The sequence below is a fragment of the Frankia sp. RB5 genome (genome assembly GCF_059816245.1).
This window is the reverse complement of the sequence record NZ_JCBATA010000003.1, coordinates 1-115343: the sequence shown is the minus strand read 5'-3', so window position 1 is coordinate 115343 and position 115343 is coordinate 1. Positions and strand designations below refer to the sequence as shown.

101 protein-coding genes, 1 tRNA gene and 2 pseudogenes are annotated in these 115343 nt (G+C 73.4%); 67 read left to right on the top strand and 37 right to left on the bottom strand.

The window, feature by feature from the left end; all coding sequences use genetic code 11:
* Window positions 1–27: 27 nt before the first annotated feature.
* The gene (locus tag AC6EXY_RS02540; protein WP_101835090.1) at window positions 28–468 is read right to left on the bottom strand and encodes a MerR family transcriptional regulator; all 441 of its coding nucleotides are present in this window, start codon (window positions 466–468) and stop codon (window positions 28–30) included.
* 425 nt (window positions 469–893) lie between these two features.
* On the opposite strand from AC6EXY_RS02540, the gene mfd reads away from it, so the two are divergent.
* The 12 genes from mfd (at window position 894) to AC6EXY_RS02480 (ending at window position 16604) form a co-directional block, all read left to right on the top strand.
* Window positions 894–4454, top strand: coding sequence for a transcription-repair coupling factor (gene mfd, locus AC6EXY_RS02535; protein WP_101835092.1), 3561 nt, complete (start codon window positions 894–896; stop codon window positions 4452–4454).
* A 64-nt stretch (window positions 4455–4518) separates the two neighbouring features.
* Window positions 4519–5286, top strand: coding sequence for a SurA N-terminal domain-containing protein (locus AC6EXY_RS02530; protein WP_101835094.1), 768 nt, complete (start codon window positions 4519–4521; stop codon window positions 5284–5286).
* A 55-nt stretch (window positions 5287–5341) separates the two neighbouring features.
* A complete protein-coding gene (locus AC6EXY_RS02525) occupies window positions 5342–6805 on the top strand; it encodes a MazG family protein (protein WP_499817042.1) in 1464 nt (487 codons plus the stop codon).
* Window positions 6806–6879: 74 nt separating this feature from the next.
* Window positions 6880–9078: a signal peptide peptidase SppA gene (gene sppA, locus AC6EXY_RS02520; protein WP_499817043.1), complete on the top strand. Its 2199-nt coding sequence runs from the start codon at window positions 6880–6882 to the stop codon at window positions 9076–9078.
* Window positions 9079–9460: 382 nt separating this feature from the next.
* Window positions 9461–10747 (top strand): phosphopyruvate hydratase, encoded by a 1287-nt coding sequence (eno, locus tag AC6EXY_RS02515; RefSeq protein WP_101835113.1) that lies wholly within the window; start codon window positions 9461–9463, stop codon window positions 10745–10747.
* Window positions 10748–10752: 5 nt separating this feature from the next.
* Entirely contained in the window at window positions 10753–11127 is a 375-nt protein-coding gene (locus AC6EXY_RS02510; protein ID WP_101835100.1) for an FtsB family cell division protein, read from the top strand.
* Window positions 11128–11224: 97 nt separating this feature from the next.
* The gene (locus AC6EXY_RS02505; RefSeq protein ID WP_101835101.1) at window positions 11225–11764 is read left to right on the top strand and encodes a DUF501 domain-containing protein; all 540 of its coding nucleotides are present in this window, start codon (window positions 11225–11227) and stop codon (window positions 11762–11764) included.
* Complete coding sequence (locus tag AC6EXY_RS02500) at window positions 11761–12735, top strand: Ppx/GppA phosphatase family protein (protein ID WP_101835103.1); 975 nt, start codon at window positions 11761–11763, stop codon at window positions 12733–12735. The genes AC6EXY_RS02505 and AC6EXY_RS02500 overlap by 4 nt, the downstream gene beginning before the upstream one ends.
* Complete coding sequence (locus tag AC6EXY_RS02495; RefSeq protein WP_101835104.1) at window positions 12732–13577, top strand: uracil-DNA glycosylase; 846 nt, start codon at window positions 12732–12734, stop codon at window positions 13575–13577. Before AC6EXY_RS02500 ends, AC6EXY_RS02495 begins: the two co-directional genes overlap by 4 nt.
* A gap of 165 nt (window positions 13578–13742) precedes the next feature.
* Window positions 13743–15239, top strand: a complete 1497-nt coding sequence (locus AC6EXY_RS02490; protein WP_101835106.1) for an NAD(P)/FAD-dependent oxidoreductase — start codon at window positions 13743–13745, stop codon at window positions 15237–15239.
* A 327-nt stretch (window positions 15240–15566) separates the two neighbouring features.
* Window positions 15567–15641 (top strand) — tRNA-Leu (locus AC6EXY_RS02485).
* Window positions 15642–15845: 204 nt separating this feature from the next.
* Window positions 15846–16604 carry a Bax inhibitor-1/YccA family protein gene (locus AC6EXY_RS02480; RefSeq protein WP_101835108.1) on the top strand — a complete coding sequence of 253 codons (759 nt, stop codon included), beginning with the start codon at window positions 15846–15848 and terminating at the stop codon, window positions 16602–16604.
* A gap of 3 nt (window positions 16605–16607) precedes the next feature.
* Here AC6EXY_RS02480 and AC6EXY_RS02475 read toward each other — a convergent pair whose 3' ends face one another.
* Together AC6EXY_RS02475 and AC6EXY_RS02470 are read right to left on the bottom strand one after the other, a co-directional pair.
* A complete protein-coding gene (locus tag AC6EXY_RS02475; RefSeq protein WP_499817044.1) occupies window positions 16608–17018 on the bottom strand; it encodes a PPOX class F420-dependent oxidoreductase in 411 nt (136 codons plus the stop codon).
* Between the two features lie 114 nt (window positions 17019–17132).
* On the bottom strand, window positions 17133–17360 hold the full coding sequence (locus AC6EXY_RS02470; RefSeq protein ID WP_101835110.1) for a DUF4287 domain-containing protein: 228 nt from the start codon (window positions 17358–17360) through the stop codon (window positions 17133–17135).
* A 109-nt stretch (window positions 17361–17469) separates the two neighbouring features.
* Here AC6EXY_RS02470 and AC6EXY_RS02465 point away from each other — a divergent pair, with 109 nt between their 5' ends.
* The gene (locus AC6EXY_RS02465) at window positions 17470–17925 is read left to right on the top strand and encodes a hypothetical protein (RefSeq protein WP_499817045.1); all 456 of its coding nucleotides are present in this window, start codon (window positions 17470–17472) and stop codon (window positions 17923–17925) included.
* A 26-nt stretch (window positions 17926–17951) separates the two neighbouring features.
* Here the strand turns inward: AC6EXY_RS02465 and AC6EXY_RS02460 are convergent, their stop codons facing one another.
* On the bottom strand, window positions 17952–18977 hold the full coding sequence (locus AC6EXY_RS02460; RefSeq protein WP_101830615.1) for a DUF459 domain-containing protein: 1026 nt from the start codon (window positions 18975–18977) through the stop codon (window positions 17952–17954).
* Window positions 18978–19023: 46 nt separating this feature from the next.
* On the bottom strand, window positions 19024–20610 hold the full coding sequence (locus AC6EXY_RS02455; RefSeq protein ID WP_499817046.1) for an MBOAT family O-acyltransferase: 1587 nt from the start codon (window positions 20608–20610) through the stop codon (window positions 19024–19026).
* 132 nt (window positions 20611–20742) lie between these two features.
* Here AC6EXY_RS02455 and AC6EXY_RS02450 point away from each other — a divergent pair, with 132 nt between their 5' ends.
* Window positions 20743–21636, top strand: a complete 894-nt coding sequence (locus AC6EXY_RS02450) for an alpha/beta fold hydrolase (RefSeq protein WP_101830617.1) — start codon at window positions 20743–20745, stop codon at window positions 21634–21636.
* Here AC6EXY_RS02450 and AC6EXY_RS02445 read toward each other — a convergent pair.
* The 3 genes from AC6EXY_RS02445 to AC6EXY_RS02435 all read right to left on the bottom strand — a co-directional run bounded on the left by AC6EXY_RS02445 (window position 21620) and on the right by AC6EXY_RS02435 (window position 23873).
* Window positions 21620–22081 (bottom strand): hypothetical protein, encoded by a 462-nt coding sequence (locus AC6EXY_RS02445; protein ID WP_101830618.1) that lies wholly within the window; start codon window positions 22079–22081, stop codon window positions 21620–21622. The genes AC6EXY_RS02450 and AC6EXY_RS02445 overlap by 17 nt on opposite strands.
* Window positions 22082–22155: 74 nt before the next feature.
* Window positions 22156–23151, bottom strand: coding sequence for a trypsin-like serine peptidase (locus AC6EXY_RS02440; protein WP_243407255.1), 996 nt, complete (start codon window positions 23149–23151; stop codon window positions 22156–22158).
* 290 nt (window positions 23152–23441) lie between these two features.
* Window positions 23442–23873, bottom strand: a complete 432-nt coding sequence (locus tag AC6EXY_RS02435) for an antibiotic biosynthesis monooxygenase family protein (protein ID WP_101830620.1) — start codon at window positions 23871–23873, stop codon at window positions 23442–23444.
* Window positions 23874–23956: 83 nt separating this feature from the next.
* Here AC6EXY_RS02435 and AC6EXY_RS02430 point away from each other — a divergent pair, with 83 nt between their 5' ends.
* Window positions 23957–24535 (top strand): helix-turn-helix transcriptional regulator, encoded by a 579-nt coding sequence (locus AC6EXY_RS02430; protein ID WP_101830621.1) that lies wholly within the window; start codon window positions 23957–23959, stop codon window positions 24533–24535.
* A 1-nt stretch (window position 24536) separates the two neighbouring features.
* Here AC6EXY_RS02430 and AC6EXY_RS02425 read toward each other — a convergent pair whose 3' ends face one another.
* From AC6EXY_RS02425 to greA, 3 genes are all read right to left on the bottom strand, one after another.
* The gene (locus AC6EXY_RS02425; RefSeq protein WP_101830622.1) at window positions 24537–26531 is read right to left on the bottom strand and encodes a vWA domain-containing protein; all 1995 of its coding nucleotides are present in this window, start codon (window positions 26529–26531) and stop codon (window positions 24537–24539) included.
* 84 nt (window positions 26532–26615) lie between these two features.
* Window positions 26616–28070 (bottom strand): magnesium chelatase ATPase subunit I, encoded by a 1455-nt coding sequence (locus AC6EXY_RS02420; protein WP_243407256.1) that lies wholly within the window; start codon window positions 28068–28070, stop codon window positions 26616–26618.
* A gap of 168 nt (window positions 28071–28238) precedes the next feature.
* On the bottom strand, window positions 28239–28721 hold the full coding sequence (gene greA / locus AC6EXY_RS02415; protein WP_499817047.1) for a transcription elongation factor GreA: 483 nt from the start codon (window positions 28719–28721) through the stop codon (window positions 28239–28241).
* A gap of 437 nt (window positions 28722–29158) precedes the next feature.
* Here greA and mca point away from each other — a divergent pair, with 437 nt between their 5' ends.
* Both mca and AC6EXY_RS02405 read left to right on the top strand, forming a co-directional pair.
* Complete coding sequence (gene mca / locus AC6EXY_RS02410) at window positions 29159–30061, top strand: mycothiol conjugate amidase Mca (RefSeq protein WP_101830623.1); 903 nt, start codon at window positions 29159–29161, stop codon at window positions 30059–30061.
* A gap of 72 nt (window positions 30062–30133) precedes the next feature.
* A complete protein-coding gene (locus tag AC6EXY_RS02405; RefSeq protein WP_499817048.1) occupies window positions 30134–30514 on the top strand; it encodes a hypothetical protein in 381 nt (126 codons plus the stop codon).
* 65 nt (window positions 30515–30579) lie between these two features.
* Here AC6EXY_RS02405 and AC6EXY_RS02400 read toward each other — a convergent pair whose 3' ends face one another.
* Window positions 30580–33654: a leucine--tRNA ligase gene (locus AC6EXY_RS02400; protein WP_499817049.1), complete on the bottom strand. Its 3075-nt coding sequence runs from the start codon at window positions 33652–33654 to the stop codon at window positions 30580–30582.
* 368 nt (window positions 33655–34022) lie between these two features.
* Between AC6EXY_RS02400 and AC6EXY_RS02395 the strand changes: the two genes are divergently transcribed.
* Both AC6EXY_RS02395 and abmR read left to right on the top strand, forming a co-directional pair.
* A complete protein-coding gene (locus tag AC6EXY_RS02395) occupies window positions 34023–36053 on the top strand; it encodes a thioredoxin domain-containing protein (RefSeq protein ID WP_101830625.1) in 2031 nt (676 codons plus the stop codon).
* 95 nt (window positions 36054–36148) lie between these two features.
* Complete coding sequence (abmR, locus tag AC6EXY_RS02390; protein WP_101830626.1) at window positions 36149–36757, top strand: ATP-binding transcription factor AbmR; 609 nt, start codon at window positions 36149–36151, stop codon at window positions 36755–36757.
* A 52-nt stretch (window positions 36758–36809) separates the two neighbouring features.
* Here abmR and trhA read toward each other — a convergent pair whose 3' ends face one another.
* A complete protein-coding gene (trhA, locus tag AC6EXY_RS02385; RefSeq protein WP_101830627.1) occupies window positions 36810–37424 on the bottom strand; it encodes a PAQR family membrane homeostasis protein TrhA in 615 nt (204 codons plus the stop codon).
* Window positions 37425–37789: 365 nt separating this feature from the next.
* On the opposite strand from trhA, the gene AC6EXY_RS02380 reads away from it, so the two are divergent.
* From AC6EXY_RS02380 to msrA, 3 genes are all read left to right on the top strand, one after another.
* The gene (locus tag AC6EXY_RS02380) at window positions 37790–39616 is read left to right on the top strand and encodes a phosphoenolpyruvate carboxykinase (GTP) (protein WP_101830628.1); all 1827 of its coding nucleotides are present in this window, start codon (window positions 37790–37792) and stop codon (window positions 39614–39616) included.
* 1574 nt (window positions 39617–41190) lie between these two features.
* Window positions 41191–42483 carry an RNA 5'-3' helicase PhoH2 gene (phoH2, locus tag AC6EXY_RS02375; protein ID WP_499817050.1) on the top strand — a complete coding sequence of 431 codons (1293 nt, stop codon included), beginning with the start codon at window positions 41191–41193 and terminating at the stop codon, window positions 42481–42483.
* A gap of 189 nt (window positions 42484–42672) precedes the next feature.
* Window positions 42673–43338 (top strand): peptide-methionine (S)-S-oxide reductase MsrA, encoded by a 666-nt coding sequence (gene msrA / locus AC6EXY_RS02370; RefSeq protein ID WP_101830630.1) that lies wholly within the window; start codon window positions 42673–42675, stop codon window positions 43336–43338.
* 121 nt (window positions 43339–43459) lie between these two features.
* Here the strand turns inward: msrA and AC6EXY_RS02365 are convergent, their stop codons facing one another.
* The gene (locus AC6EXY_RS02365; RefSeq protein ID WP_101830631.1) at window positions 43460–43768 is read right to left on the bottom strand and encodes a hypothetical protein; all 309 of its coding nucleotides are present in this window, start codon (window positions 43766–43768) and stop codon (window positions 43460–43462) included.
* A 486-nt stretch (window positions 43769–44254) separates the two neighbouring features.
* Here AC6EXY_RS02365 and AC6EXY_RS02360 point away from each other — a divergent pair, with 486 nt between their 5' ends.
* The 3 genes from AC6EXY_RS02360 to AC6EXY_RS02350 all read left to right on the top strand — a co-directional run bounded on the left by AC6EXY_RS02360 (window position 44255) and on the right by AC6EXY_RS02350 (window position 45880).
* Window positions 44255–44524 (top strand): hypothetical protein, encoded by a 270-nt coding sequence (locus AC6EXY_RS02360; protein ID WP_243407258.1) that lies wholly within the window; start codon window positions 44255–44257, stop codon window positions 44522–44524.
* The gene (locus AC6EXY_RS02355) at window positions 44521–44880 is read left to right on the top strand and encodes a type II toxin-antitoxin system PemK/MazF family toxin (RefSeq protein ID WP_101830633.1); all 360 of its coding nucleotides are present in this window, start codon (window positions 44521–44523) and stop codon (window positions 44878–44880) included. Before AC6EXY_RS02360 ends, AC6EXY_RS02355 begins: the two co-directional genes overlap by 4 nt.
* A gap of 73 nt (window positions 44881–44953) precedes the next feature.
* Entirely contained in the window at window positions 44954–45880 is a 927-nt protein-coding gene (locus tag AC6EXY_RS02350; protein WP_499817065.1) for a MerR family transcriptional regulator, read from the top strand.
* Between the two features lie 67 nt (window positions 45881–45947).
* Here the strand turns inward: AC6EXY_RS02350 and AC6EXY_RS02345 are convergent, their stop codons facing one another.
* Together AC6EXY_RS02345 and AC6EXY_RS02340 are read right to left on the bottom strand one after the other, a co-directional pair.
* A complete protein-coding gene (locus AC6EXY_RS02345; RefSeq protein WP_101830657.1) occupies window positions 45948–46793 on the bottom strand; it encodes an HAD-IIA family hydrolase in 846 nt (281 codons plus the stop codon).
* Window positions 46794–46913: 120 nt separating this feature from the next.
* Window positions 46914–47171 (bottom strand): hypothetical protein, encoded by a 258-nt coding sequence (locus tag AC6EXY_RS02340; protein WP_101830634.1) that lies wholly within the window; start codon window positions 47169–47171, stop codon window positions 46914–46916.
* Window positions 47172–47715: 544 nt separating this feature from the next.
* Between AC6EXY_RS02340 and AC6EXY_RS02335 the strand changes: the two genes are divergently transcribed.
* A complete protein-coding gene (locus AC6EXY_RS02335) occupies window positions 47716–48279 on the top strand; it encodes a hypothetical protein (RefSeq protein WP_101830635.1) in 564 nt (187 codons plus the stop codon).
* A 126-nt stretch (window positions 48280–48405) separates the two neighbouring features.
* Here the strand turns inward: AC6EXY_RS02335 and AC6EXY_RS02330 are convergent, their stop codons facing one another.
* Window positions 48406–49947 (bottom strand): hypothetical protein, encoded by a 1542-nt coding sequence (locus tag AC6EXY_RS02330; RefSeq protein WP_101830636.1) that lies wholly within the window; start codon window positions 49945–49947, stop codon window positions 48406–48408.
* Between the two features lie 208 nt (window positions 49948–50155).
* Here AC6EXY_RS02330 and ppk2 point away from each other — a divergent pair, with 208 nt between their 5' ends.
* Window positions 50156–51049, top strand: a complete 894-nt coding sequence (gene ppk2 / locus AC6EXY_RS02325) for a polyphosphate kinase 2 (protein WP_101830637.1) — start codon at window positions 50156–50158, stop codon at window positions 51047–51049.
* 240 nt (window positions 51050–51289) lie between these two features.
* Window positions 51290–51946 (top strand): adenylate kinase family protein, encoded by a 657-nt coding sequence (locus AC6EXY_RS02320; RefSeq protein WP_101830638.1) that lies wholly within the window; start codon window positions 51290–51292, stop codon window positions 51944–51946.
* 52 nt (window positions 51947–51998) lie between these two features.
* Here the strand turns inward: AC6EXY_RS02320 and AC6EXY_RS02315 are convergent, their stop codons facing one another.
* Window positions 51999–52586, bottom strand: a complete 588-nt coding sequence (locus AC6EXY_RS02315; RefSeq protein WP_101830639.1) for a hypothetical protein — start codon at window positions 52584–52586, stop codon at window positions 51999–52001.
* A 719-nt stretch (window positions 52587–53305) separates the two neighbouring features.
* Here AC6EXY_RS02315 and AC6EXY_RS02310 point away from each other — a divergent pair.
* The 3 genes from AC6EXY_RS02310 to AC6EXY_RS02300 all read left to right on the top strand — a co-directional run bounded on the left by AC6EXY_RS02310 (window position 53306) and on the right by AC6EXY_RS02300 (window position 55971).
* Window positions 53306–53863, top strand: coding sequence for an NUDIX hydrolase (locus AC6EXY_RS02310; protein WP_243407259.1), 558 nt, complete (start codon window positions 53306–53308; stop codon window positions 53861–53863).
* A gap of 71 nt (window positions 53864–53934) precedes the next feature.
* The gene (locus AC6EXY_RS02305; RefSeq protein ID WP_243407260.1) at window positions 53935–54642 is read left to right on the top strand and encodes a nucleoside/nucleotide kinase family protein; all 708 of its coding nucleotides are present in this window, start codon (window positions 53935–53937) and stop codon (window positions 54640–54642) included.
* A 240-nt stretch (window positions 54643–54882) separates the two neighbouring features.
* A complete protein-coding gene (locus AC6EXY_RS02300) occupies window positions 54883–55971 on the top strand; it encodes a serine hydrolase (protein WP_499817051.1) in 1089 nt (362 codons plus the stop codon).
* 112 nt (window positions 55972–56083) lie between these two features.
* Here the strand turns inward: AC6EXY_RS02300 and sthA are convergent, their stop codons facing one another.
* The 3 genes from sthA to AC6EXY_RS02285 form a co-directional block, all read right to left on the bottom strand.
* The gene (gene sthA, locus AC6EXY_RS02295; RefSeq protein ID WP_101830660.1) at window positions 56084–57493 is read right to left on the bottom strand and encodes a Si-specific NAD(P)(+) transhydrogenase; all 1410 of its coding nucleotides are present in this window, start codon (window positions 57491–57493) and stop codon (window positions 56084–56086) included.
* Between the two features lie 573 nt (window positions 57494–58066).
* Window positions 58067–59458 carry a class II fumarate hydratase gene (locus AC6EXY_RS02290; protein WP_101830641.1) on the bottom strand — a complete coding sequence of 464 codons (1392 nt, stop codon included), beginning with the start codon at window positions 59456–59458 and terminating at the stop codon, window positions 58067–58069.
* A 369-nt stretch (window positions 59459–59827) separates the two neighbouring features.
* Window positions 59828–60793, bottom strand: coding sequence for a 4-hydroxy-3-methylbut-2-enyl diphosphate reductase (locus AC6EXY_RS02285; protein WP_101830642.1), 966 nt, complete (start codon window positions 60791–60793; stop codon window positions 59828–59830).
* 145 nt (window positions 60794–60938) lie between these two features.
* Here AC6EXY_RS02285 and xseA point away from each other — a divergent pair, with 145 nt between their 5' ends.
* Window positions 60939–62153, top strand: coding sequence for an exodeoxyribonuclease VII large subunit (gene xseA, locus AC6EXY_RS02280; protein WP_101830661.1), 1215 nt, complete (start codon window positions 60939–60941; stop codon window positions 62151–62153).
* Between the two features lie 23 nt (window positions 62154–62176).
* Here the strand turns inward: xseA and AC6EXY_RS02275 are convergent, their stop codons facing one another.
* Window positions 62177–62476, bottom strand: a complete 300-nt coding sequence (locus AC6EXY_RS02275; RefSeq protein WP_101830662.1) for an exodeoxyribonuclease VII small subunit — start codon at window positions 62474–62476, stop codon at window positions 62177–62179.
* A 355-nt stretch (window positions 62477–62831) separates the two neighbouring features.
* On the opposite strand from AC6EXY_RS02275, the gene AC6EXY_RS02270 reads away from it, so the two are divergent.
* Window positions 62832–63134 (top strand): hypothetical protein, encoded by a 303-nt coding sequence (locus AC6EXY_RS02270; RefSeq protein ID WP_101830643.1) that lies wholly within the window; start codon window positions 62832–62834, stop codon window positions 63132–63134.
* Window positions 63135–63593: 459 nt separating this feature from the next.
* Here the strand turns inward: AC6EXY_RS02270 and AC6EXY_RS02265 are convergent, their stop codons facing one another.
* Window positions 63594–64184, bottom strand: coding sequence for a DUF4245 domain-containing protein (locus AC6EXY_RS02265; protein ID WP_101830644.1), 591 nt, complete (start codon window positions 64182–64184; stop codon window positions 63594–63596).
* A 442-nt stretch (window positions 64185–64626) separates the two neighbouring features.
* On the opposite strand from AC6EXY_RS02265, the gene glpX reads away from it, so the two are divergent.
* Together glpX and AC6EXY_RS02255 are read left to right on the top strand one after the other, a co-directional pair.
* Entirely contained in the window at window positions 64627–65613 is a 987-nt protein-coding gene (glpX, locus tag AC6EXY_RS02260) for a class II fructose-bisphosphatase (protein WP_101830663.1), read from the top strand.
* A 22-nt stretch (window positions 65614–65635) separates the two neighbouring features.
* Window positions 65636–66358 carry a sterol desaturase family protein gene (locus AC6EXY_RS02255; protein ID WP_499817052.1) on the top strand — a complete coding sequence of 241 codons (723 nt, stop codon included), beginning with the start codon at window positions 65636–65638 and terminating at the stop codon, window positions 66356–66358.
* 344 nt (window positions 66359–66702) lie between these two features.
* Here the strand turns inward: AC6EXY_RS02255 and AC6EXY_RS02250 are convergent.
* The 3 genes and pseudogenes from AC6EXY_RS02250 to AC6EXY_RS02240 form a co-directional block, all read right to left on the bottom strand.
* Window positions 66703–66957, bottom strand: a pseudogene (locus tag AC6EXY_RS02250) (polysaccharide deacetylase family protein); the annotation flags it as partial.
* Window positions 66958–67961: 1004 nt separating this feature from the next.
* Window positions 67962–68588, bottom strand: a complete 627-nt coding sequence (locus AC6EXY_RS02245; protein ID WP_207770190.1) for a DUF6542 domain-containing protein — start codon at window positions 68586–68588, stop codon at window positions 67962–67964.
* A gap of 127 nt (window positions 68589–68715) precedes the next feature.
* Window positions 68716–70158, bottom strand: a complete 1443-nt coding sequence (locus tag AC6EXY_RS02240) for a DNA recombination protein RmuC (RefSeq protein ID WP_101830646.1) — start codon at window positions 70156–70158, stop codon at window positions 68716–68718.
* Between the two features lie 81 nt (window positions 70159–70239).
* Here AC6EXY_RS02240 and ychF point away from each other — a divergent pair, with 81 nt between their 5' ends.
* The 4 genes from ychF (at window position 70240) to AC6EXY_RS02220 (ending at window position 72734) form a co-directional block, all read left to right on the top strand.
* Entirely contained in the window at window positions 70240–71316 is a 1077-nt protein-coding gene (gene ychF / locus AC6EXY_RS02235) for a redox-regulated ATPase YchF (RefSeq protein WP_101830647.1), read from the top strand.
* A 120-nt stretch (window positions 71317–71436) separates the two neighbouring features.
* Window positions 71437–71763: a DUF4258 domain-containing protein gene (locus tag AC6EXY_RS02230; RefSeq protein ID WP_165818257.1), complete on the top strand. Its 327-nt coding sequence runs from the start codon at window positions 71437–71439 to the stop codon at window positions 71761–71763.
* Window positions 71763–71999 (top strand): YgiT-type zinc finger protein, encoded by a 237-nt coding sequence (locus tag AC6EXY_RS02225; protein WP_165818258.1) that lies wholly within the window; start codon window positions 71763–71765, stop codon window positions 71997–71999. Before AC6EXY_RS02230 ends, AC6EXY_RS02225 begins: the two co-directional genes overlap by 1 nt.
* Window positions 72000–72164: 165 nt before the next feature.
* Window positions 72165–72734, top strand: coding sequence for a DUF952 domain-containing protein (locus AC6EXY_RS02220; protein WP_499817053.1), 570 nt, complete (start codon window positions 72165–72167; stop codon window positions 72732–72734).
* On the opposite strand, the gene AC6EXY_RS02215 is transcribed toward AC6EXY_RS02220, so the two are convergent.
* Window positions 72709–73746 (bottom strand): DNA-3-methyladenine glycosylase family protein, encoded by a 1038-nt coding sequence (locus tag AC6EXY_RS02215; protein WP_499817054.1) that lies wholly within the window; start codon window positions 73744–73746, stop codon window positions 72709–72711. The two genes, AC6EXY_RS02220 and AC6EXY_RS02215, sit on opposite strands and share 26 nt — an antisense overlap.
* Before the next feature lie 102 nt (window positions 73747–73848).
* A complete protein-coding gene (locus AC6EXY_RS02210; RefSeq protein WP_101830649.1) occupies window positions 73849–74148 on the bottom strand; it encodes a 4a-hydroxytetrahydrobiopterin dehydratase in 300 nt (99 codons plus the stop codon).
* Window positions 74149–74545: 397 nt separating this feature from the next.
* Between AC6EXY_RS02210 and AC6EXY_RS02205 the strand changes: the two genes are divergently transcribed.
* The 6 genes from AC6EXY_RS02205 to AC6EXY_RS02180 all read left to right on the top strand — a co-directional run bounded on the left by AC6EXY_RS02205 (window position 74546) and on the right by AC6EXY_RS02180 (window position 80537).
* A complete protein-coding gene (locus AC6EXY_RS02205) occupies window positions 74546–74953 on the top strand; it encodes a (deoxy)nucleoside triphosphate pyrophosphohydrolase (protein ID WP_243407265.1) in 408 nt (135 codons plus the stop codon).
* Between the two features lie 223 nt (window positions 74954–75176).
* Window positions 75177–77015 carry a translational GTPase TypA gene (gene typA / locus AC6EXY_RS02200; protein WP_101830668.1) on the top strand — a complete coding sequence of 613 codons (1839 nt, stop codon included), beginning with the start codon at window positions 75177–75179 and terminating at the stop codon, window positions 77013–77015.
* A 129-nt stretch (window positions 77016–77144) separates the two neighbouring features.
* On the top strand, window positions 77145–78056 hold the full coding sequence (gene mshB / locus AC6EXY_RS02195) for an N-acetyl-1-D-myo-inositol-2-amino-2-deoxy-alpha-D-glucopyranoside deacetylase (RefSeq protein WP_101830650.1): 912 nt from the start codon (window positions 77145–77147) through the stop codon (window positions 78054–78056).
* Between the two features lie 83 nt (window positions 78057–78139).
* Window positions 78140–79114, top strand: coding sequence for a S1C family serine protease (locus tag AC6EXY_RS02190; RefSeq protein WP_101830651.1), 975 nt, complete (start codon window positions 78140–78142; stop codon window positions 79112–79114).
* Window positions 79115–79284: 170 nt separating this feature from the next.
* The gene (locus AC6EXY_RS02185; RefSeq protein ID WP_499817055.1) at window positions 79285–79851 is read left to right on the top strand and encodes a DUF6113 family protein; all 567 of its coding nucleotides are present in this window, start codon (window positions 79285–79287) and stop codon (window positions 79849–79851) included.
* Between the two features lie 83 nt (window positions 79852–79934).
* Window positions 79935–80537 (top strand): flavin reductase family protein, encoded by a 603-nt coding sequence (locus tag AC6EXY_RS02180; RefSeq protein ID WP_499817056.1) that lies wholly within the window; start codon window positions 79935–79937, stop codon window positions 80535–80537.
* Here the strand turns inward: AC6EXY_RS02180 and AC6EXY_RS02175 are convergent.
* Both AC6EXY_RS02175 and AC6EXY_RS02170 read right to left on the bottom strand, forming a co-directional pair.
* Window positions 80534–81505, bottom strand: coding sequence for a transglutaminase family protein (locus AC6EXY_RS02175; RefSeq protein WP_101832466.1), 972 nt, complete (start codon window positions 81503–81505; stop codon window positions 80534–80536). The two genes, AC6EXY_RS02180 and AC6EXY_RS02175, sit on opposite strands and share 4 nt — an antisense overlap.
* A complete protein-coding gene (locus AC6EXY_RS02170; RefSeq protein ID WP_499842284.1) occupies window positions 81502–81996 on the bottom strand; it encodes a putative acetyltransferase in 495 nt (164 codons plus the stop codon). Before AC6EXY_RS02170 ends, AC6EXY_RS02175 begins: the two co-directional genes overlap by 4 nt.
* 88 nt (window positions 81997–82084) lie before the next feature.
* Here AC6EXY_RS02170 and fdxA point away from each other — a divergent pair, with 88 nt between their 5' ends.
* The 14 genes and pseudogenes from fdxA (at window position 82085) to AC6EXY_RS02100 (ending at window position 99330) form a co-directional block, all read left to right on the top strand.
* Window positions 82085–82408, top strand: coding sequence for a ferredoxin (gene fdxA / locus AC6EXY_RS02165; RefSeq protein ID WP_009742053.1), 324 nt, complete (start codon window positions 82085–82087; stop codon window positions 82406–82408).
* Between the two features lie 86 nt (window positions 82409–82494).
* A complete protein-coding gene (gene dapC / locus AC6EXY_RS02160) occupies window positions 82495–84000 on the top strand; it encodes a succinyldiaminopimelate transaminase (RefSeq protein WP_499817057.1) in 1506 nt (501 codons plus the stop codon).
* 87 nt (window positions 84001–84087) lie between these two features.
* Entirely contained in the window at window positions 84088–84930 is an 843-nt protein-coding gene (locus AC6EXY_RS02155) for a 2,3,4,5-tetrahydropyridine-2,6-dicarboxylate N-succinyltransferase (RefSeq protein WP_101832469.1), read from the top strand.
* A 32-nt stretch (window positions 84931–84962) separates the two neighbouring features.
* The gene (gene dapE / locus AC6EXY_RS02150) at window positions 84963–86039 is read left to right on the top strand and encodes a succinyl-diaminopimelate desuccinylase (protein ID WP_101832470.1); all 1077 of its coding nucleotides are present in this window, start codon (window positions 84963–84965) and stop codon (window positions 86037–86039) included.
* A gap of 800 nt (window positions 86040–86839) precedes the next feature.
* Window positions 86840–88300 carry a sugar transferase gene (locus tag AC6EXY_RS02145; protein ID WP_499817066.1) on the top strand — a complete coding sequence of 487 codons (1461 nt, stop codon included), beginning with the start codon at window positions 86840–86842 and terminating at the stop codon, window positions 88298–88300.
* A 616-nt stretch (window positions 88301–88916) separates the two neighbouring features.
* Window positions 88917–89627, top strand: a pseudogene (locus AC6EXY_RS02140) (glycosyltransferase family 2 protein); the annotation flags it as partial.
* A 99-nt stretch (window positions 89628–89726) separates the two neighbouring features.
* The gene (locus tag AC6EXY_RS02135; protein WP_101832781.1) at window positions 89727–90959 is read left to right on the top strand and encodes a glycosyltransferase; all 1233 of its coding nucleotides are present in this window, start codon (window positions 89727–89729) and stop codon (window positions 90957–90959) included.
* Window positions 90956–91990 carry a glycosyltransferase family 2 protein gene (locus tag AC6EXY_RS02130; RefSeq protein WP_115537977.1) on the top strand — a complete coding sequence of 345 codons (1035 nt, stop codon included), beginning with the start codon at window positions 90956–90958 and terminating at the stop codon, window positions 91988–91990. Before AC6EXY_RS02135 ends, AC6EXY_RS02130 begins: the two co-directional genes overlap by 4 nt.
* Window positions 91987–93354 (top strand): lipopolysaccharide biosynthesis protein, encoded by a 1368-nt coding sequence (locus tag AC6EXY_RS02125; protein WP_133150720.1) that lies wholly within the window; start codon window positions 91987–91989, stop codon window positions 93352–93354. Before AC6EXY_RS02130 ends, AC6EXY_RS02125 begins: the two co-directional genes overlap by 4 nt.
* Window positions 93351–93881 carry a hypothetical protein gene (locus AC6EXY_RS02120; protein ID WP_133150719.1) on the top strand — a complete coding sequence of 177 codons (531 nt, stop codon included), beginning with the start codon at window positions 93351–93353 and terminating at the stop codon, window positions 93879–93881. The genes AC6EXY_RS02125 and AC6EXY_RS02120 overlap by 4 nt, the downstream gene beginning before the upstream one ends.
* A complete protein-coding gene (locus tag AC6EXY_RS02115; protein ID WP_133150718.1) occupies window positions 93878–95233 on the top strand; it encodes a glycosyltransferase family 2 protein in 1356 nt (451 codons plus the stop codon). The genes AC6EXY_RS02120 and AC6EXY_RS02115 overlap by 4 nt, the downstream gene beginning before the upstream one ends.
* Window positions 95220–97142 (top strand): hypothetical protein, encoded by a 1923-nt coding sequence (locus AC6EXY_RS02110; protein WP_165818458.1) that lies wholly within the window; start codon window positions 95220–95222, stop codon window positions 97140–97142. The genes AC6EXY_RS02115 and AC6EXY_RS02110 overlap by 14 nt, the downstream gene beginning before the upstream one ends.
* Entirely contained in the window at window positions 97139–98425 is a 1287-nt protein-coding gene (locus tag AC6EXY_RS02105) for a hypothetical protein (protein WP_499817058.1), read from the top strand. Before AC6EXY_RS02110 ends, AC6EXY_RS02105 begins: the two co-directional genes overlap by 4 nt.
* The gene (locus tag AC6EXY_RS02100) at window positions 98422–99330 is read left to right on the top strand and encodes a glycoside hydrolase family 16 protein (RefSeq protein WP_115537975.1); all 909 of its coding nucleotides are present in this window, start codon (window positions 98422–98424) and stop codon (window positions 99328–99330) included. The genes AC6EXY_RS02105 and AC6EXY_RS02100 overlap by 4 nt, the downstream gene beginning before the upstream one ends.
* 30 nt (window positions 99331–99360) lie before the next feature.
* Here AC6EXY_RS02100 and AC6EXY_RS02095 read toward each other — a convergent pair whose 3' ends face one another.
* From AC6EXY_RS02095 to AC6EXY_RS02085, 3 genes are read right to left on the bottom strand one after another with little or no spacing between them, the layout of a single operon-like run.
* Entirely contained in the window at window positions 99361–101151 is a 1791-nt protein-coding gene (locus AC6EXY_RS02095; protein WP_499817059.1) for a hypothetical protein, read from the bottom strand.
* Complete coding sequence (locus AC6EXY_RS02090) at window positions 101138–102544, bottom strand: glycosyltransferase (protein WP_101832768.1); 1407 nt, start codon at window positions 102542–102544, stop codon at window positions 101138–101140. The genes AC6EXY_RS02095 and AC6EXY_RS02090 overlap by 14 nt, the downstream gene beginning before the upstream one ends.
* Window positions 102541–103809 carry a hypothetical protein gene (locus tag AC6EXY_RS02085; protein WP_499817060.1) on the bottom strand — a complete coding sequence of 423 codons (1269 nt, stop codon included), beginning with the start codon at window positions 103807–103809 and terminating at the stop codon, window positions 102541–102543. The genes AC6EXY_RS02090 and AC6EXY_RS02085 overlap by 4 nt, the downstream gene beginning before the upstream one ends.
* A 762-nt stretch (window positions 103810–104571) precedes the next feature.
* On the opposite strand from AC6EXY_RS02085, the gene AC6EXY_RS02080 reads away from it, so the two are divergent.
* From AC6EXY_RS02080 to AC6EXY_RS02070, 3 genes are read left to right on the top strand one after another with little or no spacing between them, the layout of a single operon-like run.
* Entirely contained in the window at window positions 104572–105630 is a 1059-nt protein-coding gene (locus AC6EXY_RS02080) for a cellulase family glycosylhydrolase (protein ID WP_165818457.1), read from the top strand.
* A 55-nt stretch (window positions 105631–105685) separates the two neighbouring features.
* The gene (locus AC6EXY_RS02075; RefSeq protein WP_243407706.1) at window positions 105686–106525 is read left to right on the top strand and encodes an LOG family protein; all 840 of its coding nucleotides are present in this window, start codon (window positions 105686–105688) and stop codon (window positions 106523–106525) included.
* Window positions 106522–107124, top strand: coding sequence for an LOG family protein (locus AC6EXY_RS02070; RefSeq protein ID WP_101832765.1), 603 nt, complete (start codon window positions 106522–106524; stop codon window positions 107122–107124). The genes AC6EXY_RS02075 and AC6EXY_RS02070 overlap by 4 nt, the downstream gene beginning before the upstream one ends.
* Window positions 107125–107126: 2 nt before the next feature.
* On the opposite strand, the gene folP is transcribed toward AC6EXY_RS02070, so the two are convergent.
* A complete protein-coding gene (gene folP / locus AC6EXY_RS02065) occupies window positions 107127–108200 on the bottom strand; it encodes a dihydropteroate synthase (protein ID WP_499817061.1) in 1074 nt (357 codons plus the stop codon).
* Between the two features lie 62 nt (window positions 108201–108262).
* On the opposite strand from folP, the gene AC6EXY_RS02060 reads away from it, so the two are divergent.
* The 3 genes from AC6EXY_RS02060 (at window position 108263) to AC6EXY_RS02050 (ending at window position 110987) form a co-directional block, all read left to right on the top strand.
* The gene (locus AC6EXY_RS02060; protein WP_101832764.1) at window positions 108263–108625 is read left to right on the top strand and encodes a DivIVA domain-containing protein; all 363 of its coding nucleotides are present in this window, start codon (window positions 108263–108265) and stop codon (window positions 108623–108625) included.
* Window positions 108626–108845: 220 nt separating this feature from the next.
* Window positions 108846–109013, top strand: coding sequence for a DUF3117 domain-containing protein (locus tag AC6EXY_RS02055; RefSeq protein ID WP_101832763.1), 168 nt, complete (start codon window positions 108846–108848; stop codon window positions 109011–109013).
* 189 nt (window positions 109014–109202) lie between these two features.
* Window positions 109203–110987, top strand: a complete 1785-nt coding sequence (locus AC6EXY_RS02050; protein ID WP_499817062.1) for a leucyl aminopeptidase — start codon at window positions 109203–109205, stop codon at window positions 110985–110987.
* Window positions 110988–111033: 46 nt separating this feature from the next.
* On the opposite strand, the gene AC6EXY_RS02045 is transcribed toward AC6EXY_RS02050, so the two are convergent.
* From AC6EXY_RS02045 to AC6EXY_RS02035, 3 genes are all read right to left on the bottom strand, one after another.
* Window positions 111034–111402: a hypothetical protein gene (locus AC6EXY_RS02045; RefSeq protein ID WP_101832761.1), complete on the bottom strand. Its 369-nt coding sequence runs from the start codon at window positions 111400–111402 to the stop codon at window positions 111034–111036.
* A 44-nt stretch (window positions 111403–111446) separates the two neighbouring features.
* Window positions 111447–113237, bottom strand: coding sequence for a hypothetical protein (locus tag AC6EXY_RS02040; RefSeq protein WP_499842281.1), 1791 nt, complete (start codon window positions 113235–113237; stop codon window positions 111447–111449).
* A 187-nt stretch (window positions 113238–113424) separates the two neighbouring features.
* Entirely contained in the window at window positions 113425–114087 is a 663-nt protein-coding gene (locus AC6EXY_RS02035; protein WP_101832760.1) for an O-methyltransferase, read from the bottom strand.
* Between the two features lie 177 nt (window positions 114088–114264).
* Here AC6EXY_RS02035 and sigE point away from each other — a divergent pair, with 177 nt between their 5' ends.
* Together sigE and AC6EXY_RS02025 are read left to right on the top strand one after the other, a co-directional pair.
* Window positions 114265–115065 carry an RNA polymerase sigma factor SigE gene (gene sigE, locus AC6EXY_RS02030; RefSeq protein ID WP_243407705.1) on the top strand — a complete coding sequence of 267 codons (801 nt, stop codon included), beginning with the start codon at window positions 114265–114267 and terminating at the stop codon, window positions 115063–115065.
* Window positions 115062–115343 (top strand): anti-sigma factor (locus AC6EXY_RS02025; protein WP_499842280.1); only part of this gene is annotated, 282 nt, incomplete at its 3' end. The genes sigE and AC6EXY_RS02025, both read left to right, overlap by 4 nt.

Sequence of the window (115343 nt, the reverse complement as noted above, 5' to 3'; positions counted from 1 at the left end):
CGCGGGGCGTCGCCGTCCGTCGGGGGTTCAACCCCGCGCGGTGCCGCCGTTGCGCTCGGCGTCGTCGTGCAGGCCACCGACAAACGACTCGGCGACGCTCACCTGCTCCCGCAGGGACGTCAGTTTCTCCTCGGCGAGCAGCACCCAGGTGCCAAGCCGTTCCCGCAGCAGCGCCCGGGTCTCCGCCGCGAGCCCCGGCGCCGCCAGCTCGTCGCGCAGGGTCAGCAGGGAGCGCATCTCCTCCAGGCTGAATCCCAGCGGTTTCATCTTCCGGATGAGCAGCAGTCGTTCGATCGCGTCGTCGTCGTAGAGCCGGAAGCCACCGACGGTCCTGCTCACCGGCATGAGGAGGCCCGCCTCCTCGTAGTAGCGGACTGTTCGCAGGGAGAGACCGACCCGCTCGGCAACGTCCCCGATCTGGTGTACGTCGCGGCCGGTCGCGTCCGATCCCGAAAGATTGCGGCGCATGGTGACGAACTCGACCCTAACGTCGGTGTAGCCCCGGGCGTCCGAACAGGACGTCAGGCAGTTGACTGTACGTCGATCCGTTCACCGGTGCGCCGCCTGTCGTGGGGCGGTCATGGGGCCGTTCGCGGGCCGACACCCAGCCGAACGCCGGCTCTCGCCGCGGCCCGCGGCGAGAGCGTCGCGAGCACCCTGTCGTACGCTGGAACCATCGTCTGTGCTGACGGGGTCGGGCCGAGACAGCCCGGCCGGCCCGGGTGTCCTTCCGGGCGCGGGCAGGGCGGCGAGCCGGGCTTTCGTACGCGCGGGTCCCGGCCGCGGTGGATCCCGTCGTGCCATGCCGTCGTGTTCCGCGGTGCCCCCTGCGCGCCGCGGCGTTCCGCTCCATGTCGATGCTTCGTTTTTCCGAGAGGCACAGGGACACACCCATGACCCTCGCGCCGCTGCTCGACGCGCTCATCGCCCGGCCGGGCGGCGATCCCGCCCTGGCCCGGGCGATCGGCGCGGCGGGCGAGCCGGTCCTCGACCTCGCCGGCCCGGCCGCCCTGCGGCCCTTCGCCGCCGCGGCCCTGGGCGCCGCCGGTGGTGCCGGCCGGCCGGTCCTCGCCGTCGTCGCCACCGGGCGGGAGGCGGAGGATCTCGCCGCCGCCCTCGCCGACCTGCTCAGCCCCGACGTGGTGGCCGTGTTTCCGAGCTGGGAGACGCTGCCGCACGAGCGCCTGTCGCCCCGGGCCGACACGGTCGGCCAGCGGCTCGCCGTGCTGCGCCGCCTCGCGCATCCGGCCAGCGCCGGCCTGCCGCCGCTACGGGTCGTGGTCGCGCCTGTCCGCGCTGTGCTGCAGCCGCAGGTCGCGGGGCTCGGCGAGCTCGATCCCGTGCGGCTGGCCGCCGGCGACACCGCCGACCTCGATGCCACCGTCGCCCGACTGGTGGGCATCGCCTATCACCGAGTCGAACTGGTCGAGCGGCGCGGCGAGATCGCCGTGCGCGGCGGCATCCTCGACGTCTTCCCGCCCACCGAGGAGCATCCGCTGCGGGTGGAGTTCTTCGGCGACGACGTGGAGGACGTCCGCCGCTTCGCCGTGGCCGACCAGCGCGCGCTGCCGCCCGCCGAGGGCGTCCCGGCCCCCGTGCTGTTCGCCCCGCCGTGCCGGGAGCTGCTGCTCACCGAGGACGTGCGGGCCCGCGCGGCCGAGCTCGCCACCGCGCATCCCGAGCTGCTCGACCTGCTGGACAAGATCGCTTCCGGTGTCCCCGTGGACGGCATGGAGGCGCTCGCGCCGGTGCTGGTCGACGGCATGTCGTTGCTGCTCGACGAGCTGCCCGCCGGTACGCACGTGCTGGTCTGCGACCCGGAGCGGGTCCGCACGCGGGCGAGCGAGCTGGTCCGCACCAGCCAGGAGTTCCTGGAGGCGTCCTGGAGCGTCGCGGCGCTCGGCGGCGGGGCGCCGATCGACCTCGAGGCAGCGGCCTACCGCTCGATCGCCGAGGTGCGCGAGCGTGCCACCGAGCTCGGGCTGCCCTGGTGGTCGGTCACCCCGTTCGCGCCGGCGGAGGACGACCAGCTCGCGGAGGGCGCGGACACGGTCGTCGCGAGCCTGCGCCCGGCGCCGCTCTACCACGGCGACATCGCCGCGGTGATCGCCGACGTCAAGGGCTGGCTGGCCGAGTCGTGGCAGGTGCTGCTCGTCACCGAGGGACATGGCCCGGCGCAGCGGCTGGTGGAGATGCTGCGGGAGGCCGACCTCGGCGCCCGCTACGCCGAGTCCGCCGAGCTCGTCGCCGGGGTCGCCGTCGTCACCCGCGGCCAGCTGGCCACCGGCTTCACCAGCGACACGTTGCGCCTGGCGGTGCTGACCGAGAGTGATATCGCCGGCGCCCGTGGCGTCACCACCAAGGACATGCGGCGGATGCCGAGCCGGCGCCGCAAGGGCCTCGACCCGCTGGCGCTCGCCCCCGGCGACATGGTCGTGCACGACGCGCACGGCGTCGGCCGCTACGTCGAGATGGTCACCCGGACCGTCGCCGGCGCCAAGCGCGAGTATTTGCTGCTCGAGTACGCCCGCGGCGACCGCCTCTACGTCCCCACCGACCAGCTGGAGCAGATCACCCGCTACGTCGGCGGCGACGCGCCGAGCCTGGACCGCATCGGCGGCGCCGACTGGGCCAAGCGCAAGAGCCGCGCCCGCAAGGCCGTCAAGGAGATCGCCGGCGAGCTGATCCGCCTCTACAGCGCCCGGATGGCCGCGCCCGGCCACGCGTTCGCCGCGGACAACCCGTGGCAGCGCGAGCTGGAGGACGCCTTCCCCTTCCGCGAGACGCCCGACCAGCTCGCCGCGATCGACGAGGTCAAGGCGGACATGGAGAAGCCCGTCCCGATGGACCGGGTGATCTGCGGCGACGTCGGCTACGGCAAGACCGAGATCGCCGTGCGGGCGGCGTTCAAGGCGGTGCAGGACGGCAAGCAGGTCGCCGTCCTGGTGCCGACGACGCTGCTGGTCCAGCAGCACTTCCAGACGTTCGGCGAGCGCTACGCGGCGTTCCCCGTCGTGGTCAAGGCGATGAGCCGGTTCAACTCGGCCGCCGAACAGCGCACCGTGATCGAGGGCCTCGCCGCCGGCAGCGTCGACGTCGTCATCGGCACCCACCGGCTGCTGTCCGGCGAGGCGAGGTTCAAGGACCTGGGCCTGGTGATCGTCGACGAGGAGCAGCGCTTCGGCGTCGAGCACAAGGAACAGCTCAAGAAGATGCGCACCGCGGTGGACGTGCTCACGATGAGCGCCACCCCGATCCCGCGCACCCTGGAGATGTCGATCACCGGCATCCGCGAGCTGTCCACGATCGACACCCCGCCGGAGGAGCGCCATCCGGTGCTGACCTCGGTGGCCGCCTACGACGTCCGCCAGGTCGGCGCCGCGATCCGCCGTGAGCTGCTGCGCGAGGGCCAGGTCTTCTACATCCACAACCGGGTGGACTCGATCGACCGGGCCGCAGCGAGGCTGCGCGAGCTGGTGCCCGAGGCCCGCGTCGCCACCGCGCACGGCCAGATGCACGAGGACACCCTCGAACAGGTGATGGTGTCCTTCTGGGAGAAGAAGTACGACGTCCTCGTCTGCACGACGATCGTCGAGTCCGGGCTGGACATCTCCAACGCGAACACGCTCATCGTCGAGCGGGCCGACGTGTTCGGCCTGTCCCAGCTGCACCAGCTGCGCGGACGGGTCGGCCGCGGCCGCGACCGGGCGTATGCGTACTTCCTGTTCCCGCCGGACAAGCCGCTGACCGAGACGGCCCACGACCGCCTCGCCACGATCGCCCAGCACAACGACCTCGGCGCCGGCATGGCCGTGGCCATGAAGGACCTGGAGATCCGCGGCGCCGGCAACCTGCTCGGCGGCGAGCAGTCCGGCCACATCGCCTCCGTCGGCTTCGACATGTACGTGCGGATGGTCGGTGAGGCGGTCGCCGAGTACCGCAAGGACAAGGTGGAGGAACCGCCGGAGGTCAAGGTCGAGCTGCCGGTCGACGCGAGCCTGCCGCACGACTACGTGCCCAGCGAGCGGCTGCGCCTCGACGCCTACCGCCGCCTCGCCGGAGCGGTGACCGACGCGGACATCGACGAGGTCCGCGGCGAGCTTGTCGACCGGTTCGGCCCGGTGCCCGAGCCGGTGGAGAACCTGCTCGCCGTCGCCGGCCTGCGGGTACTCGCCCGGCGCCACGGCGTCACCGAGATCACCGCCGCCGGCCGGCAGATCCGGTTCGCCCCGCTGGAGCTGCGGGAGAGCCAGACCCTGCGGCTGACCCGGCTCTACAAGGGCGCGGTGGTCAAGTCGGCGGTGCGCACCGTGCTGGTGCCCGCCCCGACCGAGACCGGGCGCATCGGCTCCCGCCCGCTGCGGGACCGGGCGCTGCTCGCCTGGGCCGGCCAGCTGCTCGACGCCGTCGCCGGAGACTCGATCGCCGCCGCCGCGGGGGCGCCCGGCCGGTGAACACGGCGGTCGAAGTAGGGGGAGGTGTGCTTCGCCACACATGGAGCGGATAGCGTCTGGAGTCGTGAAGCTCTCCCGTCTGCTCGCCGGTGTCGGGGTGGCCGTTCTCGTCGGATTCGCCGGGACGGCCTGTACCACGCACGCCGGGGCCGCCGCCCAGGTCGGATCGAGCACCATCGACACCTCGAAGCTGCGAGGCATCGTCGAGCGTGGGCTCGCCGCCGCCTCCACCGTGCCGATCTCGCAGTCCGGCCAGTCCGCGTCCAGCGCGCTCAACCCGCCGGAGCTGCAGCGCCGCGCGCTCACCACGCTCGTGCAGCTCAACCTGCTCACCGAGGAGGCGCACCGGCGCGGCATAACGCTGAGCGAGGGCGACGTGGCGGCCTACTACCAGGCCTACGCCGTGCTGCAGTTCGGCAGCGTGCGCGCGTTCGAGCAGCGGGCCGCAGCCGCGGGTTTCGACCAGCGGGACGTGTCCGTGATCGTGCGCTCGGGGGCGCTGGAGTCCGCCATCAGCGACCAGATCAGCCCGCGTCTGCTGGCCACCGACGCCGAGACCCGGGCCCAGTACGACAGCATCATCGATCAGGTCGGACGCATCCCGCTCAGCTACGCGCAGGCGAAGCCGTACCTCGCCCGGTTCATCGTCACCGACCAGCGTTCGGCGGAGCTGCGGCCCGTGCTCGCCCGGGCGGAGAAGGCCGACCCGATCTCGATCAACCCGCGCTTCGGCCGCTGGGACACCGACCAGTTCGCCATCGTCGCCGCGGACGGGACGATTGCCAGCCGCCCGGCGCCCACCCCCACGATCCAGACGACCGTCCAGTCCTGAACCGTCCAGGTCCGGGCCTGGTCCCGACGGGCCGGAGGAAGCGAGGCGCGCCGCCATGACGCCGCGGATCACCATCGTGCTCACCAGCCCGCGGGTCGCCCCGGGGGTGCTCACCGCGCCGGCGTGGGACCTGCTGCGCCGCGTTCCGGTGCTCACCGCCGCTCCCCGCCATCCGCAGCTCGACGCGCTGCGGGCCGCCGGCGCGATCGTCACCGTGCTCGACGCCGACGCCGACGCCGACGCCGACGCCGACGCCCTGGCCGCGGCCGCTCTGCCCGGGGACGCTCTACTCGGGGACGCAGTGCCCGCGGGTGGGGGAGCGTCGGGGCCGGACGCCGTCGCGCTCGCCGCACGCCTGCGGGCCGCGCTGCCGGCGGGCGCACCGGCCGACGAGCTCGCCTGGCTGCCGGATCCCGCGGCGCCCACCGCCCTCGACCGAGCCCTCGAACTTCTCGCCCGCCCGCCCGCGCAGGGCCAGGGCCGCGCCCCGGTGCACGTCGACGTCCTCGTCGGCACCGCCGAGCTGCCCGGGTCGGCACTGCTCGACGCCGTCGCCGTGATGGACCGGCTGCGCTCCCCGGGCGGCTGCCCCTGGGACGCCGAGCAGACCCACGCCTCCCTCGCCCCCTACCTGGTCGAGGAGACCTACGAGGCCTACCAGGCGATCGAGGACGGTGACCTCACCGAGCTGCGCGAGGAACTCGGCGACGTGCTCATGCAGGTGCTCTTCCACGCCCGCATCGCCGCCGAGCGGGCGGACGACGGCTGGGACGTCGACGACGTGGCGGCCGGGCTCGCCGCCAAGCTGATCCGGCGCCATCCGCACGTCTTCGGCGACGTCGTCGTCGACGGTGCCGCGAACGTGGTCGCCAACTGGGACGCGATCAAGGCCGTGGAGAAGGGCCGCTCGTCGGTCACGCAGGGCGTGCCGCTGTCCCAGCCGGCGCTCTCCCTCGCCGCCAAGCTGCTGAAGCGCTCCGCCGGCATCGGCGTCCCGGCCGACCTCGCGCTCACCCACGCACCGACTGCCACCTCCGCGTCCGCCGCGGGCGGGACGGGCGGGGTGGCCGGGGCGAGCGAGGTCGCGGCCGGCGGCGAGTCGGCAGGCGTTGACGGGCCAGCAGGCGTTGACGGGCCAGCAGGCGTTGACGGGCCAGCAGGCGTCGACGGGCCAGCGGGTATGGACGGGCCAGCGGGCGTCGACGAGGTGGCGGCGGCGGGTGCGCGGGTCGGGTCGACGGCGGCAGCGGCCGTGCGGGCGATGGCCGGGCCGGCCGCGGACGTGGACGCGGAGGAGCTGCTCGGCGATCTGCTCGTCGCCGTCGTCGCGCTCGCGCGGGCCGGTCGGGTGGATCCGGAGCAGGCGCTGCGGCGCGCGTCGCGCCGGTTCCGTGACCGGCTGGCGGCGGCCGAGGACGCGGCGCTGGTGGACGGGACGAGCGCCGGACCGCTGCCCGCCGCACGCTGGCGGGAACTGTGGGTCGCCCAGGAGCGGCCTCGGGGGGCCGCCGTCACCTGATCGGTGACCGCCAGACGACCGCGTGGTGGACACGGCCGGGCGTCCGGCCCGGTCCGGAGTACTAGCCTCGTTCCATGGCTGCCATCCCACGCAAGGCGCTGGCCGACGTCCGGCAGATCGCGGCGCGGCGGACCGCGCCGGTCGTCCTCGAGCTCGACCTGACGTCCGACCCCGTCGAGGGCATCCCCGGCGATCCGCTGACCCTCGCCCTCGCGCACCGGCGCACGACGCTGCGCGACCTCACCGAGGCGCTGCGCCATGCCAGCGAGGACCCGCGGGTCCCGGTCGTCGTCGCGCACATCGCCGCCTGTGGGATGCCCCTCGCGAGGATCCAGGAGATCCGCGCCGCGGTCGCCGGCTTCCGCGCCGCCGGTGGGACGGCCATCGCCTACGCCGACACGTTCGGCGAGTTCGGCGGCGGCACGGGGCCGTACTACCTGGCCTGCGCCTTCGATGAGATCTGGCTCGCGCCGTCGGGCGACTGCGGCCTGACCGGCCTCGGGATGGAGACGCCGTTCCTGCGCGGGGCGCTCGACCGGCTGGGCGTCACGGTCGAGATCGGGCAGCGCTACGAGTACAAGAACGCGGTGAACACCCTGGTCGAGCGGGACTTCACCCCGGCGCACCTGGAGGCGCTCAGCCGGATCATCGAGTCGTCGTCGGAGCAGGTCGTCGAGGGCATCGCCGACAGCCGGCGGATGGCGCCCGACCGGGTCCGCCGACTCATCGACCTCGGCCCGCTGGCCGGCAGCGTCGCCCTGGACACCGGGCTGATCGACCGGCTCGGCTACCGCGACGAGGTCTACGCCGCCGCGCGGGCCCGTGTGCAGCGCTCCACCGCCGCGTCCGGCGCTGGCGACGCGCCGGCTGATGACGATCGGGGCGGGGCGGCCGCGCGGACCGGCGCCGATCGGGACGGTGGGGCCGTGGAGCCGGTGCTGATGTACGCGTCCGCCTACCGGCGCCTCGCCGAGCGACGGGAGAAGTCGCCGGTGCGGCGGGTCACCACGCTCGCCGCGCGGGGGCCCGGCATGTTCTTCCTGCGGGAGACGGCGCCCTCGGAGCCGGACTCCGCCACCGGCGAGAGCGGCCGGGCCGAGGGCGTGCCCGCGGCCGGGGGACGAGTGGACGAGGGTCGGGCGGACGCGGACGCCGTCCCGCTGGCACCGTCCGTCACGCCGCCGCACCGGGATCCGCGCCGGTCGGTGGTGGCCCTCATCCACGGGACCGGGCCGGTCGTGCTCGGGTCGGGCACGCCGGGGCCGTTCTCCGGGCCGGTGCTCTCCGCCGAGTCGGTGGCCGCGGCGCTGCGGGCCGCCGCCCGCGACGACGACGTGGCGGCGGCGGTCTTCCGGGTGAACAGCCCCGGTGGCTCCTACGTCGCGTCCGACCTGGTTCGCCGGGAGGCCGAGCGGTTCCGGGCGAGCGGCCGCCCCCTCATCGTGTCGATGGGGGATGTGGCGGCCTCCGGCGGGTACTTCGTCGCGCTGGCCGCGGACGCGATCGTCGCGAACCCCGGCACGCTCACCGGGTCCATCGGCGTGTTCGCCGGCAAGCAGGTGGTGCGGGAACTGCTGGACAAGCTCGGGGTCGGGTTCGGGGCGGTCGCCGAGGGCGAGCACGCGCTGATGATGTCGCCGCGGCGCCCGTTCACCGTCGGCGAGCGGGAGAAGCTGGAGGAGTTCCTCGACCGCGTGTACGCCGACTTCGTCGACAAGGTCGCCACGTCCCGTCGGTTGACCCGCGACCAGGTCCACGAGCTGGCTCGCGGCCGGGTCTGGACCGGCGCTGACGCCCACCGGCACGGCCTGGTCGACGAGCTCGGCGGCCTCGCCGACGCGATCCGGCTGGCCTGGTCGCGCGCCAGCCTGCCGGCCGAGCGGGCGCCGCGGGTGCGCCTCGCGCCGAAGCCGTCCGTGCTGGAGCGCGTCCGCACCCCGAAGTCCAGCGAGGATCGCGGCGCGGCGGCCGCTACCGGCGCGCCCTGGCCGCCCGCCGGCCTCGGCGCCCTGGCCGTCCAGGCCCTGCCCGGGGCGCTGCGGATGGTCGGTGGCCTGCTCGGGCCGCGCGCCGGCGCCGCGGGTTCCGGGGTCCTCGGGGGCGCCGCGGGGCTCGTGGGCTCCGGCGTGCTCGGGGGCGAGGGCCTCGCCTCGGGTCTGGCGGGGGCCGGCGGGTTCGTCCCGGGCTGGGGTGCGTGGGCGCCGCTGGCAGCCCACCTCGGCCTGCACGTGGGCGGACCGCTGATGATGCCCCCGCTGGGCCGCATCGGCTGATTCCTGATCACGCTTCGCGCGCCGGCCCGCGCGTCGCCCGCATCGCCCGAGGGGGCCAGTGGGGACGGGGATCGTGGCCGGTGCGGCTGTGGGATCCGCGACACGGCGGCGACCGGGCGCCCTGGAGGTCGGCCGCCGCCGACCGGGTGAATGCCGGTCGGCGGCGCGGTGCACCTCGCGCCCGCGGCGCGCCGCGTGGGGATCGGCGCCGCGCCGGCACGGGGGCGACGGTAGTCTCGCAGCGACCGGTTCGTCCGGACGGCACCGCTCGTCCCGCGGTCTGGCTTCGCCGGGCCCGGGTGCTCCCGGGCACCGGTCCGTGACGGTCCGTTCCTACCATGGTGCCGTCGCGTACCAGCCGTCACATTCGGAGGTCGAAGCCGTGCCGTCCATCGAGGCTGTCGGAGCCCGCGAGATCCTTGACTCGCGCGGCAACCCCACCGTCGAGGTCGAAGTCGTCCTGGATGACGGCACGCTGCGCCGCGCAGCGGTGCCCAGCGGCGCCAGCACCGGGGCGTTCGAGGCCGTCGAACTGCGCGACGGGGAGGACCGCTACGGCGGCAAGGGCGTGCGCAAGGCGGTGGCCGCCGTCATCGAGCGCATCGGGCCCGCGATCGCCGAGCTCGAGGCCACCGAGCAGCGCCTGCTCGACCAGACCCTCATCGACCTCGACGGCACGCCGGACAAGTCGGCGCTCGGCGCCAACGCGCTGCTCGGCGTGAGCCTCGCGGTCGCGAAGGCGGCGGCCGCGGCCAGCGGCCTGCCGCTGTTCCGCTACCTCGGCGGTCCGAGCGCGCACATCCTGCCGGTGCCGATGATGAACATCCTCAACGGTGGCGCCCACGCGGACACCAACGTCGACATCCAGGAGTTCATGATCGCGCCGATCGGCGCGAGCACCTTCTCCGAGTCGGTGCGCTGGGGCGCCGAGGTCTACCACGCGCTCAAGAGCGTGCTCAAGGCCCGCGGCCTGGCCACCGGCGTCGGCGACGAGGGTGGCTTCGCCCCGAGCCTGCCCGCCAACCGCGAGGCCCTCGACCTCATCGCGGAGGCCGTCGACAAGGTCGGTCTGCGTCTCGGCTCGGACATCGCGCTGGCCCTCGACGTCGCGTCCACCGAGTTCTTCTCCGACGGCACCTACACGTTCGAGGGCAGCACCCGCACCGCCGAGCAGCTCAGCGACTACTACGCCGAGCTCGTCGACGCCTACCCGATCGTGTCCATCGAGGACCCGCTCGCCGAGGACGACTGGTCCGGCTGGGTGGCGTTGACCGAACGGATCGGCGGCAAGGTGCAGCTCGTCGGCGACGACCTGTTCGTCACCAACCCGGAGCGCCTGGCCCGCGGCATCGCCTCGAAGGCCGCCAACGCGCTGCTGGTCAAGGTCAACCAGATCGGCACGCTCACCGAGACGCTGGACGCCGTGAACCTCGCCCACCGCAGCGGCTACCGGGCGATGATGTCGCACCGCTCCGGCGAGACCGAGGACACCACGATCGCCGACCTCGCCGTCGCCGTCGACTGCGGTCAGATCAAGACCGGCGCCCCGGCCCGCAGCGAGCGGGTGGCGAAGTACAACCAGCTGCTGCGCATCGAGGAGGAGCTCGACGACGCGGCCCGCTACGCCGGCGCCGGCGCGTTCCCGCGGCACGGCCAGTCCGGCGGCTGAGTGCCGTGCCGGCACCGCGCGTCGCGCTGACCACGAGGGCGACTCTGCTCGCCGTCGTGATCTGCGTGCTCGTCCTGACCCTGGCGTACCCGCTGCGGCTGTACCTGCGCCAGCAGAGCAAGCTCTCGCAGCTCGCCAAGGCGAACGCGCAGACCCAGACGCAGGTCGACAGGCTGCGCTCCATGGTGCAGCGCTACGACGACCAGCCCTGGCGCGACGACGAGGCGCGCCGCCGGCTGCACTACATCAAGCCCGGTGAGCGGGCTTTCCTGATGCCCGCCCCGCCCACCCCCGCGCCGCGCGACGGCGAGGCCGGGGGTGGGGCGGCCGGCGGCTCGGTCTGGTACGGCCGGCTGTGGTCGGAGATCGCCCGGCCCTAGCGCCGGGTGCGGGGCGACAGGCGGCAGGACGGCGGCCGGCGAGCGGTCGGCCAGAGGACCAGATGGCCAGCGAGCCAGCGAGAGGGCGGGAGGCGGCGTGACGTCGACGGCGGTGACGGCGCAGGAGGCCGAGGTCGTCCACCGGCAGCTCGGGCGGGAACCCCGCGGGCTGCTGGGTGTCGCGCACCGCTGCGCCTGTGGCCTGCCGGACGTGGTGGAGACCGCCCCGCGCCTGCCGGACGGCTCGCCGTTCCCCACCCTGTACTACCTGACCTGTCCCAGGGCCGCGGCGGCGGTGTCCCGCCTGGAGGGCGCCGGGGTGATGCGCGAGATGACCGCGCGCCTCGCCGACGATCCGGAGCTCGCGGCCGCCTACGCGCGGGCGCATCAGGACTACCTGGCGCGTCGCGACGCGTACGAGCCGCTGGTCGGCCATCCGAGCGCCGGGGGCATGCCGGAGCGGGTGAAGTGCCTGCACGTGCTGGTCGCCCACAGCCTCGCCGCCGGCCCCGGGGTGAACCCGTTCGGCGACGAGGCGCTCGCCGCGCTCGAGGACTGGGGCCGGGGCGGCCCCTGCGTATCCGTGGCGCCGGTGATCCTCGCGGCGCCGGACGACAGCAGGGAGGGATCGCGATGACCCGGGTGGCGGCGATCGACTGTGGAACCAACTCGATCCGCCTGCTGGTGGCGGACGTCGACGGCACCGGACTGCGCGAGCTGACCCGCCGGATGGAGATCGTCCGGCTGGGCGCCGGCGTCGACCGGACCGGGGAGCTCGCTCCGCAGGCGCTTGCCCGCACCCTCGCGGCGCTGCGAGACTACGCAGGCGAGATCGAGCGGCTGGGCGCGGCCCGGGTGCGGATGGTCGCCACGAGCGCGACCCGCGACGCCCGCAACCGCGACGAGCTCGTCACCGGTGTCCGCGCGATCCTCGGCGTCGACCCCGAGGTGATCACCGGGGATGAGGAGGCCGCGCTGTCGTTCGGCGGGGCCATCGGCGAGCTGGACGTCGCCACCCCGGTGCTGCTCGCCGACATCGGCGGCGGCTCGACCGAGCTGGTCCTCGGGGACGCCGCCGGAGTGCGCGCCGCCCGGTCGGTCAACGTCGGCTGCGTACGGCTCGCGGAACGGCACCTGCACGACGATCCCCCCACGCCCGCCCAGGCCGCGGCGATCGTCGCCGACGCCCGGGCCGCGTTCGACCTGGCCGCCGCCACGGTGCCGCTGGGCGAGGCGGCCACCCTGGTCGGCGTCGCCGGCACCGTGACCACCGTCGCCGCGCTCGCCGCCGGCCTGCCGGAGTACGACGCCGAGCGCATCCACCTGTCGGTGACAAGCGCCGAGCAGGTCGCCGAGGTCACCGCGCGGCTGCTCGCGATGACCCACGACGAGCGGGCGGCGCTGCCGGTCATGCACCCGGGCCGGGTGGACGTCATCGCCGCCGGGGCACTGGTGCTGCGGACCCTGATGGAGTGCTCCGGCGCCGCGGCCGTCGTCGCCAGCGAGCGCGACATCCTCGACGGCATCGCACTGGCCCTCGCCGCCGCCCCGCCGCCGCCGGCCTCCCCGGCCGAGCCCGGGCCGTCCGTGGCCTTCCCGGCGGGATGACGGCGACCGGCGGGTCGGGCGTCGACCTGCCGGGCCGCGGACCGGTGCCGCCCGGCAGCGGCTGGCCAGGTGACCTCGCCGACAGGCGCACCCCGGTCGCCGGGACCGCCGACGAGGTGCGAGCACTGGCCGTGGGTTCCCCCGACACCGCCTCCCTCGACGCGCGGACGTCGGTCTGCCGGGCCTGCCCGCGGCTGGTCGCCTGGCGGGAGGAGATCGCCGTGGTCCGCCGCGCCGCCTTCGCCGACCAGCCCTACTGGGGGCGTCCGGTGTCCTCCTTCGGGCCGGCGGACGCGCGGATCCTGGTCCTCGGCCTGGCCCCGGCGGCCCACGGCGGCAACCGCACCGGTCGCATCTTCACCGGGGACCGCAGTGGGGACTGGCTGTTCGCCTCGCTGCACCGGGTCGGCCTGGCGGCGCTGCCCACGTCGGTCGACGCGGGGGACGGCCAGCGGCTGCGAGCCACCCGGATCGTCGCCGCCGTGCACTGCGCCCCGCCGGCGAACAAACCCACCACGGTGGAGCGGGACACCTGCCAGCCGTGGCTGGTGCGCGACCTGGAGCTCGCCCGGCCGACCCTGCGTGCGATCGTCGCCCTCGGCGGGTTCGCCTGGGCGGCGCTGTGGCCGGCGCTGGCGCGGGCGGGCTACCCCGTCCCGCCGCGACGGGTGCCCTTCGGCCATCAGGTGGGGGTCGACCTTCCCGGCACCGGGGTGCGGGTGGCCGGTTGCTATCACCCGAGTCAGCAGAACACCTTCACCGGACGGGTGACCGAGGTGATGCTCGACACGGTTTTCCGGTCCGCCTCGGTCCATGCCGAAGTGACGCCGGCCACCGACTAAGTCCGCCGCGTTGTGGCCGTCGACACGGCAGGTGGGCCGCGGCACTCATCCGATGGTCATGGGACGGACCGTTGGTGGTCCGTATTGGTGTCCTGCGTCACGGAAAAGCGGGGCCGATCGTCGCCTGCCGAGGTGTAAGACGGCCCTCGCGGGTACCGTTTTCGCATGGGCTATGGGCGCGCACCGCACATCCTCGTGGTCGGCGGCGGATACGTCGGCATGTACACGGCCCTGCGGCTTCAGCGGAAGCTGCGTGCGGGCGAGGCGTCCATCACAGTTGTCGAGCCCAACTCCTACATGACCTATCAGCCGTTCCTGCCGGAGGCCGCGGCCGGCAACCTGGAGCCACGGCACGTGGTGGTTCCGTTGCGAAAGGTGCTCAAGGGCTGTCGGGTGGTGAGCGGCTCCGTGCTTTCGGTGTCGCATACGGAACGCACCGCTGTGGTGGCCCCACCGCTCGGCGAGCGGTTTGAGATCAAATACGACATTTTGGTGATGTGCCCGGGTTCGGTGGCCCGGACGCTGCCGATACCCGGGCTCGCCGAGCAGGGCATCGGATTCAAGAGTGCCGCCGAGGCCATCTATCTGCGCAACCAGGTCATCAGCCGGCTGGACGCGGCGGCCTCGGCCGTCGATCCCGAGGTGCGCCGGCGCGCGCTCACCTTTCTTTTCATCGGTGGCGGATATGCCGGTATCGAGGCGCTCGCGGAACTCGAGGACATGGCCCGGGACGCCTGCGGCTTTTATCCCGACCTTCGCGCCACGGATATGCGGTGGGTCCTGGTGGAGGCGACCAGGCGAATACTTCCCGAGGTTTCACCCGCAATGGGTCTTTATACGGTGAAGCAGCTGGAACACCGCGGAATAGAGGTAAAGCTCGACACCAGGGTGGAAAGCCTCGTCGACGGCCGGGTTGTTCTGGACAGCGGTGAACAGTTCGACGCCGGAACCGTGGTGTGGACCGCCGGGGTCAAGGCGAACCCGGTGCTCACGCGTACCGACCTGCCCCTGGACGACCGCGGCCGGCTGCGGGCGACCGCCTTCCTGCAGGTCGACGGCGTCGCCGACGCCTGGACCGCCGGCGACTGCGCGGCCGTGCCCGACCTGACCAAGGGCGAGGGGGTCACCACCGGCCCGTCCGCCCAGCACGCCGTGCGCCAGGCCGGCCGGCTGGCCGACAACATCCTCGCCGAGCTGCGCCACCAGCCCATCCATCCCTACGAGCACAGCTACGCCGGCAGCGTCGCCTCCCTGGGCCTGCACAAGGGCGTCGCCGAGGTGTACGGGGTGCGGCTGCGTGGCTGGCCGGCCTGGCTGATGCACCGGACGTACCACCTGAGCAGGGTTCCCACGCTCAACCGCAAGGCCCGCGTGGTCGCGGACTGGACGCTGTCGCTGTTCTTCCGCCGTGAGATCGTCTCACTGGGCTCGTTCGCCGACCCGCGGGCGGAGTTCCGCCGGGCCGCCACCCCGACCTCCAGCGGCGCCGCCAGCGGCCCGGACGGTCACGGTGGCGACGGCCACGGTGGCGACGACGCCGCCGCCGGCCGGGCCATGCCCGCCGGGGAGCGCGACAGCGGCGACGGCGCGGGCGCGCGGCCTGGGCTGTCCGCCCCCGGCGCGGCCGGGGAGAGTGCCCGGACCACGTCGCACGGGGGATGACGATCACCCGCGCCGCCCGCCGCGGCGCGGGTCGCGGACCGGGGGATGAATCCGCGTGGCCGGGCGCGGTCATCGGCTCGGCGCGTTTAACACCACCTTGGTGGCGCCGGTATTCACCGCCGCGGCCCGGTCCCGGCTAAGCGTGTCCCGAGCCCGGACTATTGACCGTCCGGGCCGTCTCGTGATCGGAGAGGATAGCCGATTCGCGGCATCCTCGTCACGATGAGTCACGCTTTCGCCGGGACCGCGATCTCCGGACCACTTTTTCCGCGATGTGTTATTCCCAGAACCTACGTAGCATGGTAGAAACAGCTTCGATGTAGACGAGCCGGTGTATCCCAACTGGTAGAGGAGGCTGTCCTAAAAACAGCTCGAGTGTCGGTTCGACTCCGACCACCGGCACAATCCATTGTTGATCGCCCGCGTCGTTCGTGAACGGCGCGGGCGGTTGGCATGCGGCACGTTCCCGGCCCGGCGTCGTCCGGGCCCTGCGCCGCCACCGTGCCCGGGAACCCGTCGGCGGGTGGAATCGTTGCGTGAGTGTTCGTCTGCACCAGCTGTTGACCGTGGGCGCCGCCCCGGCGGCGACCGAGAGGAGCCGGCTCGATGGCCGACCTTCGTTCCTCGAACCCCGTGCTGCGCCGCGGGGGGTTCACCTCGCCGCCCACCCCCAGCCCCGAGGACCTCGCGAGCCACTACCGGCAGCCGACCTCGCTGACCGTCGACGACGTCGTCGTCCACACCCTGGGGCTGTTCGCCGTCCTCGGCGTGGGCGCCGCCGGTGGGTGGCTGGTCGGTCACCAGGCGCCGGGCATCGCGCTCGGCGCCGGGCTCGTCGCCCTGCTCCTGAGCCTCGTGATCTCGATGCGGGGGCTGCTGCGGCCGCCGCTCATCGTCGCCTTCGCCCTGATCGAGGGCGTCGCCGTCGGCGCGATCTCCCGGTTCTACGAGGACTCGTTCGCCGGCATCGTCCCGCAGGCCCTGCTCGGCACCGGGCTGATCTTCGTCGCGATGCTGCTGGCCTACCGCAGCCGCCGGCTGCGGGCCACCCCGCGGATGGCGCGCATCGTCACCGGCGTCCTGTTCGGCGTGATCCTTCTCAGCCTGACCGACCTGGTGATCCGAGCCGTCAGCGGCAGCCACCTGCCCGTGATCAACGACGCCTCCCCGCTGGGCATCCTGTTCAGCGTGGTGGTGCTCGGCGTCGCCAGCCTGCAGTTCATCCTCGACTTCGACTACATCGAGCGGGCGATCAACTCGGGGGCACCTCGCTCGGAGGCCTGGCGGGCCGCCTTCGGCCTGATCGTCGGCTTCGTCTGGGTCTACCTGGAGACGCTGCGGCTGCTGTCCAAACTCCGCCAGTAGCGCTCAGCCGGAGCGGTCCGGCCCGGCGGCGGTGGGCGTGATCCGCACGATGCAGCGATGGTCGCGCACCATCGCCGCCCGGTAGTCGTCCCAGTCGGGGTGCTCGCCGGAGATGCCGCGGTAGTAGGAGACGAGCAGCTCCATCGCCTCCGGCAGGCGCACGATCTGCGCCGAACCGGTGATCTGCACCCACGGGCCGTAGAACTCGTCCGGCAGCACGCACAGCCGCACAGTCGGCTCCCGCTGGATGTGGCCGACCTTGTACGCGGTGAGCCGGGTGCTGACGAGGAGCCGCCCACCGTCGTCCACCCCGACCGTCACCGGCGACATCTGGGGCGAACCGTCCCGCCGGGTGGTGCACAGCACTGCCCGATGATGGTCACGGACGAACTCCGTGGCAGCGTTGATGTTCACGGTCGACATTGTCTCGCGGCCTGCCCGCGGCACGCGAGGCGTCGTTCGGGCGCCGCCCGGCCGCGCGCAGCGGCATCGGCCCGGCGCCCGAACCTCCCGGATGGTGAGCCGGACTCAGGCGCGGATCGCCCGTCGCCGCAGGTCCGACTCGTGGACGAGCGCGGCCGCGTAGCTGTGCGGCAGGTTGTGCTCCGCCCGCAGCCAGTTCACGCGTTCGGCGAAGCGCAGCAGGCCTGGTCCCTCCGCCAGCCTGCTGAGCCAGGTACTCACCTCGTAGCCGGTGACCTTGGGGATCCGCTCGATGAGGAACTGGTGGGTCTGCGGGGAACGGTGCAGTGACATGCGCGCCTCCAGACGTGAAACCCGACGTCAACAGCTCATGTCGTAAGCGTGCCCCATACCACACGGGAGGGCAAGGGCCCCCATGGGCATCGTGGGGTATCCTTCCCGGATGTCCGATGAGGTCGGAGACCTCAGCCGGGAGGTGGGGCTGCTCATCCGGCGGATCCGAGGCTGGGCCGGTTCCTCCTGGGACGTGCCGCTGGAGTCCGGGCTGAGCCGCGCGGAACGCACGGCCCGACTGCTCGACGAGCTGGCCGTCCTCGGGGAACGGATCGGCACCGGTGCCCCCGCCGGCGTCCGCCCCCCGCGCCTGGCCCCCCACGCGCTGCCCGACCAGCTCGCCGTCCTCGCCGAGGACCTGCTCACCGCGATCACCGCCGCCCTCGCCGCCACCTCCCCCAACACCGCCGGGCGCCCCGGCGCTATCCCGCCCCCCGGCGCTGCCCCGCCCCCCGCTGCTGCCGGGCCTCCCGGCGGCGGAGACGTGCTCACCGACGCGTATATCGCGGTCACGCGCGCCCGGGCCGACCTCGACGGCGCGGGCTTCGGCTTCCGGGTCCGGTAGGCGGCGTTCTGCCGCTGTCGCGCCGCTCAGCCCGGCCGTCCGAGCCCCGCCTGGCCGGCCGGTGTCTGGTCGGCCGGTGTCTGGCCGGGGAGCGTGGCCACGATGTGGCCGGCGGCGATGCGGGCGCCGTCGCGGGTGAGGTGCACGCCGTCGCGGGAGCGGGCGAGCGCCGTGGTGCCGCTGGCGTCCGGGAGGTAGTCGCTGTAGGCGCCGCCGCGGGACAGCCAGGGGACGAGGTCGAGGTAGCGGGCGCCGCCGACCCCCGCCGCGGCGGCTGCGGTCGCGGTGTTCAGCTGGCGGAAGTACCCGTCCAGCCGGGTGGAGCGGGCCGGCGGCAGGCTGAGCCAGACCAGCCGCCGCGCGCCGCCGCCCGTCCAGATCCGCATGATGACGTCGGCGCGGCGCCGGTACTCGGCCGCCCACGCGTCCGACCCGGCGGCCAGCACCGTGCCGTCCGGCAGCGTCATGCCCTGACCGTCGTTGCCGCCCATCGCGACGATGACCACCTCGGGACGCAGCTCGGCCACCTGGGCGCGGGCCCGCGCCGCCCAGTCGAAGAAGTCGGGGCGCACGAGTCCCGTGCCGTAGTGCGTCTCGGTCGACACCCGCAGGGTCGCCGGCGCCGCGTTCGTGACCGCGGGTCCGAGCGTCTCGGTCAGCGAGTCCCCCGTGACCAGCACCCGCAGCGGGTCGGCGGCGCTCGGTCGCCGCAGGGGCTCGAGCGGCGGCGGCCCCGGTGCCACGAGCCCCGGTGATGTCCGGTCCCGGTCGCCCGCCGTCACCAGTTCGGACGTCGTCGCGGACGGTGCGGCGCCGCCGTGGCCGAAGGCTGACGCCAGCCAGCGGTCCGGACCGTCCAGTCCCAGCGGGCGGCTGACACGGTCCAGGCCGTGTCCCGCGCCGAGCACGAGGGAACGGGTGAGGCCCGGCGGCATGCCCTCGCCGGCGTGCACCATCGCCGGGGCGCGCAGCACCGCGAGCAGTCCCAGCACCGTGACCACCACCAGGACGGCCCGGCGTGCGGGCACCGTGTCGTCGTCGGGTCTGGTCATATGTCACCTCACGCGGCGTCGGGGCCCGGGACGGGAGTCACGGGAGTCAGAAGCGGAAGTAGATGAACGGGGCGACCTCGTGCTGGCCCACCGCGGCGTAGAGAACCATCACGGCGCAGGTCAGCAGGGCGATCTGCGCGGGGGGGCGCAGTCGGGCGAAGTGTGCCTGCCCGGCCGCCCACCAGGCCCGCGGGACGGCCGCGGTCGCGAGGCCCGCCACGATCGCGAGCACGACCGCCGGGGTCACCAGCGGCGCTGGTCCCGGGGCGCTGACCAGCCGGGCGAACACCGCGCCGGCCGTCGCCAGGTCCGGCGCCCGGAACAGCACCCAGGTCGCGCAGACGAAGTGGAACACCGCCAGGCGCGCCACCCACTGCCGCGCCAGTACTCGCCGTGCCACGGCGGGGGTGGCGGCGGGGGTGGCCGGCTCGGTGGTGACCACTGGCCTGGCCGTGGTGAGCAGCGACCCGCCGTCACCGCCGTCCACACGCTGCCGCGGCAGCGCCGGCCCGTGCCCGTCAGCCCCCGGGTCCGTCGCCGTGGTCGTCCCCGCCGAGACCGCGGGCACCGCCGGCCCGGGTCCGCCGGGGCGGTGGGGGCGCCAGCGGCGTTCGAGGGCCAGCGCCGTCCCGTGCAGCGCCCCCCACAGGACGAAGGTCCACGACGCGCCGTGCCACAGCCCGCCGAGGGTCATCGTCACCAGCAGGTTGACGCAGGTGCGGCGCGGGCCGCGGCGGTTGCCGCCGAGCGGCAGGTAGACGTGGTCGCGCAACCAGCGGGACAGGGTCATGTGCCAGCGTCGCCAGAACTCCCGCAGGCTGCTCGAGGCGTAGGGGCGGTCGAAGTTGTCCGGGAAGCGGAAGCCGAGCAGCAGGGCGATGCCGATCGCCATGTCGGAGTAGGCAGAGAAGTCGCAGTAGATCTGCACCGCGTAGCCGTAGACGGCGGTGAGCACCTCGGCCGACGAGTGCTGTCCGGGTGCGTCGAAGACCGGGTCGACGAGCCGGGCGGCGAGGACGTCGGCGAGGACGACCTTCTTCGCGAGGCCCCCGACGATCAGGAAGGCGGCGCGGGCCAGCGGTACCCGGCGCGGGTCGCGCGGGGAGGTCAGCTGCGGGAGGAACTCGCTGGCCCGCACGATGGGCCCGGCGACCAGGTGCGGGAAGAACGCCTCGTAGACGGCGAAGTCGAGCAGCGGCGCCGGCGCGGAGTTCCCGCGGTGCACGTCGACGACGTAGCTGATCGCCTGGAAGGTGAAGAACGAGATCCCCACCGGCAGCGCGACCTGCACCAGCGGCAGCGGCGCGGGCAGGCCCACGTCGGCCAGGGCGCGGTCGACCGACAGGGCGAAGAAGCCGTAGTACTTGAACCAGCCGAGCAGGCCGAGGTCGCAGGCGACCGCGGCGAGCAGGACGCGCCGGTCCCGCAGACGGTGGGCCGCGTGGGCGGCGGCCTGGTTGAGCAGCGTCGAGGCGACGAGGAGCAGGACGAACCGGGCGTCCGCGAAGCCGTAGAAGAAGTACGACGCGGCCAGGATGAACGGCTTCCACAGCCGCGGTCGTGGCATGAGCAGCCAGGACGCCGTCATGACGACGGCCAGGAAGGCCGCGAACTCGATCGTCGGAAAGATCACCTGTGCCTGCCCTTGGCGGCGTGTGCCACATCCACGATCGCTACTTTAAGGAGTTGTGACGATACATAAAGTAGCGATGAGGTTGAGTCGGGAAGGCGTGCGCCTGAGCCACCGGATCGCTACCGTCCGGCCATGAGCATCGTTACGGTCAATGGCCTGGAACTGGCCTACGAGGTCCACGGCGGCGAGGGCCCGCCGCTGCTGCTGGTCGGGGGACTCGGGCAGCAGCTCGCCGGCTGGCATCCCGACCTGCTCGCGGCCCTGGTCCGCCGCGGCTTCCAGGTGGTCGTCTTCGACAACCGTGACGTCGGCCTGTCCACCCACCTCGACCATCTGGGCCGGCCGGACCTCGGCGAGATCCTCGCCGGCCGGTTCGATCTCGCCCCCTACGGCCTCACCGATCTGGCCGCCGACGCACTCGGCCTGCTCGACGCGCTCGGCATCGACTCGGCGCACGTGCTGGGGATGTCGATGGGCGGCATGATCGCCCAGGTGGCGGCCCTGCGCGCGCCGGAGCGGGTACGTAGCCTCACATCCGTGATGTCGCATCCCGGCGACCATCGCGTGCAGCCCACGCCGGAGGCGATCGGGCTCTTCCTGCGCCCGGCGCCGCCCGACCTGGAGTCCGCCGTGCTCGCCGCCATCGAGGCGCAGCGGGTGCTCGGTTCGCCCGAGTTCACCCCGGACGACATCTGGCTGCGCCAGCGCACCGAGCTGTACTGGCAGCGGCGCACCAGTCCGGACGGCACGCTGCGCCAGCTGGCGGCGCTGCTCGTCGCTCCGGACCGCACCGCGGACCTCGCCCGGCTGGCCACGCCCACCCTCGTCGTCCACGGTGGTTCCGACCCGCTGGTCCCGGTCATCGGCGGTCGGCTGACCGCGGCCGCGATCCCGTCCGCCGAGCTGCTGGAGATCGACGGGATGGGCCACGAGCTGCCGCGGCCGGTGTGGGAGCGGGTGCTGGACAAGATCGAGGACGTGGTCGATCGCGGCGAGGTCCCGCGTCGGCTCAGCCGCCCGGCTTGACCACCATCAGCGCCACGATCACCAGCCAGCAGCCGGTGCTCACCAGCGCGCCGCCGGCGATCGGGACGAGCCGGCCCCGGCCGTCCCCGCCGGCGCCGATGTCGGTGGCCGCGCGCGACAGCCCCGGCGCGACGACGCCCAGGCAGGCCGCGCACCCCACCGCCCACAGGACGAGGGAGGCGGCGAGCCAGGTGTCCCCGAGTGAGCGGACGCTGCCGAACGAGCCCTCGTGCACCATCGCGACACCCGTCAGCGTGATCAGCAGGGAGGCCGCCGCGAAGCCGCGCACGAGCCGGGTGGCGACCCGCAGCGCGGGCAGCGAGCCCGCCCCCGCCCGCAGCAACGAGGGCACAGCCGCGCAGGTCAGGGTGAGCGGTCCGACGACGAGGATGGCAAGCACGATGTGCAGGGTCAGGAGGAGTCCGAAGGCACCCGGATGCGGCATGGGCCGACGGTACCGATCCGTGGACATTCGCCACGCACCGGCCGAGCCTGGGCGGGTGTCCCCGCGGCGAGCGCTCAGAGCTGGGCGGACTGGTAGTAGAGCAGCCTGACCGCGGCGCCGAAGTGCGTCCCGTACAGCCGGTCGCCGGAGCCGGCGTAGGCGTAGCTGACGACGCCGTCGATCCAGCCGTGCCCCGCCCCCAGCCGGCCGAGGCCGGTGATGAACGGGCCGCCGCTCGCCCCCGCGGTCATCCGGCAGGTCACCCCGATCGACGGGCCGCCGTAGGTGTCCGCGGACCCGGGGCCGGCGCAGTAGATAAGGTGGCTGCCGTCGTAGGGCGCCAGGCGCGGATAGCCGAAGCTGAACTGCGGGTAGGTGATCGGCAGGCCGAACGCGATGCCCTGGGCGCCGACGACGTCCTGCAGATGGCGGCCGTGCTGGAGGTTGAACAGCGCGAACCCGGCGTCGTCGTCGAAGTTGGAGCCCTGCGCCCAGGCCGACGTGATCGTCAGGCGGCGGGCCGTCCAGATGCCGTAGGGCAGTGTGCCGTCCGAGTAGCCGGGCACGAAGGCGACGTTCTGCCCGAACCGTGACCCGGCGCCGCCGTGCAGGCAGTGCCCGGCGGTCACCACGAGATCCCGGCCCGCGCTGGTCACGACGCTGGCGGAGCACGCGAAGTCGGCGCCGTCGATCGTGGTGAACAGCCGGCCGGTGGTCGCGGTGACGAGCCCGCCCCGCGTGTACGGCGTGCCGTCGCTGGGCGGTGGCGGGGTGGTGGTCGACGCCGAGCCCGGATCGTCGGCGAACCGGGTGGCGGGTGGCCGCGCGGGGGCCGGGGCGCCGAGCCGGGCGGCGGAGTGGGCGCCGAACGCGCGGTCCCGCCGCTGCGCCGTCCAGTACTGGGCGACCTGCTGCTGCTCGGCCGCGGAGATCGCTCCCGGGGCCGACAACGGTGCCGACAGCGGGGCGGGGTGCCCACGGGTGACGGCGCTCGCCGCCGGATCGAGGACCTCCGCCGCCGCGTCGGTGCCGGCCCCGGCGGCGGATACCGCCAGGCCGGCAGCAGGCACCGGGCCGGCGCCCGACGCCTGTACGGGGTTCGCCGGCAGGGCGGCCGGAGCCAGGGCGACGCCCGCGGTCAGCAGGACCGCGGCGACCAGCCGTGCGCGCGCCGGAGGTCTCGGGCGGGGCCCCTGACCGCGTGGACCCCGTCGATGTCTCGCTCCGGCATCTGCCCTCCGTGACACCACGATCGCGCACGGTAGCAGACTTTGTGATCGCCGCCAGCGGGACGCGGCCGGCGCCCGCCACGTTCCGCCGGCTCACCTGGCGGGGGTGAGCCGCGGCCGCGGCGGTGTGCTCATCGGTCGCGGTCGGAATGCTCGGCGAGGGCACGGTGGGCCTGCTCCCAGGTGGGAGTGCCGCCGCCGGCGGGGGTGTGCCAGAAGGTGAAAGCCGACGTCGCCATGGCGGGTCGCAGGGAGCGCATGGCCTCCTGGTGGACCGGGTCGCGGACGAAGGCGTCCAGCGCGGCCCGGTCGCGCCACGACGACAGGGTGAGGTACTCGTTGCGCAGCGGACGGGCGACCAGGGAGACGCCGACGGCGCCCGGGGAGGCGAGCAACGCGCGGCGAACGGCCGTCGCCGCCCGCAGCATCCGGAACGTGTGCCGCCGCGAGGTGAGGGTGAAACGCGACGCCATCACCTCGGCGCCGGCCGAGGGGCCGCTGCCGCCGTCGGCGTCGGCGTCGCCGTCGGCGGCGGTCGCGGGGGTCCAGGGGAGTGTGGGCATGGCGGCCGCCTTCCGATCATCTGTTTCGTACCGTTCGGCTGTGGCCCAGGATAGTCTGATTAGGACGGTGCTAGTCAAGCCGTATGATTGAGACTGTGGAGGAGATCGTGCTTACACCCGTCTCGTACCTGGTGTTGGGGGAGGTGGCCCGGCGCGGCAGCGCCACCCCGTACGACCTCAAGGTCTCGGTCGCGGGTTCGGTGGGGAACTACTGGTCGTTCCCGCACGCGCAGCTCTACAAGGAGCCGCCGCGGCTGGCGGAGGCCGGGTTGCTGGCCGAGGAACGGGAGGAGGGCGGGCGGCGCCGGCGGATCTTCCGGATCACCGAGGCCGGGTGGCGCAGCCTGCGAGAGTGGCTCGCGGCGGGCGATGCGGGGCGCACCGAGCTGCGGGATCCGGGGCTGCTCAAGCTGGCGTTCAGCGACCTGGGCCGGCCCGGTGACGTCGCCCGGCTCGCGCGCGCGCAGGCCGCCGCGCACCGCGCCCAGCTGGAGGTGTACCGCGAGCTGGCAGCGCTGCCGGCGGACGCGATGGTCTGGTCGCTGCGGCGGACGCTGGAGCTGGGCCTCGGCTACGAGCGGCTGGTGGCCGAGTTCTGGGAGCGCCTCGCCGCGGACCCCGCCCTGCGCGGCGAGCGCGGCTCGGCGCAGGAGCCCACCTGATTCAGCGGGCGACCCGGCCGCGGCCGCGGGCGCGCAGGTAGTCGCGGATCACGTAGTTGCCGAGCGCCGACGGGTCGGGCGAGAGGACCCGCCCGCCGTTGCGGCGGGCCATCTCCTCGACGAACTGCACGAGCCTCGGCTCGTCGTCGAGCATGAACACGTTGATGGTCACCCCGCGCCGCGTCAGGCGGTCGACCTCGGCGAGGGTCAGCTCCAGCGTCTCCGGCATCGGCGGCCACGAGAACGACGGGGTGCCGTCGCGCAGCAGGTGTGCGGTGGGCTCACCGTCGGTGACCACCATCACGACCGGCTCAGCCTGCGGATAGCGCGACAGCAGGCGGCCGGCGATGAGCAGGGCGTGCTGCAGATTGGTGCCCTGGACCATCTCCGAGTCGAGGCCGGCGAGCTCGACGGGGCGCAGTTCGCGGGCGTAGTCGGAGAAACCGATGATGTGGATCTTGTCCTGGGGGAACGACGTGCTGACGAGGGTGTGCAGCGCCAGGGCCGTCGACTTCGCGATTCCCCAGGTCCCGCGCAGCGCCATCGAGTACGACAGGTCGACCAGCAGACAGACGGCGGCCGTGGTGCGCCGCTCGGTCTCGGCGACCTCGAAGTCGCCCACCTGCAGGCGAACGGGCCGGCCGGGGCCGGGCGGGCCGGCGCGCAGGACCGCGTTGCGGACGGTGCGGACCACGTCGAGCGGCTGGGTGTCGCCGAACTGCCAGGCCCGGGACGTGCCGAGCAGGTCACCGGCGGAACCGGCGTCGGTCATGCCGTGGTCGCCGCGGCCGTGGGCCGAGACCTGGCGGAAGATCCGGGCCAGCGCCGCCTGACCGATGCGGCGCACCGCCCGCGGGGTGAGTTCCAGCCGGCCGGCCTTGCGGGTGATGAAGCCCTGCCGCTCCAGTTCCCGCTCGACCTGCTGCAGACTGCGCAGGTCGTCGACGGCGGAGCGGCCCAGCGCCCGCGCGACGGCGTCCGGGTCGATGTCCTCCAGGGACGCGCCGGCGTAGTCCTGGCTGAGGGAGGAGGCCAGCTCGTCGAGCTCGGCGAGCTCCTCCAGCGCGCTGGTGGCGTCGCCGAGGCCCAGCGGGTCGTCGCCGGTGAGGCCCTCGGCCATCCGCCCGCCGCGGCCGCGCATCCGCCCGCCCCAGTTCAGATCGGGACGCGACGCCCGCAGCGCCTGGGCGAGACGGGACATCTCGGCGGCCAGGCCCAGGTCCTCCATCGCGGTGGACATCAGGTCGGCGAGCTCGGCGCGCTGCTGCGGGGTGAGGCCGGCGAGCAGCCGAGCGGCGGCGGCCGAGCGGCGGGCCAGCGTGTCGACCAGTTCCTCCAGCGACTGCGGCTGCTCGGGGAAGAAGTCGCCGTACTCCCGCATGAAATCGGCGAACGCGGCGTCGGTGTCGTCGCCACGCGCGTCCGCCTCCAGCAGGGAGTTCAGCGCGCCGACCATCTCGCGGATGCGGGCGAAGTCGGCCGGGGTGGCGCCTTCGAGCGCCTGCTTCATGCCCTTGAACTGGGCGTCGAGGACCTCCCGGCGCAGTAGCTCGGAGATCTTCTCGTAGGTCTCGCGGGCCTGTGGGGAACGCCAGTCGTACTCGGCCAGGGAACGCACGGCCCGGGCGGGATCCGCGGGCAGCGTGTCGAGCTCGTCCTCGCGCAGCCGGGCCTCGTCGGACGGGTCGGGGAACAGCGCCGCGCGTTCCTGGCCGACGGCGATGTCGAGCAGACGGCGGACCTCCTGCAGGGTGCCGTCCATCCGGCCGCGGGACCGGGCCTCCCGGCGGCGGCGCTCGATGGCGCGGCGCAGGTCGTCGAGCCCACGCCGGCCGGGCATGCCCCGTCGCAGCAGGGCCTCCAGGGCCTCGCGAGGAGTGCGCCCCTCGAGGATCTGGCGGGACATCTCGTCGAGGGCGCCGGCCGCGGTGAACGGCGAGGCGAGCGGATCGGGCCCGCCGTCCCAGGGGCCGTAGCGGAACGTACCGGAGTTCACCGGGTTGTCCTCCCAACGTTCGGGTCGTGCTCTGCGGCGCCGGTCGCGGCCGGCCGAGGGCGCCGGCGTGGCGCCGGCACCGGTTCAGGAGCCGCCGTAGACCGTGCGGCCGGGCAGCTCCTCCTTGGCGAGCCGGCGGTTGAGGTGCAGGCCCTCCATCGCCAGCTCCAGCGCGGCGGCGGCGAGGCCGGGTGACTCGGCGCCGTCGACGCCGAGCCGGTTCAGGATCGCCGCGAGCCCGGGTACCGGGCCGACCCGGCGCAGCAGCTCGGCGGCGGGCACGAGCTCACCCGTCTCGACCGGGCCGTCGGCGTCGAACCGTGCCTGCAGGCCGGCCAGGTCGGCGCCGGCGAGGTGGGCGCGGAAGGTCTCGGCGATCGCCCGGCGCAGCAGCAGGGCGAGCACCTCGTCCTCGCGGCCCTCCTCGAGCTGGTCGAACTCGACCTTGCCGCGCACCGCCGGGACGATCGAGGCGAGGTCGACGACGCGGGCGGTCGGCGTCTCCTCCCCGGTCAGCGCCGCGCGGCGGACGGCGGAGGCGGCCACGGTCTCGGCGGCGGCGACCGCGAGCCGGGCCGAGACGCCGGAGCGATGATCGACCTGCGGCGCGTCGCGCACCAGGCGGGTGAACCGGGCGACGATCTCCAACAGGTGGTCGGCCATCGCCGGGGCGCCGAGCGGTGAGTCCGCCCAGGAGATCACGGCCTCCTGGCGGATCAGCGCGAGCTCGTCGACGAGCGCGAGGGGATAGTGCGTGCGGACCTCGGCGCCGAAGCGGTCCTTGAGCGGGGTGATGATCCGGCCCCGGTTGGTGTAGTCCTCCGGGTTCGCCGACGCCACCAGCAGCAGGTCCAGTGGCAGGCGCAGCAGGTAGCCCCGGACCTGGATGTCCCGTTCCTCGAGGACGTTGAGCAGCGCGACCTGGATGCGCTCGGCGAGGTCGGGCAGCTCGTTGACGCTGAAGATGCCCCGGTTGGTCCGCGGCACGAGGCCGTAGTGGACCGTCTCCGGGTCGCCCAGCGTGCGGCCCTCGGCGACCTTGATCGGGTCGACGTCACCGATCAGGTCGCCGACGCTCGTGTCCGGGGTCGCGAGCTTCTCGCCGAAACGCTCGGAGCGGTGCCGCCAGACGACGGGCAGCTCGTCGCCGCGTTCGGCCGCGAGCGTCCGGCAGCGCCCGCAGACCGGGGCGTACGGATGGTCGTTGATCTCGCACCCGGCGACGGCGGGTGACCACTCGTCGAGCAGGCTCACCAGGGTGCGGATCAACCGGGTCTTGCCCTGCCCACGCTCGCCCAGGAACACGATGTCGTGCCCGGCCAGGATGGCCCGCTCGACCTGCGGCAGGACGGTCTCGTCGAAGCCGACGATGCCGGGGAAGCGCTTCGCGTCCCCCCGCATCAGGGCGACGAGGTTGTTCCGCAGCTCCGCGCGCACGGGGCGGTGTACATGCCCGCTGCGGCGCAGCTCACCCAGGGTGACGGAGGTCGGGGGGGTCGGTGGGATGGAATGACGGGGCGGTGCCGGCAGATCCTCCACGGGTTGACGGTACGTCGCCGTGGCGCGCGGCGCAGCCGAGTCGGTGCGCGTCCGCTGCGGGCGTAGCCGGCACCACCGTGTTACCCCGGACCCGTCATCGCCACCCCCGGACCGCGCGTCGCCGCCCGGCGGCGGACGCCGGCCGGCAGCGGCGAGGGACCGGACGCGTCAGCCGGAGTAGGGCGCGACCGAGACGATCTCGACCTTGGCGGAGCGGCCGTTCGGCAGCGTGTAGCTGACCGTGTCACCGGCCTTGTGCCCGGTCACGGCACCGCCGAGCGGGGACGCGGGCGAGAACACGTCGATCCTCGTGCTGTGGTCCTCGCGGGAGCCGATCAGGAACTTCTCGGTCTCGCGCTCGCCGGGGAAGCGCACCTCGACCACAGCGCCGGGGCCGGCCTCGCCGCTCGCGCTGGGTGCCTCGCCCACCTGGGCGTCCCGCAGCAGGTCCGTGAGCTGGCGGATGCGGGCCTCCTGCTTGCCCTGTTCCTCCTTGGCGGCGTGGTAGCCACCGTTCTCCTTCAGGTCGCCCTCCTCACGGGCAGCCTCGATCTTGCTGGCGATCTCCGTGCGCCAGGGGCCGGTGAGGTAGTCGAGCTCGGAGCGGAGCCGGTCGTATGCCTCCTGGGTGAGCCATGTCTGCTGCGTCACGCGGGTCACGCTCCTCGGTGAACATCAAAAGGGTCATCGTACCAACGAAAATCAAAGGTTCTGGGGCGCGGAAATGCCCGCGACCAGGCGTTTCCGCGGATCCGGGCGCGATCGCCCGCCCGCCGCCGGCCGCCGGAACACCCGCCACCGCCGGGTGGCGCGACGTTCCGCCGGAACCCGGGCCGGGCCGACCACGATGTCGGATGCACCGGCCAGCGACGTGACACCCGTCGCCGCATGCGCGGACGGTGTATTGTGCCACGGCGTTGGGTGACTTTTCCAGATCAAACGCTGGACGGAGCCGTCGGGTTCCGCACTGCTGGAGTACCACGACAGTCACCATCCGGCCAGCCGGCGGCGGGGAACGCCCCGGTCCGGGCCCGGACGGCAGCAGCCGGGGCGTCGGTGGCCTCGACCCGATCCGGGCGTCAGCGACAATGGTGGGCATGACTGCGGTCAACCAGCGGCAGGGCCTGCGCCTCATGGCCATCCACGCGCATCCCGACGACGAGTCGAGCAAGGGCGCGGCGACGATGGCGCGCTACGCCAACGAGGGCGTGGACGTGCTGGTCGTGACCTGTACGGGTGGAGAGGAGGGCAGCATCCTCAACCCCGCGATGGACACCCCCGGCGTCGCCGCCCGCATCGCGGAGGTCCGCCGGGAGGAGATGGACAACGCCCGGCGCATCCTCGGCGTCCGCCAGGAGTGGCTCGGCTTCGTCGACTCGGGGCTGCCCGAGGGGGACCCGCCGCCGCCGGTCCCGCCGGGGCGCTTCGCCACCACACCGCTGGCCGAGGCCGCACGCCCGCTGGTCCGCCTGATCCGCCAGTTCCGCCCCCAGGTCATCACGACCTATGACGAGTCCGGCGGGTACCCGCATCCGGACCACATCATGACCCACCAGATCAGCGTCGAGGCGTTCGAGGCGGCCGGCGACGCGGCGCGCTACCTCGAGGTCGGCGTGGACGAGGGCCTCGAGCCCTGGCAGCCGCTGAAGCTCTATTACCACCTCACCTTCCACAAGGAGCGCATCCTCGCGCTGCACGAGGCGATGCTGGCCCACGGCCTGGAGTCGCCCTACGCCGAGCGCCTCGCGGAGTGGGTCGACCGGGCGGAGGACGCCGGCCGGCTCACCACCCGCGTGCCGTGCGGCGACTGGTTCGAGACCCGGGACCGGGCGCTGATCGCCCATGCCACCCAGGTGGACCCGACCGGATGGTGGTTCCGGGTACCGCTCGAGGTGCAGCGTGAGGCGTGGCCGACGGAGGACTACCAACTGGCCAGGTCCCTGCTCGAGGTCGGGATGTTGCCGGAGAACGACCTGTTCAACGGGGTGTGAACCGAATCGCGGTACTGGGCGGCGGTTCGCGGGCCGGTGGTCGGGCGGTTCGCGGGGCGTAGTGTCGAGGGCGTGACCGTGAACCAGAGCGCCACCGGCGGCGTGCTGGCAGCCCAGGAGCTGCTGGCCGCCGAGGAGCACAGTGCCGGCGGCCTGGGGCTGCTGATCGTCGTCGGGCTGCTCGCCGCGTCGGCCGTGCTGTTCGTCTTCCTGTCGAAGAGCCTGCGCCGGATGCGGGCGAACGTGGCCAGCGGGCAGTTCCTCGGGGTGGATTCCGAGCGTCTGCACGAGCCGGTCGACCCGCGCCAGGCGCTGCGCCGCCGCTCGGCCGTCCTGGGTGGCAAGGCCCCGGTGGTCGAGGGCGAGGTCGTCGAGGGCGCCGCAGCGGCCTCGGACGGCGGGGGCGCGAAGGTGGAGCTGCCCGCCCAGCCTGGCCCTCCGTCGGAGCGCTGACCGCCGCCGGAGCCCTGACCGGCCCGGCCCGCGGGCGGATCCGCCCGCGGGCCGGGGCGCGTCCGCTAGCCGAGGGCGATGTTGACGATGCGACCGGGGACGATGATGACCTTCTTGATCGTCCGCCCCTCGGTGTGCCGGGCGTACTCGGGATGCGCGGTGAGCAGTTCCCGGACCGTCGCCTCCGCGGCACCGTCGGGCACCCGCAGGGTGAAGCGCACCTTCCCGTTGACCTGGACCGGAATGGTCCGCTCTGCCTCGGCGGCCAGGCCTGCGTCGCCGACCGGGAACGTCGCGTGGCTGACCAGGTCGCCGTCGTGCCCGAGCCGGGACCACAGTTCCTCGGCGATGTGCGGGGCCAGCGGCGCGGCCATCAGCACCAGCGGCTCGGCCAGCGCCCGCGGGGTGGCCGCGCGGCCGTAGCGCTTCGAGACGAAGTTCGTCAGCTCGATGAGCCGGGCGACCGCGGTGTTGAACCGCATCGCCGCGTACTCCGCCGACACCGCGAGGATCGTCTGGTGCAGGATCCGGGCGGCCTCGGCGTCCAGCTCGTCGGCGCTGACGGCCGCGGCGCCGGTGGTCTCGTCGACGACCGCCCGCCACAGCCGCTGCAGGAAGCGGTGCGAGCCGACGATGTCGTCGGTGTGCCACGGGCGGTCCGCGTCCAGCGGGCCCATCGACATCTCGTAGACGCGCAGCGTGTCCGCGCCGAACCGGTCGTACATCTCGTCCGGGCTGACGCTGTTCTTCAGGCTCTTGCCCATCTTGCCGGAGCGCCGGTCGACGGGCTCGCCCTCGAAGGTGAACCCGCCGTCGCCGGTCGGGACCACCTCGGCCGCCGGGACGTACATCCCGCGGGCGTCGGTGAACGCGTCGGCCTGGATGTAGCCCTGGTTGAACAGCCGCTTGAACGGCTCGCGGGTGGAGACGTGGCCCAGGTCGTAGAGGACCTTCTGCCAGAACCGAGCGTAGAGCAGGTGCAGCACGGCATGCTCGACACCGCCGACGTACAGGTCGACGCCGCCGTCGCCGACCGTCGAGCCGGGGCGGGACATCCAGTACCGCTCGACGGTCTCGTCGACGAACCGGTCGGCGTTCGTCGGGTCCAGGTAGCGCAGGTGGTACCAGCAGGAACCGGCCCACTGCGGCATGGTGTTCGTCTCGCGCCGGTAGCGCTTCGGGCCGTCGCCGAGGTCGAGGGTGACGTGCGCCCAGTCGGTCACCCGGGCCAGCGGGGGCACCGGGTCGCTCTCGTCGTCCTCGGCCATCGCGGTCGGCCGGAAGTCGGTCATCTCGGGCAGCTCGACCGGGAGCAGCTCGTCGGGGACGGCATGCGGCAGCCCGTCGTCGTCGAAGACGATCGGGAACGGCTCGCCCCAGTACCGCTGGCGGGAGAACAGCCAGTCCCGCAGCCGGTAGGAACGCGCCGCCCGGCCGATGCCGGCGTCCTCCAGCCAGTGCGTGGTCGCCTTGATCGCCTCGGTCTTGTCCAGGCCGACCAGCGAGGGCGCGCCGACGGTCGGGACGGGCAGGTAGCTGCCGGACCCGGCGTACGCGTCGGGCCAGGCCGACACCGGCGCGTCCGGGTCGACGCCGTGCTCGGCGCACCAGGTCGCGTCCGGGGCCAGTACCGGCGGCGTCGGCAGGCCGAAGGCGCGGGCGAAGCCGAAGTCCCGGCTGTCGTGCGCGGGCACGGCCATGATCGCCCCGGTGCCGTAGCCGACCAGCACGTAGTCGGCGAGGAAGATCGGAACGGCCTCGCCGCTGACCGGGTTGCGCGCGTAGGCGCCGGTGAACACGCCGGTGCGGTCCACCTCCTCACCGCGCTGCCGGTCGCTGCGCCGGCCGGCGAACGCGCGGTACGCCTCGATGGCGGCCCGCGGAGTCCAGGCCGGATCGGCCGCCGCCGCCGTGACCTCCGCCTCGGTGGCGGCCTCGGCCTCGGCGCCGCCGGCGCGGCCGGCCGGGAACCGCCAGCCCGCCGGGGTGTCCGCCGGCCAGGCGTCGGCGACCAGCGCGTCGACCTGGGGATGCTCGGGCGCGAGCACCAGGAACGTCGCGCCGGCGAGGGTGTCCGGCCGGGTGGTGTACACCTCGATGCCGCCGGGGGCGCCGCGACCCGCGCCGGGGGACTCGACGGCGAACTCGACGCTTGCGCCGTCGCTCGGGCTGATCCAGTTGCGCTGCATCTGCTTGATCGAGTCCGGCCAGTCGACCAGGTCGAGGTCGTCGACCAGCCGCTCCGCGTAGGCGGTGATCCGCAGCACCCACTGCCGCAGCGGCCGGCGGAACACCGGGTAGTTCCCGATGTCGCTGCGGCCCTCGGCGGTGACCTCCTCGTTCGCGAGCACCGTGCCGAGGCCGGGGCACCAGTTGACCAGCTGCTCGGAGATGTAGGCAAGGCGGTGCGCGTCGACGACCCGCCGCCGCGCGACCCGGTCGAGCTCGGCCCAGGGCAGGCCGTCCGGGTTCGCGGCCCGCACCGCGTCGACGGACACGGCGGTGGTGCCGGCGGCGGAGCCGGCGACGGGGGAGCGGTTGCCGGCCTCGAACTCGGCGACGAGCTCGCCGATCGGCCGGGCGCGGCCGGCCGCCGGGTCGTACCAGGCGTTGAAGATCTGCTGGAAGATCCACTGTGTCCACCGGTAGTACGCGACGTCGGTGGTCGCGATCTCACGGCGGGTGTCGTGGCCGAGCCCGAGCCGGCCCAGCTGCCGGCGCATGTTGGCGATGTTCGCCTCGGTGGTCACCCGCGGGTGCTGGCCGGTGTTGATGGCGTACTGCTCGGCGGGCAGGCCGAAGGCGTCATAGCCGAACGGGTGCAGCACGTGGCGCCCGGACATCCGCAGGTAGCGGGCGAGCACGTCGGTGCCGATGTACCCCAGCGGATGCCCCACGTGCAGCCCGGTGCCGCTGGGGTAGGGGAACATGTCCATGATGTAGAACGGCGCGCGCCCGGCGACCTTGTCGAAGCCGTCGGCGAGCGGCCCCGCCGGGTTCGGGGAGTTGAACGTGCCCTCGTCCGCCCAGCGCCGCTGCCAGCGACTCTCGATGTCGGCGGCGAGCCGCGCGTTGTACCGGAAGCCGGGTTCGTCGCCGGACGCGCTGGTCGGGGCCGTCTCACTCATCGCTCGTGCCATCCCAGAATCGTTGGTACGTCGACCCTCCCGCCATGCTCTCGGCGGGGACGGCGACCTGGAGGGCGGCGGTCGAGGCGAGCGGACGGCGCGGACGGTTCGGTCCATCGAGCCTATCCGGTGGGAACGGACGTCGACCGTCCGCGTCGCACCGGGTCACCGTGCGCGGCGACCGACCCCCGCGAGAACGTGCGCGCGTCGCGCGGCGCGGCCGTTCGCGGGTGACGGGCGGCGCGCCGGGGTGGCGGGAATCGGGTGGGGGCCCGGCGCTTTGGTTGCATATCAAGGGAACCCATGCCGTGCAGGCGTGGGACAGCCCCCGGCGCCGGGACCGGCCCGGGGGTACACAGTGGATCGCGAGGAGTCGCCCGGTGCCGAACAAGCTGGCGGAGCAGACGTCTCCTTACCTGCTCCAGCATGCGGACAACCCGGTCGACTGGTGGCCGTGGAGCCCGGAGGCGTTCGCCGAGGCGGAGCGCCGCGGGGTGCCCGTGCTGCTCTCCGTCGGGTACGCGTCCTGCCACTGGTGCCATGTGATGGCGCACGAGTCGTTCGAGGACGCGATGACCGCCGCGTACATGAACGACCACTTCGTCAACATCAAGGTCGACCGGGAGGAACGCCCCGACGTCGACTCGGTCTACATGGACGTCACGGTGGCGTTGACCGGCCACGGCGGCTGGCCGATGACCGTCTTCCTGACCCCCGGCGCCGAGCCGTTCTTCGCCGGCACCTACTTCCCGCCGACGCCGCGCCCGGGCATGGGCTCGTTCCGTCAGGTCATGGAGGCCGTCGTCGACGCCTGGCGGACGCGGCGCCAGGAGATCGAGGAGTCGGGGGCGGACATCGCCCGCCGGCTCGCCGAGGCCGCCGAGCGCGGCCCGGTCGCCGGCCTCGCCTCGAACCCGGCCTCCGGCGTCGCCGACGAACTGACCCCTGGCCTGCTGGACACGGCGGTCGCGGGGCTGTCGGCCCGCTTCGACACCCGCCACGGCGGCTTCGGCGGGGCGCCGAAGTTCCCGCCGTCCATGGTCGCCGAGATGCTGCTGCGCCACGCCGCGCGCACCGGCGACGGACACAGCCTCGACATGGTCACCCTGACCTGCGAGCGGATGGCCCGCGGCGGCATGTACGACCAGCTCGCCGGCGGATTCGCCCGCTACAGCGTCGACGCCACCTGGACCGTGCCGCACTTCGAGAAGATGTTGTACGACAACGCCCAGTTGCTGCGGGTCTACCTGCATCTGTGGCGCGCGACCGGCTCGGCGCTCGCCCGCCGGGTGGTGCGCGAGACGGCGACGTTCCTGCTCACCGACCTGCGCACCGAGCAGGGCGGGTTCGCCTCCGCACTGGACGCCGACGCCGTGCCGGCCGGCGCCACCGGGACGCACTCGCGACCCGAGGAGGGCGCGAGCTACGCCTGGACGCCGGCGGGGCTGCGTGCCGCCCTCGGCGAGGATGACGGCGCCTGGGCGGCCGACGTCCTCGGTGTCACCGCCGAGGGCACCTTCGAGCACGGGACGTCGGTCCTGCGGCTGCTGGCCGACCCGCCGGACCAGGCGCGCTTCGCCGCCGTGCGAACCCGGCTCGCCGCGGCGCGGGCCACCCGCCCGCAGCCCGCCCGGGACGACAAGGTCGTCGCCGCCTGGAACGGCCTGGCCATCGCCGCGCTCGCCGAGGCCGGGGCGCTGCTCGACGAGCCGGACTGGATTCGCGCGGCCACGGGCGCGGCGACGCTGCTGCGCGACGTCCACCTGGTCGACGGCCGGCTGCGGCGCACCAGCCGGGACGGCCGGGTGGGCACCAACGCCGGCGTGCTGGAGGACTACGGCGACGTCGCCGAGGGCCTGCTCACCCTGCACCAGGTCACCGGCGACCCGCAGTGGCTGGCGATCGCGGGCGACCTGCTCGGCGTCGTCCAGGCGCATTTCGGCGCGCCGGACGGCGGCTACTTCGACACCGCGGACGACGCCGAGGCGCTGCTGCGCCGCCCGCGGGACGACTCGGACTCGGCGACACCGTCGGGGCAGGCGGCCGTGGCCGGCGCCCTGCTCACCCACGCCGCGCTGACCGGGTCGGCCGAGCACCGGCGCGCCGCCGAGCGGACGGTGGCCCGCTTCGCGCCGTTGCTGTCCCGGGACGCCCGGTTCGCCGGCTGGGCCGGGGCCGTCGCCGAGGCGCTGATCGCCGGGCCGGCGGAGGTCGCCGTGGTGGACAGCCCGCAGCTGGAGCGGATCGCCCGGCTCGCGACCGCACCGGGGGCGGTCGTCGTCACGGGTGGCCCGCTGGTCGCCGGGCGCGGGTCCCCCGGGGTGTACGTCTGTCGCGACTTCGTCTGCGAGCGTCCCGTGCACACCGCGGAGGACGTTCGGCGCTCGCTCGGCGTGAAGGTGGCCACCTGAGGGCGGGAGGACTTTCACTCGTGACCGGGTAAGCGTGTAATCGTCGGCGGGGTGTGCCGGGCACGTCCGCGCGCACGGGCGGGAGGAGTCGGGTGATGGCCGGTCCGCGGGGGCGTGGTTTCGGCAGGTCGGGCGACCGTGCGGAGCCGTCGCCCGCGGGGGACGCGGCCGACTGGTTCGGCGCCCGCATCCCGGCCGGGTGGTACACCGGCCCGCCGGAGGTCATCGTCGACCGGGATGAGATCACGGTCATCGGTGAGCTGGTCGACGGCGACGCGGCCGGCGCCGATTCCGTCGGCGTCGATTCCGTCGGCGTCGATGCGCCCGGGGACGATCGCGTCGCCGGCGATCCCGTCGACGACGCCGCCCGGATCAGGCTGTTTCGGGAGCGCACTCGGGACGAGCGCATCGCCATCGCCGCCGACGCGGAGCGGCGTTACGGTCGCAGGATCGCCTGGGGGGCGGCGGCGGGGCAGCGCAGCGAGCTGTTCACCGTGTTGTCCGTGCCGGTGATGACCCGGCTGCGCCAGCCCGAGCGGCAGGTCCTGGACGTCCTGGTCGATTCGGGCGTGGCGCGCAGCCGCAGCGAGGCGCTGGCCTGGTGTGTTCGGCTCGTCGGCGACAACGCCGACACCTGGCTGCGCCAGCTGCGGGAGGCGATGGAGCAGGTCGAGAAGATCCGTTCGGAGGGGCCCGGCCTGTGACGGTGCCGCCCGCGTGGACGTGGGCGGCACCGGGCCGCGCGGATCGTCGGTATCAGTAGATCGCGAACATCAGCGCCAGGTAGTGACACAGCGCAGCCACCAGGGTGAAGGCGTGGAAGACCTCGTGGTACCCGAAGACCGTCGGGGCGGGGTTCGGCCGGCGGGTGGCGTAGACGAGGGCGCCGAGGCTGTAACAGACGCCGCCGACCAGCAGCAGCACCGTCGAGGCTATGCCGGCGTGGTGGGCCAGCTGCGGGATGACGAAGACGGCGACCCAGCCGAGCGCGATGTAGAGCGGGACGATCAGGTAGCGCGGCGAGTGGAGCCAGAGCATCCGGATCGTCACCCCGAGTGCCGCACCACCCCAGACGACCGCCAGCACCACACGTGCCGTCGACGTGGGCATCGCGATGAGGGCAAATGGGGTATACGTCCCGGCGATGAATACAAAGATCATTGAATGGTCGAGGCGTTTCATCCGCGCCCGGGTACGTGACGTCGACCACATCGTTCGGTGGTAGAGCGCGCTGGTTCCGAACAGCGCGGCAATACTCAGCGCGTAAACCGCGATACCGAGTCGGGCACGGAGCGTGGTGGCCAGGGCGACTGCGAGGAGGCCGAGCGCAAGGCTTACGGGGAATGCCCCGGCATGTAGCCATCCCCGCATGCGTGGTCGCACCAGGTCACGTGGGTGGGCGGGGCCGTCCGCCTGCGGAGCCCCGGCAGGCTGCTGCGTGAGGGAAGCCACGTGGAGGACGATAACCCGGAGCTTGTGACGCCCACGAGACGGAGTCACCCAGCGCCGGTCCGTCTGTACCGGTGCGTGATGGATCCGACGCTTGTGCCCGCTCGCTATCGCGCGACTGCGGGCGGAACGCGCGGTACAGTCTAATGATCCTGAACGCGGCCTCGAACTGACCCTGTACCGCGGGTTTTGTCGGAGCGTGAACAAGTACGTTCAAGTGCTTGAAGTGGGCACACCCATACAGGGCGAGAACGCGTCAGGTTTCGACTCGACCGGAGGTGTGAGCTGTGACGACCGCGGCACAGATTCCGGGGCTGGAAGCGGCCCCCACGAAGCACGCCAGGCTGGTCGCCTGGGTGCGTGAGATCGCCGAACTCACCCAGCCGGAACGGGTTGAGTGGTGCGATGGGTCGGCGGCCGAGTTCGATCGGCTGACCAGCCTTCTGATCGAGAAGGGGACGCTCGTTCGGCTGAACGACGACAAGCGCCCGAACAGCTTCTACGCCGCTTCCGACCCCAATGACGTGGCCCGGGTCGAGGATCGGACCTACATCTGCTCCGAGAACGCCGCCGACGCCGGTCCGACGAACAACTGGATGGACCCGGCGGAGATGAGGACCAAGCTCAAGGGCCTCTTCGAGGGCTGTATGCGTGGTCGCACGATGTATGTCGTGCCCTTCTGCATGGGTCCCCTCGGGTCGCATATCTCCGCCCTTGGCGTCGAAATTACCGACTCGCCGTACGTCGTTATTTCCATGCGCACGATGACCCGTATGGGAACGCCCGCCCTGGAACAGCTCGGCGAGGACGGCTTCTTTGTTCCCGCGGTTCATTCACTGGGCGCGCCGCTGGAGCCGGGCGTGGCCGATGTCCCGTGGCCGTGCAACACCACGAAATACATCACGCACTTTCCGGAGACGCGTGAGATCTGGTCCTTCGGATCAGGTTACGGCGGTAACGCACTGCTTGGCAAGAAATGCTACGCCCTGCGCATCGCGTCGGTCATGGCCCGGGATGAGGGCTGGCTGGCGGAGCACATGCTCATCCTCAAGCTGACGTCGCCCAAGGGCAAGGTCCACTACATCGCCGCGGCATTTCCCTCGGCCTGTGGGAAGACCAATCTGGCCATGCTCATCCCCACCCTTCCCGGGTGGAAGGCGGAGACTGTCGGTGACGACATCGCCTGGATGCGGTTCGGTGAGGACGGCCGGCTCTACGCCGTCAACCCCGAGGCCGGCTTCTTCGGCGTCGCGCCCGGCACCGGCGAGCAGACCAACCCGAACGCGATCACGACACTGTGGGGCAACACCGTCTTCACCAACGTCGCCCGCACCGACGACGGCGACGTGTGGTGGGAGGGCCTGAGCAAGGAGCCGCCGGCCCACCTCACCGACTGGAAGGGCCAGGACTGGACGCCCGAGTCCACCACGCCCGCCGCGCACCCCAACGCGCGGTTCACCGTCCCCGCCGGCCAGTGCCCGACCATCGCCTCCGAGTGGGAGGACCCGAAGGGCGTGCCGATCTCGGCGATCCTGTTCGGCGGCCGCCGGGCCACCGCGGTGCCGCTGGTCACCGAGGCGCCCGACTGGCGGCGCGGGGTCTTCTTCGGCTCCATCGTCGCCTCCGAGACGACGGCCGCCCAGGCCGGCGCCATCGGCAAGCTGCGCCGTGACCCGTTCGCCATGCTGCCCTTCTGCGGCTACAACATGGCCGACTACTTCGCCCACTGGCTCGAGGTCGGCCAGAAGGCGGACCCGGCGAAGCTGCCGGGCATCTACTACGTGAACTGGTTCCGCAAGAGCCCCGAGGGCAAGTTCCTCTGGCCCGGATTCGGCGACAACAGCCGGGTTCTCGCCTGGATCGTCGGCCGCCTGGAGGGGGAGGCCGACGGTGTGGAGACCCCGCTGGGCGTGCTGCCGACCAGGGACGCGCTGCCCACCGACGGCCTCGACATCGCTGATGCCGACCTCGACACCCTGCTCACCGTCGACACCGAGCTCTGGAAGCAGGAGGCCGAGCTCATCCCCGAGCACTACCAGACCTTCGGCGACCGGCTCCCGGCCGCTCTGTGGGCCGAGCACGAGGCTCTGGTCAGCCGCCTCGACCAGGCCTGACCAGCGCCGCGGCGGCCGACCGGCGCCGCACCCACCACGGCATGCCCTGACCTGACGGCCCGTGCCGGGACGGTTCCCACCGCCCCGGCACGGGCCGTTCGTCATGGTCACCATCCCGGAGCCCCCCATTCCCGGTGACGGTCAGTAGCTGTCGGCGCGGGTGCGGCCGGTATTCCCGGCGCGCGTGGCGGGGTCGGCGGCGGTCGTCGTTCCGACGCGGGGTTGCTTTCCGCGGAGTACGGAACTCACCGGCTCGTGTGCGTGTTCATGACGGCTCGGGCGCATGACGCCGGTGTTTTTCGGGAATATCTGCCTCGGATCCGCGAATTTTCGGACCGGGGCCACGGGCGGCGCCTCGGAGCTTGGAATCCGGTGTGCTGGTGCCATCTGGCCAGCGGAAATCGCGGCTCGCCCGGGTGCGGGCGAGCCGATCCATCCCGCCCTGCGAGTGTCGGCCATGTTTCCCGTAGCGGTGGGCCGTACGGCATGTTTCCGGCCCGCGTCACCGGGTGCCCCCGAACATGGGTACCCGACCCATCCCCGACACCGAATCCAGGATCAGGTTCTACCGTGTACCGCCGCCGGCGGCGGTCGGTTCCGACCACAGGGCGGCAGGTGCCGCCCCTGGGTCGACGGATCCGTTGGGACGGCTCGCGTCCGGACACCCGGACCGCACCGCAGCATCCCGGAAACCAGCCGCGTTGCCTTCCCGGCCGGTACCCGGCCCGCCCGGCAGACCGTGCGGAAACCACCAGGCCGCCGTCCCCTGCCAGGCCGAGCCACGCCGTCCGGTGGGCAGAGCACTCCGCAGGCGGACGGTATCTGCCTCCAAGGATGGCTCAGCCCGGCTCAGCCCTGCCCTGCCCGGCTTGGCTTGGCTCGATCTCCTCGCCGACCGCCGTCGCGCCCGATGGTGCCATCGGCAGCGAGAGTCCAGGCGCGGGTGCCGCTGGACGGCTCGCGGGAGTCGGTACACCAGGGCCTGGCTGGGGCCCCCGCAGCTCGGGCTCGGACCTCCGCCCCGGACCGGATCGCGTCTCGGGTTCTGATCTTCACGGTCGTCGGTGCGGCGGGTAGTGGCAGCGTGATGGCAACGTCGCAGCGGCCCGTGCCGCGAACATGGGGACGAATCGGACATGGCGCGCGCAGTTCGCGACACGGCCCCGCTGTCCCCCGCGCGCGCTTCCCATCCATGGGACGTCTGCCCCGACACCCGACACCCGACACCCGACACCCGAACCCGGGAGTCAGGTGCTCGGCGGTTCGGGGTGCGGGGCGCGGGGAGGGTGTCGCGGACCGTCGCAGGACCGGCGCGATGTCACGGAGAGGCCACGGCAGGTGCGTGAGTAGGCAAAACGTTTCCGGTTCTTAACACAACGTGTTGCCAGAAGTGGGTCGCCATCGCCGCACGTGACGGCTACCGTGAGAGCCCTAGCGTCTCAAGCCGTGGTCCGGCGTGGTGCCGGACCTCTCGGGAGGCCCCTCGGTGCCGCAAGCGCGACTACACCAGGAGGCCGGTGCCCGGCTCCTGGAGGGGTCGGTCCCGGACTACCTCCGAGTAAGCGGGTGGGCGTGTGCCACGAACGCATGTCGTCGACACAAGCGTGCTGCTTTCTGATCCTGGCGCGCTGCTGCGGTTCGCGGAGCACAATGTCGTGCTCCCCCTCGTCGTCATAGGGGAGCTGGAGGGCAAGAGGAACCATCCGGAACTCGGCTGGTTCGCCCGGGAAGCCCTGCGCCTCCTGGACGACCTGCGCATCCGGCATGGTCGCCTCGACCAGCCGATCCCGCTGGCGGGTGGGGGAACGCTTCGGGTGGAACTTAATCACACCGATGCGGCAGTGCTTCCACCGGGGTTCCGGGTGGACACGAACGACTCGCGCATCCTGTGTGTCGCGATGAACCTGGCCGCCGAGGGCGCCGATGTCGTGCTGGTCACCAAGGACCTGCCACTGCGGGTCAAGGCCTCGGTCCTGGGCCTGCCCGCCGAGGAGTACCAGGCGCTGTCCCCGGTGGACACCGGCTTCTCCGGCATGGGGGAGCTCGCCGTCGCCCAGGAGGACCTCGACCGGCTGTACGCGCAGGAGTACACCGAGATCATCGAGGCGGCCGACCTGCCCTGCCACACTGGGCTGGTGCTCACGGCGGCGGGCGGCAGCGCGTCGGCCCTGGCTCGGGTCACCGCCGACAAGCAGGTCCGTCTCGTCCGCGGCGACCGGGACGCCTTCGGCCTGCACGGGCGGTCCGCCGAGCAGCGGGTGGCCCTCGACCTGCTGCTCGACCCGGACATCGGGATCGTCTCGCTCGGCGGCCGCGCCGGGACGGGCAAGTCCGCGCTCGCCCTGTGCGCGGGTCTCGAGGCGGTGATGGAGCGCCGCGCGCACCGCAAGGTGGTCGTCTTCCGCCCGCTCTACGCCGTGGGCGGGCAGGATCTCGGCTACCTGCCGGGCAGCGAGAACGAGAAGATGGCGCCCTGGGCGCAGGCCGTGTTCGACACACTCGGCGCGCTGGTCTCCCCGGAGGTCATCGAGGAGGTCGTCGATCGCGGGATGCTGGAGGTCCTGCCGCTGACGCACATCCGCGGCCGTTCGCTGCACGACGCGTTCGTGATCGTCGACGAGGCGCAGTCGCTGGAACGCGGGGTGCTGCTCACGGTGCTGTCCCGGCTGGGGCAGGGCTCCCGGGTGGTGCTCACCCACGATGTCGCGCAGCGTGACAACCTGCGGGTCGGCCGGCACGACGGTGTCGCCTCGGTCATCGAGACGCTCAAGGGGCATCCGCTGTTCGCGCACGTCACGCTGACCCGCTCGGAGCGCTCGCCGATCGCCGCGCTGGTCACGACGATGCTGGAGGACCTCGTCCTCTGAGACGGGTCGCGGGCGCGGGCTGGACGGCTCGCGCTCGCGTTCGCGTTCGGGGACGGGGCGGTTTCGGGGCCCCAGCGGGCCCCGGCCCTGGTGGGGGCGGGGCCCCGTCGGCGCGCCGGTGGACGGCGGGGAACGTCCGGGCGCTCTGGTTGGTTGTCAGGACAGACACTCCACCGGAGGTGGCATCAGATGTTCTTCGGCCGTCAGAAGTCCACGCTGGTCACGCCCGAGCAGGCTCTGCCCGGCCGGGATCGCCCCGTGTTCGCGGGCGATTCCCGGCACACGGTCCTCGGCACCTCGTTCGTCGGGCCGTTTCCCGACGGGCTGGAGACGGCCGTGTTCGGCCTGGGCTGTTTCTGGGGCGCCGAGCGGGCGTTCTGGCGGATCCCGGGCGTGTACACGACGGCGGTCGGCTACGCGGGCGGGTTCACCGAGAACCCGACCTACGAGGAGGTGTGCTCCGGGCTGACCGGGCACACCGAGGCCGTCCTGGTCGTGTTCGACCCGGCGAAGGTCAGCTACGAGACGCTGCTGAAGGCGTTCTGGGAGGGCCACGACCCGACCCAGGGCATGCGCCAGGGCAACGACGTCGGCACCCAGTACCGCTCGGCGATCTACACCACGTCCGACGCGCAGGCGGCGGCCGCCGCCACGAGCCGGGACGCGTTCGCGGGCGTGCTGGCCGGCGCCGGCTTCGGCGACATCACCACCGAGATCGCCCCCGCCGGCCCGTTCTACCTCGCCGAGGAGTACCACCAGCAGTACCTGTCGGACGCCAAGAACCCGCACGGTTACTGCGGCCTCGGCGGCACCGGCCTGTCCTGCCCCGTCGGCATCGCCACCGCCGACTCCTGACCCGCCATCGATCTATCAGACGGGGCGCGACTCACGGACAGCATCGCTGGCGAGCGCCTGCCGAGCGCGGTTGACGAGTACCCGGAGCACAACGGGTGGGCGGATCGCGCAGGCGGTCGGTTCAGACGTCGGCGAGTTCGCGGGCCTGCGTTCCGACCTCACGGATCGACCGATCCCAGCCGGGCGTCGCGCCGCCGACCGCGTGAACCGCTGAGCGGGTGGCGGCGAGGCTTCGTGCGACCGCCTCCTCCAGGTCACTCGCCTCGACGATCATCGTCACGTGTAGACAACCGGTGGTGAGGTTGGTACCGAGGTCGGTGTCGTCCGCGCCATGAAGATCGTAGAGAGCGTCGGCCAGCAGGTCGGACACCTCGTCGAGTCGATCCAGCGGCCCGACGACCTGTAGCTCGACCAGAATCCGGTACTTCACGGCACGTCCTCCTCCCGGCAGGTCTGCCGTCTCAGGTGCCCGCGGAGGTTCCTCTCATAGCCCGAACTCGACGGGGTCAGGTGCACCGTGTGCTTGTGGGCTCCGCAAGGGCAGTAGATCTTGAAATATTTTCTGCCCTTCTCGACAATCCAACCTTGTCTCTCCGCCTCTCGAAGGAGACACTCAAGTTCCTTGATCGGATGTCGTGGACGGGGCATGCCTCGACCTCCACTGAACGTACCCCGGGAAGCTGGTACCGGCGCCGGGATCGCCGGGGAACAACCCGAAGGTAGTTCGTGGGCGGGGCGTGGCCTGTGGCCCTGGGGGTGGCTGACCGCGACAGAACGACGCCGAGATCGAGATCAGCCGCCTCCTGACCGGACCCCGTCGCGGAAGGCCTGGCGGCTAGCTGCCACGGGTGGATCACGGTCCTGTCAGCTACGGCCCATACTTGCGCGATCTATAGTGGCGCCCATAATGATCCCTATGGCGACAACCTCGATGCAGCTCGACTCCGCTCTTCGCGACGAGCTGGCGGAGATCGCCGTGCGGGACTTCGAGGGCGCTGCGCTGGGCGAGGTCGTGCGGCGCCTCGTCCGTGAGTACAAGATCCAGCGGATCCTTCGGCGTTACGAGGCCCTGCGCGCGGACCCCGAGGAGTGGGCCAGCTACCAGGCCGAGGCCCGTCTCACGGACAGCGTCGCGGGTGAGCGCCTGCCCAGCGCCGCGGAGGAGTATCCGGAGTACAACAGGTGAGCAGATCGCCGAGGCTCACGCCCTGGCAGGTATGGCTGGTGGACTTCGGCCAACCGGTGGGCCACGAGCAGGGCGGGATCCGCCCCGCCATCGTGGTCAGCTCGGCCCCGCACAGCCGGTTTCCCATCGAGATGGCTCTTGTCGTCCCGCTGACCTCGCGGGATCGAGGGCTTGAGCATCAGGTGCGTATCGACTCCCCGGCCAGCGGCCTGACCAGGCCCAGTTTCGCCCGTACCGAGGAGATCACGGCGGTGTCGACCGAGCGGTTCGTCCGGTCGACACCGCTTGGCGTCGCCGCTGACAGCGAGGTGGCCGCACTGCGCACCTGGTTGCGCGAGATGGTCGCCTTCTGCTGATCAGAGTCGACGCCACGCAGGCCGACACCGAAGTCTTGACTCTCCAGTCGGTGGAGGGTTCACGGTGGAGACCATGATGATCGGCCAGCTCGCGGCGAGCACCGGGCTGTCGGTGCGGACGCTGCGGTTCTACGCCGACGCCGGGGTGCTTCCGGTGCACGGGCGCACGGCGTCGGGGTACCGGATGTTCGGGCCCGACGGGGTGGCCCGGGCGCGCCTGGTGCGTACCCTGCGCGAGCTCGGCGTGGGTCTGGACGACATCAGGCGGGTGCTGGTGGCCGAGACGTCGTTGGACGACGTGGCCGCCGAGCATGTCCGTGCCCTCGACGCCCAGATCCGCGTGCTGCGTCTGCGGCGCGCGGTGCTGCGCGCGTTCATCGGATCCACCGACCCGGAGGAGCTGGGACGGATGAGCGAGCTGACCACCATGACCGCCGAGGAACGGCGGCGGATCGTCGACGGGTACCTGGACGCCGTCTTCGGCGACGATCCCGGCCCGGTCGGCGAAAGGCTTTCGATGGCCACGCCCGAGATGCCCGACGATCCGACCCCGGAGCAGGTCGCGGCCTGGGTGGAGATCGCCGGGCTGCTGCGCGACCCCGACTTCGTCGCCAGCAGCCGCCGGATGGCCGAGCGGGCCCGGGCCGAGGGACCGGAGCCGGACGTGGCCCAGTTCGAGGTCGGCAAGGCCATCGGCCGGCTCGCCGGCCCGGCCGCCCGGACCGGCGTCGACCCCGCCTCACCGCAGGCCCTGGACATCGTCGAGCGTCTCGAGGCCCTGGGCCCGGCGCGGCCCGCGGACGGCACCCAGCCGGACGACCGCACCCGGGTGGAGGAGCGCCTCCGCGCGGCCGAGCGCATCGACGCGTTCACGGACCGGCGGGTCGGCCGGTACTGGACGCTTGTCGGCATCATCAACGGCTGGGCGCCCGACCAGGCGCCCGCCGACGTCATCGACGCCTGGGAGTGGTACGCCCGCGCCCTGCGCGCCCACGCCTGACCCCGGCTGTCATCTCCCGCGCCCGGTGCCCACCCGCGAAGCGCGTGTCCGCCCACGTGCGGCGGGCCTACCTGAGATCGTCCCGTATGTCGCGGGCGGGGGTGACAGGAGTGAGGGCGCCGTCGATGGTGTGGACGTCGCGGCCGACGGGGATCTTGGCGATGCTGTCGACGACAGCGGTCGGGCGGTAGGGGAAGCGCTCGACGTCGTCGCGGCCGGTGATGCCGGACAGGACGAGGACGGTGTCCATGCCGGCCTCCAGGCCCGCGACGACGTCGGTGTCCATCCGGTCGCCGATCACCACTGTGGTCTCCGAGTGCGCGGCCAGCGTGTTGAGCGCGCTGCGCATCATCAGCGGGTTCGGCTTGCCGACGAAGTAGGGGGTGATACCGGTCGCCTTCGTGATCATCGCCGCGACGGCGCCGGTCGCGGGCAACAGGCCCTCCATGGACGGGCCGGTCGGATCCGGGTTCGTCGCGATGAACCGGGCCCCGTCGCGGACCAGCCGCACGGCGCGGGTGATGGCCTCGAAGCTGTAGGTCCGGGTCTCGCCGAGCACGACATAGTCCGGTGATCGGTCACTGAGCACATAGCCGATGTCGTGCAGGGCGGTGGTGAGGCCGGCCTCGCCGACGACATACGCCGAGCCGCCGGGCCGCTGGGTGTGCAGGAACAGCGCGGTCGCGAGCGCGGAGGTCCAGATCCGCTCGGGCGGAATGGACAGTCCCGAGCGGGACAGCCGCGCGGACAGATCACGAGCCGTGTAGATCGAGTTGTTCGTGAGTACCAGGAATCCGAGGCCCGCCGCGATGATGCCGGCGATGAACGCGTCCGCCCCGGCAATGGGGTGTTCCTCGTGGACGAGGACGCCGTCCATGTCGATGAGATAGTTCTCGATCATCCGTTCCGACATGGCCACTGATTCTGCCCGCCCGGGCGCGGCCCGGACGGGCGGGGTGGCCGCTGCGAGCGGTGTCTCACGGTGCCGCCGGCCCCGGGAGCGCGACGGTGGGCTCCGCGGGCGCGGCCGATCTCACAGCACCGCGATGCCGGCGGCCTGCTGGCCCACGGGCAGTGTCAGGCACAGCGCGGGGACCACGAGCCACATCCGCAGCCGTTCATCGCGTGCGTACCGGTGGGCGTGCTCGGGGGCCCGAAAGGGCCCCACCACGCCGCGGACCCGGTCGCCCGAGCCGCCGAGCACCACCACCGCCCAGGCGTCGGCGGTGGCGCTTCCCGTCTCCTCCGGCAGGGCGGGGGATTCCCACCAGACCGGTGCCGTGTTTACCATTCCAGCCCCCAGTGTTCTCGGTGATGACCCCCGTGACCACGGCACATAATTCGGCGCGGACCGGCTCTCGCCGGAATGATCGCCGTTTGATCCCCATCCCACCGCGTGCCACGGACGGCTTCTCCTCGATATCCTGCGCGTTTTTCGGCAGGTGTCCACGAAACGGCATTATTCGCGGCTGATCCTTTTCGTCCCGCGGTGGAACGTGCATCTGCATTGGCCGCTGCCCGGTCACTCTCACCAGGCATACGTGGCGGAACCCGGCGTGCCCGCGCGGTCGGAAAGCGTGGGAAACCCGCACGGGGCGAACCGTCAAGGGTGAGCGACGTTCCGTCGGGGATGGCCCGAAGGGGGAGCGGAGTACCCGTGCGGGGGCGGGTACTGCCCGGTGGCAACGAGGGCGCCGCTGGTCACGGGCGTGCGGACGCCGGATGACGCGGAGATGACGGTGCGTGGACGCGATGGTCGCCGGCCAGTCCGGGGCAACGTCGGGGTTGACCTGGACGTCTTTTCTGTCGGTTACTTCTCACCATGTGGGGGATCCGTGCGACGGCGTCGTAACGACTACCGGACCTGGGAGGAACTCTCCCTCCAGGAGCGCCGCCGCGGCCTCGCCGTCCTGGCCATCGTCGGGGCCGGCGCGGTCACCGCCGTGTATCTCGTCGTCGGCGGTGGCGGCGCCCAGGCCGAAGCGGCCGGCGCGCCCGCGCCACCGACCGTCGACACCGGCGCCCAGCTCGGCGCGTGGTACGCCGGCACGGCGGAACTGCGCACCCAGATCGTGACGGCCGTCAACGCCGTCCGCGCCGACATCCAGGCCTCCGACGGGACCGCGCTGCGGCCCGCCTGCGTCCAGCTCGGCCAGATCGTCGAGGGCATCGCCGGTCTCGGCCAGCCGCCGACCGCCACCGCCAGCCGGACCTGGACCGCCGGCGCCACCGCCTACTCCCAGGCCGTCACCGCCTGCGGCAACCTCTTCGACGGCACCCAGCTGCCGCCGCCGGTCCTGCTGGCGCGGACCACCGAGGCACTCAACACCGCCGACGGCCAGTGGACGACCCTCGCCGCCCAGATCGGCGCCCCCGCCCAGATCGTCCCGGCGAGTTAGCCGACGGCACCGTCCGCGGTGCCCCGTCCGGGGGCCGCCGCGCAGCCGCCGACCCCGCCGGCCCGTCACCCGCCGGCCCGTCACCCGCCGGCCCGTCACCGCTGGCGGGCCATCCGGGCGCGGCGGTCAGGAGCCGCCGGTGGGACGGCGGAAGAGGACGGCGGTCGGCGCGGCCGGGGTGAGGGTGGCCTTCGCGGGGGTGAACAGGAACGACTGTTGCGGCTGGCCGTTCGGGCCGAGCAGGAACGCCCGCTCGATCGACTCGACCTGGATGCGGGCACCCCGGTCGCGGCCCGCGCCCACGACCCGGGTGGCCTCGATCGCCGAGATGTCCTCGGCGACGGTGCCGGCCGGCAGCTCGACGGCGGTCGCCGCCGGCTGGTCCCGCTCGATCGCCCAGGCCGGGTAGATCTTGGCCGAGCGGTACGTCTCGGCGCTGCCGGACAGCCGCACGCCGATCGACACGCCGACCCAGCTGGTGTCGGTGTTCGGCGGGCCGACCGTGCTCTTGCGGATGATCAGATAGACGTAGTTGCGCGGGTCGCTGATCCTCGTCGCCGAGTTCAGCGTCTTGTCGTTGTCGACCTTGCCCTCGCGGGCGATCTCCTGCGACATCACCCAGTAGGTCCAGGGGTTCTCGTCCATCGCGCGCTCACGGGCGACGGCGTTCGGGTCGAGGTTCGTGGCCGCCGACAGGGCGAAGCGCATCTGGCCGTCCGGGTTCGGGCAGACGCCGTTGTTCATCGAGCAGGTGCCGATGATCGCGTGCGTTCCCTCGTAGCGGCCGGTGAACGGCACGGTGGTGTGGTCGGGGCCCTGGAGCACGGGGCTGCCGGGGACCGCGTTGCCTGCCGCGTCGATCTCCACCTGGTAGGTCCACTCGATGTCGGTGGTGCGGCCCCACACCGCCATGAGCTCCGGCGTGGACGTGCCACCGTCCTCGTTGCTCCACACCGTCGAGTAGGTCAGCAGCCGGTGCCCGGCGACGGCGGTCGGTGCCTCGGAGTGGAAGGCGAGCAGCGGGGTGTCGGTGACGGCGTTCTGGAACGGCCCGCCCGCCAGCGGGTCCGCGGCCACCCCCGCAGTGCCGGACGTGCCGGCGGTGCTGGAGGTGCCGGCGGTGCTGGAGGTGCCGGTCGAGCCGGACGCGGTGCCGGTGCCGGCGGTCGCCGCGGCCGCGGTCCGGCCGTAGAGGACCGGCGCGTGCGCGAGCGCCTGGTAACCGGTGTCCTGCGGCGTCACCGCGCGGAAGGTGAGGTTGGTCAGGCGGGCCGACGCGGCGCCTCGGGGCGAGCGGTCGGCCGCGAAGGCCGCGCGCAGGGTGTGGGCGCCGGCGGCCAGGTGCCCCAGCGCCAGGCTCCGCCTGATCGGGAACGAGGCGGGGATGACCACGTCGGTGGCGTAGGCGTTGTCGACGAACAGTGACACCACCGCCGACTCGCTGCCCGGTGAACCCCAGGAGACGCCAGGGGCCGCGGTGGTGACGTCGAGCAGGACCTCGCCGTCGGCGCCGGTCCGGAACGGCACGGACGCGTCCTGCCCGCGGTTCAGCACCACCTCGGGCGGCGGGTCGGCCGTCTTCGAGCCCGAGCCGCACGCCCCGAGCCCGACCGTCAGTGTGGCGGCGGCCAGGGCCGCACCGAGAGCCCGCCGCAGTCCCCTCGACACCCGCGTTCCCCTCCTGCAATACGGGAGCTCGCCACCCGCGCGGCCGTTCCCCACCACCCGCATTCCGATACACATCCTGCTCTTTGACGATTCGTTCCCCCGCACCGGTATGGCGCGTCCGCGCCGGCCGGCCGGCCCGGCGGGGTTGACGGTTCGGTGACGGCGGTGGTCCGGTGGGGTTCGCGTGGCGCGGAGAGGCGGTGGGCACATGGCCGGTGACGGTGCTCGGGACGGCCGGGGCGGTCAGGCCGGCGAGGGCGGGTCGGGGGCGGCGGATCCCTCGGTCACGGCCGCGCTCGCGGCCGGGATCACGCCGCGGCGACTGTCCCGCAAGGAGTATGAGAAGGAACTGGCCCGGCTGCAGACCGAGCTCGTCCGGATGCAGGAATGGATCGTCCACACCGGGTACCGGCTGGTCGTGGTGTTCGAGGGGCGCGACACCGCCGGTAAGGGCGGCACCATCAAGCGGATCATCGAGCGGCTCAACGCCCGGCAGTGCCGGGTCGTCGCGCTCGGGACGCCGACCGAGCGCGAGCGCACGCAATGGTACTTCCAGCGCTACGTCCCGCATCTGCCGGCCGCCGGCGAAATCGTGCTGTTCGACCGCAGCTGGTACAACCGGGCCGGGGTCGAACGGGTCATGGGATTCTGCACGGAGGCCGAGTACGAGGATTTCGTGCGCACCTGCCCGCAGCTCGAGCGCGCACTGGTCCGGTCCGGGATCGTCCTGGTGAAGTACTGGCTCTCGCTGAGCGACGAGGAACAGGAGCGGCGTTTTCAGGAGCGCATCGACGACCCCGGGAAGCGATGGAAGCTGTCCGCGATGGACCTCGAGGCCCGGGCCCGCTGGGTGGATTTCGCCCGGGCGAAGGACGAGATGTTCGCGTACACCGACGTCCGAGAGGCACCGTGGCACGTCGTCGATGCCGACGACAAACGTACCGCCCGGCTCAACCTCATCAGTCACCTGCTGTCCGTCGTCCCCTATGAGGACGTTCCGCATGAGCGCATCGTGCTGCCGGACCGCCAGCGCGCGGCGTACAGCCGGCCCCCGATAGACAGCCAGACCTGGGTGCCGGCCCGGTACCTGCCGGACGCCTGACCGGGGGCCTGGATCGCCCCCTACGGGCCATCCGCCGCGGGTGAGGCGCGTCTCGAGACCGCGGCGGACGGCCCGGCGGGGACGGCACGCAGACCCGGGTAGGGGTGCCTCTCGCCCGGCCCGGGCCGCCGCCGGCACTCCTTCGCGGTCGCGCCGGGGCAGCGACCGGCCATTCGCCGAGCGGATACGGTAACCGGCAGGGAATGGCGGGGCGGACGGTCGGAGCGGGAGAGGTACTTCGTGCGGAAGTTCGTCATCATGGGAGTGCAGGGCAGCGGCAAGGGAACCCAGGCGACGATGCTGGCGCGGGACTTCGACCTCGTCCACATAAGCGTCGGCGACGTCTTCCGGTGGAACGTGAAGAACCATACAAAGATCGGCGCCCAGGTGAAGCGTACTGTGGCGGCAGGCCGACTGGTGGGCGACCATCTGGTGGAATCCGTGGTGCGTGACCGGCTGAACGAGCACGACTGGAACTACGGTTTCATCATCGACGGGTTCCCGCGCAACGCGCGCCAGGCGGAGTTCTTTCTGGAGAGCTACGACATCGACGGGGTCATCTATCTCGACCTGCCGGACGAGGAGGTCTACCGCCGCGTGCTCGCCCGGCGGCTGTGCTCACGCTGCGGCCTCGACTACAACCTGATAGCCAGTCGGCCGATCATTCCGGATACCTGCGACGTCTGCGGAGCACCGCTGCTGATCCGGCCGGACGACAACCCGCGCGCGCTGGCCGTGCGGCTGCGCGACTATCACGAGAAGACCCAGCCGGTGATGGAGATCTTCCAGCGCAAGGAGTTCGTCGCGGTCGTGGACGCCCGCCGCCCGCCGCGGGCGGTCCAGACCGAGATCCGCGGGTACTTCGACCTGCCCGACCTGGCGTCCGCGGCGGTCTGAGCCGTCGGCCAGGGCCAGCCTGCGCCGGCGGGCCCTGGCGCCGCCGCGGCGCCTACTGCTGCCTGGTGAAGACGAGGGCGCTCGCGTCCGCCTGCCCGATCCCGGCCGAACCGATGCTGCCGGTGATGCCGTGCCCGGTGAACGACATCGCGCGGGCGACTCCGCCGACGCCGACGTCCTGGGTGATGCGGTAGCCGGCCTGCGGGAGCGCGGTGCGGTAGAAGGCCGCCGCCTTGTCGCCGTCGACCCCGGTGAGGGTCACCGTGGAGGTCCGGCCGGTGGTCGTGCCGACCTTCACCTTGGCGCCCGGCGGGATGGGGAAGTCCGCGGGTACGTTCGTCCCCTTCAGCGCGTCCGCGCCGGTTGCCGCGCCGATGCGGCCCACGCCGGGGATCGAGGAGGGCAGGCCCGTGGGCAGGCCTGTCGGCAGTGCCGTGGGCAGGCCTGTCGGCAGTGCCGTGGGCAGGCCGGACGGCAGGCTCGTGGCGCCCGTCGTGGGCAGGTCGGTGCCGTCGGAGCCGCAGCCGGCGGTCAGCCCGGCGAGTCCGGCGAGCGCCAGCCCGGCGGCGATCACCGCGGCCCGGTGACGGGTCGGGCGAGGCGACCGGTGCGCCGCCTCGAGAGCCTGGCTGTCCCGCATGGTGGTCCTCCTGGAGATCCCGTACGGCCGTCCGGTCCGGGGCCGCTGTGCGCCGGTCCGTCCTGCGGGCGCCGGTCGTCCGCGTTGGCCCCGGTTTCCTCGCCGACCCTAGCCCGGGCGCTCGGGAACGCGACGCACGGTGTCGGCAGGGCGTCAGCCGGCGCGGGCGCGTCGCCGCGTCGCCGGCTCCACCCGGAGGGCGACGGGTTGCCCCCGTCTGGGTGGCACCTTTGGGCGGGTCGGCACCTACGGAAGCACAAGGACCGCCCATCGGTGGCGCCAGGAGGGAGGCGTGCCGGGGGCCGGCTCCGGGCCGCGACCAGCGGGTGTGAGCACTGACCTGGGGGGGCTACCGGGCGGCAACCTTAAGATGATGCAAAATTTCGTGTTTGCGGCACGAGGAAGGTTTCGTGATGGTAGGGGCGGGGAATGCGGCAGGGTAGGTCTTGCCGTGTTTGTCCGCTTCATCCGATCCTGGAGGGGTTGATCGACATGCCGGAGTCGACGACGGGCGGCGCGACGGGCGCACGCCGCACGTCTCCGCCGCCGGGTGTCGCTCTCCGTGGCGAGGCCTGCGGGGGCGAGGTAGCTTTCCGATTTGTACCGATACAGCACGATCTCTCGACACTCTAAGTGAGGGTATGTGTGCAGTACGAACTTCGGCGTGTCCCGTCCAGGTGTTCCGTGGTGAACCCTCGACCGCTGTACCTTCCCTGAGCGTGGCAGTCACCAACAACGGGGTGATCGGTGTGGCCCTCGGCTACATCGAGGCGAACCCGGATGAGATGGAGCTGCTGCGGTCACTCGTCGTGCTCGCGCTCCACGGGCCGTCGATCACGGCGCGCAGCACGACTCCGGCCCACGTCACCTGCCGTGCCGCGATCGTGTCCCCGGACTGGCGGGTCCTGGAGGTCATGGACGGCACGACGTCCCGCTGGCACCTGCCGGGCGGCCACGTCGACGCCGACGACTCGTCCCTGCTCGGCGCCGCCCTGGGCCTCGCCGCCCGCCGCGCCGGGGTCGAGACGAACATGGTCATCCCCGGCGGGATCATCCCGTTCGACGTCGACGCGACCGTCATCGAGGCCGCGCCGCTGCTCGGCGAGCCGGCCCACGTCCACTACGACATGACGTACCTGTTCCACATCGAGGATCGCAGCCTCGCCGTGCCCGACGCCGCCGCGAACCGCATCCGCTGGATCGATCCCGGGCAGGTCGACGGCCGGCTCGGCACCAAGCTCAGCCGCGCCTCCCGGGCGGCCCGGCTCGTTCCCTGACCTCGCCGGCGCCCGGCGATGACGGCGGCCGCCACCGGCGGCCCGCGACGATCGTCGGGCTCGCCGCGGCGGTGGACCGGGCCGACGCGCTGCTCGCACGGAGCGCGGGCCGACGCCTGCTCGGGATCGTCGGCCCGCCCGGCGCGGGCAAGAGCACCCTCGCCGAGCGGCTCGTCGCCGAACTCGAGGCACGGCACGCCCGCCCGGCTCCGCTCGCCGGACCGGCCGCTGTCGCCGGCCGGGTCTCGCCCGCCGGCCGGGTCTCGCCCGCCGGGCAGGCGCCGCTCGTCGGGCAGGCGCCGATGGACGGCTTCCACCTGCCCGGCGCCGAGCTGCGCCGCCGCGGCCTCGCCGGGCGCAAGGGCGCGCCGGACACGTTCGACGCCGCCGGCTACGCGGCGCTGCTGGCCAGCCTGCGCGCCGACGGGCTCCCGCAGGTGCGGGCGCCGTCGTTCGACCGTGACCTGGACGAGCCGGTGCCCGGCACCCACCTGATCACGCCAGACGTCCGCCTGGTCGTCTGCGAGGGCAACTACCTGCTGCTCACCAGCGGCGACTGGGCGCTGGTGCGGCCCTCGCTCGACGAGACGTGGTACCTGCGCGCGGACGTCGAGCTCACCCGGCCCCGGCTCCTCGCCCGGCACCGGGCCGGTGGGCTCGACGCGCGGCAGGCCCGGGAACTGGTCGAGGGCAACGACCTTCCCAACGGCCGCCTCGTCGCCGCGACGGCGCGCCGCGCCGACCACGTCGTGGAGCTGGCTCCCGGCGAACTGGGGTGACGTCCCAGCGGATATCGATGTGTTGTTTTCGGCGCCGGGTTGTCACGGTGACGACTGCCGTCAATATGGTCTTATAGCGTCGTTGTGGAACATCGTCGAGGAAACATCCTTGTGGCTCGGCGGCGCCGGCTTTTCGTCGGCGTAAAAGGTGGAAGTCGTTTGCTTCGGCCTCTTCTGGTAATGGTCCGTATTAGTTAGACAGGCGGCGTGCAGGGGAGATGGGTACGCCGAAGGGGTGTCGTGGTCGCCGGGCTGACGGCGGCGGCCGTCGGGGGTGGAGCACTGCTGGGGTCGGGCGGCGGCGCCGCACCGGCGGGCGGCGGCAGTCCGGCTGCCGCCGGGTCGAGAAGCACCGTGCCGGCGAGGATCGCCGCCGACTGGCCGGGGGGCGTCTCCTCCGCGCTGGGCGACGGCGTGGTGCGCAGGGCTCGACCGGCCGGCGGCGCGCTCACGGTCCAGCCGGTGGCCGCGACCTCCACCTCCACCTCCACCTCCACCTCGACCTCCACCTCCACCTCCACCTCCACCTCCACCTCCACCTCCACCTCGACCGCGACGTCCTCGTCGGCGGCGCGGACGTCGCCGGCGGCCGGCTCCGCGGCGACGGGCGGCGGGCTCGCCGCGTCGTTCCGGGCCTACCTGCGCGGGCGGCCGGGGCACGTCAGCGTCGCCCTGTACGACGCGGTGGCCGGGACCACCGTCGCCGTCACCGATCCGGCCGTGTCGGGGTACGAGACGGCCAGCTCCGTCAAGCTCGACATCCTCACCGCGCTCGTGCTGCGGGCCGGTGCGTCCGGCCAGCTCACGGCGCGGCAGAAGGCGCTGGCCCGCACCATGATCTCGGTGAGCGACAACGGTGCCGCGAGCGCCCTGTGGGCCGACGCCGGCGGCGCGGCGGGGATGAAGGCGTTCTTCGCCCGGCTCGGGATGCGGGCGACGACGGCGGGTCCGGGCGGCAGGTGGGGCCTGACCCGCACGACCGCGGCGGACCAGCTGGCCGTGCTGCGGGCCATCGCCTATCCGGGCGTGCTGACGGCGGCGCAGCGCGGGGTCGTCAGCGGGCTGCTGCGCACGGTCGTGCCCTCGCAGCGCTGGGGGCTGACCGGCGGCGTGCCGGCCGGCGTCACGGTGGACCTGAAGAACGGCTGGCTGCCGCGGTCGAGCGGTTGGGTGATCACCAGCCTGGCGCACGTCCACGGCGCCGGCCGCGACTATGTGATGGCGGTCTACACGAAGAACGGGCCGAGCATGTCCTCCGGCGTGAGCACCGTCGCCGGCCTGTCCGCGCTGGCCTGGCGCGCCGTGGGGGTGTCCGTGGCGGCCCGGTAGCGTGCCCTCGCCGTCGGCGCCGTCACGGGCGGGGGACCGGGAGCCTGGGCCCGGCCCATGACGGGCGCTGGCGGGACGGTGCGCCACCGGGCGCGGGGGCGCCGGGTGGGTCCTAGGCGCTGAAGCGGGCGACGGCCCGCATCTTGTTCGTCGCGTCGAGCGCGGCGACCTTGTAGGACTCGGCGAGCGTCGGGTAGTTGAACACGCTGTCGACGAGGTAGTCGATCGTGCCTTCGCAACCCATGACGGTCTGCCCGATGTGGATCAGCTCGGTGGCGCCGGTGCCGAAGACGTGCACGCCGAGCAGCCGCCGGTTCTCCGGGCTGACCAGCAGCTTGAGCATCCCGTACGAGTCCCCGAGGATCGCCCCGCGGGCGAGCTCACGGTAGCGGGCGATGCCCACCTCGAACGGGATGGCCTGCTCGGTCAGCTCGTCCTCGGTGCGCCCGACGTAGGAGATCTCCGGGATGGTGTAGATCCCGATCGGCATGAGCTCGGCGCGCAGCGCGTTGACCTCCTCCCCGCACGCGGAGTACGCGGCGAGGCGGCCCTGCTCCATCGACGTCGCGGCGAGCGCGGGGAACCCGATCACGTCGCCGACGGCGTAGATGTGCTCGACCTCGGTGCGGAAGTCCGAGCCGACCTTGATCCGCCCGCGGTTGTCCGCGGACAGGCCCGCGGCGGGCAGGTTGAGGATGTCGGTGAGGCCCTGGCGGCCGGCGGAGTACATCACCGTGTCCGCCGGGAGCTTCTTGCCGCTCTCCAGCAGCGTCAGCGTCCCGCCGTTGTGCCGCTCGACGGAGACCACCGACTCGCGGAACCGGAACGTCACCGCCAGGTCCCGCAGCTGGTACTTCAGCGCCTCGACGATCTCCACGTCACAGAAGTCGAGCATCCGGTCTCGGCGCTCGACGACGGTGACCTTGGTGCCCAGCGCCGCGAACATCGAGGCGTACTCGATACCGATGACCCCGGCACCGACCACGACCATCGACCGCGGCAGCTTCTCGAGGGCGAGGATCTGGTCGCTGTCGACGACCGTGCGGCCGTCGAAGTCGACCGTGTCCGGCCGGGCGGGCCGGGTGCCCGTCGCGATGATGATCCGCTCGGCGTGGACCCGCCGGTCCTCGATCTCGCCCGCCGCCCGCACGCTCACCGTGTGCGGGTCGATGAAGCTCGCCAGCCCCGTCAGCAGCGTGACGTGGTTGCGGCTGAGCTGGCTGCGGATCACGTCGATCTCGCGGCTGATCACATGCCGGGTTCGGGCGGACAGATCACCGACGGTGATGTCGTCCTTCACCCGATAGCTCGACCCGTACAACTCGCGCTGCGACATGCCCGTCAGGTAGAGGACGGCCTCCCGCAGCGTCTTCGACGGGATCGTGCCAGTGTTGATACTGACCCCGCCGATCATCTCCCGCTTGTCCACGATCGCGACCCGCCGGCCGAGCTTCGCGGCCGCGATGGCAGCCTTCTGCCCGCCGGGTCCGGACCCGATGACGAGGACGTCATAGTCGAACACCGTCACCTCCCCGCATTCTTTCCGGCTCCCGGTAGAACCAGAGGCTATCTGCCGTGAGGGGTCGGGTCGGCAGGTTGCACGGTCTTGTTACGTTTATTTCTCCTCCGGGCTTTCCCGCCAGTGTTTCAGCCATGCGATATCACGCGGCGTAGATGGCACGGATTCCGTCCGTGATAACCAGGATGTGCCGTTGCGCCCGACGCGGTCGCCTCCGTGCCGGCCGCCGGTCCGGCCGCCCAGCCCCGCCATCCGGTCGTTCGGCGAGATGGTGCCCGGGTACCCGTAACGCACGCGTCGCTGTCTCGTTAGACAGGGCGCGGGGATCGTGGAGGCTGTCTGGGGGGTCTTCCACGGTCCCCGCCGTGGCCGCGCCCAGCGGGTCATCGCTGCCGGGACGGACGCCCGCCCACGCGTCACGGGCGGTGCGCGGGAGCCGATGACGGCCCTGGCGGCGGCCACGGTCGGGCGCCGGCCCCGGAGTGGCGTCACTCCGGGGCCGGCCCGTAGGCATCGCCGCGCGTGACTCCGGGCCCCCGTGGGCCCGGAGCCCGCCTCTCATGCTGGTTACGGTGGTTACGGGTGCGTCATCGAGAGCACGTCGAGGGCGGCGTCGAGCTGGGCCTCGGTGAGCTTGCCGGCCTCGATGTAGCCGCGCTCGAGCACGACCTCGCGGATCGTCTTCTCCTCGGCGAGCGACAGCTTCGCCACCTTCGCCGCCTCCTCGTACCCGATGTACTTGTTGAGCGGGGTGACGATGGACGGCGACGACTCGGCGTACCGCCGGCACCTCTCGACGTTGGCCCTGATCCCGTCGACACACTTGTCGGCGAGCAGGCGGCTGATCGTCGACAGGATGTGGATCGACTCCAGCAGGTTGCGGGCGATCACCGGCAGCATGACGTTGAGCTCGAAGTTGCCCGCCGAACCGCCGAACGCGACGGCCGCGTCGTTCCCGACGACCTGCGCGACGACCTGGCAGACCGCCTCCGGGATCACCGGGTTGACCTTGCCGGGCATGATCGACGAGCCCGGCTGCAGGTCGGGCAGGTGGATCTCGCCGAGCCCCGCCCGCGGCCCGGACGAGGCCCAGCGCAGGTCGTTCGCGATCTTGTAGAGCGACAGTGCGATGACCCGCAGCACGCCGGACGCCTCGACGAGCCCGTCCCGCGACGCCTGCGCCTCGAAGTGGTTGCGGGCCTCGGTCAGCGGCAGGCCGGTGCTCGCCGCCAGCTCCGCGATGACGGCGGCGGAGAAGCCGGGCGGCGTGTTGATCCCGGTGCCGACCGCGGTGCCACCAAGGGGCAGCTCCCCGACCCGGGGCAGCGCCACGTTCAGGCGCTCGACGCCGAGCCGGACCGCCGCCGCGTACCCGCCGAACTCCTGCCCGAGGGTCACCGGGGTGGCGTCCATCAGGTGCGTGCGACCCGACTTCACCACGTCAGCGAACTCGGCCTCCTTGCGGCCCAGCGACGCCGCCAGGTGCTCCAGCGCCGGGATCAGCTCCTGGACGATGCCCTGGGTGGCGGCGACGTGGATCGACGACGGGAACACGTCGTTCGACGACTGCGACGCGTTGACGTGGTCGTTCGGGTGCACCGGCCGGCCGAGCCGCTCGGAGGCCAGTGACGCGAGCACCTCGTTGGTGTTCATGTTCGACGACGTGCCGCTGCCCGTCTGGAAGACGTCGAGCGGGAAGTGCTCGTCCCAGTCACCCCGGGCGACGTCGGCGGCGGCATCGGAGATCGCCTCGGCGATGTCGGCGTCGAGCACGCCGAGCTTGGCGTTCACGGTCGCCGCGGCCGCCTTGATCCGCGCGAGCGCCTGGATGTGCGCGCGGGAGATGCGCTGGCCGGAGACGGGGAAGTTCTCCACCGCCCGCTGCGTCTGGGCCCGCCACCGGGCCGACGCCGGTACCCGGACGTCGCCCATGCTGTCGTGCTCGATGCGGTATTCCTGCTCGCTCATGCGCCCGTTCTCCCGAAGTTCCGTCATCATCGACTCCCGCCGGCAGCCGGCGACGCGGCCGCGGCCGACGCCCCGGCTGGCAGCGGCCAGCTGGTCTGCACGCCGGCGCCCACCCTCCGGCGGAAGGCCGCGCGGACGCCGGCCCCAGGGGCGACCCTAGGACATGTTCGGCGGACGGCGCCCGTTCCGATCCGGGCCATGGGCGCTCTCACAGTCCTTCCCGCCGGGGCGGCCCTTCGACCGTCGTCGGCTGGCCGGGCACGGACGGTCACCGCGGTGGGCGCGGGAGAAAACGGCGACGCCGCGACGCGGGAGGCGTCGCGGCGTCGGGATGGAGCCCGGAGGCCGGGCCAGGTACGGGTGCCTCGGTCAGGAGGCGGCGGTCTCGCGCTCGTGGGCGCGCAGGTCGCGGCGGAGCTCCGGGGGGAGAGCGAACAGGAGGTGCTCCTCGGCGGAGGTGACCTCCTCGACGTCGGCGAAGCCGCGCTCGGCGAGCCAGGCCATGACGCCGGTGACGAGCTCCTCGGGAACCGACGCGCCGGAGGTGACGCCGACGGTCTCGACGCCGTCGAGCCAGCCCGCGTCGACCTCGGTGGAGTCGTCGACGAGGTAGGAGGCGGGGACGCCGGCGTCGAGGGCGACCTCGACGAGGCGGACCGAGTTCGACGAGTTGCGCGAGCCGACGACGATGAGCAGGTCGACCTTCTCGGCGATCTCCTTGACGGCGACCTGGCGGTTCTGCGTCGCGTAGCAGATGTCCGAGTTCGGCGGGCCCTGCAGGTGCGGGAAGCGCTCGCGCAGGGCGTGCACGGTGGTCATCGTCTCGTCGACGGACAGCGTCGTCTGGGAGAGGAAGGCGACCCGCTCCGGGTCGCGCACGTTGACCCCGGCGGCGTCCTCGGGACCGTCGACCAGGTGGATGCGGTCGGGCGCCTGCCCGGTGGTGCCGACGACCTCCTCGTGGCCCTCGTGGCCGATGAGCAGGATGTCGTAGTCCTCACGGGCGAACCGACGCGCCTCGGAGTGCACTTTGCTGACGAGTGGACAGGTGGCATCGATGGTGCGCAGCTGGCGCGCTGAGGCCTCCTCGTGCACGGTCGGCGCGACGCCGTGCGCGGAGAAGACGACCGTGGCACCCTCGGGCACCTCATCGGTCTCGTCGACGAAGATGGCACCCTTGGCCTCCAGCGTCGTCACGACGTGAAGGTTGTGCACAATCTGCTTGCGTACGTAGACAGGTGAGCCGTAGAGCTCCAGCGCCTTCTCCACGGTCACGACAGCTCGATCGACACCGGCGCAGTAGCCGCGCGGCTTGGCAAGAAGGACCCGGCCCATGCTGGGCAGTCTACGCTGCGCGGGGCGGGCTGGAAGAGGCGCGGGCGATGCATCACCCGATGGCGACAACGTCCGATCCGGTCCGGGGGTGGCGGTCGACGGGACCTCGCGGGTCCGGTCACAGGTCCCCGCTACCGTGCCCCGCATGGCCCTGACCTCGACTCCCGAACAGCCCCTGCCGGTGCGCACGGTCTCGCGCGCGGTCGGGGACTGGATCCACCGACTCGGCCGGGTATGGGTCGAGGGGCAGGTGACCCAGCTCGTCCGCCGCCCCGGAATGGGCACTGTCTTCCTCACCCTGCGGGACCCCGTCGCGGACATCTCCCTGCGGGTCACCTGCCCCCGGGCGGTCTGCGAGGCGGTCGGCCCCGCGCTGGTCGACGGTGCCCGGGTGGTCGTCTGGGGGAAGCCGTCGTTTCACCCGGGGCGGGGCACGCTTTCCCTTGCGGTGGTGGAGATTCGCCCGCTCGGCGCGGGGGCGTTGCTGGCCCGGCTGGAGCAGTTGCGGGCGACGCTCGCCGCCGAGGGCCTGTTCGCGGCGGGCCGCAAGCGCCGCCCGCCGTTCCTGCCGGCGGCCGTCGGGCTGATCACCGGGCGGGCCAGCGCCGCCGAGCGGGACGTCGTTGAGAACGCCCGGCGGCGCTGGCCGGCGGTGCGGATCGTGCTGCGGGAGGTGGCCGTCCAGGGGCCGCTGGCGGTGTCCCAGGTGATCGACGCGTTGGCCGAGCTCGACCGGATCGCCGAGGTCGAGGTGATCGTCATCGCCCGCGGCGGCGGCTCGCTGGAGGACCTGCTGCCGTTCTCCGACGAGGCGCTGCTACGCGCCGTGGTGGCCGCGCGGACCCCGGTGGTGTCGGCCATCGGACACGAGCAGGACGCGCCGCTGCTCGACTTCGTCGCCGACGTGCGCGCGTCCACACCGACGGACGCCGCCAAGCGGATCGTGCCGGACGTCGGCGAGCAGTCGGCCGCCGTCGCCCAGCTGCGTGCCCGCGCTCGCCGCACGGTCGAGCACCGGCTCGACCGGGAGGAGCGCCACCTCGCCGACCTGCGCCGGCGGCCCGCCCTCGCCGCGCCGGGGCGCGACCTGGACCGCCGCGAGCAGGACGTCGCCGCGCTGCTGGCCCGGTCCCGCCGCTGCGTCCACCACGCGCTCGACGTCACCGAGCGCGACCTGGTGTCCACCCGGGCACGGATGCGGGCACTGTCGCCGGCCGCCACGCTCGACCGCGGGTACGCCGTCGTGCAGCGGGAGTCCGACGGCGCGGTCGTGCGCGCGCCCGGGCAGGTCGGGCCGGGGGAGCGGCTCGCCCTGCGCCTGGCCGGCGGCCAGCTGCGCGCCGAGGCCGTCGCGGACTGAACCGCCGCGCGCCGGCGCGCGCGTCAGGTGGCGGGCTGGTCGGCGGCGGTCAGCCGGGTGCGGGCGCCCTCCAGCAGGGACTGGCAGACCCGGGCCAGCTCCTCGCCGCGCTCCCACAGCGCGAGTGACTCCTCCAACGACACCCCGCCGGCCTCCAGCCGGTGCACGACATCCTCCAGCTCGGCCCGCGCCGCCTCATAGCTCGGCGCGGACGGCCTGGGGCCATCGAACGCCGGGTCCCCGGCCGCCGGACCGCCGGGCGCCGGACCGCCGGGCGTCGGACCGCCGGGCGTCGAGGCGTTGGACGACGGGCCTTCGGACATCGCCACCTCCGGGTGCCTTCTATTGCTCAAATCCCGGCCAACCCGAAACCGTGGCCCCATCGGGGCGCAGGGCGCGGCGCAGGCGGTGCGAGCACAATTCGAACAGCACGCGTCAGCCTATTGCGCAGCCGATCCGACACCTCGCACGCACGTGCTTCGGAGGGGGCAATGCCACCCTCGCCCAGCGCAACGTGATATCAATCGGGCGACAATCGTGGTCGAAGTGGGTTGGCCTGGTGGAGACCCATAGTACAAGGTCACTGCAGGACGTTTCCGATTGGCGGCGGTCCGCGGTTGCGTGGGCCCCGCTCGGCTGACCGCCCGCCTGGCGCGGGCGGCTCGGAGGTACCAGCACATGCCCGGCGCACGTCCGTCCCCCCGACGTCCCGCCGTCGGAGATCACTTCAGTCGGCAGGCGGTCTCCGCCGCCGACGCGGCGTTCCCCGGCCCCCGTTCCCACCGGTCGGGGCCGGGTCCGGCCGCCGGCGCCTGGTCGCGCGCCCGGGCCAGCCGCCCGCTCCTGCGGCGCGCGGTCGGCCTCATCGTGGGAATGGCCGTCCTCATTCCGGCGGCCACCGCGCTGGACGGTTCACGCAGCCCGCACGTCTCCCACCCGACCCGGCCGCCTTCCGTGGCCGCCGGGGTCGCCCAGCACTAGCTAGGCCGTGCCTCGGGTTGCGATCTTTGTGTCGGGCAGTCGCGTCAGCGGTCCGAGGCCGTTCACGGCCGGCGGTCCTTGACAGCGTTCTGACACCGTCACCGCGTTCGCTGTCAGAAACCTAGGGACAAACCGGACACGACACGCCAGGAAATTGGCATCACGCCGCCTTCCCCTGCGGCCACTCCCCCTCCACGGGAAGTCCCCCGCCTCCTCGCCGTTCCGGCCGCCACCCACACCAAGATTGATCATGAATGGGTGGTGTCGGGGCGCCGCAGGCGGGCGGCGGCGTCCACACGAGGACGGCCCGAGAGATCACACCTCGACACGCGGCCTAGGTCTCGCGTCGAGACGCCGATGCCGATGCCGGCGACGGCGCGGGTCGCCCAGCCACCAGGTGGCGCGTCGAGGTGTGATCTCCCGTCAGAACCCTCGGGGGCGGGGTACGAGGCGCGGACGTCAGCCGCCGCCGGTGGCCTCGACCGGGCGCAGTGACCGCGCGAGCGTGACCAGGTCCGGCTGGTCGGCGCCGCCGCCGTGGCCGCCGCCACCGTCGTCGATGACCACGGTGAGGCCGTCGTCGGCGCGGCTGATCGCCACATGGCCGGCGGAGTCGGGGCGCGCCTGCCACGTGACGCCGTCGACGTCCACGGTCCCGCGGGCGGGTCGGTCGCCGAGCAGCTTCTGCACCGCGTCCGGCGCGTTGCTCTCCCGCAGCCGGGCGTACGTCCGGCTGCCGGGCCGGTCGATGACGTAGCCGATGGTCACCTCGGCGACGGTGTCGCCGGCGCCGCCCTCGGGCACGGTCATCCGCACCGAGGTCGCCTTCCACAGATCGGCGGGCAGGCCGGCGGGTGCGAGCGGGGTGTAGGGGGTCTGCCGGGCGAACGCCGTCATCGGCTCGGCGGTCGGGACGACCTTGATGGCCTGCTCGTCGCTGCCGCGCGGTATCACGAAGATGACGAAGACGAGGACGCCGGCCATCACCGCGCCGAGGGAGAGCACCATGTCGCGGACCGTCTCCTGGCCGCGTCGCTGTCGTTGTGCCACGTCCCCATCTTCCAGGTAAGCGCCGGCCGGCGGCGGCGCGGGAGCGGCTGGACGGGCCCCATCCGGCCTGGCTGTGGCCGGGATCTCGCCCACGGTGGGTCGCTGGGCGCGCGCCACCCGTGGGAACCGCCCGTACGAGCGCGGGCGGCCGTCACGCCCCCTCCGCGTGACGGCCACCCGATCAAAGCGTTGGACGCGTGTGTGGGGCGGAAGGTTGCACGGAAATTTTCGGCCTGCCTCGTGTCGCCCGTACGACAGACGGGAGGTGCGATCCGGTCCGCGCGCTCCGGTTGTCGGCGGTACCGTTGAGGCGGGTAGCGGACGTCACCCCCGCTCGTATCACGGGCGCCCGGGCAGCGGCCGAACTAGGCTCACGGCCGTGCCTTCCGCTCCCCATGCCTCCGCCGCCAGGCCCGACTCGGCCGTGCCCGACACGCTGGCCGTGCAGGAGCAGGCCCCGGACCGCAACCTCGCTCTCGAACTCGTCCGTGTGACCGAGGCCGCCGCGCTCGCCGCCGCGCGCTGGGTCGGCCGCGGTGACAAGAACGGCGCCGACGGCGCCGCCGTCGACGCCATGCGCAGGCTCGTCGGCACCGTGTCGATGCGCGGCGTCGTCGTCATCGGCGAGGGGGAGAAGGACGAGGCCCCCATGCTGTTCAACGGCGAGCAGGTCGGCTCGGGCGAGGGCCCGGAGTGTGACGTGGCCGTCGATCCGGTCGACGGGACGACCCTGACCTCCAAGGGCATGAACAACGCCGTGTCGGTGATGGCGGTCAGCGAGCGCGGCTCGATGTACGACGCCAGCGCCTGCTTCTACATGGAGAAGCTGGTCACCGGCCCCGAAGCGGCCGCCGTGGTGGACATCACGGCGTCGGTCGAGGACAACGTGCGGGCGGTCGCGAAGGCGAAGGCGGTGCACCCGCGCGACGTCACCGTGGTCGTCCTCGATCGTCCCCGGCACACCGAGCTGGTCGAGCAGATCCGCGCCGCCGGCGCCCGGGTGAAGCTGATCTCCGACGGCGACGTGGCCGGCGCGGTGATGGCCGCGACCTCGGGCACCGGCGTCGACCTGCTGCTCGGGGTCGGCGGCACGCCGGAGGGGATCATCGCCGCCTGCGCGGTCACCTGCCTCGGCGGAGTGATCCAGGGTCGGCTGTGGCCCAAGGACGACGCCGAGCGCCGCAAGGTCGTCGAGCTCGGCCACGATCCCGCCCGGGTGCTGTCCACCCGCGACCTGGTGGCCAGCGACAACGTCTTCTTCGTCGCGACCGGAATCACGGATGGCGAGCTGCTGGCCGGGGTACGGTACCGGCCGGGTGGAGCCAACACGTCCTCGCTGGTCATGCGGTCGCGGTCGGGCACCATCCGGCGCGTGGACAGCCAGCACCAGCTGACCAAGCTGCAGGCGTACTCCACCGTCCCGTTCTGAGGTCACGGCGGGAGGCGATCGCGTGGCGCGGCTGATCGGCTCGTCGCCGCGCCCCGCCGTCACCGCGCTGCGGCCGTCGGTGGTGTTCGCCCGCCTCGACCGGCCGGGGCCGCACGGCAGCGCGGCGGAGGTCCGCACGCTGCCGGCGGCCGTCCGGCGCTTCCTGCGTCATCCGCGGCCTCGGGTGCTGGTCGGCTGCGTGGGCCTGCTCGGCGCTGTGCGGATGGCCCGCGGGCCGTGGCGCCGGCGGGACCTCGGCGTCGCCGTGGCCGCCGCTGTCGCGCAGCCGTTCGTCGAATGGGGTGTGCACCGGCTGGTGCTGCACGCCCGGCCCGGTACCCGGCTCGGCGCCCTCGGCTACCAGGTCGCCGGCTACGGCCACGAGCAGCATCATCGCGACCCGGAAGACCTGGACACGATGTTCCTGCGCCCGCGCGAGGTGATCAGCGGCACCGCCGTCCTCGCCGTCCCGGCGCTGCTCGCGCCGCCGTGGGCGGCGACCGGGGCGCTGTGCGCGGGCCTCGGCGTCCTCGCCTACGACTGGACGCACTTCCTCATCCACAGCCGCGTCGCGCCGCGCTCGGCGTACTACCGGCGCCTGTGGCGGGGGCACCGGCTGCACCACTACCGCAACGAGCGGTTCTGGCTGGGGGTGACCAGCCCGCTCGGTGACATGGTGCTGCGGACCAGCCCGCCGAGGGACGCCGTGCCGCTGTCGCCGACCGCGCGGGGCGCCGCCGCGTAGGAGAGGTCGGAGCCGTCCGCGGCCGGCACGGCCGCCGGGGCGATGTCGGCACTGTCGGAGTCGCCGCCGCCGAGGCGCGGGCGGAACGGGCCGGCCTCGCGTGAGGTGCGGCGCGGCCGGAAGACCCGCCCGCGTGCCAGCACCGGGTGCGGTCCCGGCTGGCCCAGTCCGTCCAGCCAGGCGACGAGCCGGCTGTCCGGCGTCGTCGCCTCCACGGTCAGCCTGGCCAGGGCGAAGCGGTCGTCGTCGGGATGGGACAGGACGTCGCGCACCGCGCACGCCGAGCTGTAGCCGGCGGAGATCACCAGCTGGCGGACGGACAGATCGTAGCCGCCGCCCGGGTAGGCGAACGTGCGCGGCTCGTCGCCGACGGCCACCGCGAGCCGTCGCCGCGACAGGGTGAGCTCCGCGATCACGTCCGGGCGGGCCAGCTCGTTGAGCGGCCGACCGGTATGGCCGGAACCGCCGATCTCGATTCCCAGACCGCGGATCCTATGCAGGTCCGTCCGATGGAAATAGCCCGGATCACCTACTCGGGAACTGGTGACGAACACGGTGGCCGTCAGCCCGGACTCGGCCAGCTGGCGCAGGGCGCTCATTGTTTCGGCGCCGCCGTCGTCAATCGTGATGATGACCGGATTCCCGGGGGCGGACGCGGTGCCGACGGTGGCGACGTGACCGGAGACCGTCATCGGCACCCGCCCGGAGGCCGTGATCAGCCGACAGTGGCGCGCGAACGTGGCCAGCGGCATCGGCCGGCGCCGGGCGCCCCGGGAGGTGTGCGGGTCGAGCGAGCGGTAGCGCAGGACCGGGATCACCTGGCCGCGCCGGATCGAGGGCCGGCCGGGCATCACCGCGGGCCGGGCACGGCGGCGCGGCGTGGGCCGGGCGGGGCGTCCGGAGCGAACGACAAGCGGGCCTCCCTGCGATCGCCGCGACGGCGGACGCGGCATCGGATGATTGCGCGGAAGTACGTCCGGATGGAGCCGTGATGCGGCATGAAATGTAGCACGAGCGGCTGCAATGGCTGGGGAGGCGGCGGTGGTGCCTATCTCGCCGATCGACTGTCTCCGCAGGTCATCCTTAGGCAAATTAAGAAAGCAGAACTCTTCGCGGCCGAGTCGTGGTGGAAAACGCGCGGTGTGGGTTGGTCGAAGACCGTGTGGGCGTTGTGCACCAATGGCGTGGATGATGGGCCGGTGGTGCCCGTCGGATCAGGGCGCGGAGCCCGGGGCGGAGCCGGAGTCGCGGCGTACGCGGGAGAATGTCCGGCAGTCGCAGCGGGCGCAGTCGTTGCCTCGGCGGTAGTGCCGGTGCTCGTCGCGGTGGTGGCCGCAGCGACAGCGGTTCCACCAGGAGGAAATCCCTCTCACGGCATCCCCTTGTGTCGGCGTCACCGATCCGTGACCTTACCGGCAGCCGATGTCGTGACGGGACTCACGTGGGTGCCGTGCTCGCGTCGTGGTGCCGTGCTCGCGTCGTGGTGCCGTGCTCGCGTCGTGGTGCCGTGCTCGCGTCGTGGTGCCGTGCTCGCGTCGTGGTGCCGTGCTCGCGTCGTGGTGCCGTGCTCGCGTCGTGGTGCCGGCACGGACAGATCGCAGAGTTACAGGTCGGGGCGTCGGCGGCGGTCGCCGGCGGACTGGGCGAGGGCGCGGGCCCGCTCCCGCCGGGCGATCTGGGCGCGCCGGCCGCGGAACAGTGCGATCGCGGTCACCAGCAGGAAGGCGGCCAGCAGGATCGGCGCGTGCAGGATCATCTCGGATCCGATGTCGAGCGCCTTGTTCTTCAGCCCGGAACTACCGTCGCCGGTGGACGGGTCGAGGTAGCCGACGCCGATCGTGATGAGCGCATACACGAGCGGCGGCATGATCACGACGCCGATCAGATCGTCGGTATGGACCCGCACCGCCACCAGAACGCAGCCGCCGATGAACAGCACCCCGAAGCCATAGGACAGCGAGCCGAACGCCACCGAGTCGATGAGGGCACCGAGACCGCCGATGACCAGGACGACGAGGGCGGTGCCGAGCGCGGTAAGACCTCGCCGGCTGCCTGTGAACAGCGTGGGCGGCGGCGCCGACGAGCGACCGCGTGAGCCGCGGACATACGGGTCGTCGAACCTGTCGGCGCGCGCGGACCTTCCCTGCGGCCCGGCTGACTGCCGATGTGGCGGCACACTCACGAACGCAAGGTACCGCTCGCGGATTTCCAATGCGTCAGGACGATGCATCAGACGGCCGCTTCCGCCTGTGCACCGGAACTTTCGGTGGCCGGATCGCTCCATTCCGTGGGGTCGTCATCGTCTTTCTGGCCGTTTGCCCTCGATGTCCTCCAAACGTTGCCGGGACGGTCGCTGGTCAGGTCCGATACCCGACATCGTCTTGCTCGGCGGCCGGAGACTCCCCAGTCGGCGCGGCGGGCGGGGGCGCGGGCCGGTCGGCCGGGATGCCGGCCAGCAGCTCCGCGGCCGACAGCGGGCGCACACCCGTCTCGACCGGGCCGGGGCTCGGCAGAGGCGCCTCGACGACCTCCATGGCGGCCAGCCGGCGTGCGGGGGTGAGCACCCTGCTCTCCAGCGAGCCGACCGTGGCGTTGAAATCGCCGACCGCGCGGCCGAGGGAACGGCCGAGCCGGTCGAGATGATCGCCGAGGGTGCCGAGCCGGGTGTAGAGGTCCCGGCCGAGCTCGAAGATCTCCTGCGTGCGCGCGGTCAGGGCCTCCTGCGTCCAGGCGTGCGCGATGGTCCGCAGCATCGCGATCAGGGTGGTCGGCGTCGCGATGATCACCTTGCGGGCGGCGGCGTGCTCCAGCAGCGTGGGGTCGTGGTCGAGCGCCGGGGCGAGGAACGCCTCGGCCGGCACGAACAGCACCACGAACTCCGGCGACGACGGCAGCCTCCGCCAGTAGGACTTGGCGGCCAGCCCGTCGACGTGGGCCCGCAGGTGACGGGCGTGGGCGGCCATCCGTCCGGCGCGGTACTCCTCGTCGGCGCTCTCGGCGGCGTCGAGGAAGGCGGCGAGCGGCACCTTCGCGTCGACCACCACGTTGCGCCCGCCGGCGAGGTGAACCACCATGTCCGGCCGCAGCGGGCCCTCGTCGCCGGCGACCGTCATCTGCTCGGTGAAGTCACAGCGGTTGAGCATGCCGGCGACCTCGGCGACCCGGCGCAGCTGCATCTCCCCCCAGGCGCCGCGCGCCTGCGGCCGCCGCAGCACGGTGACCAGCGCCGCCGTCTGCGTCCGCAGGTTCTCCGACGCCTCCCGGGCGAAGCGGACCTGCTCGACGAGGCCCGCATACGCCTCGGTGCGGGCCGTCTCCAGCTCGCGCAGCCGGCCCTCCACCCGCCCGAGGGCCTCCCGCAGCGGGGTGACCAGCGACTCCACGGCGGCGCGGCGGGCGTCGAGATCGCCGCGGGCGCGGGCACCGGCCTCGTCCAGCCGGGCGGTCGCGAGCTCCACCAGCTGTCGGCTCGCCCCCTCCAGCGCCTGCGCGGACAGCGCCTGGAAGCTCTCGGTGAGCCGCTGCTGGCTCTGTTCGACCAGAGCGACCCGCTCGTCCGCGGCGCGCCGCTCGTAGTCCAGCGCGGTGCGCAGGCCCTTCACGTCCGCCTCGGCCAGCTGGGCGCGCTCGGTGGCGGCCTCGGTGGCCGCCCGCGCGGCGTCCCGCTCGCGCAGGACGGTGGCGTGCGCGGCCGCCAGCGCCGCGTGCCGCGGATCGGCCAGCCGGCGGGCGGCGAGGAACCCGCCCACGGCGCCGAGGGCCAGCCCGACGAGGGTCAGGAACGCGCTGGTCGTGTTCACATCGCAAGGCAATCACGCCCCACCGACAGTTCCGCGGCGGCCGCGGCGGGCCGCGCCCGGCGGCCCGTAGACTGATCCGCCATGGGCTTGTCGATCGGTATCGTCGGGCTGCCCAACGTCGGCAAGTCCACGTTGTTCAACGCCCTGACGCGCAATGAGGTGCTCGCCGCGAACTACCCGTTCGCGACGATCGAGCCGAACGTCGGCGTCGTCGGCGTCCCCGACCCGCGTCTCGACGAGCTCGCGAAGCTGTACGACAGCGCCCGTGTGGTGCCGGCCACGGTCAGCTTCGTCGACATCGCCGGGCTCGTGCGCGGCGCGTCCGAGGGCCAGGGCCTGGGTAACCGGTTCCTCGCCAACATCCGCGAGTCCGACGCCGTCTGCCAGGTCGTGCGCGTCTTCTCCGATCCCGACGTCGTCCACGTCGAGGGCAGGGTCGACCCGCCGTCCGACATCGAGACGATCAACACCGAGCTCATCCTCGCCGACCTGCAGACCCTCGACGCCCGCCTGCCGAAGCTGGAGAAGGAGGCCCGCGCCGACAAGGCGAAGCAGCCCCTGCTCGCCGCGGTGAAGGCGGCCCGCGAGGTGCTCGACGCCGGCCGCACGATCTCCTCCGAGCCCTCGATCGACCGCGCCGAGCTGCGCGAGCTGTTCCTGCTCACCGCGAAGCCCTTCCTGTACGTCTTCAACGTCGACGAGGACGTGCTCGCCGACCCCGGCCGCCACAAGGAGCTCGTCGACTCGGTCGCGCCCGCCGACGCGATCGTCCTGTGCGCCAAGGTCGAGGCCGAACTCGCCGAGCTCGCCGACGCCGACGCCGCCGAGCTGCTCGCCTCCCTCGGCCAGGGCGAGAGCGGCCTGGCCCAGCTCGCCCGCATCGGCTTCCATACCCTCGGCCTGCAGACGTTCCTCACCGCGGGCCCGAAGGAGTCCCGCGCCTGGACCATCAGGGCCGGCGCGACCGCCCCCGAGGCCGCCGGCGCCATCCACACCGACTTCCAGCGCGGTTTCATCAAGGCCGAGATCGTCTCCTACGGCGACCTGATGTCCGCCGGCTCCATGACCGCCGCCCGCGCCGCCGGCCGGGTCCGCATGGAGGGCAAGGACTACGTCATGGCCGACGGCGACGTCGTCGAGTTCCGCTTCAACGTCTGAGCCATCGGTCCCGCGACAGCGTGGGGCCAACCCCTGGGCCACGTGGTCGATGCCTCACGGCCCCAGACGTTGCCTACGGTCTGAAACGACCGTGTCCTCATCTCGCGCGGCGGAGGCCCCATGCCCGACGGCGGGGATCACTACCGACCTGTCTCCCGGCCGTACGTCCGACGGTTCGAATACCGCTACACCGAGCACGTGTTCGACAAACTTCAGCTCATCGACATCGCGCTGGCCGAGTTCGAGCGCCTGCTCGGCGTTGGCGAGGTGATCGCGGAGGCGCCGAGCGGCCTGCTCGTCGTCCGCGAACTCGTCCTCCTGATCGAGTGGCTTCGACCGCTGCATGTCGTTGTCGGCGTTGCCGAGAGCCGGCGGTGCGAGACACTGATTACGGTCTACGAGCCGTACCCGGCGGAGTGGTCGGGCGATCTTCGGAGGAGGCGGTAGTGCGCTGCGACGAGTGCGGCAACGGCGAGATTCGCCCCGGCCTGAAGCCGAAGGTCGTGCAGCGGGACGGTCGGGTCGCGGTGGTGACGGACATCCCCGTGGACGAATGCCCGTCCTGCGGCAGGACATGGCTTGATGGTCACGTCGCCCGGCGGGTGGACGAGCTGTTCCGAGAGATGCTGGCCGCGGACCTCGTGGCGGTTCGTCCCTACCGGGAGGCCGCGGCGGCCGCCTGAGCGACCGGCGACGTGTCGATTTTCGCCTCAACGTCTGACCGGCTGGCCCGTGATCCGCCCGGATGGGCGGTCTGTCACGAAGGTGCGGGCGAGGCTCGGCGGCCACGGGGTACAACGGCCGAGAGCGCGGCGGTCGGTCCGCGTCGGCGAGGTCTCGGAGGGCGGGTGGCCGTGGCGGGCGACGACGGGCAGGCTGGCGACGGTCAGGACGTGGACGAGCGGGTGATCTGCCATCTGGTGGGGCGTTCGGCGTGGTCGGTGGGGGCGGCGGGGTATCGGCCGGCGAGCCTCGGGAGCGAGGGGTTCATCCACTTCTCCACGCCGGCGCAGGTCGTGGCCACCGCCAACCGGTTCTACCAGGGGCGGGACGACCTGCTCCTGGTCGTGGTCGACCCGGCACGGTTGAGCGCGCCGCTGCGCTGGGAGCCGCCCGCCGAGCCGGCCACCGCCGTGAGCCGGCCCGGTGCAGTGAGCCAGTCCAGTCCCGCGGGACCGGCCGGATCGGAGGAACCGGCGGTGCCCGGTGCGGTTGGGGCGGCCGGTTCAGCAAGGCAGAGTGTTCCCGCGGGAACGTCGGGCCTGGCGGGAGCCGTCCGGGCAGGGGGAACGGCGACGGCGGGTGGGGAGCTGTTTCCGCATCTGTACGGGCCGATCGACGCGGGGGCGGTGACGGCGGTGGTGCCGTTCCCGCCGGAGGCGGACGGGAGGTTCACCATTCCGTCCACCCTCTGGTGATCTCCAACCAGCAGACCGTGCCCGCCCAGGGGCCGAAGCGGGCGTAACGGGCGCGGATCGTCCGGTCGTCGGCGGGGCCGGACAGGTCCGCCACCTCGCCGACGCGTGCTCTCGCCCAGGTGTCCAGGGCGAGGCCGCGGGGGCGGCCGAGCAGGCCGAGCATCAGGTCCGCACTGACCGGTCCGAAGCCGGGCAGGGCGCGGATGGCCGCGGCGATCTCGTCGTCACTCAGGCGAGGCGAGGCGAGTGAGGCGGGCGAGGCGGGCGGGGCGTTGGGGCGCCAGGACTCGACGTCGAGGGTGCCGGCGTCGACGCGCTGCGCGAGCAGCGCGAGCGGGCCGGCGCGGTAGCCCCAGCCGGCCTGGTCACGCAGGATCTCGGGGCCCTCGTCGGCGACGGCGCGGGCCACCGCGGCGGGCTCGGGGAAGGCGCGTTCGCCGGCCGGGCCGCGGGCACCGAAGCGGTCGGTGAGCTCGGCGAGCATCGTGCGGGTCCGGGCGAGCGAGGCGTTCGTCGCCGCGAGCGCGCGGACGAGGTCCTCCCAGACGGTCGGGGACCGCAGCAGCCGGCCGTGCCCGCCCTCGGCGATCCAGGCCAGGCCGGTCTCGCCCGCGATGGCGGCGTACAGGCCGGACAGGTCCTCGTCGAGGGCGAGTGCGTGCCGCACCTGGCGGCGGATGGCGGCGGCGTCCGCTTCCTCGCCCGGTGTTCGTCCCCAGGTGACGGCCAGACTCTCGGGCTCGGGCTCGGGCTCGGGCGCGGGCTCGTGGACGGTGATGGTCAGCGCGCCGGCGTGGGGGAGGGTGAGGACGCGGTGCCAGGCATCGTGATCGACATCGAAGCAGGACGGCCCCAGCCCGCTGGCTGCGTGACTGAGTGTGACCGATGATAAGCGGAAGTTGGGCGGTAGCGGGGTGATCCGCAGAGCGCCCGCGCGGGGGAGGTCCGCGCCGGGGGGAAGCCGGCCGAACCGGCCCCCGGCGCGGATCTCCGCCGCCGCCTGTGCGCCCACGGCTTGCGCTCACCTCCCTGGACCCGGCCGAAAACGACGGATCCGTCAGAGGTGATCATGCCCCAGGTCGGGTCGATCAGCACTGCACACCGGGGAGGTTGATCAGTAGGACACCCCCGCGGCGCGCAGCAGGGCCGAGATACGACGGGCGAGTTCGATGTCGAGGTTCGTGACGCCGCCTACGGAGTGTGTCCAGACGGTGAAGGTGACGGTGCCGGGCCCGCGGTCGATCACGGGGTGGTGGTCCATCTCGTCGGCGGTGCGCATCACCTCGGCGCTGATGGCGTCGGCCTCGTCGCCGTCGACCATGATCCGCAGCTGGATCCGGTCGGCGTCGCCGAGCCAGCCGGGAAGCGCCGCCAGCGCGTCCGTGACCTCGGCGGTGTCCAGTTTGGTCGGCATCGGTGTGTGCTCCCTCCGTCCGGGCCCGCGGGATCCGACGCCCGCGGCCGGGGATGACTCCGGTGTGATGACTCCGGTGTGTTGCCTAACGGTTCGCGGGGCGGTCGGCGCGCTGACGCGCCGGGGATGCATGGCCCGATCGGGCCATGCGACCCGAACCGCCGGCATCCGATCCCAGGACGGCCGGAGTCTGGGAGAGTCCGGCACCATGAATGCGGATGTGAGCGGTCAGGGTGCCTGCGCCCTTCCCCCTCCGGTCACCCCACCGGCGCGGAGCGTAACGTCCGGGGCCGTGGCCGCTCCCGCGTCGAACGAGCCCGAGCCCGTCGCGCAGCCCGTCGCGCAGCCCGTCGCGCGGCCCGCCGCGGGGCCGGACCCGGCGCCGGGGAGGGGACGGCTGGTCGTCGCCGTGGCGCTGCTCGACGAGCGTCGCCGGGTGCTCGCCGCCCGCCGGCGCGAGCCGCCGGCGTACGCGGGGATGTGGGAGTTCCCGGGGGGCAAGGTCGAACCGGGCGAGACCGAGCTTGACGCGCTGGTCCGCGAGTGCCGGGAGGAGCTCGACGTCGAGATCGAGGTCGGGCCCGTGCTCGGGGAGGTGGAGCTGGCCCGGCCCGGCTGGGTGCTGCGGGTCTGGTTCGGTCGGATCACCGGTCGCGTCCCTCGGATGGTGGACCACGACGAGCTGCGGTGGCTGAGCGTCGCCGAACTGTACGACGTGCGGTGGATGCCGGCGGACGGCCCGCTGGTCGACCGGCTGCATCAGGTGCTGGCCGGCTCCGACACGGTCGGCTGGCCGGCTGGCTGAGACCTCCGTCTCAGCTGGCGAGGTGGTCGGTGGTGGGCCGGGCACGGACGGGCGGAACGGTCCGTACCATGGGTTGTGGTACGGCCGTCCGCCGCCGGCCGGTGTTGCGTCGGCGGGGGTGGTTCGCGCGCCCATGCGCCGCCGACCACTGGCCGTTGCCGGTGTCCTTTGTCTGTGTCCTTGCGGGGTCGAGAGCCCCATGTCCGCCCCGGAGCGCCTCACCGTGTCCACTCGTGCCGATCTTCGTAACGTGGCCATCATCGCCCACGTCGACCACGGCAAGACCACGCTCGTCGATGCCATGCTGCGCCAGTCCGGCGCCTTCGGGGAGCACGCCGAGCTCACCGACCGGGTGATGGACTCGATGGACCTGGAGCGCGAGAAGGGCATCACGATCCTCGCGAAGAACACCGCGGTCCGCTACGGCGACATCACGATCAACATCATCGACACGCCGGGCCACGCCGACTTCGGTGGCGAGGTCGAGCGCGGGCTGTCGATGGTCGATGGCGTGCTGCTGCTCGTCGACGCGAGCGAGGGCCCGCTGCCACAGACCCGGTTCGTGCTGCGCAAGGCGCTGGCCGCGCGGCTGCCGGTCGTCCTCGTCATCAACAAGGTCGACCGTTCGGACGCGCGCATCGCCGAGGTCGTCGACGAGGCGTACGAGCTGTTCCTCGACCTCGACGCGGACGAGGACCAGATCGACTTCCCGATCGTCTACTGCAACGCGAAGGCCGGCCGCGCCTCCACGACCCGCCCGGCGGACGGGTCGAGCCCGGACTCGCCCGACCTCAAGCCGCTGTTCGACCTGCTGCTCGACACCATCCCGGCGCCGTCGTTCGACCCGGAGGCGCCGCTGCAGGCGCTGGTGACGAACCTCGACGCGTCGCCCTACCTCGGCCGTCTGGCGCTGTGCCGGGTGCACAATGGCACGATCCGTCGGGGTCAGCAGGCCACGTTGTGCCGCGCCGACGGCACCCAGGCCCGGGTCAAGATCAGCGAGATGCTGATGACGCAGGCGCTGGAGCGGGTGCCGGCCGAGGAGGCGGGGCCGGGCGACATCATCGCCGTCGCAGGCATCCCGGACATCACGATCGGCGAGACGCTGGCCGACGCGGAGGACCCGCGCCCGCTGCCGGTGATCACGGTCGACGAGCCGTCGATCAGCATGACGATCGGCATCAACACCTCGCCGCTGGCCGGCAGGTCCGGCAAGAAGCTCACCGCCCGGCTGGTGAAGAACCGCCTCGACGCCGAGCTCGTCGGCAACGTGTCGATCCGGGTGCTGCCGACCGAGCGGCCGGACACCTGGGAGGTGCAGGGCCGCGGTGAGCTGCAGCTCGCCGTGCTCGTCGAGCTGATGCGCCGCGAGGAGTTCGAGCTCACCGTCGGCAAGCCGCAGGTCGTCACCCGGCTCGTCGACGGCAAGGTGCACGAGCCGGTCGAGCGCCTCACGATCGACGCGCCCGAGGAGTTCCTCGGCACGCTCACCCAGCTCCTCGCGCTGCGCAAGGGCCGGGTCGAGCAGATGATCAACCACGGCACCGGCTGGATCCGCCTCGAGTACCTGGTGCCGGCGCGCGGGCTGATCGGTTTCCGCACCGAGTTCCTCACCGAGACCCGCGGCACCGGCCTGCTGCACCACGTCTTCGAGGGCTACGAGCCCTGGTTCGGCGAGCTGCGCACCCGCGCGACCGGCTCGATGGTCGCCGACCGCAGCGGCCCGGCCACCGCCTACGCGCTGTTCAACCTCCAGGAGCGCGGCACGATGTTCATCCCGCCGACGACCGAGGTCTACGAGGGCATGATCGTCGGCGAGAACTCCCGGGCGGACGACATGGACGTCAACCCGACCAAGGAGAAGAAGCTCACCAACATGCGCTCGTCCACCGGCGACGAGCTGGTCCGGCTCACCCCGCACCGCACCCTCACCCTCGAGCAGGCGCTGGAGTTCTGCCGGGAGGACGAGTGCGTCGAGGTGACGCCCGGCTTCGTCCGGCTGCGCAAGGTGGCGCTGACCGCGGCCGAGCGCGAGAAGCTGCGGGCCCGCCGCCGCGCCTGATCTCCAGCCGGCCGCGGGCGCCGGGGATTGTCGGTGGCGGGTCGTAGGGTCGCGAATGTGACGTCTGCTGCCTCGCCGCCGAATCCGCCCCCGCCGACCGCCGCCGGTTCGCCGGCCGCGCGGCGGCTCATGGTCGTGCACGCGCACCCGGACGACGAGGTCATCTCGACCGGGATCGCGCTCGCCTCCTACGCCGCCGCGCCCGACACCTCCGTCACCCTCGTGACCTGCACGTTGGGGGAGGAGGGCGAGGTCCTCGTGCCGGAGCTGGTCAATCTGCGGGCCGATCTCGGCGACCAGCTCGGCGGCTACCGCATCGGCGAGCTCGCCGGCGCGTGTGCCGCCCTCGGCCTCACCGACCAGCGATTCCTCGGCGGTCCGGGCCGCTTCCGCGACAGTGGGATGATGGGCACCCCGCCCAACGACCATCCCCGCAGTTTCTGGCAGGCGGACCTGGACGAGTCCACCGCCGAGCTGGTCCGCATCGTCCGGGACGTCCGGCCGCACGTGCTCGTCAGTTACGACTCGTTCGGCGCCTACGGTCATCCCGACCACATCCGCGCCCACCAGGTCACCGCCCGTGCGTACACCGACGCGGCCGACCCGGCGTTCGCTCCGGACGCCGGCGCGCCCTGGCAGGTCGCCAAGCGGTACGAGACGGCCATGCCGCGCTCCGCGGCGCTCGCTGGCTTCGAGCACTTCCGCGACGCCGACGTCCCGAACAACCCGTTCGCCGGCATGAAGTCGGTCGACGACATGGTCGTCCGGCTCACGGAGGACGCGGACATCACCACCGAGATCTCCGCGCCCGAGTTCTTCGAGGCCAAGATCGCCGCGATGCGGTCGCACCGGACCCAGATGGCCGTCGACGGCTTCTTCTTCGCCCTCGCCGACGGCATCGGCCAGCGGGCCTGGGGGGCCGAGCACTTCGTGCTGGCCGCGGGCACCCGCGGCCCCGGTGGCGGCGCCGATGGCCGCGAGCAGGACTTCTTCGCCGGCATCGAGTTGGCCGGCATCGAGTTCGCCGGCATCGAACTGTGACCGGACGGGCGGGAATCACTGCCGTCGGCGCCCGCTTGTAACGGTGTAATCCCTGCAAGCCAGGGTGTGCTCCGGGAGGTCGGATGAGCGACGGGAACCATGGCGGCCACACCAGCCATGACCGTGATGACCCGCTGGACGCCTACTCGGCCGTCGTGACCCGGGTCGCCGCCGCGCTGACGCCGTCGGTGGCCAGCCTGCGGGTGCGCACCCGGCGCGGCGCCGGTGCCGGATCCGCGGTGGTGTTCACCGCCGACGGGTTCCTGCTCACCTCGGCACACGTCGTCGAGGGCGCCGACGCCGTGACGGCCGGGCTCGCGCAGTTCGCCGACGGCACCGAGCGCGAGTTCGACGTCGTCGGCGCGGATCCGCTGTCCGACCTGGCCGTTCTGCGCGCCCGCGGCTCCACGCCGCCCGCGGCGGAGCTCGGTGACGCGGCGGGGCTGCGCGTCGGTCAGCTTGTCGTGGCGGTCGGTAACCCGCTCGGGCTGACCGGCAGCGTGACGGCGGGCGTCGTCAGCGCGCTGGGTCGGTCGCTGCCGACCCGGGCGGGTACGGCGGCGCGGGTGGTCGACGAGGTCATCCAGACTGACGCGGCGCTCAACCCCGGCAACTCGGGCGGCGCGCTCGCCACGGCCGACGGCCGGGTGGTCGGCGTGAACACGGCCGTGGCCGGGGTGGGCCTCGGGCTCGCCGTTCCCGTCAACGAGACGACGAGAGCGATCCTCGCGGCACTGATGCGCGACGGCCGGGTCCGGCGGGCCTACCTCGGGGTCGCCGGGGCGGCCGTGCCGCTGCCGCCGGCGGTCGAGCGGCGCACCGGCCAGCGGCGCGGCGTGCGCCTCGCCGAGGTGGTCGTCGGCAGCCCGGCGGGCAGCGCCGGCCTGTTCACCGGCGACCTCGTGCTGTCGCTGGGCGGCGTGCCGGTCGTCACGCCCGGGGATCTTCAGCGGCTGCTGACGGAGGGCACGATCGGCCGACCGGTGGAGGTGACGGTGTGGCGCCGCGGCGCGCTCGTCGACGTCGTCGTCGTCCCCCGTGAGCTCGTCACGACCTGACCGCCGAGGCCGTGGGGCGTCCCATGACCACCACGGGCTTATCGGGCGTACTCGTCTAGTGTCGAGGCATGTCCCGCCCCGGTTCCGGTCCGCGTCGCACGCCACCGCAGCCCACCGGTTCCCGTGCGCCCCGTGGAACGAGCTCGCCCGGGGCACGGGGAGGAGCGGGGGTGACCGGCCGGGCCGGTGCCCCCTCGCGTCCCGCGGATGACGGCGCTGGCGGCGGCCCCGGCGCTGGCGGCGGCCCGGGTGCTGGCGGCGGCCCGGGTGGTGGTGGAGGTAGCCGTGGCGGGGCGTCCGCGGGCGCCGCAGCGGCGGGGAGCGCCTCGGCGGGGGTGGCGGGGGAGCCGGGACGGGTGTTCCTCGGGGCGTCCTACGCGCTCGGCGTCGTGCTCGGCGTCGGGCTGGGGCTCTACGGCGTGTTCCTGCTGCCCGCCGGGCCTGATCTGGGCGGCACGGTGCTGTCGGTGGGCCTGCTGCTCGCGGTGGTCGGCAACGCGGCGGCCGCGCTGCTGGTGCGTTGGCTGACCGGCACCCGGCTCGGTCCGGTGACCGTGCTGCTCGGCTGGACCCCGGTCGTACTGCTGTTCGCCGCCAGCCGCCCGGAAGGCGACCTGCTCATGCGGGCCAACGCCACGGCCTACGCGTTTCTGCTGCTCGGCGGGCTGAGTCCGATCGTCGTCGCGGTCGCCGGGCGGGCGCGGCGCGGGCTGACGGCGCTGCCGGCGCCGCGCTGAGCCACCCGCCGGTGGCTGTGCGGGATGTCACCGGACCGGGCAAGGGCGGGTCCGGGGACCGTCCCCGGCGGTAGCGTGGCCGGGTGGTCAGCCTGCCGCCGGACGTCCACGGTCCGGGAGCCCGCGGTGGGGCGTCGGCCGTTCGGGCGCCCCTGGAAGCGGGTGAGTTCCGCCGGGCGGTCGGCAGGTTCGCCACCGGTGTCACCGTTCTGTCCACCCTCGCCGAGGGGCGGCATCTGGGCATGACGGCGAACTCGTTCGTGTCCGTCTCGCTTGATCCCCTGCTCGTGCTGGCGAGCATTCGGCGCGACGCGCGTTTCCTCGGCCCGCTGCTGGCCGCCGGGGTGTGGGGTGTGTCGGTACTGGCCGACGACATGTCGGAGGCGTCCAGGTTCTTCGCCCGGCGCGTGCCCGAGCACGGCGCGGGCGGCGCCGGTGACGCGTTCGACCGGTGGCCGCACACCCTCGGCGCCGAGACGGGCGTGGCCCTGCTCGACGGCGCGCTGTCGGTGTTCGAGTGCCGCACGGTGGCCACCCATCCCGGCGGCGACCACACGCTGGTGATCGGCGAGGTGGTCGCGCTCGACCGGCGGTGCGATGACGCCGGTCCGCTGGTGTTCTACCAGGGCGGCTACCTGGATCCGGTCGTGCCGCGGGACGGGTCGGCGCAGGGCGCGCCCGGCTAGTTGAGCCGGGCCCGCGCGGCGGCGGCCGCCTGGCGGGCGGCCGCGGCGGCCGCCGGTTCCACCGCCGTCACCGCGTCGGCGAACGAGGTGAGGTCCCCCGCCCCGCCGAGGAAGTCGCCGAGGCGTACCCGCAGCTCTCCGCGCTCCCGGCGCAGGCTCGCCGGGTGGTGCGGCAGCAGCAGCGACAGCTCGACCGCCCACAGGCGGGTGCGGGGGGCGTCGGTGCGGGCGGCGAGGACGCGGATGTTGCCCAGGATGCGGGTGAGGACGTCATGGCCGCTCATCGGCGCGAGGTGGCCGCGGTGGAACGCCGCCCCGGCGGCGCGGACCTTCGCCGCCGCGTCGTGGATCGTCAGGAGCTTCCCGGCGGCGAACGGGTCGACGAGCACGAAGTCCTCGGGCGCGCCGATCGCGACGACGACGTGCCCGGGCAGGCCGACCGGGTAGGCCGCCACGCCCAGCCGGTGCGCCACCTCCAGCCAGATCACCGACAGCAGGATCGGTAGCCCGCGGCGGCGGCGCAGCACGTCCGGCAGCAGCGACGAGCGCAGGTCCTCGTAGTCCTCCTCGGAGCCGGCGAAGCCAGCGTCGAGCCCGAGTGCCTCGTGCAGGGCCTCGGCGGCCACCCGGGGGTCCAGGCCGCCGAACCCGTGGCCCGCGCCGGGCCGGCCGGGCTGGTCCCGTTCCGCGGGCCCGGCCGCGGCGGCGGGCCCAGCGCCGGCTCCGGTGCCGGGGACGGCGCCGGTGCCGTGCTCGACCCGGGGGAAGCGCCGGGCGGCGCCGGCGCGGGCGGCGAGCAGCGGGCGGGCCCGGACCGCGAGGGTGTCCAGCGCGTCGAGGGTGACGGCGGGGTCCTGATGGTCGGCGCTGGCGTCGGCCTCGGCCGCGAGCAGGTGGCAGGCGGCGGCCAGATCGACGGGCTCGCGGTGGACGACCTCGGCGAACCGGTCGCGGCTGCGCGCGCTCACCCGCGCTCCGCCCGGACACTCCCGTCGGATCCCACCGCGTCCGGACCGGCCGCGGGGGCCGGCGCGCCTGGCCCGGGTCCGGCGGCGTCGGCGGCGCCGACCCCCAGGAGCGACACCGTGCCTGTGTGCGTCGTATCCGGGAGTGTCATGTCTGGAATTGTCGCGCGCTCGACCGGCTGGGTTCGGACGATGGTGCCGGGATCTGTCGTGTCCGGCGTCGTCCGGGTAAGGCCTGTCGGATTGGCGACATCGGGTTGCGTGACCGTGCGTGGTCGTCGGGCCGCTGGTCGGGCGGGGACAACGCGTGCCGCGACGATGTCTTCCTCGGTAACCTGAACAGCAGAACCATCCGCCGTTTCGACCGTCAGTACGTGCGACGACCATGACCGTAGCGTCCCGAGGACATCACTGAGAGGGATTGGACCCGGGATACGCCGCCGGATCATGACTCGCGCGCCGATGTCGGCCCGAGTGATGCGGACGACATACACCACCAGCGCACGCCCTTGCTGTCGACACGGAACTGTCCATGTCGATACTAGGGACTCAGTCGCCCGTGAGCCCGAGGAGGAACATCCGGTGACCTACGTCATCGCGGAGCCCTGCGTCGATGTCAAGGACAGGGCCTGTATCGAGGAGTGCCCGGTCGACTGCATCTACGAGGGCGGGCGGATGCTCTACATCCAGCCCGACGAGTGCGTGGACTGCGGAGCCTGCGAGCCGGTGTGTCCGGTGGAGGCCATCTACTACGAGGACGACGTCCCCGACCAGTGGAAGGGCTACACCGACACCAACGCGAACTTCTTCGAGGAGCTCGGCTCGCCGGGCGGTGCCTCGAAGGTAGGCGCGTTGGACTTCGACCCGCCGGCCGTCGCCGCGCTGGCGCCCCAGGGCGAGTCCTGAGCGGCGCTGGGAGGCCGGGCAACATCTCCGGCGGCGCCGGCGTCCCCGGCGGCTCCGGAACCCTTCGGTCACCGGCCCGGTCCCGCGTGCGGCTGCCCGACTTCCCCTGGGACCAGCTAGTCGCCTTCCGGGAGAAGGCCCGCGCGCACCCCTACGGGCTGGTCGACCTGTCGGTGGGGACGCCGGTCGACACGACGCCGGCCGTCGTCCAACAGGCGCTGGCCGGCGCCGCCGACGCCCCGGGCTACCCGCAGACGGCCGGAACGCCTGATCTGCGGGAGGCGGCGGCGGGCTGGTTGGCCCGCCGCCTCGGCGTCCTCGTCGATCCGGGTGCCGTGCTGCCCGTGCTGGGGACCAAGGAACTGGTCGCCCAACTACCCGGGCAGCTCGGGCTCGAGCCCGGCGACCGGGTCTGGGTACCGACGCCGGCGTACCCGACGTACGAGGTCGGCGCGCTGCTCGCCCGCTGCGAGCCGGTCGTCGGCCCGGCGGACGGGGTGACGCTGGTCTGGCTGAACTCGCCGGGCAACCCGACGGGCCGGGTCATGACGATCGACGAGATGCGCGCGGTCGTCGGCTGGGCGCGCGAGCGGGGCGTCATCGTCGCCAGCGACGAGTGCTACATCGAGCTCGGCTGGGAGAGCCGGCCGGTCTCGGTGCTGCACCCCGACGTCTGCGGCGGGTCGCACGAGGGCCTGCTCGCGGTGCACTCCCTGTCGAAACGGTCCAACCTCGCGGGCTATCGGGCCGGTTTCGTCACGGGTGACCCGCAGCTCGTCGCGGGCCTGCTGGGCGTGCGCAAGCACGCCGGGTTCATGATGCCGGCCCCGGTGCAGGCGGCGATGGCGGCCGCCTACGCCGACGACATGCACGTCGCCGACCAGCGGGTCCGGTACGCGAACCGCCGGGCGGTGCTCGCGGCGGCCCTGTCGGTCGCCGGGTTCACCATCGACCACAGCGAGGCGGGCCTGTACCTGTGGGCGACGCGGGGCGAGGACGCGTGGGCCACCGTCGACGCGCTCGCCGGCGTCGGCGTCCTGGTCGCGCCGGGCACCTTCTACGGCGAGGCCGGTCGCTACCACGTCCGCGTCGCGCTGACCGCGCCGGACTCGCAGGTGGCTACCGTGCCCGAGCGGATGACGATGATCCCGCCGGCGTCCCCCCCGGGCGCGTCCGGCACGGGGACGCACCCTGGCGTCGGCCATGCCCACCAGCAGGGCTATCCGGTTTCCGCCGCGGGCGCGGCCGGCTATCCCGCCGCGGGCGGCGGGTACGGGACGGCGCCGCGTGCGGTGCCGGAGCGGATCGCGTACGAGTCCACCGCCGGCCAGGAGATCCCGTCCGGCGGCTACGACCTGCGGGCCGGCTACGAGGCGCGCCCGGCCTACGACGGCCAGCCCGGACCGGGGGGCGGCTACGACCCCAGGACCAGCGGTTACGAGGGTCAGGGCGGGCGCTATGACGGCCAGCCCCAGACCGGTGGTCACGAGCAGCCGCCGCCGCGCCACGGGCAGCAGCCCTACGGCACCGGGCCCGGTGGCCGGGGCGAGACAGCCTCGGGGCAGTGGCAGGGCGAGCCCGACATCCGCTGACCGGATCAGCGAAGCGGAGCTGATCGGCGGACCGGGACCAGTCCGCCGATCAGCCGGACCTCGTCCGGACCTCGTAAGGTCTGGACTGTGAGCGCCTCCAACACCACCTCCGACTCCGTGATCGACCCCGTCATCGACGAGCTGTGGGAACGCCGGGCCGACCTCGGCCCGGACGACGCCGACGCCCGCAAGATCGTCGTGGGTGCCGTCGACGCCATCGACGCCGGGGACGCCCGGGTGGCCGTCGTCGCCGCGGACGGCTCCGTCGTCGTCGACGAGCGGGCCAAGCGGGCGATCCTGCTGTCCTTCAAGGTCCTGTCGATGGTCGAGTCGTCCGCCGGCGACTTCCGCTACCACGACCGGGTACCGCTGAAGACCCGCTTCGACGGCGTCCGGGTGGTGCCGGGCGCGATCGTCCGCTGGGGCGCGCACATCGCCCCCGGCGCGATCCTGATGCCGAGCTACACGAACATCGGCGGCTACGTCGGCGCCGGCACCCTCGTCGACACCTGGGCGACGGTCGGGTCCTGCGCGCAGGTCGGCCGCAATGTCCACCTGTCCGGCGGGGTCGGGCTCGGCGGCGTGCTCGAACCGCCGAACGCCGTGCCCGTGGTCGTCGAGGACGACGCGTTCGTCGGCAGCCGGTGCATGGTCGTCGACGGTGCCCGGGTTCGCCGCGGGGCCAAGCTCGGCGCCGGGGCGATCCTCACCGCGTCCACCCACGTCTACGACGCGACCACCGGCGAGGAGTACCCGCGCGGCGAGATCCCGGAGCGGGCCGTCGCCGTCGGGTCCAGCCGGGTGCGGTCGTTCCCTGCCGGGGAGTTCGCGATGCCGTGCATCCTGGTGCTTCGTACCCTGGCCGAGGGCGAGATCCACGACAAGCTGGCCCTCAACGACGTGCTACGCGAGCACGGCGTCGCCGGCTGAGGGCCGGCGGCCGGGCGCCGTAGGGTCGCCGCATGGACCTTGACCTGACGATGCCGGTCGGCGAGCTCACCCGGGCGCTGGTGGACGTCCCGTCCGTCAGCGGGGACGAGCGTGCCCTCGCCGACGCGGTCGAGGCCGCCCTCGCCCGCGTCGGCGGCCTGCGGGTGGACCGGGACGGCGACGCCGTCGTCGCCCGTACCTCGCTGGGCCTGCCGTCGCGGGTGGTGCTCGCCGGGCATCTGGACACCGTGCCGATCGCGGACAACGTGCCGTCCCGGGTCGAGGGCCGGCGGCTGTACGGGTGCGGGACGTCGGACATGAAGGCGGGTGTGGCGATAGCGCTGCGCCTGGCCGCCACGCTGCCGCTCGCCGCCGGGCCCGGCGGGCTGCGCCACGACCTCACCTGGATCTGCTACGACAACGAGGAGGTCAGCGCCCGGTTCAACGGCCTGCGCCGGCTCGCCGAGCGGCACCGGAACTGGCTCGACGGCGACCTCGCCATCCTGATGGAGCCCACCTCGGGGGAGATCGAGGCCGGCTGCCAGGGGACGCTGCGAGTCGTCGTCACGCTCGGCGGCACCCGGGCGCACTCGGCGCGCTCCTGGCTCGGTGACAACGCCGTCCACAAGTCGGGCGAGGTCCTGCGCCGGCTCGCGGAGTACCGCCCGCGCAGCGTGACCATCGACGGCTGCACCTACCGCGAGGGCCTGTCCGCGGTCCGGATCGATGGCGGCGTGGCCGGCAACGTGATCCCGGACCTGTGCCAGGTCACGGTGAACTTCCGGTTCGCCCCGGACCGCACCCCGCAGGCCGCGCTCGACCACGTCCGCGAGGTGCTCGACGGGTTCGACCTCGAGGTCGCGGACCTGGCGGCTGGCGCCCTGCCCGGGCTCGACGCGCCGACGGCCGCCGCGTTCGTGGCCGCCACCGGCCGGACCCCGGTGGCCAAGTACGGCTGGACGGACGTCGCGCGTTTCGCCGAGCTCGGCATTCCCGCGCTGAACTACGGCCCCGGCGACCCGAACCTCGCCCACACCCGCGGCGAGTTCGTCGACCTCGACGCGATCGACGAGGGCGAACGCCTGCTCCGGGACTACCTGACCCGGTGACGCCGCCGCCCGGCGCGAATTGCTACAGAAAGCAACCATATGGCCGTTCCGGCGGCCCGCTGAGCTGTGGCGATGCGGGTGGCCGCGGGCGTCGCCGGGCGGTCGGGCGCCGTTTCGACGGGATGCGGGCGGAAGGCCGTCGGAACGCTCTGTAGGCGGAGAAGGTGCGGTCCGGCCAGGATTTTTGGCGAATCGGGCGAGCAGCGATTTATGTCACGCACGCGAGCCAACGCACGATGCCGGCGTGGATCCGGCGATGCCGGGACGTTAGAGTTGGTTGAGCACGTACAGTGCCGGCCAACGGGGGGGTCCGCAGGCCCGGTGCGGGCGGCGGGGATCGGGGGAGTGCACGTCGGGTCGGGGGCCCGGCCGGTGGTCAGGACGCATCGTCAGCGGACCCTCGGGTGATGTCGATGCCGCGCGGCCTTTTCTGCGATGTCGGCCGGATGTCATGACCGTGGGGGGTCTGTCAGGTGACTGACGCTGTCGTCAGTGGTGCCAGGATCGGTTCCGGGATGGATCCGGAGTCCCGAGGCGCCGCGTATGAATCGGACAAAAAACCAGATACTGGCGATAGTCGGTTGCTGTTCGACCTGCTCCAGCCGGCGGTGACAGCCGCCCCGGAACGGACCGTCCCGGTCCGGGACCAGGCGATCCCCGCGCAGCGTCCGCGCGTCCGCACCGACGCCTCCGACCTCGCCGCCCGCCCGCCGCGGGAGGACGTGTGGCGGGACGCGCCGGGCGTCGCCGAGCCGCCGGCCCACGACGATGGCCAGTCGGCCGACCGCGGCGGCGAGGCGGTGTTCGCCGGCTACCGGGCTCGCATCCCCTGGGAGCGGCGCTTCGGCTGGCTGCTCGTGGGTCTGGATGCCGCGGCCTGCGTCCTGGCCGCCGCCGTCGCCTACCTCGTCCGGTTCGGCGGTCTGGTCGAGTTCGACCTCAAGCCGGTGTCGGTGACGCCGTACCTCGTCATGTCGATCGTCCTGCCGGTGATGTGGGTGCTGTCGATGTTCCTCGGCCGCGCCTACGAGAGCCGCTTCCTCGGCAGCGGATCGGAGGAGTTCCGCCGCGTCCTCAACGCCGCCGCGCACCTCACCGCGGTCGTGGCGGTGCTGTCCTACGCGACGAAGGCGGAGCTCGCGCGCGCCTACGTCCTCATCGCGTTCCCGGCGGCCATCGCGCTGACCGTGCTCGGCCGCTGCGCCGCGCGCGGCTACCTGCACCGGATGCGCCGCGGCGGCCGTGGGCTGCACCGGGTGCTCGTCGTTGGCGCCGGCGACTCGGCGGCCTCGCTGGTCCGCCTCGCCCGGCGCGACCCGACGGCCGGCTGGTCGGTCGTCGGCGTGGTGCTGGACCGCTCACCCGGCCGCCACAGCCACGACTACTCGGACCGCGGCGGGTTCGACCTGCTCGGCGTGCCGATCGTCGGCACCTCCGAGAGCCTGCACACCGCCATCCGGGCCACCCACGCGACCACCGTGGCGATCTGCCCGCAGATGGACGGCGAGACGCTGCGCCGGGTGCTCTGGATGCTCGAGGGCAGCGACGTCGACGTGCTCGTCTCCTCGGCGCTGACCGACGTCACCGGGCCGCGGATCTCGATCCGCCCGGTCGCCGGGCTGCCGCTGCTGCACATCGAGGAGCCGGAGCTCACCGGTGCCCGCCGCGCCGTCAAGGGCCTGTTCGACCGGGGCGTCGCGCTCACGGTGCTGCTGCTGTGCTCGCCGCTGTTCGTGGCGCTCGCGCTCGCCGTCCGCCTCACCAGCCGCGGCCCGGCGATCTTCCGCCAGACCCGGGTCGGCCAGGGCGGTGAGCACTTCACCATGTTCAAGTTCCGGTCGATGTACGTCGACGCGGAGGAACGGAAGAAGGAGCTGGAGGCGCTCAACGAGCGTGCCGAGGGCCTGCTGTTCAAGATGCGCGACGACCCGCGGATCACGAAGGTCGGCAAGTTCCTGCGCAAGTGGTCGCTCGACGAGCTGCCGCAGCTGCTGAACATCGCCAACGGCACGATGTCGCTGGTCGGGCCGCGCCCGCCGCTGCCGAGCGAGGTCGCCCAGTACGAGGACGAGGTGCACCGCCGGCTGATGGTCAAGCCGGGCCTGACCGGGCTGTGGCAGATCAGTGGGCGCTCCGATCTGGAGTGGGACGAGTCGGTCCGGCTCGACCTGCGCTACGTGCAGAACTGGTCCCTCCCGCTCGACTTCTACATCCTCTGGCGGACCGTGTTCGCCGTGCTGCGCCGCGAGGGTGCGTACTGAGTCCAGGCGCGACCGAGCGGCGGGGAACCCGCCTGCTGGACGGCCCCGTCCCACCTCGGTGGGACGGGGCCGTCTCCGTTCTCGGCGCTGCCGGAACAGAAACAGGTGAAAGCTTGTAGCAGGCGGTCCAATATCTCGCCGTGGTTGCTGGGCATGGCGCGGTGATTCATAACACACCAGGAACGGGCCGCTGTGGTTCGGCGACGATGGGTGGCACCATCGGAGATGTTTCGCTGAAGGGTGGCGGGGCGATGCTCTCGCATACCGCCGGCGAAAAGGTCGGATGATTCGAGGTGGCTGCTGCGGCGGGCTCGGGCTAACAACTGAACTATTGTTATCAGGCTGATATGTCCGTGATACGCGGCGAGGAATGCTCCCGTCGACGGTCGGCTGGCCGGCATGCTAAGCTCGCCGCCGAGAACCGGCTGATATGGCGAAAAAGGGGGCGGGGGCCCGGCCCGGTTGTCTCGAGTGGGGATTCACGCGTGCGGCGGGGCCTTGGGGTGTCCCGTCTTCCATGCCGGCACGAGCCGGTCGCGGCCATTGTTGCCAGGAAGTCACTGCGATCTCTGCATGGACATTGATCGCTCACCAACGTTGCAACCGGGGGGAAGCGTTGAGCGGTTCTGGCGGTGCGCCGTCGATCAGTATTGTCATCCCGACGCTGAACGAGGCACGCAATCTGGCGCACGTCTTCGCCCGGCTTCCGGCGGAGGCCGAGGTCATCGTCGTCGACGGCCGCTCCACCGACGACACCGTCGCGGTGGCCCGGTCGCTGCGCCCGGACGCGGTGATCGTGCACCAGACGCGGCGCGGCAAGGGGAACGCGCTGGCCTGCGGTTTCGCGGCGGCTACCGGTGACGTCATCATCATGCTCGACGCGGACGGGTCGGCAGATCCCGGCGAGATCGACGCCTTCGTCGCCGCTCTGGTCGCCGGCGCGGACTACGCGAAGGGCACCCGGTTCCGCTCCGGTGGCGGCAGCAGCGACATCACCCGATTCCGCCGTGCCGGCAACGCCGGGCTGAACCAGCTGGTCAATGCACTGATCGGCAGTGACTACTCCGACCTGTGCTACGGCTACAACGCGTTCTGGCGGCATTGCCTGCCGTTCCTCGACCTCGATCCGGGCAGTCCCGGCACCGCCGTCCGCTGGGGCGACGGCTTCGAGGTCGAGACCCTGATCAACATGCGCGTGTCGCAGGCCGGCCTGCGGGTGGCCGAGGTGCCGAGCTTCGAGCACCGGCGCCTGTTCGGCGTCAGCAACCTCAACGCTTTCTCGGATGGCCTGCGCGTGCTGCGCACGATCCTCGTCGAGTCGCGGCGGCGAGCGAGCACCGATCCGTGGCGGCGCCGGTTCGGTGGCCGCTCGGCCCGGTCCGCCCGCTCGGCCCGGTCTGCCCGCTCCGCCCGGCCCGCCCGGTCGGTGGCGTCGGCCGCCGAACCATCCGGTCCGCGGATCTGCGTCGTCGGCTCTGGCTGGGAATTCGTTTCCGGAATCAGCTATTACACGCATCAGCTGGCCCGGGCATTCGACCGTGCCGGCGACCCGCGGGCCTCGGTCGTGCTGATGCGCCGCCTGCTGCCGGCCCGGTTCTATCCGGGGCGTTCCCGGGTCGGTGATCGGACGATCGTCAGCCAGCGGTATCCGGACTCCGTTCCGGTGTTCGACGGAGTCGACTGGTTCTGGGGCTCGTCGATGGCGCGGGCGCTCACATTCCTCGCCCGCGAGCGGCCCGAGGTCGTCGTCTTCCAGTGGTGGACCGGAACGGTGCTGCACAGCTATCTGGCGCTGGCCGCGTTCGCCCGTGCCCGCGGCGCCCGCGTCGTTCTCGAGTTCCACGAGACGCAGGACACGGGCGAGGCTGCCCGTCCCGGGGTGGCCGCCTATGTGAACCGGTTCCTGCCGGCACTGCTGCGCCGCGCCGACGCGCTGGTCGTCCATTCCGAACACGACGCCGACGTCGTTCGGAAACGGTTCGCCAATCCCGATCTTCCGGTCGCGGTCATCGCGCACGGCCCGTATGAGCAGCACGCGGGCAGCGGCGGTGTGCCCGCCCCGCGGCGGCATGACTCGGTCACGAACCTGCTGTTCTTCGGCACTATTCGTCCCTACAAGGGGCTCGAGGATCTGCTCGCCGCGTTCGACCGGCTGACCGAGGAGGAAGCGGGCCGCTTTCGGCTGACGGTTGTCGGCGAGACCTGGGAAGGCCACACCCTGCCGATCAGGATGATCGAGCGCTCCCCGCACCGGGACCGCATCGTCCTGGTCAATCGGTATGTCAGCGACGTCGAGGTGAACTCCTACTTCGCGGCCGCGGACGCCGTCGTGCTGCCGTACCGGCGCTCGTCGGCGTCCGGCCCGTTGCACGTGACCATGGCCGCGGGTCTGCCCGTCATCGTCACCGAGGTCGGCGGTCTCACCGAGATCGCCCTGCGCTACCCCGGTGCCGGGCTCGTCCCGCCGGCCGATGTGCCTGCCCTGCTCGCGGCGCTGCGCGAGCTGCCGGCGCGGTGCGGCCGGCGCTACCCCGACCCGACGTCGTGGGCCGAGACGGCGCGGCGCTATCAGGATCTGTTCGACCGGCTGCTCGGCCCGACCCGCCAGCCCGAGCTGGTCGACGCCCGGCCCGCGGACCTCGCCGACACCGCGGCATGACCGCCCCCGGCACCGGCACCTCCCAGACGCCGGACCCGGCCGGCGTGGACCGCGAGCTCGCGGTGACAGTGGTGATCCCGACGGTTGGCCGGGACACGCTGCTCGCGGCTGTGCGTAGTGCCGCCGGGCAGACCCGACGGCCCGCCAAGATCGTCGTCGTGGTCGACGGGTCCGACGGCAGCGGGCTGCCCGCCGCCGTCCGGGACGAGCCGCTGGTCGACGTCATGGTCACCGGCGGCGGGGCGGGCCCGGCGGGTACCCGTATGCGCGGCGCTCGCCAGGCCGCCGGCGACCTCGTCGCGTTCCTCGACGACGACGACGAATGGCTCCCCGACAAGCTGGAGCGCCAGGTCGCCGCCTACCGCGCGGCGCGGCGCGGCGCCCGGCTGCCGCTGGTCTCCTGCCCGGTCCTGGTCGTCGACGGCGCCGGCGCGGTCCTCGACGTGGCCCCGCGCCGCACCATGCGGGCGCCCGGCGAGGACGTCGCCGAGTTCCTGTTCCGCCGTTCGCCGCGCCGCGACAGCGGCTTCGGCATGGGTTCGTCCACCCTGCTGTGCGACCGGGAGCTGCTGCGCGTGGTGCCCTGGGACGAGGCGCGCACCCTGCACGAGGACTGGGAGTGGGTGATCCGCGCCGCCCGCCATCCCGAGGTCCGGGTGGTCATGCTGCCCGAGCCGCTGGTGCGCTACCTGTCCCATCCGCCGGGCACGTCGGCCTCGCAGCCGCGTGGCGGCTGGCGGCGCAGCCAGGAGTTCGCCGAGTCGACCGTGCGCAGCCCGCGTGCCCGCGGGGACTTCCTGCTGTGCGTCACCGCGCTGATGGCCCTGTCCGAGGGCAGCCGCGGCGCGGCGCTGGGGGTCGCTCGCCGCGCCGCCGTTCACGCCCGGCCCGGGCCCGCCGCCTGGGTGCTGTTCGTCGCCCACCTGGCCGCGCCGCGCCGGGGCGGGACTGCGCTCGGCCGCCTGCGCGGCACCCTTCGGCGCCCCGGTCCGCGCGGCGCGCGCGGCCACCTCGGCACGCCCGCGCGATGAGCGGCGTCGGCATCCCGGCTCGCGACCGACGGCTCGTGCTGGACGCCTATGCCCTCACCGCGAGCTCCGTCGGCAACGCGCTGACCGGCCTGCTGTGCTACGTGCTGTCCGCCCGGCTGTACTCGCGTGACGTCGTCGGCCAGGCCGCGGGCCTGACCGCGGGGCTGGTGCTGATCTCGGCGATCGCGTCGCTGGACCTGCACACCGCGCTGCAGCGGTTCCTGCCCGGCGCCGGGCGCTCCGGTGGTCGGCTGATGTGGGGGTGTTACCTGACCGCCGCGGTGGCGAGCGCCGTCGTGGCCGTGCCGTTCGTGCTGCTCTTCGGCGCGGACCTGTTCGGCGGGCGGCCGGTGTGGGGGCTCGCGTGGTACCCGGCGTCGGTCGCGTTCTGGTCCGTCTTCGCGTTGCAGGACGTGGTGCTGCTCGGTCTGGGCGCCGCGGTCCTCGTGCCGGTGGAGAACCTGGTGTTCGGGCTGCTGAGGCTCGCGCTGCTCGTGGTGTTCGTCGGCGGGGGCGGATTCGCGGTGTTCGCGTCGTGGCTGCTGCCAGTGGTCCTGCTCGTCGCCGTGGTCAACGTGGTGATCTGGCGCCGGGTACTGCCCCGGTTCGCCGCCGCGGCCGAGCCCGGGCCGCCGGGCTGGGACGTGGGCACCGTCGCCCGCTTCGTCGGCGGCAGCCACATCGGCAACCTGGTCGGCGTGGCCAGCGCGAACCTGCTGCCGCTGATCGTCGTCGCGCGGCTGGGCACCGAGGGCAACGCGGTGTTCTACATCGCCTGGATGGTGCCGTACAGCCTGCGGATGGTCGCGTTCAACTTCGGCTCGTCGCTGCTCGTGCACGGCTCGGTCGACCCGGCGCAGATCCCGTCGTTGCTGCGCACCGCGCTGCGCCGCCAGGCCACGCTGCTCGCGCCGGTCGTGGCCGTGATCCTGCTGTTCGCCCGCCCGCTCCTGCTGGTGTTCGGTCCCGCCTACGCGCAGGCCGCCGACCTGCTCCGGCTGCTGACCCTCAGCCTGCTGCCGATCGTCGTGGTGTCGGCGTACCTGCCGATCGCCCGGGTGACCGGCAGACTGTTCGAGGCGGTGGCGATCAGCATCGTCTGCGGGGTCGCCGAGCTCGGCGTCTCCTGGTTCGGCCTCACCCACGGCGGCCTCACCGGGCTCGGCGCCGGCTATCTGGCGGCCGACTGCGTCGTCGCCCTGCTCGTCCTGCCGCGGCTCGCGGCGTTCCTGGCCACTCCCTCCCGCGCGCGCCACGCCGCGCCGTCCGCCGCGTTCGCCGGCCTCACCGGCGCGGCCGCCGGTCGGGGATCGTCACCGCGGCGGCGCGGGCGCCGGCGGGCGGAGAAAGGCGTTCGCCGATGATGCGCGACATCCCCGATCCGGAGGATCGTGACCGGACGACTCCGCTGCGGCGGACCGTCGTCCCCGCGGAGCGGAACCGGGCCGTCGTCCCCGACGGGCGGGGCCCGGCTGTCGTCCCCGACGGGCGGGGTCCGTCCGCCGTGGACGCGGCGCTGCTGGCCGCCGCCGCGCTGCTGGCCGTCGTGATCCTGGTCGCCCCAGGCTCCGGCGCCCGGCCCGTGCTGGCGTTGGTCTGCCTGGCGCTGCTGCCCGGCTGGGCCGTGACGGCCCGGCTTCCACCACTCGATCCGCTGACCACGGTCGGACTCACCCTCGCCTTCAGCCTCACCGCCGACCTGCTCGTCGCCACCGCCCTCGTGCTGGCCGGGGTCTGGCATCCGGGCGTCGCCGCGGCGCTGCTCGGGGTGCCGAGCATCGGGCTCGTGGCGCACGACCTGTACCGCCGGCGCCGCTCGCCGCGTGCCATCGGCCCGGCGGCCCGTCCCGTTCGTTCCCGCCGTTCGACAGGTAAGGACACCGCGTCATGACTGCTAGCCGGCAACCGTGGGAGCGCTCCCGCCCCGTCCCGACCTTCTGCGGGCAGGCCGAGCTGTCCGACCCGGTGCTGCCCACCACCGCGCTCACCCGGGTGGACGGGCAGCCCTACGAGCAGGCCCGGTTGCTCGTTCGGCTGCACGGGGAGCCGCTGGGCTACCTCAACCTGCCGCTGCGCGACGGTCTGCTCGACCACGACGCGTTCTACGAGACGGCGACCTCCGCGTTTGCCGACCGGGTGGCGGTGCACCTGCGCGGCGACGGCCTGCCCGCCGTGCGCGCGATCGGACCGGAGGCGATCCCACCGCGGGAACGGGTCGCCCACTGCTCCCGGTCGGTGGTGGACCCGACATCCGTCACGGTCGTCGTGTGCACCCGCGACCGGGCCGCGATGCTCCCGGCGTGCCTCGCCGGGCTGCGCGCGCTGGACCATCCGGACCTGGAGATCCTGATCGTCGACAACGCGCCGAGCGACGAGTCGACCCGGGAGGCGTTCGACCGGGAGGTCGGTGACGAACCCCGGTTCCGGTACGTGCGCGAGGACCGGCCCGGCCTGTCCTGTGCCCGCAACCGCGGGGTCGCCGAGGCGTGCGGCGAGGTGATCGCCTTCACCGACGACGACGTCCGCGTCGACGGTGGCTGGGTCGCCGGCCTGCTGCGCGGCTTGCGCGCGGGCGCGAACGTCGGCTGCGTCACCGGCCTGGTCTCGACCGCCACCCTGGAGAATCTGGCCGAGTACTACTTCGACTCCCGGGTGACCTGGGCGTCGAGCTGCCAGCCACACCTGTACGACATGGACCGACACCGGCTCGCCCACCCGCTCTACCCGTACTCGGCCGGCGTGTTCGGGGCCGGCGCGAACTTCGCGGTACGCGCCGCGGCGATCCGCGCGCTCGGCGGCTTCGACGAGGCGCTCGGCGCCGGCACCGCCACCGAGGGCGGCGAGGATCTCGACGCCTTCGTCCGGGTCCTGCTCGGCGGCTACCAGCTGGCCTACGAGCCGTCCGCGCTGGTCTGGCACAGCCACCGCAGCGATCTGGACGCGCTGCGCCGGCAGATGTGGGGCTATGGCACGGGCCTGACGGCCTACCTGGTGAAGCACCTCGGTGACCGCCGCAGCCGCGGCGAGATCCTCGCGAAACTGCCCGTGGGCATGTGGAAGATCTGGAAGATCGGCGACGTCACCCGGGAGAGCTACGGGCGCGAGCACACCATGCCCCGGGGGCTACTCGCCCGCGAGCGCGTCGGCATGATCGCCGGTCCGGTGCTCTACGCGCAGTCGCGGGCCGCGGCACGGCGCGGGGCGGCAGCAAGCCCGCTCGGGGCGGTCGATGCCCGGTCCTGACAGCCCGCCGCTGGACGCGCCGCCGCGGCCCGGGGCCGTCCCGCCCGGCATCGGGCTCCCCGCGGCGCTGCCGACCCCGCGGGAAGCGCGCTGGTCGTGGGCCGGCGGGCGCGATGGCGCGCTGGCGCTCGCGGCCGTGCTCGGCGGGCTCGCGCTGTGGGCGGTGAGCCTGCGCGCGATCCACGTCGACCGGCTCGGCTCCTACGGACTGCTGGCGGCGCTGCCGGTGCTCTGGTTCGCCGCGCTGGGCCTGGTGACCCTCGGCGCCGTCGGCGCGCTGGCGGCCGCCCGGCCGAGCGGCGCCGTACTCGCCTGTGGCGGGACAGCCCTGGCGATCGTGCTCTACGCGACGATCCCGGCCGTCGCCGACATGCCGCAGTACGCCTACGTCTACAAGCACATCGGCGTCACCCGGTTCATCGAGGCGCAGCACGGGGTCGACCGGTCCGTCGACATCTACCACCGGTGGCCCGGCTTCTTCGCGCTTGCCGCGCTGTTCGGCGAGGTCGCCGGGCGGCCTGACCCGGTGGCGTTCGCGGCCTGGGCGGAACCGGCGTTCGCCGTGGTGGACCTGCTGCTCGTCGTCGCCCTTGCCCGCACGGTGATGGGCGGCACCCGGGTGCCGTGGTTCGCCGGCTACCTGTTCACCGCGGCGAACTGGATCGGCCAGAACTACTTCGCGCCGCAGGCGATCGGCTTCACCCTGGCACTCGCCATCCACGTCCTCGTCGCCGGTCAGCTCGCCGACAACGGGGCGACCCGCGGCGACGGGCGGCGCGCCCGGCTGCTGCGCCGGGTGCTGGGACGGTCGGCGCACGCGGCGGGCGGCCCGCCGCGGCCCGGCGCGGCCTGGCCGCGGGGCGCCGTGCTCACCGCGGTGCTGCTGCTGATGTCGGCGGTCGTCGTCAGCCATCAGCTCACGCCGTATCTGGTCGTGCTCACCGTCGGCGTGCTCACCGTGCTCGGTGTCGTGCGCCCGCGCTGGCTGGTGGTGGCGATGGCCGCGATCGCCCTCGCCTGGCTGGTGCCGAACCTCGACTACGTCCGGAGCCACTTCGGCCTGTTCAGCGGGGCGGACGCGGTCGCCAACGCGACGAACTCCGGGGTCTACGTCGAGCTGCACAAGTCCGCGGCGAAGGTGCTCTACGCCCGGGCCGGGCTGGTGTTGTTCGCCGGCACCTGGCTCGCCGCCGCCGCGGGGGCGCTGGTGCTGCGCCGTCGCCATCGTGGCGGCCGCGTCGTGCTGCTGTGCGGCGGCGCGGTCGTCGGCACCGCGCTGGTGCTGTTCGCGCAGACCTACGGCGGGGAGGGGCGGCTCCGGGTCTACCTGTTCACGCTGCCATGGTGCGCCATCCTCGTCGCCGCCGCGCTGCTCGGTGAGAATCGGCCGGGCCGGGGGCGGATCGCGGTGGCGCTGGCCACCCTGACGACGACGCTCGGCCTGTGGCTGTGCGCGTTCTACATCCCCTTCGACGCGAACGCCATGTCCCGCGGCGACGTCGCCTCCGCCGGCTGGCTGTACGACCACGGCGACCCGCACATTCCGATCATGTTCGGCGACAACGACTGGCCCGGCGACTACGGCCCCCGCTACGCCGAGTTCCGCCGGACGCCGCAGCCGTCGTACGCGCTGCTGGAGGATCCCGTCTTCCGCGGCACCGCGCTCGGCAGACCGGCCGCGCAGGAGATCGCCGGGGTGGTCGAGACGCTGAGCCGCTACGGCCCCCGCGGCTATCTCGTGTTCTCCCACAGCCAGGTCGCGTTCGCCCACTCCTACGGCCTGGCGCCGGATGGCACCCTCGCCCGCCTCGAACGGGAGGTACGGGCGGACCCGCACTTCGTCGCCGTCCACACCAACCCGGACGCGTCGATCTACCTGTTCACCCGCGATGTGAGGACACCAGCGTGACGACCATCCCCGCCAGGCCCGGCCGGCTCGTCGTGCCCCGCGACCGGGTGTGGCGGCGCACGCAGATCGTCGGCGTGCTCGGGCCGCTGGACGTGCCGTCGCCGCCGCGGCTGCGCGACGCCCTGTACCGGCTCGCCGCCGTCGCCCCGGGCCGCCCGCCACTGTGCACCCTGGACCGCGCGGGCACCCGGTGGCGCCCCGTCCCCGGGCCTCGCCTGGCCGAGCACCTCGACCGGGTGGTGCGCCCGCTCGATCCCGACGTGGGTGGCGCCGACGACGTCCTCGCCCTGGTCGAGCGCGGCCTGCGCACCCCGCCCGCGGACCTGCCGCTGCGGATCTCGGTCGGCGGTGAGCACGTCCTGGTCGAGATGAGCCACCTCGTCGGCGATGGTCGCCACCTCGACCTGTACTGGTCGGAGCTGCTCGGCCGCGCCCTGGACGGGGGCGTCCCCACGCTCGCCGCGCACGCGGGCCCGCGACTGGCGCTGCCCCGTGCGTTCGCGGCGACCTTCGCCCGTCATCCCGGCCGGTTGGCCGCCATCGCCCGCGGCGCCGGCGCGGCCGCGGGGGACACTCCGCTCACGGAACGGGGGGGTGGAGCCGGCCCGGACGGGGGCGCCGACCCGGCGTTCGTGGCGCGCCACACCGGGCCCGAGCTGCTGCGCGCCGTGCGGGACGCGCGCGGCGGGCGGGACACCGGGCGGTCGGTGGCGGGCATCCTGTTCGCCGCGGCGTGGAGCGCCGTCGCACGCGCGGGCCTGCCGGCGCCGGCGCCGGGCCTGTGGGTGCTGTTCGACGGCCGCCGGTTCCTGCCGGTGCCGGCCGGGGGCGTGGGCAACTTCGTCGCGGGCGTGTACCTGGAGCCCGCCGACCCGCGCGACCCGGTGGCCATCTCGACGGCGATGCGCGCGGTGATCGACTCGGGCCGTCCGGTCGCGACCATGGCCGCCGCCGCGGCCAAGCAGCTCGCGCCACCCATCCCGCTCCCGCGCCGGGGTCGCGGCCCGGCGGCGCCGCCCTCGCGGCCGGCACCGACGCTGGCGGTCAACTTCCTCCCGCGCCTGCCCGGGTTCACCGGGCTGCCGTGGCGGGCCTCGCCGGGGGAGCGGACGCTCGCCCTCGCGTCGACTCCGGGCGGTCCCGGGGGAATCACCGTCACGATGGCGGAGCTGGACGGGTGCCTGCATGTCAGCATCACGTTCGACGGGGCACTGTTCGAACGGAAGGCGGTACGGGCGATGGCCGAGCTGCTGTGCGCGGATCCGCTGGGGCTCGTGCGGTGAGCCGGCGGGTGCGCGGCGGGGCGCGCCTGCGCGGGGTGACGGGCCGGACGGCCGCGGCCCGGGTGTCACTCGCCGCGGCCGCCGCCGGAGTGTTGCTACTGGCCGCCTGTTCGTCGGACGTGTCAGGCCAGGGTGCAGGCCGCGCGGCACGCACGCCGCTCGCGGCCGCGGGGTCCGCGTCGGGCGGGTCGGACGCGGCGCCTGCGGGGCCCGCGGCCGGCGGCGGCGGGATCTGGGGCGCGCCGGTGCAGTCGGACGACTTCGGCGGGTCGGGGGTCGATCCGGCGAAGTGGTTCGTCTACGACAGCCCGAACGGTGCGTTCCCGCGGGTGCCGGCGGCGGTGAGCGTCGGCGCCGGCCTGCTGCGGATCACCGGCGGCACCGACGCGAGCGGCCGGGACGTCTCCGGCGGCCTGTCGAGCCTGCTGCACCAGACGTACGGCCGTTGGGAGGCCCGGTTCCGGGTCGAGGAGGGGGCCGGCTTCTCGGCGGTGGTGCTGCTGTGGCCGCAGACGCAGAAGTGGCCGGACGACGGGGAGATCGACCTGGTCGAGGTTCAGGACGGCACCCGCCGCTCGGCGACGATGGCCGTCCACAACGGGCCCCGCAACGACACCCTCAGCATCCCGACCGCGCTGGTCGGGGACTTCACCGCGTGGCACACGGTCGCGGTCGAGTGGCTGCCGACCCGGCTGTCCTACTACCTCGACGGCCGCAACGTCTTCACCGTCCTGCCGGCCCGCCACCTCGGCGGCGCGCTGACGATCCCGAGCACCGCCCCGATGCACATGGCCCTCCAGCTCGACACCGGCTGCCATGACGCCATCCCCTGCCGGGACGCCAGCACCCCCGCACAGGTCTCGATGTACGTCGACTGGATCCGCGCCTACCCCTACCGGAGCTGACGCCGGCCCGGGGACGTGGGCGGTCGGTCGTCACCGCACGGCGTAGACGTGCCAGGCGGGCAGATCGCCGGGATCGCGCTCGACCCGGACAAGGCGGAACGCCGGGTCGGTGGCGAGGTGCGGGTAGGCGTGGGCGACCGCGTCGGCCGGGCTGGACGCGCTGACGACGCGGGTCACCAGATACCGCGCGCCGTGGCCCCCGGGGTCGCCGAGACGCTCGCCGAAGTCCCGGTCGGGGGTGATGGCGAACTGGTCCGGGCGCTGGGAGGCGAGCACCACCTCGTAGCCGTCGGCCGCGTCGAGCAGCACCGCGCCCGCCGGCAGGCGCTGGGCGTCCAGCCAGCGGGCCAGCTCACGGTCCTGGACGTACCGGTGGACGACCCTGCGCTGCTCGGGGCTCGCCCGCCCCGGGGCGAAGATCTGGGTCAGGAAGTAGGACTCCTCCCGGGCGAGCAGCGGGTTGAGCAGACCGCGCGCGGTGGCCGGTTGCGCGGTGAGCAGCATCAGCAGGACGACGGTGGGGGCGGCGTACCGGCGGTACCGGGTCGCGAGGCGGCACGCGGTGGCGCGGTGGCGACCGGTGGCGACCGGCGGCGGGTCGGCCGCGGCCGACCACGCCTCCCGACCGTCGGCCGGCGCCGGGGGACGCAGGACCGTCGCCGCGGCGAGCAGCACCACCGGGACGATGGTGATCGAGAACCGCAGCCAGCCGAAGGTCTGCCCGGCGAGCAGCGCGGCGACGGAGAACGCGTAGGCCCCGCCGAGCACCGCCACCGGGGCGAGCGGGGCGACGTCGCGGCGCCGCCAGCACAGCCAGCCGGCGACCGCGAGGATCGGCAGGCCGAACGGTTCCAGCAGTCGGGACTGGTCGAACAGGTAGCCGAGCGGCCCGCCGGGCTGGTCGACGACCGAGCTGATGCCGCCGGCCGACAGCCTGGTCTGCGCGGAGTTCCCGTTCGCGGAGGTGAACTGGGCGAACGGCGAGTCGATGATGAGGCTGCTGGTGATCGCCCAGACCGTGAACGAGAACACGAGCGGCAGCGCCAGGATGATCATGTCCGCGACGGCGGTCGAGCGCCGGCCGCCCGCGCTCGCGCCGCCGTCCGCACCGGCGCGCCAGTAGGAGACGCCGCCGACGAAGGCGGTGGTGACCAGCCCGGCGGCGACCGCCTCGTACCGGGTCAGGTAGCAGGCGCCGAGCGCGAGCCCGGCGGCGGCCAGCGGGCCCGCGACACCGGTGCGGACCCAGCGCGTCAGCGCCGCCGCGGCGGCGAACAGGAAGAACAGGAACGATCCCTCGCTCATCCCGTTCATCCCGTAGTAGGCGATCTCGGGGTGGACGGCGAACAGCGCGGTCAGCGCCCACGCGACCCGCTCGCCGGCGCCGAGCTCGTGGCAGACCCGGCGGAAGTACACGACCGCACCCGCCATGAACAGCGCCGACTGGACGGTCGCGGCGACGCCCCGACAGGCGAACGCCGGCCACAGCCTGGCCAGTGGCAGCAGCGGGATCTGTGCCAGCGAGGGCAGAGGGTTCCACACGAAGCCGACCGCGGCCAGGTGCGGGTCGCGGCTGAACACCGTGTAGTAGCCGTTGGCGGTGCGGCTGAGCGCGTCCGACATGACGCTGTCGTGGGCGAAGCTCAGCCACAGCCCGCCGGCGAGGTAGCCGACGGCGCTCGCCAGGAACAGGCCGTGCTCCGCCCACCGCGCCCGCGCCCGTGCCCGCGGTCGGGGGCCGGCGGCGCTGTCGGTGGCCTCCGGTCCCGGCGGCGCCGAGGTCGCGGGCGCCGCGGGCAGGTCCGTGTCAGGCGCCGGCATGGCTCACCTCCGCGTCGGCGGCGCCAAGCCCGTGGGTGGTCTTCTCCCAGAACGACGGCGCGATCACCAGCTGGAGCAGCGCCTTGCAGGCGGCCAGCGACATCAGCAGCCAGTAGGCGGGGGAGAGCACCGCCTGCGGCACGAGCCGGGCGATGCCGGTGGCCCGTGCCGCGACGACGTTGCAGTAGACGAACGTGAAGTTGCCCAGCAGCAGGCAGACCAGGCCGACGAAGTAGAGCCAGCTCGGGAACAGTCGCTCGATGATCGGCAGGTTCCCCGCGAACCAGGTGGCCGTCAGTGCCCAGAGCAGTGGGTTGAGGATGGCCAGCAGCGGTGTTCCGCCGACGAACAGGTTGAAGCGGAGGAATCCCAGCAGGCCGATCTCGCGACTGATGGCGACCGGCTGCCGGGAATGGACCAGCCAGGTCTGCAGATAGCCCTTGTACCAGCGGGACCGCTGCTTCAGCCAGTTGATCGCGTCGCTGTTCGCCTCCTCCAGGGTGACCGAGTCGAGGACGAGGGTGCGATATCCGTGCCGGTGCAGCCGCACCCCGAGGTCCGCGTCCTCGGTCACGTTGAACGGATCCCAGCCGCCGAGTTCCCGCAGGACGTCGGCGCGGAAGTGGTTCGACGTGCCGCCGAGTGGGATCGGCGCGTCCTGGCGGACCAGGCCGGGCAGCATCTGGTCGAACCACATCGCGTATTCGGTGGTGAACCAGCTGGTGAGGAGGTTCTGGTCGTGGTTGAAGTAGGCGAGTTTCGCCTGCAGGCACACCACGTTGCCCGCCACCTCACGAAAGGCGATGGCGGCCTGCCGGAGCTGGAGCGGGTCGGGCCGGTCCTCGGCGTCGAAGATGGTGACGAGCTCGCCGCGGGCGAGGGTCAGCCCCACGTTGCACGCCTTGGGTTTCGTCCGGGGCTCGGAATAGGGAACGCGGACGATGCGCAGGTATTCCGGCGGATTCGCGGCCAGGGCGGCGGCGTGGGTTTCGTCGTCGTCCTCCTCGAGCAGCAGGATGACGTCGAGGCGGTCCGGTGGATAGTCGATGGCGGCGATCGCGCCGAGCAGGTGGGGCAGCACCTCGGGTTCCCGGTAGGCCGGGATGAGGACCGTGTAGACGGGGAGGTTCTCCGCCGGTTCGGCCCGGGCCCGCGCCGGCGGGATCCGCAGCAGGCCCGGGTCCCGCAGCGCCGTGTGGAGCAGGGCGAGGCGTTCGGCGAAGACGGCCAGATACAGCAGGCTGATGACGGCGATGAACCCGATCATCGTGGGCATCGGGGCGAGCGCCGCGGCGGCGAGCAGGGCGAGGGTGCCGCCGGTGAACCCGATCCGCTGACCGAGCGAGAGCCGGTCGCGGGCGGAGAGCCGCGCGGGCACGGGCGGGGCGCTCATCGGGCGCCAACCGTTCCCGCCGGCCCGGGATGGCGGCCTGCCTCCTGCTCGGGCGGCCTCGTGACCTGTCGGTTGCCGGCGACGTCGAGGGCCGCGAGGCCGGCGCAGACCACCGCGACCAGCGCCAGCGCCACCCGGGCCCGGGGCACGGCGGGTCGCGCGGCGGCGACCCGGCCCGTGGCCGGGCGGCGGGCGACGCCGCGGGTCCGCCCCGGTCCGGCGGCGAGTCCGGGGCCGGCGACGGCGGCGAGGAGCAGGGTGAGGGTGACGAGGTCGCCGGTGTGGCCGAGCACCGCCCGCGCGCCGCTCGGCCCGGCCACGGCGCCTGCGAGCACGGCGACGAGGAGTCGGCCGACGATCGCCAGCGCGCAGACGGCGCCGCTCGCCAGAGCCCGCCGCGGCGCCTCGCGCCAGCCGGTGGCGGTGGCGGTGGTGAGGACGACCAGTACGGCGACGGTGAGCCCGCCGGCGAGTCCCCGCGTCGCGCCGCCGAGGGCGACGTCGCCCGCGGGCGAACCGGTCACGCGGATGATCGTGTCGCCGGGCGGCGAGGCGACGACCTGCCAGCCGCCGGGCAGCGTGGCGGCGGCGCGGGCCACGGCGAGCGCGGGCCAGGCCAACCCGTCGGACAGCGGGTGGAGCACGCTCTGCGGCCAGGGGACGAGGACGGCGGCCCACGCCGCCAGTGGCACCCGTGCCCGCCACAGTGCCCGGGTGCCGAACACGACCGTGATCGCCCCCGCGGCGAGCAGGGGAAGCGCGATCAGGTCTGCGTGCGCGGCCCAGAACCGGTCGCCGTAGCGCGCCGGCGGCACCGTCAGCTCCCCGGCAGCCAGCAGCAGCAGGGGCAGCCCGACGAGGTAGTCGATCTGCCGGTCGTGGATGCTCGGCTCGCCCGGCCGGCGCCGCGCCCTGGCAAGCAGCGCGAGAGCGCCGGCGAGCACGGCGGCCAGGCGGTAAGCGGCCGGCCCCTGGGCCAGGGCGGCGTCCCACAGCCGCGGCAGGCCGCCGGCCAGGGCCGCGGCCGCCGCGGCGGCGACCCACAGCCCCCGGGTGAGTACCCGCCAGCGGATCGCCGCCCGCGGGCCGCTGCCAGGGGCGGCGATCCGCGCGTCGCCGGGCTCACGGGGGGCCTGGGCCTCGACGCGGACGCCGGCGGGGGCGCCGGCCGGGTTCGTGGCGCGGCCGGCGGCGGGAATCGGCGTTGCGGCGGTGTCCGTGTCCGGGCCGCAGGCCGGAGGCACACCGCTTCGTGTAGAGGGCACGCCTGTCTCCAATCGCACACGTCATGGGCATCGTGGGCGCGAGAAATGAGGTTGACGAAATTAGCTCATGGTGTGCCAGGTGATATCGCCGGCCGGGCGGCGCGCCGGGTGGTGCTGACGGGCGCGGCGGTCACGCCGAGGGACGGCGTCAACGCCTCCGGCAGGCAGGTACCGGGGCGGGAATGATGTGGAGGACTGATGCCCGTCCTCCGGACGGGCCAGATCGTCGAGTCCGGCGGCTGCTGCGCGTTCCCTCATGGATGCCGCCCCGCGGAGCCGGTTTCCGGGCCGTTGTGTACGCTGCCGCTCAGGAACGGGCAGTGGGTTTCAGCCGCGGATCCGCATGCCCCGACCTCGCCGAGAAATCTGCTGCACGATCGACAAAAGGTTTCCCCCCGGGGTATGTCTTGCGATGTACGGCATCGTGGTGGCGACGCCGGTACTCACCAAAATGCTACCGACCGATCTCCGAGTGTCAAGGCCGGTTGTGGTGGCCGAAAAAAGCGGGTTCGCCGCCACCTGAAAGTGGTAGGATAATTGCGTTGGAAATTCCGGGCGAGACTGGGCATACCCGCCTTGCGGGTGTCGACGGAATTCCGTCGCGCGGAGATCGGCTCAGGGAGCTGAGAAATGCATCAGTCTTCTGAGGTCGACGTGTCCCACTGTTCTCCGGCTTCCGGTGGGCCCGATAAACCGGCCGGCCCACCGTTTCCGGCGGGCCGTCGGTCGCCGCTGGCCGGCGTCGCGCGGGTGGGCCGGCTGTTGCTGACCACTGTGCTGATGGCGGTCGGGCTCGCCGGCAGCGCGTCCGGGGCGGACACCCCCTTCGTGCGGTCCTCGAGCGGCCGGCTGGTCCTGCAGGGCGTGCCGTTCCTGTTCACCGGGATGAACCTGTGGAACGCGAACGCGAACCTCGGGCCGCCGCAGTACTGCGGGTCACCCGCCGGGCTGTCCGCCGCGGGCGACGAGTTCGGGCCGGGTGTGCGCGCGGTGCGGCTCTGGTTCTTCCAGCGGCTGGCGACCACGCCCGAGGGCATGCGTGACTGGTCGGCCTTCGACGCGACCGTGCACGCCGCCGCGGCACACAATCTCAGGATCATCGCCGTCCTCGGCAACCAGTGGGCCGACTGCGAGGGCTACGCGTCGGCCGCGGACGGCTACAGGACGCGGGACTGGTACCGCGACGGCTACCGGCGTAACCGTCCACCCGGCCAGCCGGACACCTACCGGGACTGGGTGCGCGCGGTCGTCGAGCGGTACCGGGACGATCCGACGATCATGATGTGGCAGCTGGTCAACGAACCGGAGGACGCCGACTCGCTCGGCGGTTCGTGCTCGCCGGACGCCGCCGAGGTGCTGCGCGCCTTCACCCGCGACGTCGGGCGGCAGGTCAAGGACCTCGACGCGCGGCACCTGCTCGGGATGGGGACCACCGGCAGCGGACAGTGCGGCACGTCCGGCGGCGACTACGTCCAGCTCAACGCCGATCCCAGCATCGACGTGGCCGATTACCACGACTACGCGCTCGACGTCCTCCCGGGCGACCAGTGGAACGGCCTGGCCACGCGCGCCCACGAGATGGTCCAGTTGGGCAAGCCGCTCATCATCGGCGAGATGGGGGTGGTGCCCGACCAGGTCGGCGGGTTCCAGCAGCGCGCGTCGCTGATCACCAGCAAGCTCCACGCCGACTACGAGCTCGGCGTCCAGGGCGCGCTGCTGTGGGCGTGGCGCCCGGCCTCCGCCGGCGGGTCGAGCTCCGCGGGCTACGACATCGGCCCGGGCGATCCGGTCCTCGACCGACTGGCCGCCCTCGCCCCGTGACCGGGGCGGTGGGAGCCGCGGGCCGGTGGCCTATGGTGCCGGGGTGACACGGTCCATGAACCCGGATCCGCAGGCGCCACGGCCGGACGACAGGCAGGCGGAGAGCATCCCGGCCGGACGGGAGCGGCGGATACCCCCGCCGGAGCAGGTGCGGGGCGCCGTCGTGGCCCGGCGCGGCCAGGTCGAGCACTCGACCACCGACCAGCGGCTGCTCGACACCCGCAGCCCGTCCGGCTTCGTCCACGGCGACCCGTGGCGGGTCATGCGGATCCAGAGCGAGTTCGTCGAGGGCTTCGGGCTGCTCGCCGAGCTGCCGCGGGCCGTGACGGTGTTCGGTTCGGCGCGCATCCCGCCGGACGACCCGGTCTACGCGCTGGGCCGGCGCCTCGGCGCCGCGCTCGCCGCAGCCGGCTTCGCCGTCATCACCGGCGGCGGCCCGGGCGCGATGGAGGCGGTCAACCGCGGGGCCCAGGAGGCCGGCGGCCTGTCCGTGGGCCTCGGCATCGAGCTGCCCTACGAGCAGCGGCTCAACGACTGGGTCGACCTCGGCGTGAGCTTCCGCTACTTCTTCGTCCGCAAGACGATGTTCGTCAAGTACGCGGAGGCGTTCGTCATTCTGCCCGGCGGGTTCGGCACGCTCGACGAGCTCTTCGAGGCGCTGACCCTCGTGCAGACCGGCAAGGTGACCCGCTTCCCGGTCGTGCTCGTCGGCACCGAGTACTGGTCGGGGCTCGTCGACTGGCTGCGTGCCTCCGCCCTGCCGGCGAAGCTGATCAAGGAGTCGGACCTGCAGATCCTGTCGGTCACCGACGACGTGGACGAAGCCGTGCGTATCGTCGTCGCGGGGACCGCCGGGCATGGTGAGCCCGCGCGGCCGGAGGTCCGCGAACCGTGAACGTCTGCGTCTACTGCGCGTCCTCCGCGCTGATCGACCCTGCCCACCTCGTGCTCGCGGCGCGGGTCGGCGAGGAGATCGCCCGGCGCGGGCACGCGCTCGTCTCCGGCGGCGGCTCGGTCTCGTGCATGGGCGCGGTCGCCACGGCGGCGCGGGCCGGCGGCGCACACACCCTCGGGGTGATCCCGCGGGCGCTGCTGGCCCTCGAAGTGTCGGACCCCGACGCGGACGAGCTGATCGTCACCGAGACGATGCGCGAGCGCAAGGCGCTGATGGACGACCGCGCGGACGGTTTCCTCACGCTGCCCGGCGGCCTGGGCACGCTCGAGGAACTGCTGGAGATCTGGGTCGCCCGGGTGCTGGGGATGCACGCGAAGCCGGTGGTCGTCCTCGACCCGGGCGGTGTGTTCGACCATCTGCGCAGGCTCGTCGACGGGCTGGTCGACAGCGGCTTCGTCCGGCCCGCCGCGCGCGACAGCCTGATCTGGACCGTCACCGTCGAGGAGGCGCTCGACGCGCTGGAGGCCGGCGCCGCCGCCACCCCGCCCGCGCCGCCCGCCGGCATGCCCACCGCCGTGGAGATCGCCGAGGGCGAGTAGCGCTAGACGACGCCGCGGCGGGCGACGGCGAGGTCGGCGTCGCCCCGGATCGCGGCGACCATGCGCAGGGTGCCGATGGTGGCGGTGACCTGGTGGGCGCGAAAGACCCGGGCGCCGAGCCAGGCACTGAGCGCGGTGGCGGCCAGGGTGCCCTCCAGCCGCTCGTCGACGCCGGCGTCGAGCGCCTCGCCGACGAAGTCCTTGTTGGACATGGCGACGAGGACCGGCCAGCCGGTCGCGGCGAGCTCCGGCAGCCGGCGGGTCGCCTCGAGCGAGTGGCGGCTGTTCTTGCCGAAGTCGTGGCCGGGGTCGACGAGGACCGCGTCGGGGCGAACCCCCAGGGCGACGGCGCGCTCGGCGAGCCCCACCGTGGTGGTGACGATGTCGGCGACCACGTCGTCATAGGTCATCCGGTGCGGCCGCGTGCGCGGCGGCAGGTGCCCCGCGTGGGTGCAGACCAGGCCGGTGCCGAACTGCGCCGCCACCTCGGCGAGCTCCGGATCCACCCCGCCCCAGGCGTCGTTGAGCAGGTCGGCGCCCTCGCTGGCGACGACCCGTCCCACCTCGGCCCGCCAGGTGTCGACGCTGATCACCACGTCGGCGTGGCGGGCCCGCACCGCGGCGACGAAGCCGCCCACCCGGCGCAGCTCCTCGGCGGCGCTGACCTCCCCGCCCGGCGCGGCCTTCACCCCGCCGATGTCGATGATGCCCGCCCCCTGCTCGACAGCACTGTCCACCGCGGCCAGCGCCTCCGCCTCGCGGTAGGTCGCGCCGCGGTCGAAGAAGGAGTCCGGCGTGCGGTTGACGATGGCCATGACGACCAGCTCACCCGGCCCGAACACCCGCCGCCCGAGCCGCAGCGGCCCCTGCGCGCGGCCGGTCCGCTCCGTCCCGGGCCGCCCGTCAGAGGCGCCGGCGGCACCGGGAGTACCGGGGGTGCCGGGGGTGCCGGGGGTGCCGGGGGTGCCGGGGGTGCCGGGAACGCCGGGAACGCCGGGAATGCCCGGATCGTCGGGGGCGCCACCGGGCGTGCCGGCGGGAAGGTTCGACGGGGTCTCGGTGGGGTGCGCGGCCACCGATACAGCCTGCCAGATCGGACGGGCTGACCCTCGCGGCCGGGCCATGGCACGATCGACGTGTGGTGCTCGCCGTCGAGATCGTGATCGTTGCCGCCGTCGTGTTCGCCGTGGCCGCCCTGGCCGTGGGCCGGTTCGACCGGCTTGCTCCCGCGCCGCCCGACAGCGCCTCCGTCGGCCTGCCCGACGGCGCCGTCGCGGCGGGGGACGTCACCCGGACCAGGTTCGCGATGGCGCTGCGCGGTTATCGGATGTCCGAGGTCGACGCCGTCCTGCTGCGGCTGGCCGAGGAGCTGGCCTGGCGGGACGATGAGCTGGCCCGGCGCGACGACGAGCTCGTCCGACTGGCCAGCTTCGCTCGGATCGGCACCGAGGAGCGGCCGGCGGAGCCGCCCGCCGTCCGACTGGACAAACCGGATAGGTGATCGACCCTGGCCCGCCGTTCACCCCGCCGGCGTTGATCGGCGGTCGGGTTGGGCCACGTGGCATCGACTGTGGTCGCGCCCAGCGACACCGGATGCCCACGGCATTGCGGGGTCGCCGCCGACCGTTGTGATGCCGCGGGGACACGTGTTTCGGTTTGCGGCCCGGTCTACGGGATAATCGTCGCCAGACGCAGGTCCGACGGCAGGAAGAGGTGCACCGATGGCGGCCATGAAGCCGCGGACGGGTGACGGTCCGCTCGAGGTGACCAAGGAGGGGCGCGGCATCGTGATGCGTGTCCCGCTGGAGGGGGGCGGTCGGCTCGTTGTGGAACTCACCGCTGACGAAGCGAGTGCGCTGGGGGACGCTCTCAAGACCGTGGTCAGCTAGGTCCCGCTGTCAGGTCCCGCTGTCGATGCACACCAACGGTGCGGGGATCCGCGTCCATGGCGGCGCGGCCCAGCCGTCGAACCTGCCGTGGTACACCGGCCTGTCGAGACACGTCAGGACCTGGGTCGATGGGGTAGCCGGTCGTCCGGGCGCGCTCGCGCACGGGACGACCGCGACGAGGAGAGCCGCATGTCCGTGGACGGATCCGCGCCGAGCGCGCCCCTCGATGAGCTGATCGCGCCGCCGCCCGACATCATCCTGCGGTCCGGGGACCTGGCGGACGCGGGCGCCTCCGTCGTCGCCGTGCCCCTGTCGGCGGGCGCGGACGGCCCGGTGTTCGACGAGGCCGCCGGTCGGATCGCCGGCGGGCTCGGGGTGCGGCTGGAGCGCCTGCTCGAGACCGAGTCGCCGCGCGGCGACGCCGGATCGGTCCTGACGGTGCCGTTGGCCGGCGGGGACGGTCCGGTCAGCCGGCTGCTCGTGCTCGGTGTCGGCGCGGGGACGCCGGCGGACTGGCGGGCCGCGGGTGCGGCGCTGGCGCGCCGGGCGGCCTCGGGTGCGCGCCTCGCGCTGATCGCCGGTCCGTCGTCTCCCGAGACGCTGCGCGCGTTCGGGGAGGGTGTCGCCCTCGGGTCCTACCGGGTCGCCAGCCTGCTCGACCGCACCGGCCATCCCGGTCGGCCCGCTCCGCCCGGCGACGGCGACCCGGCCGCCGTCGACCCTGCCGCGGAGAGGGCGGGCCCGGCGTCCACCGGCTCGGTCGAGGCCGCCGCCTCGGCTGGCGGGGCCTCATCCGCCGCGGCGGATGAGGGCGTGGCCGGCGCCGTGCAGCTGCGCGAGGTCGTCGTCCTCACCGAACTCGCCCGGGATCCGCGGGCCCGGGATGCGGTGCGGGCGGCGCGCGCGGTGGGCGTCGCGGTCTGCCTCGCCCGGGATCTGGTGAACACGCCGAGTCTGGTGAAGTCGCCGCAATGGCTCGCCGACCAGGCGGTGCGCATCGCGACCGCCGCCGGCCTCGCTGCGACCGTGCTGACGCCGGCCGAGCTGGCCGAGCAGGGATTCGGTGGGCTCGGGGCGGTCGGCCGCGGCTCGCCGCGACCGCCGCGGCTGGTCCGCCTCGAGTACGCCGGGCCGACTCCGGCCCCGCCGTCCGGGTCGTCCGGTTCTGCCGCGACGCCGCCGGGCGATGGGCGCTTCGCGGACGGGCACCGGGTCCTCGTCGGGAAGGGCATCACGTTCGACTCCGGCGGGCTGTCGCTCAAGCCGGCCGGGTCCATGGTCGGGATGAAGACCGACATGGCGGGCGCGGCCGCGGTGCTCGGCGCGATGACCGCGCTGCCCGCGCTGCGGGTGCCGGGCCGGGTGACCGGCCTGCTGTGCCTCGCGGAGAACATGATCGGCGGCTCGGCGATGCGTCCGGGTGACGTGATCACCTGCTGGGGCGGGACGACCGTCGAGGTGCTCAACACCGACGCCGAGGGTCGCCTGGTCCTGGCCGACGGGCTCGCCTATGCCGCTGGCGAGCTGGGCGCGGATGTCATCGTCGACCTCGCGACGCTCACCGGCGCGATCTCCGTCGCGCTCGGCCGGCGCACCGCCGGCCTGTTCAGCTCGGACGACGCCCTGGCCGGGGCGCTGTCCACCGCGGCGGGCAGCACCGGCGAGCAGGTGTGGCGCCTGCCGCTGACGGAGGACTACCGGGCCGCGCTCGAGTCCCCGGTGGCGGACCTGGCGAACATCGGCCGGGCGATGGAGGTCGGCGGGGGCTCGATCACGGCGGCGCTGTTCCTGCGCGAGTTCGCCGGCGGGCTGCCGTGGGCCCATCTCGACATCGCCGGCACCGCGCGCGCCGACTCCGACGACGGTGAGATCAGCCGCGGCGGCACCGGCTGGGGGGTGCGGACCCTGCTGAGCTGGCTCTGCGCGCCCGTGGACGTTCCCACCGCGGCATCCGGCGTCACCTCGGCTGGCTGACGTCCGCCGTCCGCCCCGGCAGCACCCCCGTCACCCGCCCGCCCGGTCAGGGCGCGCGGTGACGCGCCGAGCTGGCGGCGAGCCGCGTGCGGGCCCAGCGCAGGCTGTTGTGCTCGGGCATGACCGCGGGCCAGCCGGCCAGCGCGTCCTCGACCGCGGCCCGGTCCGCGACCGCGAGGACCTCGACCCGCAGCTGCGCGACGTCCGCCTGGTCGACGCGCAGCTGGTCGAGGTAGCGGGCGAGGATGCCGCCGGGGTGCGGTTCGCGCACCGTGTAGATCTCCTCGGTGTCCGCGACCCAGCTGAGCCGATAGGTGCTGTGCTTGTCCTGCTGGTCCGTCCAGCCGTCACCGAACGGGATCTCGGCCGACGACTGCCGCCGAGGGTCCGCGGCGTAGAACTCCCGGATGTTCATGCCCCTTCCCTCCCCGCCGGAAGGCCGGCGGTAACCGGACCGGGTCAGGCGGACAGCCGCCGCAGTACCGTCTCGTAGCCCTGCGCCTGCGCGTCGGTCAGGACAAGGGACACCCGCAGCACCACGGCTCCCTGGACGTAGACGTGCTCGGTGACGAGCGTGTTCTCGGCGGTGACGGTGAGCAGTCTGGCGGCTCGGTGCCGGGCGGCCGTGGCGCTGGCGAACACCTCCACGGCACCGCCGCGCTCGATCGCGCCCCGGGGTGCGCCCGCCACCTCGTTGCTGCCCACCCGGGGATCGCTGAACGCGACCCGGCTGGTGTACCCGCCGGCCCGGCCCAGCAGGTGGTCGGGGTCGGTGCCGGCCGTGTAGACGACGGTGGTGCGCAGCGGCAGCCCGGCCGCGGAGAGCCTGATCGCGACCTCCTCGGCGGTGAGCCCGGACAGCCCGCCGCCCGCCGCCGAGGACGGCGCCGCCGTCGCGGGCCCGCCCTGCTGGGACGTCGGTGCGGTCGGCGTGACCGGGGCGGGCGACGCCGAGGTCTCGGTGGACGGCGCGGGGCGTGCTCCGCCCGCCGGTCCGACCAGGTGGTTCAGCGCGTAGCCGGCGGCCCCGGCCAGCACCGCCACGATGACGATCGCGGCGACGTAGGGCAGCAGGCTGTCCCGGGAGGTGGGCGGCGGCGTCGCCCGCGGCGGGGGGCCACCGGTGGACGGCGGAACGTACGCCCCACCGCTCCCGTACGCCGCCCGGCCGCCGTACTGCCCGCCGCCGAAGCCGGCGGCACCCGTGGCCGCCCGGCCGCCGATCGCGGGGATCATCCCGGTCGGGGCGTTGCTGTCGTCCTGTACTCCGCCACGGTCGATGCCGCGCGTCGGGGCGCCCTGGAACGAGCCGCCGCGGGCCATGGCGCCGCGCGGGGATCCGCCGCGGGCGGGCGCGCGCTCGCCGGCCCCGACGCCACGCCCGGGCGGCGTGTCGACCCGGTCGTCGACGGACAGGCCGGTCCTGCCCGTGCCGTACGGGTCAGGGCCGCGTCGGCTCGTGCCATACCAGGTCGGGTCGTAGGAGCCCGTCCCGTACGGGTCGGCCCCGTAGGGGACGTCGTCATGCTCGCTGATGCCGTCCGCGCCGGACCCGGATGGGCCGCGGGCGGGCGCGGCCTGCCAGCCGCGCTCGCCGGGCCGGTCAGACCGGCCATACCGGTCGCCGCCGCCCCGGCCGGCGTGATCGTACCGGTCGCTCCCGCCGCGCGGGTCGGTGCGATCCTGGCCCGCGTCGTACCGCCCGCGCGGGTCGAATCCCGTGCCCTCGCCCGACCCGTGCCGCGCGCCATGGTCGTCGAGCGCGCCATGGTCGTCCCGTGCGTCGTGGTCGTCCCGTGCGTCGTAGTCGTCTGGTGGGGCGTAGTCGTCTCGTGGGGCGTAGTCGTCCCGGGCGCCGTGGGCATGGCGCGGGCCGTAGCCGCCGCGGGATCCGGGCCCGCGGTCGGCGCGGTATCCGTCGTACGGGTCAGGCGCGCCGTCGTGCTCGTGGCCGTCCCACCGGTCGGACTCCTCGTAGGGGTCGCGCTCGCGGTAGGAGCCGCGGCCGTCGTAGTCGCGCCCGCCGCCGGCGCCCCCTGAGCCCGTGCCGCCGCGTGGGGCGCGAGCGGGGGGTCCGCCGCGGGGAACGTCCGGATACGGCTCGTGGGGACCGTGCGGGCCGGCGTCGCGGCCCTGTCCACGGCGGGAGGGAGTCCGGTCGTCGACGTCGACGGGGCCGCCGAAGTCGTCGTAGCGCCGGTGTTCCCGGGCCGCCGGTGCCATCCACTCCCCAAGGCATCGATTTGTCACGCTTGAGGGCACCTTACGCGCCCGGTCGAACGCACCCCCGGCCAATCACGGGCTGGCGAGGATCGGATGCGTCACGGAACACGCCGTGCCCAACCCGCGCCGGACGCCAGCCCCACCGGGATGGGCCCGCACCGCCGGCTGGCCCGTTCGCCCGCCCCCGCGGCCCCCGGGCGGGGTCCCGCGTCCCCTAGCCGACGGGGGACGAACTCGCGACCACCGCGACCAGCAGCCCACCGCCGGTGGTGAGCAGCATCTGGGTCAGGCGGATGTCATCGCGCACCGCGGTCGCCAGCTCGCGCACCGCGGTCGCGTCGGGGCTGCGAATGGCCGGATCGGTGGCCTGGCCGCTGGCGAGGACGCCCGCGAAGACCACGACACCTCCCGGCCGAAGCAGCCGTAGCGCCTGCGTGAGGTACTCGCTGCCCTCCCGGCGGTCGGCGTCGCAGAAGACGAGATCGTAGGCGCCGTCGGTGAGCCGGGGCAGCACGTCCAGGGCGCGGCCGGTGATCAGCCGGGAGCGGCCCGGCGCCATTCCGGCGTCCGCGTAGGTGCGCCGGGCCAGGCGAAGATGCTCGGCCTCGACGTCGATGGTGGTCAGGGTTCCGTCGGGCCGCATCCCGCGCAGCAGCCAGGTACCGGAGACGCCGGTACCGGTGCCGATCTCGACGACCGCGCGGGCGCCCACCGCGGCGGCGAGGAAACGCAGGACCGCGCCGGCGCCCGGACTGACCGGGACGATCCCGACCTCCTCGGCGCGGGCGCGGGCAGCACGAAGGATCGGGTCTTCCAACAGGAAGCCCTCGGCATAGGCGGCGGCCGAGTCGAGCGCGCCGATGTCTGTCTCCGGCATGACATCCGCAGCCTACGGGAACGGGAGAGGACAGAGGCGCGTTCACCTTGTCGACGTACATCGTGTCGAGGATCGAGTCGACCATCGAGGGGAGAAACATCGGTGTCCGCAGCGGGATTCGCCGCTCCCTGGCCGGGGCGTCGGGTACGTTCGACGCGAACCGACCGAGAGGCGGCCGTGGCTGCGCAGGACTCCGGGGCGGGTTCCGACGCCACCGGCGCCGCCGCCACCACCTCAGACGCTTCCGGTTGGGTGCCCCCGTCCTGGGAGGATGTGGTCCGGGAGCACGGGAACCGGGTGTACCGCCTGGCCTACCGCCTCACCGGCAACGCCCATGACGCGGAGGACCTGACCCAGGACGTCTTCGTCCGCGTGTTCCGTTCCCTGGCCGACTACACCCCCGGCACCTTCGAGGGATGGCTGCACCGGATCACGACGAACCTCTTCCTCGATCGGATGCGTCGCCAGCAGAAGATCCGTTTCGACGCTCTGCCGGAGGACACCGAGCGGCTCGCCGGCCGGGAGGCCAGTCCCGAGGCCGTCTACGCCGAGGCGCATCTCGACGCGGACGTGGAGGCGGCGCTCGCCGCGCTGCCGCCCGACTTCCGGGCCGCGGTGGTCCTGTGCGACATCGAGCAGCTGTCCTACGAGGAGATCGCCCAGACCCTGGGCGTCAAGCTCGGCACGGTCCGCAGCCGTATCTCGCGAGGTCGGGCGATGCTGCGTGCGGCGCTCGCCGATCGGGCGCCGCGTACCGCCGACGGCATGCTGATGGCCGCGGAGGGTGATGGCGTCGACGGCGCCCTCGCGCCCCCGGCCGCCGCGGCCGCGCAGCGGGCCGGGGTGGACTCCGACCAGACCGCCGCCGCGCCCGGCTATCGGCGCGATCGTGATGATGGGCGAGGCAGGATCGGGCGACGGCGTGGTGCCGTGCCCGCTGGCGGCAAGGGCGGTGCTCCGGCGGAGCGACCCGCGTGACCGAGCATCTCGGCAAGCGGATCTCGCCCCTCATCGACCACCAGCTCGATCATGACGCACGGGACCGGGCGCTCGCCCACCTGGCGGTCTGCATGCCGTGTCAGCGGGAAGTCGCCAACCTCCGCGCGGTCAAGGCGCGGCTGACGGGCCTGCGGGACCCGGTGCTGCCGGACGCCGTGACGGCCCGACTGCTGGGCATCGCCGTCCCGCCCACGCCGTCCATCCCCGCCACGCCGGCCAACCGCCGCCAGGCGGACCACGGCCGTTCCCTGCCCGCC

Excerpts from the sequence above, each read along its gene's own strand:
- AC6EXY_RS02540 (WP_101835090.1), bottom strand. The coding sequence starts at position 468 with ATGCGCCGCAATCTTTCGGGATCGGACGCGACCGGCCGCGACGTACAC.
- mfd (WP_101835092.1), top strand. The coding sequence starts at position 894 with ATGACCCTCGCGCCGCTGCTCGACGCGCTCATCGCCCGGCCGGGCGGC.
- AC6EXY_RS02525 (WP_499817042.1), top strand. The coding sequence starts at position 5,342 with ATGACGCCGCGGATCACCATCGTGCTCACCAGCCCGCGGGTCGCCCCG.
- sppA (WP_499817043.1), top strand. The coding sequence starts at position 6,880 with ATGGCTGCCATCCCACGCAAGGCGCTGGCCGACGTCCGGCAGATCGCG.
- AC6EXY_RS02500 (WP_101835103.1), top strand. The coding sequence starts at position 11,761 with ATGACCCGGGTGGCGGCGATCGACTGTGGAACCAACTCGATCCGCCTG.
- AC6EXY_RS02495 (WP_101835104.1), top strand. The coding sequence starts at position 12,732 with ATGACGGCGACCGGCGGGTCGGGCGTCGACCTGCCGGGCCGCGGACCG.
- AC6EXY_RS02490 (WP_101835106.1), top strand. The coding sequence starts at position 13,743 with ATGGGCTATGGGCGCGCACCGCACATCCTCGTGGTCGGCGGCGGATAC.
- AC6EXY_RS02480 (WP_101835108.1), top strand. The coding sequence starts at position 15,846 with ATGGCCGACCTTCGTTCCTCGAACCCCGTGCTGCGCCGCGGGGGGTTC.
- AC6EXY_RS02470 (WP_101835110.1), bottom strand. The coding sequence starts at position 17,360 with ATGTCACTGCACCGTTCCCCGCAGACCCACCAGTTCCTCATCGAGCGG.
- AC6EXY_RS02465 (WP_499817045.1), top strand. The coding sequence starts at position 17,470 with ATGTCCGATGAGGTCGGAGACCTCAGCCGGGAGGTGGGGCTGCTCATC.
- AC6EXY_RS02460 (WP_101830615.1), bottom strand. The coding sequence starts at position 18,977 with ATGACCAGACCCGACGACGACACGGTGCCCGCACGCCGGGCCGTCCTG.
- AC6EXY_RS02450 (WP_101830617.1), top strand. The coding sequence starts at position 20,743 with ATGAGCATCGTTACGGTCAATGGCCTGGAACTGGCCTACGAGGTCCAC.
- AC6EXY_RS02445 (WP_101830618.1), bottom strand. The coding sequence starts at position 22,081 with ATGCCGCATCCGGGTGCCTTCGGACTCCTCCTGACCCTGCACATCGTG.
- AC6EXY_RS02435 (WP_101830620.1), bottom strand. The coding sequence starts at position 23,873 with ATGCCCACACTCCCCTGGACCCCCGCGACCGCCGCCGACGGCGACGCC.
- AC6EXY_RS02430 (WP_101830621.1), top strand. The coding sequence starts at position 23,957 with ATGATTGAGACTGTGGAGGAGATCGTGCTTACACCCGTCTCGTACCTG.
- mca (WP_101830623.1), top strand. The coding sequence starts at position 29,159 with ATGGTGGGCATGACTGCGGTCAACCAGCGGCAGGGCCTGCGCCTCATG.
- AC6EXY_RS02400 (WP_499817049.1), bottom strand. The coding sequence starts at position 33,654 with ATGGCACGAGCGATGAGTGAGACGGCCCCGACCAGCGCGTCCGGCGAC.
- abmR (WP_101830626.1), top strand. The coding sequence starts at position 36,149 with ATGGCCGGTCCGCGGGGGCGTGGTTTCGGCAGGTCGGGCGACCGTGCG.
- trhA (WP_101830627.1), bottom strand. The coding sequence starts at position 37,424 with ATGCGGGGATGGCTACATGCCGGGGCATTCCCCGTAAGCCTTGCGCTC.
- msrA (WP_101830630.1), top strand. The coding sequence starts at position 42,673 with ATGTTCTTCGGCCGTCAGAAGTCCACGCTGGTCACGCCCGAGCAGGCT.
- AC6EXY_RS02360 (WP_243407258.1), top strand. The coding sequence starts at position 44,255 with ATGGCGACAACCTCGATGCAGCTCGACTCCGCTCTTCGCGACGAGCTG.
- AC6EXY_RS02350 (WP_499817065.1), top strand. The coding sequence starts at position 44,954 with ATGATGATCGGCCAGCTCGCGGCGAGCACCGGGCTGTCGGTGCGGACG.
- AC6EXY_RS02345 (WP_101830657.1), bottom strand. The coding sequence starts at position 46,793 with ATGTCGGAACGGATGATCGAGAACTATCTCATCGACATGGACGGCGTC.
- AC6EXY_RS02340 (WP_101830634.1), bottom strand. The coding sequence starts at position 47,171 with ATGGTAAACACGGCACCGGTCTGGTGGGAATCCCCCGCCCTGCCGGAG.
- ppk2 (WP_101830637.1), top strand. The coding sequence starts at position 50,156 with ATGGCCGGTGACGGTGCTCGGGACGGCCGGGGCGGTCAGGCCGGCGAG.
- AC6EXY_RS02315 (WP_101830639.1), bottom strand. The coding sequence starts at position 52,586 with ATGCGGGACAGCCAGGCTCTCGAGGCGGCGCACCGGTCGCCTCGCCCG.
- AC6EXY_RS02290 (WP_101830641.1), bottom strand. The coding sequence starts at position 59,458 with ATGAGCGAGCAGGAATACCGCATCGAGCACGACAGCATGGGCGACGTC.
- AC6EXY_RS02285 (WP_101830642.1), bottom strand. The coding sequence starts at position 60,793 with ATGGGCCGGGTCCTTCTTGCCAAGCCGCGCGGCTACTGCGCCGGTGTC.
- xseA (WP_101830661.1), top strand. The coding sequence starts at position 60,939 with ATGGCCCTGACCTCGACTCCCGAACAGCCCCTGCCGGTGCGCACGGTC.
- AC6EXY_RS02275 (WP_101830662.1), bottom strand. The coding sequence starts at position 62,476 with ATGTCCGAAGGCCCGTCGTCCAACGCCTCGACGCCCGGCGGTCCGACG.
- AC6EXY_RS02270 (WP_101830643.1), top strand. The coding sequence starts at position 62,832 with ATGCCCGGCGCACGTCCGTCCCCCCGACGTCCCGCCGTCGGAGATCAC.
- AC6EXY_RS02245 (WP_207770190.1), bottom strand. The coding sequence starts at position 68,588 with ATGCATCGTCCTGACGCATTGGAAATCCGCGAGCGGTACCTTGCGTTC.
- ychF (WP_101830647.1), top strand. The coding sequence starts at position 70,240 with ATGGGCTTGTCGATCGGTATCGTCGGGCTGCCCAACGTCGGCAAGTCC.
- AC6EXY_RS02230 (WP_165818257.1), top strand. The coding sequence starts at position 71,437 with ATGCCCGACGGCGGGGATCACTACCGACCTGTCTCCCGGCCGTACGTC.
- AC6EXY_RS02210 (WP_101830649.1), bottom strand. The coding sequence starts at position 74,148 with ATGCCGACCAAACTGGACACCGCCGAGGTCACGGACGCGCTGGCGGCG.
- mshB (WP_101830650.1), top strand. The coding sequence starts at position 77,145 with ATGGTCGTGCACGCGCACCCGGACGACGAGGTCATCTCGACCGGGATC.
- AC6EXY_RS02190 (WP_101830651.1), top strand. The coding sequence starts at position 78,140 with ATGAGCGACGGGAACCATGGCGGCCACACCAGCCATGACCGTGATGAC.
- dapE (WP_101832470.1), top strand. The coding sequence starts at position 84,963 with ATGGACCTTGACCTGACGATGCCGGTCGGCGAGCTCACCCGGGCGCTG.
- AC6EXY_RS02130 (WP_115537977.1), top strand. The coding sequence starts at position 90,956 with ATGACCGCCCCCGGCACCGGCACCTCCCAGACGCCGGACCCGGCCGGC.
- AC6EXY_RS02125 (WP_133150720.1), top strand. The coding sequence starts at position 91,987 with ATGAGCGGCGTCGGCATCCCGGCTCGCGACCGACGGCTCGTGCTGGAC.
- AC6EXY_RS02120 (WP_133150719.1), top strand. The coding sequence starts at position 93,351 with ATGATGCGCGACATCCCCGATCCGGAGGATCGTGACCGGACGACTCCG.
- AC6EXY_RS02115 (WP_133150718.1), top strand. The coding sequence starts at position 93,878 with ATGACTGCTAGCCGGCAACCGTGGGAGCGCTCCCGCCCCGTCCCGACC.
- AC6EXY_RS02110 (WP_165818458.1), top strand. The coding sequence starts at position 95,220 with ATGCCCGGTCCTGACAGCCCGCCGCTGGACGCGCCGCCGCGGCCCGGG.
- AC6EXY_RS02095 (WP_499817059.1), bottom strand. The coding sequence starts at position 101,151 with ATGCCGGCGCCTGACACGGACCTGCCCGCGGCGCCCGCGACCTCGGCG.
- AC6EXY_RS02090 (WP_101832768.1), bottom strand. The coding sequence starts at position 102,544 with ATGAGCGCCCCGCCCGTGCCCGCGCGGCTCTCCGCCCGCGACCGGCTC.
- AC6EXY_RS02075 (WP_243407706.1), top strand. The coding sequence starts at position 105,686 with ATGAACCCGGATCCGCAGGCGCCACGGCCGGACGACAGGCAGGCGGAG.
- AC6EXY_RS02055 (WP_101832763.1), top strand. The coding sequence starts at position 108,846 with ATGGCGGCCATGAAGCCGCGGACGGGTGACGGTCCGCTCGAGGTGACC.
- AC6EXY_RS02050 (WP_499817062.1), top strand. The coding sequence starts at position 109,203 with ATGTCCGTGGACGGATCCGCGCCGAGCGCGCCCCTCGATGAGCTGATC.
- AC6EXY_RS02045 (WP_101832761.1), bottom strand. The coding sequence starts at position 111,402 with ATGAACATCCGGGAGTTCTACGCCGCGGACCCTCGGCGGCAGTCGTCG.
- AC6EXY_RS02035 (WP_101832760.1), bottom strand. The coding sequence starts at position 114,087 with ATGCCGGAGACAGACATCGGCGCGCTCGACTCGGCCGCCGCCTATGCC.